Genomic DNA, 115,343 nt, shown 5'->3' with positions numbered 1-115,343 from the left:
TTATCAGCATGGGATTTAGCATCGAAATTGGACCGGATATAGAACTAGAATACTATAATTTTGAAGCGTTAAATTTTCCAGCACATCATCCGGCACGAGATGCCCATGATTCGTTCTATATATCCGACGGGATAATTCTGCGCACCCATACTTCTCCCGTTCAAATCCGGACGATGGAAAAACAGCAGCCACCTATTCGAATGATAGCTCCTGGTCGCTGTTATCGTCGGGATGCTATTGATGCATCGCATTATACGATGTTCAATCAAGTTGAAGGATTATGCGTTGATGAACATATCACCTTTGCCGATTTGAAAGGAACAATTACCTTATTTCTGCAGCAGTTATTCGGAAAAGATACGAAAGTCCGTTTCCGTCCGGATTTTTTCCCGTTCACCGAGCCGAGCGTTGAAGTTGCAATGAGTTGTTCGATTTGTAAAGGCAGCGGATGCAGAACCTGCAAGCAATCCGGTTGGTTAGAAATCGCAGGCGCCGGTATGGTGCATCCGGAAGTGTTTCGAGCGGTCAACTATGATTCGGAAAAATATACTGGGTTTGCGTTCGGATTCGGGATAGACCGGATAACGATGCTTAAATACGGAATAAACGATATTCGACTCCTGTTTGGAAACGACCTGCGCTTCTTACAACAATTCTAATCCTCGACGCTGATCAATCCAGCGTTCCACTGCGTAGCGCGTTAAAGACCAATACAATCCTGTGCTCGAGTTGAAATAAAAAATAGGTTAGCAGCAAATGGTAGCGGTAATTCTCGGTTGATTATTCTGCTTTTTCAATTATTATGTTCGTTCCATCTTTCACTTTCAGAAACTCTTTTGGGTCACCAAGCAATTTTCCAATAACCGTCACTGGACTATACGGTCGGATTTCATCGCCACGACTCGATGGCGTTTTGCCAAAAAAGATACAGAACGCATTCCCCGGAACCCAATATCCGATATCCCCTAATTGAACTGTTTCTTGCGGTTTTTCATCAGTTGTTTTGACTGGGATTCTAAAATATATTTCTTCACCCCAAGTATTGGCTGATGCTGTTATCGGTAAAGCATTCCAAACCAGTTCAGCAGTTTTCGTCTCATTGAGCTCCGCGAGCATCGAAACCGGCTCTGCTGTAATTTTAATTTTTTTACGTTGCATAACGAATATATCTCCCTTTGAAAAATATGGAGTTATACGGTTAATCACTGGATTTGAGTGGGAATTGCTCAAAGCAATTCCCACTCAAGTCCAGTATAACTCGTTCATAAAATAACATAAACTATTATAAATGCAGGAGTTATAATGCAACTTCCTAATACTACATACGGTAAATCACGCAAAAATTAGGAGACCGATTTTGACAAAATGCTGATATATAAGGTATGATATTAGCACAGTATGGCCACCGGAGAACATAATCCACATAATTTATTATTCTGCTGTATGCGATGCCAGTTCTATAGCAGTTGTATCACCAAATGGCTGCGTGGCGAAAAAGGTGAACCGGATTATTGCTGTGACCATTGCCAATATTTTTATGAATGCCATCCGCATCTCGTAAAAAAACAGAATCCAGAAAATAAAGATAAATAAGTTCTACATCATTTCTTTTCTCATCACCTACCTTGTTTAATCATTTCGCTTAAAATATTTTGAACAACCTGCATCGTTATCGGTCGGCCACCGAGCGATGAAATTGCGTTAATTTTATTCAACACCCCTTCCAGTTCGCGAACATTTGTCGAGATGAACGTTGCAATGACATTGGCGATATCATCCGGAAGCTGCAAATTCCGTTGCATCGCTTTTCGGCGGAGAATCGCTATGCGCGTTTCTAAATCCGGCATCTGGACATCGACAATCAATCCGCCTTCGAATCGGGAGCGAAGTCGTTCTTCGAGTTGCGGGATATCTTTCGGAAGACGGTCGCTGGTGAGAACAATTTGTGCTCGACGATGATGCAATTCTTCAAACATCTGGAATAATTCGACTTGGGTTCGTTCCTGACCAGCGAGAAACTGAACATCGTCAATGAGCAAAACTTGCAGATGCCAGTATTTCTGGCGGAACGGAGTGATTGTTCCTGATGCAATCGCAGTAATCATCTCTTCAATAAAACGAGTGCAGGGGATATATACCAATAAACTATGAGGATTTTTTTGCAGAATTAAATTGCCGATTGCGTTCATCAGATGCGTTTTGCCGAGTCCGACCCCGCCATAAATGAAGAGTGGATTATAGGTTGTACCTGGTGATTCAGCGACATTTTTCGCTGCTGCCCAAGCGAGTTGATTCCCAGTCCCAACGACAAAACTATCAAAAGTAAACTCGGGTATCGGTTTCGTTAATAGCGATGGCTGAATCTGCGTCGGTTCTGGAGAAGATAGATGCGGTTGCGGTTGTGGTGATACGTGCGATTCTGTCGAAGTAGATGGAGTTAATCCCAGCGGAACATTGGGTTGCTGGGATAGCGATTCTAGTTGCGCTTTATCCAGAGCTTGCTCGGTATCCAATGAACGTTTATCCGGAACAACTGCCGCTGATGGCTGAACTGGAGTCTGCGGTGTGGATATATCCATCACTGTATCAGTTTTTGAGGAAATTGGTTGAGATTCTACAGGTTTAGATTGAGTGCCATTAGGTTCAGGGACTGCGGTTATGGGAAAAATCCCCGTAATTGTATCGGATGATAATGAACGGTCGTTAGATTTCACTGTCGGATAATATTTATCGATAATCTGTTCAATCCATTCCCGACGACTAAATATCGGACGAATAGTCAATTTCGTTAATTCGGTTAATTTCTGGATAGCGTCGGTATCCCAAGGGTCAGACATCGCTACAGTTAACTGCTCTTCATTTTTTTCTAATGGGAAACAGATATATTGTCGCGCGATAGGTTCTGGAATCAAGGTTAACAGGTTAATATCTTTTACAACGAATCCACGCGGATTGATATAGATACTCCCGAATTGTTTCGCGAGGATAGTATTCAAATCTTCCTCGGTAACATATCCCAGTTGCAATAGGATTTTCCCTAATGGTAACCGGCGCTGCTGTTGTAACTCCAACGCCTGTTCAAGCATACTTTTCGTTATCAACCGCTGTTCAATAAGAAGTTCACCGAGTTGTTTTGCCATAATTCGAATATTATCGCATGGAATAACGCTATAAAGTTCCTCTGTAAAATTTGCTATGGTTTATTTTGCAAATTTGTTTCGGTTATGGTTATAATGAGATTAGGCTAGATATTTTGCGATTAATTATTCTTCTGCCACTGACTATTATAATATTTATCAATGATTTGCTCAATCCATTCGTGGCGACTAAATTTCGGTTGGATAGTTAATTGGGTGACTTTCGTAAGCTCATTAATCGCATCGGTATTCCACGGATCAGCCATAACCACCAACAGCGTCCCATGTTTCTTTTCGAGAGGAAAACAAACAAAACGTCGCGCGAGCGATTCCGGAATGAAATTAAGGAGCGATGTATCCTGTAAAACAAATGACCGTGGGTTAAGATAGACTAATCCAAACTGACTAGCAAGAACCGAGTTTAACTGGTCTTCAGAAACGCAACCAAGCTGGATAAATATTTTCCCTAACGGAACTAATTCTTGCCGCTGCTGGGAAAGTGCTTGTTCCAAAATAGCCGGCGTAATCAGTTTTTGTTCGATGAGGAGCTCTCCAATTCTTTTCGAAGCACTATATTCAGTCATAATTATAGTATCATTATACTGATTTTTATAAGAAATTGCAAGAAACGAATTCCCATACTTCATTGTTAACATAATGTGGGGATTAGGCGCACTATGGTTTTGAAGGAACAACCGTATCAGTTGTTTGCGGATTCAGGTTGGTTAGCAACCGGTCAATCTCTTGTTTCCAGATTTCATAGGCAGGCGGTTTGAGATGGAGTCCATCAGCGGTAAACTCTTCCCGCAGTTCACCATTTTCATCTTTGAGTAACGCATGTAAATCCAGATAGTGATACTGAAATTCATCAGCCAACGATTTCAGTTTCGCATTGAAATCTAGTACCATTTGATTCAGATGCGCGTATTTCCCGCGACAGGGTAGAACGGAAATTATATATACTTTAACTTTCGGTAACCGACTTTGAATTCGGGTTAATACTTCGCGATATACCCGTAGAATAGTATCCTGACTTCTCCCCGCAGCGAGGTCGTTTATCCCGATGAGGATAAAAACATGCGACGGATTGCAGTCGAACACTGAATTATCGAGCCGATGCAGGATACCGGTGGTATTAACTCCGATACCATCAGCGACTATCCCTCGGTTAATAAACGGGCGACCAGGAAAATATTGTTCAATCTTAAACCCTTCAGTAATCGAATCACCGAGTAAAACTACTTTTTTAAATGTTTGATTCTCAGCTTCAAACGATTTAATTCTATCCCAATAATGCTGGTAGAGTCTTGCAATAATGGCGGTTCTATCCGGTTTATCTTGCGAGAAGACACTGGACGTTAACAGAATAAATAATCCGAACACCACAATACCAATCAGTTTATTGAGTTTATACACATTATGCATAGAGCGATTCCCCCTATTAACTATAATTATTTTCCAAACGCATTAAGTTCAAACGTTCCACCAGCGGTTAAACTCCAATCTTCACTGCGGTCATTTAATCCGATAGAAGCGGCGATATCCCAGGTTATCCAGTGCCACGGTAGCTGAACTCCGGCACGCAATGACGTTCGGTCATTTCCATCATGCGAATTTGCAATTCCGGTTATTTCGGCAACGGCGTTCATATTAGCGGAAATCGGTTTAACCGCCCCGATACCATACATCAATACATCATCCTGTTTCGATAACTCATGCGGATTGCCCAGAATCCCCATCCCAACATTTAGCCGAGACTCTATGCCCAGAATATTCTTACTTAAAATCAGAAGAATGAAATTATCCGATTCATCCGTTCCGAAATTTCGCGAGTTATCCGCATTCGGTAGTTTGGTACCAAACTTAACGGCGACTGCCGGTCGCGTATCGGTTTCGGATACCAACTTTATTTTCGTCCATAACCGCACATCGCCGACATCAAACCCGCTATCGGTTCCATCATCCTGATACAACAAATCGAAATCGGTTTGAACTTCTACTCGTTCCCCTAACCCAGCGGAAACGCCTATCGCCGGCAGTTTTATCACTTCCCATTTTTTATCTTCCGGTTGAAATAATAACGTGATATTTTTGAGATAACCTATGCCAGCTCGAACCTCAATTTTGCCATACGACGTTATTTCCGCACTCTCAGTTTCTAACGGTCGTTCATGTCCGGCATACCCGATACTGAAACTAACGGCAAGTAAACTAATTCCTAAAACTATCTGTCGTACCCGAGGCATATTTCTCTAAACTCTCCTTTAATTAAGATAACAAAGTTTTAGATTTACCAGACAGTTTGCTTTTCTAGCGTCGTACTTCTATTTTTTTCCTGCTGTCGGTCGAGTTTGTCGAGTTTGAGTAATCAGATATTCAATTCCGTTTCGTGCAGTAAATTCAATGGTATTCTTGACTGTTTTCGCTGGTACAGTGGTTTTCTGCGAGCCGGCTAACTCCACTACTGACCAGCGGACAGTTTTAAGTGTCGCTTGCGGGATAACCGGCAATGATATTTTAACCGGAGTAGGTTGCCCATCCCGCCGATATATCGTCACCTGCAGTTCCGGTTTGATTTTTTCTTTTTCACCGAGTCCCCAAATTCCAGCGTCTAGCGGAAGAACCTCAACCGGTTGGGTACAGAATATTTTTATTCCATCAGATAGTGGTATATAAGCTAATCCAGCAGTAGCGAGAATTCCATTCGGCGCATTTTTTTTCTGGGCGATATAAAAATTACCTAATGCTTTGCCAAACCCACGGGCGGCAATATCCAGGTCAACTGATTTCATATATCCCGCTAAATCAAGAGTTGCGCCAGGAATTTCTTTACCCAACAATCGCTGGATTTGGGGATAGGTATATTCGTCAGTCATTAGAAGCCACGAACGACGTTTTGCCAGTTGAATGATATTCCTCTGATATATTTCAGGTAACTCTGACTTCCAACTCGGTGCAATGAGAACAATTTGGTTCGCTGGAATAAACGTTATATCCTTAATATCAACCAAACGAATCGGAACAAACGTTGCTATCATATAGAGCATCGAATAAAATTTTTTCGCTAGGATATCATCGCGGAGGAGTTTGGGATAAGTAATAACATAGACATACGGTAATCTCGGTTCGGCTTTCCCCTCAGATAAAATACGGTTTGCATTCGAGAAAGTGCGAGTAATAGACGTACTGTTCGGAAGATTAAGATTCCAATTCCATTGATAAAGTACTCCCGGTCGAACCGACTGCCCAGCCTTTTGCTCTCGGAAATGTTCGTAGAGAATCGATTTCGGATTCAACGGTAATCCGCAGTAGGTTATATATCGAAGCTGGAATAAATCAAATCCAGCGTTATTCTTATCAACTCCACTTTCTAAAATATATATCGGTTTACCTAATTCTTTCGCCCAATGAATGATGTTAGTCATCGCATAGAGTGACCCGAATCCGGTATCAGCTAATTTCGTATCAGTATAGAGCGATATTCCGAGCGCATCCGCATTACTCAGCCAAGCGGGAAGATTGAACGCCGCATATTCTGGATGTCCTTTAATCAATGTATCAACTAATAACCCGTTCAATTGTAAGATGAACGGCGTTTTACTTGATTGCTGCCAGATGTTCCGATTATAGTTATATTGTTTCCACCACCAGGAATTGAGCGCACTGATGAAATCGAAATAGGCACGATGCGGTAATCCGAATCGTTTATCCATAGGATTTTGCGGTAACGGAATCTCGTCCGGAGTAGCGATTTGCGTTTGATATTCTTCATTAATTCGTTCCATGGTTTCGAACGTGTTCAGTAGCCATTGTTGCCAATACCTTTTCATCACCTCGGTATACTGCCCGATTTCATACCGTTTAGTTTTATCGTTCCAGACTAAAACTCCTGCGCGGATTGAATCGAGAAATCCCGCAAACCCGCCAATACAGAATCCCGCTAAATTCGGTTCTCGACCGTATCGGTTCGCATAATATGCTGTTTCCTGCTGTAACCATTCTTCATATTCTGGATTCGCAACAATCGAAAATACCCTACCCGTTTTATCTACCGGAGTCAATATCTGCTGATATAAATAGTTTTTACCGTCCGGCGTATTGGCATCGATCCGAGTTAAAATAATTCGGATATTTCTCGCTTTACATTCAGCGAATAATGTATCCAAAACTTGTACGCTGGTCGGTTGCGACCAGATATGCGCTGGCGGAACGATATTCACGATTCCTGCCCCGGCGAATTCTGCCATTGCAATACTTTTCTTCGCATCGTCAACGGTTCGGAGCGAATTGAAATGAATAGTGTATCCGACACGGGAAACAGCTACTTGTTGAACGGTTGCACTTTCAGAAAAAACCAATTTCGGTAATAATAGATAGAAACTTATTATAATAATCGTTAGTTTTTTCGACATTGTTGTTACCAGGTATAGTACCGAGATAAAATTCAGCTACCTACTTAAGAAATAACGTTGTATTGTTTTATTATAGTATACATTATAGCGTAATATGAACTCTGTACAGGAGAAATCATCGTTCATCTATCCGGCATTAACCGTAGCGCTGTGGTTTCTTATCTACTTTTTGTTTTCCTATCTCGCACCGAGTGTCCCAGCGATACACCCGAAATGGGGCTATCTCATTTCCGCAGGAGTATGTGCGGTAACAATTTTACTTATTTTCTACTCGCTAACTCGATTCATACTAAAACCGATATGGTTATTACTCATAACCATTGTAGCCGCAGGCTTCGTTTATTTTGGAAATCATTTTCGCGGTGCGGAGGTTATCCGTGCGGTAACTATTGACCTCGGTCTCATTTTGTTCAGCATAACTACAAGCAGTTTATTAATTCGTTCATTAAATCAGAAATCATATTTGGTTCCTATAGCGGTTCTCGGGTCAGCATTAGATCTCTGGAGTGGAGTGATTGGCCCAACGAAATCGTTTATCACTACCGGAGAGATAAACTATTTTTTAATTCGATTTCCGCTGTTAGGAACAGCAGAAATCCCCGGTTTTTTCGGGGTAAGTGATTGTATTTTCAGTGCGTTATTTTTATTCGCTACGGTTAAATTTAAGTTTAACCGAACCAACAATTTCTTGATACTTACCCTAGCGTTCATTGTAGTGTTTCTTATCGTTATCTTCAGCGAACTCGCAATTCCTGCACTTCCAGTACTTTCGCTAGGGTTCGTATTGGTTAACTGGGGTCATTTAGAACAATCCGGGGAACCGAAAGATTTTCCTACCTCATCCTCCTTTCGGAAACGGCAATGGATTTTTTCAGTTATGTTAATCATTCTTCTGGTATCAATTCCGATCCTAAAATGGTATGCACGCACTCAAATTAAACAGAAAATTGAAACGATTGATTCTTTTGCCAAACAGAGTATTGAACTGTCCATGCAGAAATGCAAATTTATTATGGAAAATCAACAAGCTGTTCTCAAGGCGATAGCCAGACGACCACCTCAAATTATTCACCCTACAGAGTGGCAGACGGTTTTAAATCGCTATCACTTGCAACTTCCACCCGGTACTCAAGCATATCTCGTAACCAAGGATGCTCCTGACTCCCAAAAGATTATTTGCGTATATCCATCTGCGTCAACCGACAACAAAGCTGGGAACATTGCTTCTTCTGCTTGGAAAAAGGTTTTTACGCAAATGCTGGATAGTAAACGAATCCAGCTGCAAACAGATTCAATAGTTATTCCTGCGCAAGGACTTCAAATGGTTACGTATCTCCAATTAACTACTGGTGGTTTACTCGAATCTGCACAAAATCTCCATTATCTTGTTCTCTTTTTTCCAATTACCGCCCAATGGTTGAAAAAAGAAATCCAAACTCATTTTCCGAACGAGATTCGACCGGAATTCGCTCTTCTTACCCGAACCACTGATCCGAAAGCTATTAACGAATGGATAACGGTCGATGCCACGATTACAGAGCCATTCAATAATCACGAACTACCTCGATTCACTGACCGAGAACTAAACTTATCTTTTCTCGACCGTGGGAAATACTTCTTTTACCAGCATATTGGAGAAGCCCCCTATAAAATTTGCGGATACGCTATTCCGTTTACTATTTCAGATAGTTTACTTTGCGCCCTATTACCGTATCCGATAGAAGTCATAACGAAAATTGACCGGTATACCCAAATCAGCACGTCGGCTATTCTCCTATTCGTAACTCTAATAATCGTTTCCTTGGTAGTCCATCGCGGACTTAAATTAACGAAAAAGTTCGTGTTTGCGTTAGCGCTGGCGACCTTATTACCCATAGTAATTTTCCGGTTCGCTGGGTTTAGTACCCGCGATGCACTGGAAGAACAAATCAGCCGGCATGTCTCCGATGGCTTGTTACGAACTTTGAAAATAGTCACCCAATTGAAATATGAACTTCATCAATTAGCAATATCAATGGCATCCGCTAAAGATGATACAGCACGACAAGCGATTCTGCAAAACTATCAGCAGAAATATCCGCAATTGCACTGGGCACAACAAATAACGAGTAACAATAACCGCATACACAGTGCCGGTGATATTGCGTTACTCAACTTTGGGAAACCTAATGTTTCCGGAACATTGTTCGTTGACCCGGAATCACAAACTCCTATGCTTTTTGACCAATATACCTATACCCAAAACAATCTGGAAAAAACCACGGTTATCGGACTGCCAGTGAGCCAAGGTTTATTGCATCTTTTAAAACTTAATAGCGGCACGGAAACAGCTTTCGTTTGGGAGAATAATATCATTTCAACGTTACCGCGAATGAAAGCTGAATCATTAAAAATCAGCGAAACCGAATTGGCTGAAGCGGAACTAACTGAGGTTGAATCGTTCACTGTTTCCCGGCAGCATATCGGCGATATGGTGTATACCGTCGGATATCTCCGTTTTCCGATATATACATTTTCAACAACGCTGCAAACATTTGTCCAGTCAGCGAATCCGGGATTATTTGCGATTGCTATTCCACGAACATTCGTTGACCAGCAAATTAAAGAGTTTGATGATAATTTGATGTCATTCACGATCCTAATGCTGCTCATCGCAAGCTTTATCGGGTTCGGATTAACGGTGATGACGATGCATCCGCTGATAAAACTTATCCGGGGAACTCAAGAAGTTGGCGCGGGTAATTTAGAGTATCAGGTTGATATTCGCCAAAAAGATGAAATGGGCGAACTCGGTCGTTCATTTAACCAGATGGTTCGGCTTCTGAAAGACCGGCAACGAGTTCGCGATACGTTTTCGAAATACGTTAGTGAACGAGTTGCAGAAAAAATCCTATCTCATCCGGAAGGTGTCCCACTCAAAGGTGAACGTAGACCGATAACCATCCTCTACGCAGATATTCGTGGATTTACTGCATTAGCAGAAAAAGGAAATCCAGAAGAAGTAGTTGCGATGCTGAACGAATGTTTTACCCATCTCATTGACATCATATTCAAATACGAAGGAACTCTCGATAAATTTATCGGGGATTGTATCATGGCGTTATTCGGTGCACCGATTCCTGCAGAAGATAGTTTAGAACGAGCGATTCTTGCGGCATTAGCGATGCAAGAACAAATGGATCTATTCAATCAGAGCCGCCGTGGTTTAGGATTACCGGAAATTAAGATTGGAATTGGGATAAACTATGGCGAAGCGATTGTTGGCAATGTTGGCTCACAGAGACGACTCGAATATACCGCAGTCGGCGATAATGTGAATATAGCATTTCGCTTGCAGGAAATCGCTGACGGAGGACAGATTCTGGTTACGGAAGAATGTTTTAGTCTGGTAGATAAAAAGTTTACCGGCTATCCAATAGGACCGATTACGGTTAAAGGAAAAGAGAAGCCGATTACCGTAGTCCAGATAACCGGAGTGGTGAAACCAGATTAACAATCCGCATTCTCTCAGGTAGTAACCGGATGATGCAGCTCAATGTTTATCTAATCCCTAGGTGAATGAGAAAATAAATCTGTCTATCCCGATACATCAGGGAAATTTTAGGATAAACCATGGAGAACTAACACCTTATCTGGTTAAACGCTCTTCTTGAAGAACCGAACGGGAATAAATCGCATGCAGTTCAGCGACACGATTGGGTAATAAGTCCGGTATCGGCAGATGGTAGGGACATCGGTCAACGCATAACCGACAGTGAATACATTCTGCTACTTTTGCTAATTTCGACTTATCATTTCCATTAATATAATTCTTCCAACCATACCGTTTATAAATATATTTTGCACCTAAAACATACGAGATTTCTATTCCGACACTACACGGCTGGCAATATCCACAACGGCGGCAAAAGTTTTTATCGAGTTCCTGTTTAAGTTGCGCGATTCGCTTCTGTTCCGATGCGGTTAACTTCTTGATATCTCTACATAACCGCACGTTTTCTTCAACTTCTTCAACCGTCTGCATACCAACTAATGCGACTGATACTGGTTGCTCGAGAACGTATGATAATGCCATTTTCGGATTATCCGCAAACGCGCTGCCCCCGAACGGTTTCATTGCAATAACCGCAATCCCTTTTTTATTAGCTAACGGTAACAATTCATCAACCACATCGGTTTCAATATAATTATACGGCACTAAAATAGTTTCGAATACAGCAGCGTGTTTTATCGCTTCAATGATAACTGGAACAGAATGACTGGATAATCCAATATGTCGGACTATTCCTTTCTTTTTTGCGGATAATAGCGCGGTAATAGCACCGTCCGACGCTAATATTGTATTGAGCATTTCAACATTCTGGATATTATGACATTGATAAATATCAAGATAATCGGTTTGCAGTTCTTTTAAGCTCAGAGCGATACTTTCTTCCATTTCCGATTTCGATTTCGCTGTACTTTTTGTAGCTAGAATACATTGTGCTCGTATTCCTTGCAATGCGATTCCGATTTTGGTTTCACTATCCGCATACGCTCGAGCGGTATCGAAATAATTTATCCCTAATTCATAGGCACGGCGAACGACTTTAACTGCATCCGAAGTATCTACCTGCTGAATTGGGATTCCGCCGAACCCGAGAACGGTAACGTGTAATCCTGTTTTTCCTAAAGGGCGAATGGGAAGAGCAACGTTCTTTGTATTATTTTTCTTTTTCATCCATTAACCTTTTAGTATTCTTAGTTATTCTCGGATTTGAATTGTGAAGTATGGTGATTTACTTATTTATTCTGCGTAAGCTTCCCAGCGAGAAACTTCAGTAGGAACCAGATTGATATTGACCCGATTGATATCTATATCATTTCCTAAACCGTAACTGGCTGCGGTATGGATATAATTCGCATCAACTGGCGTGGTTTTATAGGTATTTAATATATCCCGACCGACACAATCTGCGGCAACCGGGTCAGTACTAAAAATCAACCCGTTAAACGTAATATTTGGTGAACCGCCGGGACCCCAGGTGTGCTTTCCGAACAATGCATCAATTATAATCAGTTTTGTTTTCGTTCTAATAGTAGTTGAATTACTAATATCGGCTACATCGGGATTACAACCGTTTGGTGGCGAACCGTGCGCTAATGTCCCAGGATTGTTAACAGAACCATAATGATTTTTTAAACTTAACGTAACTCCACCTTGACTGTGGTCTTTGAGTACCGCCGCATTAATCAAATAATTAGCATACTGGGTAACTATTTTTGTTAAGTTTCTCGTTGTTGATCCTACAGGAATACTAAAACTCGTGTCATACCCGACACCGGAATGATTGGTTCCAAAACAGCGGACTCCAGAACTACCCGTATTTAAGGTATATCCCGCTGCGGTAAGTTCACTATTGGTACGGTCATAGATAATGATATTATTGATATTAAACGAGCCGTTTAGCATTTGCGCTAACCCATTGATAACCGTATTAATTACCTGGGGATGGGTCGATAATAGATTGTTGATACAATTCACTTTGATAGCAATCACACTACTTGCAGTTAATCCCGGGAATAACGATTGCCATGCTTGACCTAACTGCGCAATCCCAGTTAGTTCACGGATACCAGTATCAGTCATCATTTGAACAACTGATTGGTTAATAACACTTCCGCTTGTTGCTTCCGGATGGGTTACCACGACAACTTTACTTGGTGCCAATGCTTTCGGTATTGCGGAGATTAACGGAGTAAATTTTGGAATAATAATACTGCCGAAACCGATGATTGAGCTCTGTTTAATAAATTTACGACGGGATATTTTCCTATGCGCCATATATTCAGTGATTCGGTGTTAGTTGACAACTGAGTTCAGACAACGCTCGATTACCCTTTTATTCGAATGATATCCCCATTACTAATCGTTCCATTCGTCGGGTCATATCTGACAGTATCAATCGCCCAAACGTAGAAATTCTCATTATCCGGAATGATATTTCGTTCTTTTACATCGCCTCGGTCTTCACTATCATTATCCGGCCCGCAACTGGCGATAATCCAGTTCGACCGATTTGCCGCATATTGGAAATATTTATCTCGACCGGTTTTATAAAATAAATCAGCTGGATATTTGGTTATATATGCTAGGGGAGTCGTTAAGCACCAGATAGTTCCATCGGTTACATTTAACCCTATTTGCGGGTCGAAATTCCAGAAGGTAAAATCAATATCGCCATCATCCGGTCCTTCATTCCGACTGTCTAAAGGATAGTAATTATTATCAACATAATAACTTTCCAGCGCAGTTGCTAATGTTCGCATCTCTTCTTGAACTCGTGCGACTTTACTTCTGGTCTGCGCAGCGAGAAAATTCGGAATCGCAATTGCTGCTAGAATCGCAATAATCGCAACAACAATCAACAGCTCAATCAACGTAAATCCTTTTTCTTTCATTATACGCTCCTCCGGTTAGATAAGATTCTCAACATAATCTTTTTGTTGGTATAAAGATAAAACTATCGATTCTGTATAAAGAAAGTCTACTCCATAATTCTGAATCTGTCAATTACAACCCAATTCGGTCGACCGTTTAGAGAATGAGTTCTACCTGCTAATTTATGGTATTATATTTTATAAAAGAATACCTTATTCATTTACGAAAGTGAGGTGGAGAAGGTTCTTAGTATGTGGTTTTGTATAATTCTATCTTTTATTATGCTGTTTCTCGGGATATTCAGCCGGGCGCTCGGATACGGGGTTAATCGCGGTGCACCATGGTTGCTCGGAATAACACCGGATGCATTCTTACGGTTCACAAATACGTTGCTGCTCTATGCTATCGTATTCGGTATATTAAAACTCATTGCCAAAGGATAACCTACCCTAGTTCTCTCGGGCGACTCGAGGAGTCGCCCGCACCCGTTCAGACACCTGATATACATTAAATTGCGTATTCGTATATACTAACGGGAAAGAAAGCTTTTGTGGTTTTTCAACCACGACAAACTGCGCGTTATATTTTTCGGCGATAGTACTAAATTGCGATTCGGCAAGATTTCGATACAATATTGGCTGTAATGCTACTGGAGTTTGAACAGTAATCCCAAACGCTTGCAGCCGTTGATACCACTCCTGTGCATATCCCGCATTAAATACACTGAGCGCACCATCTTTCCATTCAACGAGCGTACTTCGTTGCGAATCAACTCGGAATCCAGATAAATAAATCGGGGTTATCCAGAGACTATGTTTATCACTATGCTCTTTTGCCCAGCGTTGCACATCTTCCCATGCGGTTATAGTAGTCATACCGGGTACTTCGATATAATGCAAAAAAGTCTGGCGTAATGAATGATGACCTTGAAAATATGCGAACCATTGCGGGAGTTTTGCAGTGACTCGTTTCCAGATAAATGGAATTGAAACGCTAATCATAAGTATCAGAAAAAATCCAAAAATCCATTTACTTTTTTGTGGTATCCATCTCAATGTTTGCAGATAGATAATTGAACTCAAGAGAAAAAGTAGTATTGTTTTCGGCTCAAATAAAAATATTCCTATTCCGATTGCGAACGCCCATAATTTTCCCATTCGACTTTGCTTCCACAGTTCTAAAATATAGGGGACTATCAGAATAATTGCGATAAAAATAAAAAATTGGATACTCCGAATTAATTGCAATCCGATAATCAACGGGAACGGGATATATTCACTGAATACGATACCAATAAGAATTAAGAGCAATATCCCCACAATGAACCCTAGTAAATTTTTCACATTACTATGTACTCGAGAATTCTTGGCCTGATACCATTGATAATATCCTATTGAAAACATTGCGATGATTGAGAGAAAAGCTAGCCAACTATCGCGATCCCAGAATTGCGGGAATAAATAACGTGTGCGATACTGCAGTATTTGCAGCCATTGCGTAGTGGAAATACGCTGCGAACTCGACCAAGAAACGGTTAAAAGAATCCATAGCCAAATTGGCGATGAACATAAAACAAAACCAGCTATGGCGACTATTTGTTTTATCCATCTTTTCTTGACTCCTTTATTTTGTGCATCATAGTTACCTGCTGGTATTTTTTGCACGTTATAAATCATACTAACTATTAAGCAGAAGAATATAAGGAACGCAGATAACAGATGGATATTCGCGGCTATCCCTGCCAGAGTAAATGCACTGAACCATTTATCCGCTAGAGAACGTTCAATAGCAAAAAGCAGAAAAACAAGCGCGATATTTCGTGGATGTAAATAGGGTTCGATAGTTACCATTAAAACCCCAGCAACGAATTTTTTGGTTAGTAAGAGAATCAAAACGAGTAGCAGCGGAATCGATAAACCCCAAACCTGGGTTTGAATATTTCTTTCTATCCCAATTCTTATCGCAAGAAAATATATCGCTAGAAAAATAAGGTATATATTAATACCATGAACGATAAAACAAGTCCATTCTAATCCAAATAGATGAATTAATGGCAAAAGTAAATACCACAGGTACGTATAATAATTCCCGCCAGTCTGTTTTCCCAGCATCATTAAATCCGATGGTGGATATGCTTGCGTATCGGTATATAGGGGTAGATAAGCGAAATAAATATCCTGGTCAGCATATTTGAACTGATATCCGTTAATTATTACCGAGATAACGGTTAACCCTAGAATAATCAAATATTTATGATATTGAATGGTTCTCATAATAAATAGGTAAATAATTCAATACATTCAGGGGAGAGAATAGTATCAGCAGATTGCGGTATCATTTTTGTTTTCCTTAAACCCGATTCTGTATCGCTTCACTGATTTAATCTTGTAAAATTCAGTATTTTAGTAGATAATATTACACTATTTTTAGATTTTATACTATAGACTATAGATTATCAACCTATGGCAGACCAAATAAGTTTAGAAACGTTACGACATAGCACATCGCATATTATGGCACAAGCGGTTACTGAACTATTTCCGGGAACCAAACTGGCTATCGGACCAGCGATTGCTGATGGATTCTATTATGATTTCGATAGTCCAACAACGTTCAAAGAATCGGATTTAGCGAAAATAGAAGAACGAATGCGAGAAATCATCAAATCGAACGTTCCATTTGAGCGGATTGAAATTGATAAAGAAACCGCAAAACAGCAGTTTCTTAGTCAGGGAGAACGTTATAAAGTTGAATTACTGAATGATATCCCTGATAATACGGTTACGCTCTATCGTCATGGTTCATTTGTTGATTTATGTCGGGGACCACACCTGGCAAGTACCGGAGAAGTGAAAGCATTTAAACTGTTATCCGTTGCTGGAGCATACTGGCGTGGAGACGAACACAATCCAATGTTACAACGGATTTATGGTACCGCATTTTATACGCAAGAAGAATTAGACGCGTATGTTGCTAAACTTGAAGAAGCAAAACGGCGTGATCATCGCAAGTTAGGAAAAGAATTAGATTTATTTAGTATCCATGAAGAATCCGGTGCTGGGTTGGTTTGTTATCATCCGAAAGGTGGGCGGATACGGAATATTATCGAAACTTTCTGGCGGAAACAACATTATAAGAACGGATATGAATTATTATACACGCCGCATATCGGCCGTTCTCTGTTATGGCAGACTTCCGGCCATCTTGATTTTTATCAGGAGAACATGTATTCTCCGCTGGATATCGAAGGACAGAATTATTTTCTCAAACCGATGAATTGTCCGTTTCATATTCTAGTCTATAAATCGCAAACTCGCAGCTATCGCGAGTTACCGTTACGCTGGGCAGAATTAGGAACGGTATATCGCTATGAACGTTCTGGTGTCCTGCATGGACTTTTACGGGTTCGTGGGTTTACCCAAGATGATGCCCATATTTTCTGCCGTCCTGACCAGATGGAATCAGAGATTGCCCGAACGCTTAATTTCGTGTTGTTTATATTACGTACCTTCGGGTTCCATGAATTTGATATCTATCTAGCGACTAAACCGGAGAAAGCGGTTGGTTCAGCGGAAGATTGGGAAAAAGCGATGGCATCGTTAAAAAATGCTATTGACCAGACCGGATTACCTTATCAGATTGATGAAGGTGGCGGTGTATTTTACGGACCCAAAATAGATGTTAAAATTAAAGATAGTCTCGGCCGACCCTGGCAATGTTCAACTATCCAATTTGATTTTAACCTATCTACCCGATTCGACCTTGAATATATTGGAGAAGATGGTAAACCGCATCGGCCGTATATGATTCATCGCGCATTACTCGGGTCTCTAGAACGGTTTTTAGGTGTGCTGATCGAACATTATGCCGGTGCGTTTCCTACTTGGTTAGCTCCGGTACAAATCAAAATCCTGCCAATAAAAGATAGTTTGATGGAGTATGCGAAACAAGTGCACGAAATCTTAAAGCAGCAGGATTTACGAGTTGAAGTAGATGAACGCAACGAGAAACTCGGACATAAAATCCGTGATGCGCAACTTGAAAAAATCCCGTATATGCTGGTTCTCGGTGAACGCGAGCAAACCAGTCAGACCGTTGCGGTGCGACGACGTGATGGAAAAGATTTCGGCGCAATGACTATCCCCGAATTTTTAGCGTTACTTAAACCGGAATTGAATATTGAATAATCGATACAAATCACAGTAAAATAATAGGTTAAAATCTGGATGTTATTTTGCCATTTGAATATTGAATTTTGGATTTTAATAAGTGAGGTGACGTAACAATATTTAGACCATATAAACCGCAACAACCGAGAGTAAGAATTAATACGTATATTCGCGCAAAAGAGGTGCGGGTGATTGGTCCTGACGGGGTACAACTCGGGATTCTTCCGCTCCAGGAAGCGTTAAATAAAGCACGGGAAGTAGGGCTCGATTTGGTTGAAGTATCTTCGCAAGCGGTTCCGCCGGTATGTCGTATTATGGACTACGGCAAGTATAAATTCGAAAAAGCGAAACGGGAAAAAGAAGCGAGAAAGAAACAGAAAACAATTAAAGTTAAAGAAATTAAAATGGGACCGAACATTAGTGAGCATGATTATCAGTTTAAACTACGGCATGCACGAGAGTTTATAACCGAAGGAGATAAGGTACGGGTAGCGATTGTATATCATGGACGACAGATAACCCATCAAGAAATCGGTCAGAAAGTTATGACACGGTTTATCGAAGATATTAAAGACCTAGCGATACCAGAGCAAACGCCACGAATGGAAGGGAAAGAATTAACCGCAATTTTTACTATCAACCCACTGATTAAAAAACAACTGAAAAAGACTGAATCGCCAGTCAGTTCTTCTACCGATGCAAGGAAAAAAGTTGCGGTTGATACCCCTGCTCCTGTTGGAAACAATCCGGTACCGAGTGTAGTCGAACCTCTGAAACCGTTAATACCGGAATCGAATTCGAATCAAGCGGTTGACCCAGCGATATCAACTCATCAGGAAACAAATTTGAATTCGGTTCAATAGCATGTTCTATTTTCAGAGGGTAGCAGAAATAATCCCTCTTAAATCAGCGTTATTCCCCCTAACATAGCGCTAGGATTATAAGGGATAGATTTCTGCATTATCTCCATTATTTATTTCGTTTAGGAAGGAGTTAAACCGCAGGCGTAACGTAGGGTTCAATGTTCAAAACACTTACAACGGGATTGATAAATCAAGACCCTACTTTAACGTTATCCTGCATTTCTATTATGCCAAAACTTAAATCACATCGTGGAGCGAAAAAACGGTTTAAACTTACCGCAACCGGTAAAATTAAACGGAAACGAGCGTATCTACGTCATCTACTGGCTGCGAAATCGAAACGGCAGAAACGAGCGTTACGGAAACCAGGGTATGTTTTTAAAGGGGAAGCGAAAACAATTCGTACCTTGATATCAGTATAGTTTATTTATGATGTATGGTAAATGGTGAAGAGTTAACTGGTTATTAGGTTAAAACAAATTGTAAAAAATTTGGTAATTTAGCTTGGTTAACTTATTAAGCCATTTAACCAGGTTTTATGTTGAAAGGAGAACGATAACTTATATGGCTCGAGTTAAAAGCGGGTATGTTAGTCACCGCAGAATGAAAAAAGTCCTCAAATTAGCGAAAGGATACCGTGGCGCGAAAAGCAAATTGTATCGGTCAGCAAAAGAAGCGGTAATGCGGGCTGGTCAATATGCGTTTCGAGATCGAAAAGCGAGAAAACGCGATTTTCGGTCATTATGGATTGTTCGAATTAACGCAGCTGCTCGCTCCAATGGGATAACCTATCGTGATTTCATGGCTGGACTTAAAAAAGCGAAGGTTGGATTAGACCGGAAAATGCTCTCAGAAATTGCTATTTCTGACCCAGCAACATTCACGAAACTGGTTGAATTAGCGAAAAAAGCATAATTCGGTTAATATCTTAATATTGTAGTCGAATCTAAAAATCAGTTTATCCGATAGATAAACTGATTTTTTTCTTTTAGAGAGCAAGGAGAAGCGGCAACAAATATCACCATCGGTTAAGCAGGGAAATATTGCACCAGGAAAATTCAGGTTTCAAACAATTTCTTTTGACATACCCTCTTCGTGTATATACTTGTACTTGGAGTCGGAAGGACTCTATATGCTTCTCGAACGTATTTTTCATTCATTTTTTTGCTTTGTAGTTTTTAGTGTTATAGCTTATCCTGATACCTTCCTTTGAACAATCGGAGCTAACACCTGATGGAGAACCCAACGTGAAACGAAATAGCGTAGTCGGTGAAACGATAGGGCTCCATGTGTTAATACCTTGATCGCATATACTGATGAAAGTCTTATTCAAGGTTGAATAGAATCAACTACTGCAAGATAGATGGCTATTACTAACCATTTCTATTTGACGGCTTGCCAGAGTTGAGTTGGGACGGTTGTAGTGGTATAGGTTAATCGATACGCATGCACTTCATTCGGGTTAAGGATGCATTGGAATTGAACGGTTTTTTCAATGATATTATATTGTAAAGGAATGAACGTATTATCGAATAACGCAACGAGGTGCAGGTTCGGCAATTCGCTATCCTGAATCCCTAAATCCGGATAGGTTATGGTAACCGTTGTCGTTTGAACGCTTGCGGTCGCATTTTTTGCGGTATAATAAATATTATACGTTGACCAATTGCCGAACCGTTCAATGCGGACTGAATCAACGGAACTCGTCGCAAACGGTATCGGTTCCCATCCGGCGCGATTTAATGTTTTAATTATCGGGATATATTTAATAAACAGTTCTCGGTCGCGTTCATAGAGTTCCGGATGCAGGAAATAGCGGACTGGTGCGCCATACGTCAGACCACCGCCAGCGGAACTTATCCCCGGATATGAGCCATAGAACAATTGATGTTTCAGATAGGTTTCAATTTCATCTTTGGTTAAAAATCTCGTTTCCCAGAATTGGAGTAGGTTGGTATTAACTTTCTGATAACATAAGGTTCTTCGAATCGCAATATCCGATTCCGGCTCAGTAACATTCCATACTTCCGACCCAAGGATATCCAATAGATGCGCGTAGAACCGATATGCAGTCGGAAAGATATTCCCCATAACCTTTTTCCCTTGCGCATGAAGATAATTTCCTAGCCAATCGAGATAAGCATACTGCTGGAGTTCGCTGGCGATAATCGGTTTCCCTTGCGTATCCGAGAACGTTAGCGGGAGTGTCACCGTCGAAAAATGACTATACCGATAATCGCTTACTCCACCCATACTACTCCCGACTAAAATCGAATCGACATACATTCCGCCAGTTGCGTCCGCAGCACGATAATCTACAGAATACGTTTTATATGCTGTTCCCATATTCGGCTGAGGGAGATTCATATCCGGATTCGTTGGCCAGAACTGGTTCCAGGAACTCGACCCGCTCCATTGATGCCAGAAATAGCTGCTCGCATCGATTTGAAATCTGCTAGAATCATCAAGATATCCGGAATTGATTATCGCTTGTGCGGTATACCATCGTGGTGCGTTATTCCATTTTAAGCTGGAGCCGGTATCTGCTGCCCAGGCATATAACCGAGCAGTACGTTCGTCATAACTCGGTTTGGTAGTAACATATCCCCAGCCCATCCACGCGCCCCATGGCTCGTGATAATGATAGATTTCGATTCCGAGCTGATTGCAGGTATCGATAACCGTTGAACTCTGCGGATTAGTTTCATAGAATTTAAATCCGAAATCTAGCGGATTCTGAACGACTGTTGGTGCTATCGGATATTCCCAGCAACCTTCATCTCCGGTTCGTTTCATAAAATATTCCGGATAGAGCGCATAATATTTTTTCGCTGCGGAACGAAATCCCCAGTTCGGCGTATCGAGTTTATAGAGAATGAAATGGAACGTCGCTTTCCCAGCGCCGAGGAGTAGAGTTGCAGGAGATATTGCCAAATCGAATTGAATTCGTAAACCAATTGGTCGGCAGTAACTGGTATTCTGGATACGTGGTTCAGTCATCGGAACGGCAAGAGAGATTCCACTAGTTGCATCTGTGAGTGCGGTGAATGGATATATCGCCACTTTTCGATTTTGTATCGTAACCGTGTTTTCGTAAGCAGTTTTGGAAGTATCGATATTCCGCTGGCGGTAAATATCATCGAACCAGTTCCAACCGGTCGCATCAATCGGCAAAGTGTAATATACCTTAAAAAATCGAGTGGTTAACGGACTGGAAGTATCCTGCAGTTCGCCATCAACTCGGATACATTCCGAGAGTTGCGTATAAGTTAAGGTTATCGATAAATTTTTACCCGGTGGATTAAGCTTGAAACCAAACTGGTTCGGTTGTCCAGTTCCAGTTAATTGCGAATATATCGGCAGTTCATTCTCCCATTCAATCCCGCTGGTTTTCCAGATTTCAAGGTTATCGATATTGACATAATAATCTCCGCCGTTCCAGTAGCGGAGCGAAATCGTGATATATTTCACTCCTTCCGGCATAAGATATTCGTACCGAAACTGTTCCCAGGTATCCGGAAGAGTATTGCTCATCCCGCAAACGAAATGCGCTTTCGACGTTCCGCTATAACCCCAGCCGGTCGGCGGGGTCGTGGTTTGCGTTATATCAGTTGAATTCGCATCAAAAAGCCGAATGCAGAATATATATTTGCTAGTCGTATCCGCAGATTTCCCATACCAACTTATTTGATATTTCCCTGAACTGACTGGCAAAAGCTGGTTGAACGCAATCCCTGCGCCGGGAGTAGTTCCATTCCCGAGTTTGAGATATTGGGAATTGCCAAGTCCACCACTGGTTATCCAACTATAATAGAGCGTTCCGGTCGTCCAGTTATCATTCTGCGCATTCGACCATAGCGGGAGATTGGTTTCGAAACTATGCGTGAATAGGTTGGTAGTTGAGGTTACCGAGTGTCCTTCGATAATCGACAGTCCGCCGGTTGTATTGCCAAATAACGGAAGCGAACGTCCATCAATGGTAATCGCTGCAAAGCTCCCATCACTATTTGAAAACTGTAAGGTTAACCCATCTTGGGTGGTAATATCAGTCGCTAACAGGGATTGCGATAAAAGGTGACAATGCGCAATAATTAAAAAAATCAGCACTATTTTACTTGACTTCATCGTATATATATCTATTATATCTAAAATTCCTTATTATTAGCGAAACTAGGTATTATCTCTGAAGAGAACCTTGAGAGGAACCAGTGTGGGTTAAAGGCACACTGGTTCCTCTCCGTTACTACTTCTTTATCCTTATCAAGCAAATTGTCCCTATCTAGCAAAATAATTGATATAAATGATATAATTTTTCTTAAATAAACTTTAAGAAAGGAATTCGATTATGAGAAGAAGACTACCATTATTTGTTTTAGGTTCATTATGGCTAATACTTATTTTAAGCATAACAAATTTTATATGTTTCGGGGAGGGGTTAGAATTGAAATCGCAAATTGCTGCTTTAGAAGAAAAAGGCGAATTTGCTATCGCGAAACAATTAGTGCAAGATGAAATCGCAAAAGGAACTTTATCCGCAATCGAGAAAAAAGAACTTCTCTGGGAAATCGAACGACTCGACCGGATTAAAAAAGATTATTCGTTAACCCGAGAAGAGTTGTTGAGAAGATTACAATTGCGGATTGCGAATTTCTCTGAAGATGAATTAGCGAATTGGGAAGCAGAAGGGAAATTCGATGTAAAAATTATAGATGGGGAAAAATATTACCTCGGATCGAGTGTAAGCAACCTGATTTGGCGATATCCGGAAATTGCGGCGCGAGAAATAGCGCCGAAAAGTGATACCTACGATAAATCCGTCTGGAAAGAGTATTTAAAAATTCGGAAAGCGGCGGAGAAATCGCCGTATGACCGATATATCTACCCAAAAAAATATAGAGTTAAAATGACGATAACCGTTAAATCGAATGAAGTCCCAGCAGGGAAAACCGTTCGCTGCTGGATGCCGTATCCGGTAGCTCGACCGCAACAGCAAGACCTGCGGTTTATCCGGTCGAATCCGGCGCCGAAATGGATTGGTGAACCTGACCAAGATATGCGTGCAGTTTATTTCGAGCGGGTAGCGGAAAAAGATAAACCGACGGTATTCGAGCTCGAATATAGATTTAAAGTATACTCGGTTTATACCCGAATTGACCCGAATAAAGTTGTCCCATATCAGCGCGGGAATCCGGCTGTAGATAAATTTCTTGAAGAACAGCCGCCGCATGTGATGTTTATTCCCGAATTCCGGAATATTTCACAAGAGATTGTCGGAAATGAAACTAATCCTTATTGGAAAGCGAAGAAAATTTATGATTGGATTGGGACTAATATCCTATATAGTTATGCGCATGAATATTCCACGATTCGCAATATCAGCGAGACGACGTTCAAACGACGCTATGGCGATTGCGGGGAAGAAGCGCTGCTATTCATTACGCTCTGCCGAATGAACGGGATTCCTGCGCGATGGCAGACCGCTTGGACGATGTATCCTACCCGGGAAGGGTCGGGGATGCATGATTGGACAGAAATCTATCTCGACCCGTATGGCTGGGTGCCAGTTGACCCACATCGGGCGATCCATTTCACGCGGTATGCCGTCGGTTTAACTGATGACCAGAAACGGGAACTCCATGATTTCTATTTCGGGAACATGGATCCATATCGGCTGGTGGCAAACAAAGACCACGGTGTTCCGCTTTATCCGCCGAAAAACGCGGTGCGATCAGATACTGTTGATTTCCAGCGCGGTGAAGTTGAGTATGATGATGTGAATCTATACTACGGCCAGTTCTCGTATAAGATGGAAATTAAGCAAACGCTTTGGTAAAACATTTAACGAAAGAACGGAAGAACGGAAGAACAAAAAATGAATACGGTTTTTCGCTTTCGAGAATTTCCGGTATATAAAGATGCACGAGAATTTCGTAAACAATTAAAAGAGCTTAGTCGAAAAAAGTTTCCAAAACAAGAACAATATAATTTAACATCACAACTTTGGCGAGCGTTAGATTCGATTGTATTAAATATTGCTGAAGGTTCAGAACGATATTCAGATACTGATTTTAGTCGTTTTTTAAATAATGCATTAACTTCGGTAAATGAGGTTTGTGGTTGTTTAGATTGTGCTTTAGATGATAGATATATTGATATAGAAGAACATAAAGTCTATCTTTTACAAGCAGAAAATCTTATCCGACAACTAAAAGCTTTCTCCGCCAAAGTTAGAAGTAATAAAAAATCTATAGTTTACGATTTTTTACAGTAATTAGAAATTTTTCAGATTATTGCTTTTATGTTATTTGTATTTTCGTTCTTTCGTTCTTTCGTTCTTCAGTTAGTCATTCCATTAGAATAACATCATAATATTTTGCGGGTTCTTTTCCCCAGCCAATACCCGGCGCTAGTTCTAGCCATCCTTTGCGGAGTCCGGTATCATTATCATTTAGAATAAAATTGAATCCGAAAATTCTACCCGATTCGAATGTTAACGGAAGAACCACTTCTTCTGGAATCATCAGTTCGTAAATTAATCCTTTCCCATCAGCTTTTTGCTTGATGGCTACCTGAACTTTCTCCGGAACAACTGATTCGATTCGCCCCGCAGGATAATGTCCCGCAGCGAGATAATTTTTCCCGTCTTTCGTCAAAGCAATTTCAAACTCGAAATCGTTATTATCGAACCCTGTTTTCGGCTCGGCATCGTTTAAGCCGTCAATAGCGATTTGTAACGAATCCTGATCCCAAACCGTTGGCGGAGTCGCAAGGATAATTTTATCATCAGTAACATCTATTGCGAGATATAATTTACCTGGAGCCCAAGCGAGATACGCTGTTGCGGTAATATCTCCCGAACCGGTATACGCATTCTGGTTAAAGAATTCTACTTTCAAATTCTGCGGCGTGATAGTCGGTTCAGTCCAATCCGATAATTCGCCGTCGATCGTTATTGTTTTCGTTGCTTTTGGAACTAAAATGAATGTATAGGTTTTATCTGCGGTCGCAGAATACCCTGACCCGATGAATGTTACGGATAGTTGATACGGCGTAAACGATTCTATCATGTCCGGGTCGTAGCTAAAAGAATATATCGCTGTAGTTTGCGTAGCGAGTTTAACCGGTAACGACCATTGATGGTCAAACGGTTGAACGAGTGTAACCTGCAACGTTCCTTCAACTTCCTTACCGGAATAATTCTCGAGCTGAATGTCAAATTTCGGCGGAATAGAACGTTGAACAGGCAGAAATTTCAGTTTAATCGGATTAACAATTTCAACTTGCTCAAAAACCGTTATATTGCCGATATCCGGACTTGAATACTTAATTACCAACTCTGTTTCTCCTAATATCGAACAATCAGATTTGGAAAGCGCAATAGATATTTCTTTCTTTTCATTCGGTGCTAATTCGAGAGATAACGATTTGTGCGTTAAGTCTAATTTCGGTTTATTGATATAGACGAGCACTTCACCACGTAACGCTGTGCTTAATGGATTATAGAACCGCAGTTTAATCGTGTTCTCGGATAAATAAGCGAGCTGTCGGTAGGATTCATTAAGTTGAACGAATTGCGATTGCAAAAGAATTTTTTCGCCGATACCTTCGAGATAAATCGGGGCATCGGTCACTTTAATCTGAATCTGGTTGTTCTCATCAACTTTAAGCAATTTGCGGTCGCCATGCAGGTTGTGAACGAGAACCGTATTTGCGCCGGGATCAAAGGTAACCGTTTTCTCCTTGTTATCATCAGTCCAAAGAACGAGCGTAGCATGCGGGAGTTTGGTATAGGGATATCCTTTCGCAGTAAAAAGAGCTCCATAAACTTCCGGCGATAATTTTAGATTACCATAAAACTGCTTTCCGTCAAGCATTTCGGTCATCGTTCGATACGCATAAAATGCAGGTTTGGGGTCAAACGACCGATGCGCAATTCCACGGAATGACGTACCGTCAGGCGTGTTCGGGTCATCAGTCCAATCGAGCATAGTTAATTCGAAAATTTTATCTACACCAGCACTTAACCAGCATAAATGACTGCGAACAATCCATTTCGCCTGCTGTTCTTCCGAAATCCCTGCTGGACCGGTATAATATCCGGTTTCCGTCATCCAAATTGGCTTATCATCACCGAATTCTGCCATAATTTTCCGAATCAGGTTAATTTCGTTCTGGATATACCGTTCCGGTGGATTTTGGCCGTAAGTATGATACGAAAGCGCATCGAAATATCCTTTCGCTCCGTGTTGATACATCCCACGCAGAAACGATTCATCAACGCCAGCTAACGCGCCAGCGACAACGATACAGTTCGGGTCAGCGTTTTTCGCTGCAATATAACATTCTTTCAGCAACGCAGCATAATCCGCAGGGTTCGGTTTCGGGCTCCAGAACGGGAGAATGTTCGGTTCATTCCAAATTTCCCAAGCATGAACCGTATTCCGATATCGGCTGACCAGCAAATAGGTATATCGGGCAGCAAGTTTCCGTTCCGATTCAGTTATCGGCGCTTCGCTATGTTGCCAAGCAGAACCATAGCAGATTATCGGAAATAGGTTTATTCCATATTTCCGATACTGTGCAACGACTTGGTCTGGAAACTCCCAATCGAACCGACCTTGACTGGTTTCGATACTACTCCACCAGAAATCTTGCCGAGCCCATTTTGCGCCAGTTAAATTGAATAGCTGATGATGTTTGGAACCAAACTCCCATTTATCCGCAGAATGCCGCATATGGAAATAACTCGCACCACCGAGCCCGAATGGCGAATCGAATCCCGGCGGTGGATTTTTCAGCTCCGCAAGAGATAGCGAGAAACAGAACATTAACATAAAGGAACATAAAAAAACTATGGTGTTGATTCGTTTCATAATCGCTCCTTGTTAAATAATTAAATGATTAAATAAACTTTGTATACTCTAGGGTTTCAGCAGATGATTGTTTTATTTTAAATTGATATTGTACAATAGAAAGATAGGAACTGCTAGTGAAGAAATTTATAATTTGAAGTCCAACGAACACAAAATCACCAGGATAGCTAGATTCTTTATCTCGACTGACAGAGTGAAAAGGAAACCCTAATTTACATTAGTTATTCTCTCTCCATATAGACACAGCAAAATTGGTAAAGGGTAAAATTGGTTAAAATGGGTTTCTACATAAAAAAAATAAAAAAGAGCAAGTTGGCTGTTTTTCAACTTGCTCTTTTTATTTGGTTACCTAATATTTAATACTTGGTGTTTAGTTTTAGAATAAACTATGGTCCCAGTATGCTGGAAGGTCTTGGTCAATCCATGCTTCAACATCATCGAAATACATCGTTTGCGTTGGTTTCCCGCTCGGATTGATACCGACTAACTGAATTGAATTATATCCGGTTATTGGCGTATATCCGAACCGGAGTTGACGCCATTCGCCAGGAGTCCATTTTCCAGGTTGTAGGATAGCGTTTCCACTTTCGATAACTTTCGTTCTAGAACTATTCATACTATAGAAATAGAGATATACTTTCTGCGAATTCGATTGCGACCCGGCTTCGCTATATACCCAAACTGAAACCGCAGCATTTTTCTGCCCAATCCCTTGGAAATTCGATAAATCTATATTCTGGCTGATTTTCGCTTTCTGCCCGCTAGCTTGGATTCCACGCAGGAGCTGCCAATGGTTCGCTGAACCGCTATTATAAATATCCCACGAACCAGGCGCAGTCGCATCGCCATACGATTCAATCAGCCAATTATTCAATCCGTCATAGAAACTATGGTTATATATTCCGATAGTATTAACGCCACGACATTGATATACTTCCGGTGGCGCTGGATACATATAGATATCATCAATATACATACTACCGGTAACCGCACTATTCGACGGATTTATCGCAACCACCTGAACGCCAAGTATCGTTCCGGTCGCATAATACGATATTTTCATGGTTTTCCAGACATTGGCAGAACCAAACCCGCCAGCTCCAGGTGCAATCACCTGATTTGCGCAGGAAATGATTGCCGTATTCTGACTGAGTTCTTGGAGATAGAGATACGCTTTCTGCTGTTTCGCCGGATTCGAAATATCAGTTGCGACTTTCGCTTCTGCGGTATACCATCCTGGTTCGGGAACGGTAATAATTTGCGTTAATTTCGCTTTCTGTCCTGGTATCTGTTCTATCCTCAATACCCCGCTTTGACTGCCAAATGATGAAAGCCAAGATAATGTACCGGTACCAGTTCCATCACCATAAATTTCATAGAACCATTTACTGGTATCACTGGCAATAGTAAACCGACTATATGTATTAGCTATTTCATAGACATTAACCAGTTCTTTTTCCCAATCATTTGCGGTTGAAGTATACACTTTAACGACAACTTGTGCAGAACCTTTTAAAGCACTGGTAGCACTGATTTTCAAAGTATCTCCGGAAAAAGATACAGTTAATTTCCCGATATCAGCGCTATTACTATACCGAACTGTATCTACGGAATATTGCGCGGGACCAACAGGTGCACCGAGGTTCAGGAAATAGTCAGATAACTTTAAGTCACAATTAGCGATTTTCCTTCCATTATCAACCAATGCAGTCGGTAATCTTCCGTTAAACACATAGCTAGAATATTTTAAAACCGATTTATCACTGCCATAACCCGCTGCGGTAAAGGTTACTGTATCTAATCCCGGAGTCCATTGTAACGGAGTTAAATAATCGACAAATGCATTACTATCAATCGTAATATTTGCAAACGTAGTATACGATGACCACGTCCAATTGGCTAGCCCCCACGGTCCCAGAAAATATCGGTGTAATTGTATTAAGTCCAGTTCAGACCGAGCGATATTGAGTCGAATATCCGGAATATTCCCGATATGTTGTGTCGTATAACTTCCGCTCGTCATAGGAAGTATATTACCAGCTAAATCCATAAACCGCCACTCATCGTCATCGTAATTCGGATTTAATGTCCACCGGACGACATTAGATGACGGTAGCGGATATTGATATGTATAGGTTATGGTTCTTCCGTCCGAACTCCACGAATAAGTTATCCCGTCGGTATATCCCCCTTGCAAATCGATAAGAGAACTTATCCACATTGGTTCACTGAACGTGAACGATAGTGTTCGTTGTGTTGTCGAAACATTATACGCACCGTTCGCTGGATTCGATGCAACTAAATATGGTGGAGTCGAATCGCCAGTCGGCGGGTTCTGTAACGTAATATTAACATTGCTCGTGGTAGCGTTAGCCGCCACGTTTATCGGAGTCGGATAATAGATATTCCCGCCATACATACCCATCGGTTCGTGACCAACATCAGGAAACCCGTTTCCATTAATATCCATAACCGCCGCAGCATAATAGGTTCCCGGCGCGAGGTTTGATACCGTATATTGTCCCGGAGCAGTTATCATTCCGAATCCAACAACGGTGTCGAACATTTTATCTCTAGAAAGAAATATACCAATCCGACCGGTGCTACTACCGAGGTAGGTTATCGTTCCTTTAACCGCACCAACACTATAATTCGACCCCGTGGCAAACGCACCGTTAACCGGAAATAATACGTTCCCTGCTAAATCTTGAAATCCCTGCAAAATCCAGTATAGGATAGTATTAGCGGGTAAGTTACGGTCTGAAGTATACGTTATCGTTTTCCCATCTGTTGACCAAGAATACGAAAAATTCGCGGTGAAATTGGTGAACTCCATATCATGGTTAATCCACATCTTTTCACTGAAGGTAAATGAAAACGTTCGCGTGGTCGTAGCGACATTCACCGCACCAATTGCTGGATTCGTTGAAACCAATGTTGGTGGCGTTTTATCGCCGCTCGGTGGATTTTCGATAGTAACATTAATATTGGGGGTATTACCGCCACTGGTAACCGTAATTGGAGTCGGTTGATAAAATCCGCCATACGCTCCCAGCGGTTCATGACCGAAATCTAAATCATGGTTACCGTTACAATCGATAAATGCTGCGAGATAATAGGTACCTGGAATCAGATTACTAACCGTATATTTCCCTAACGTAGGTAAATAAACAAACGAAGTCGGGTCACCATAAAACGGCGTGTTGAATATCACCAGAAAAATAGCGCCGGAACTACTCCCACTATACGATACCGTTCCGGAGAAACCGCCAGGCAAGAGAAGTTCATCCGCAATAGCAAAAATACTCAAACAAAATAATGCACCTAATATAATAACTCCTAACCTTCGTTTAATCATCAGAACATCCTCCGTTGCATAAATATATTATCTAACCAACGAAAATCAAGCGAGATTCCGCTGATTATGATGAGATAAGTATATAGTTCTTTTTATCGTTCAATCAGGAAAAATATCTACCTTTGATGAAACCGGCTAGATTCAAGAGAGACTATGTAGTTATATTATAACAAGTGATTCATAATGCAGTCAAATTATCACCAATCATCAGCACGAATCATCAGATTGCAGGCAAGTCTAGTTTTTGATAAAATATCAAATAGTACAACTGCCTTTTAACAAGATTACAAAAAATGGCTCCATATTCTTCATTTTTATTTACGAATGATATAGACCCAATACATCGTCGCCATGAAAATTTAGGGTTAGAAGAATTGAATCGGTGTATTAGCGTTGGGAATATTGCGCGTATCGAATATTTGATTGATAAAGGAATTGATATAAACGCAACGGATGCGTTAGGATATACCCCGCTAATGAAAGCGGTTCGATTCGGGAATTTAGAAATTGTTAAACTTCTCTTAAAACATGGCGCGAAATATACCATTAAAAACCATGCGGGGTTAACTGCATTGCAATACGCAATACAAATGAATCGGCAGGATATTCGCAATGTATTACAAGATGCCGGTGCTATAGAATAATATTTATTGATTGGTCAATATAAAAACACAAAGTTTGCAATAGATAGGTTCATTTGATATTGAGCATCGGGAATTTGATAGTTGATAGATATATCGGTAAACCAGCAGTGTTACTTCGGTGGTAGTCGGTGCTTTTGTAGCCGTTGGAGATGCAGTTCGTTCAGTTGCTTATATATTCTTTCAACTTCTGAAATGATTTCTGTTCGATTCCCACCTTTCGCTTCTATTTGCTCGAGAACATAAGCTACTGCTTTCTCATAATCCCGCTTAAACTTGAGGTTAATCTCTTTCCACGGGATATTAGCTAATAGGCCAACGATTTTGTTGTCGTAGGTCAATTTCCCTAGTTTCAAAAGAACAGCTATAATCGGATATCCAATATATCCCTGCCAATAAGAAGCATTATCATTCGAGCTGAACGATTGCATATCCGCTGACCATTCGATATCATAAACTTTTTCCCGAGTCGAAGATAGTACTTGAGCATTAGTCGCGCCGATGATATTAACCCGCTGGTCAGCAACCGCACTTAATGCTTCATAAACTTTCGCTATCGGCGGCATCTTCCAAGAAGACATACGAAACCCTTTTTATTCAACCGGTATTTTCGGACATATAGCCATGATAGGACACCCCTCGTGGTTTGGCACCTTCGCATGGCACCAATTCTTACCGATAGTCCAAGCACCTAGATCAAGAGCAGCCGGATAATTTGGACTATGTAATCGAGCAGCAAAAACGGAACTGCCTGCGCCTGGGGATAATCCCGTCCGTTGAAAAACCCGTTCCACATGAACATCTGGTTTTACATCAATGTCTCTTAAATCATCTACGGTAAGTTCAATATTCAAATATCGATGGAGAAGGTTAATCGTCATATTAGCTATTCCTTCTCCAACTCCACGAATCCGACGTAATGTCCGATAAATTTCACGAACTGAATGGCCTATCCATAAATTTTCTGCTTTTCCACCGAATTCATTGGTGATTATAGTTGCAAGTTGGATGATTGTGTATGGAGCATCATTAGTATATCTCGGTCGCACTGGTAGATGATATATTACCTGACTCAATTCTTCTATAGACATTTTACTGAATCGTTCCGGATCTAGATGTCCGCATGCTTGTTTTAAAAAATACGGTATACGCCAGATGATTTCGGAAGGCATTCCTCTATCAAGGCAACAAGCGATGAGAAACGCAAAATTGTCACAATAAACGAGCTCATCAGCTTCAGGTAAGCCAGTGCTAAATCGTGGAAGGCTCTGACCAAATTCAATTATTCGAAGCGTAATCTGATTTATTAAATTATCTGATAAGTTAATGACGCTAATTTGTGGACTTATAACAAGTGGTTCAAATTTCCAATACCTCATACTTGGGCTGAGTTAATGGCTTGCTGAATGTTGCTAAATGGACCATACCACTCATTCTCGTCAAGTTTCTGATGTCCATGCATGCCACGACCACCTTTACAGGCTCCGCAAGTTTCTTTATGGAGTTTCGCTGCAGGAGTTACTTTATCGTGGTAAATAAAGTAATACATATAACACCTTCCTTCTTACTAAGATGAATCTTTTAGCATCTTAATAATATGTTTGGCTAGGTTATCATTGATATCTTTATGTCTAGGGATCGGTTGCGCAGCTCGTGTTCTAGGGTTTTGATACCAATCATGTTTCCCTCCATGTCGAATAAAAATGCAACCCATAGCTTCGATTTGCCGGATTAAATCGATTCGTTTCATGCCAGTTCTAGCTCCGCAACTCTACGAACACACGGAATCAACCCACTTGTTAATTCCTTATATAAATCCTTTAAATTTTCCTGAAGTTCCTCTAGTGTCTCTCCTTGAGTCATATAGTCTGGATACTCTTCTAAATATCCTAGCCACATATCCTCATCTTGCCAATAAACATATTTTTTTGTATCCATGAAAAACTCCTCTACTTCATTTAAACTCCTAAAAATTATTATATATCATACAATCTATAATGTCAATTTTTCTATAAAAATTTTATAAGAGCATTTGAATTCTGAAGATAAAATTTGCGGGTAGCTTATTTCTGTTTTTTTAGAATAGCATTAATTTCCGCAACAATGAGATTTGGGTCAAGATTATGCATCATTGCCCCGAATTCAATTGATTCCATTTTCATCCCCGGGCAGCTGAAACAAGCGGTACCAAAATATTTCGCTATCACTCGTTCCGCTTCCGGACACACTTTCAATATTTCGCCGATAACGGTATTCTTGGTTATTTTAAACGTGGTGTCTGGCATAATTCGGTCTCCTCCTTCCAATGATAAGAATACGGGGTAAACTATCAATCCCTATTTTATTCTTTCCTGATTTCACCTTTGATACTAATAGTAATCGTTTCAAACGGGATATTTCGCTGACTCTTGCGGATAGCTTCATTTGCAATTCGCACTAACCCGAAACAGCAGGGCACTTCCATATGAACAACTTTTAAGCTTTTGATATTCCCGTGGAGGATAATCTGAACGATTTTCTCTCCATACGGTTGAACATTATCCAGTTTTGGACAAGCGATAGCAATAGCGTTATGTTTCAGAAAATCCTGATGGAAATTCGCATAGGCGAACGGAACACAATCAGCAACGAGTATCAAATCCGCATGCTGGAAATATGGTGCTGAGGGAGATACTAAATGCAGCTGGATAGGCCATTGCCGTAATTCGGAATTAACTGTCACTTTTTCAAGGGATTGTTTCGGCGTAGTCTTCCATTGAATGATTTGCGCGGAAGGACATCCGCCAACCGCTGGATGAGCATGTGCTAGCGGTAATTCTGTAGCATGCGCCTGTAGATGCGCAATATGTTTCTGCAATAATTCCGGCGATTGTTCTTTTATATGAGCGATAACCCCTTCTTCATCATATTCTTCGGTAATCCGCTCTTCAATTCGGAGCGCATTCTGCGGGCATTCACCTAAACAAGCACCTAATCCATCACAGAAATTCTCTTTAACCAATTTCGCTTTTCCATTCACAATCTGCAAAGCTCCTTCCGGGCAGGACGGTATGCATAATCCGCAGCCGTCACATTTTTCTTCATCAATGGTAATAATTTTACGGTTTATTTTTGCCATGGGTAGCCCTTTCATAAGCAAAATATATTAATGTTGTTCATCAATATTAGGCTAAAGTGTGTGGTGAAAGATATGATGGATATCATATCGCAAAAAATATCTGGCAGATTTGGAAAAGCTACCTCTGCTGTACAATCTGCTGGAGAGCTGTAGGATTGAGAATAGAGATTCTCCCGTGAGTCGTTTTAATCCAACCGGATTTTGTAAATCGACTCATAACCCGTATTGCGGTTTCTACTGTGGTACCAACCATATCCGCAATATCTGCTCGAGTAAGAATAACATTTAATTTAATCCCATCTTTAAAATTCGGGATTTTTGGCCGTTCTCGAAGTTCCCGTTCCATAAGTTTTAAAAGGATAGCCGCTATTCGCGTCTGCACGCGTTCGATTGCAATAATCCGCATCAACTCATGCGCATCTTTTAACCGCTGGCCGAAGTAGGTAAGCGCCTGTTGCGCAAGTGCAGGATATCTCGCGAGCAATGTAAAAAAATCGTAGCGAGTTAGTTGTAAAACTTCTGTCGGTTCCATAGCTTGTGCAGTTGCCGGATACGTGGTTCCATCAAACACGCCAATTCCACCGAAAATTTCTCCGGGTGAAATCACTTCAAGCATTAATTCTTTCCCACGAGCAGAATTTTTGAGAATCCGAACTTTTCCATCATAAACGAGATATAGCCATTTCGCTACGTCGCCTTCGTTAAAAATAATCTGTCCACGATTAAATTTCCGGTGTTGGAATAGCTGCGATAATTGCCGCAGTTCGTTTATTGGCACTACGGAGAATATCGGATTCTTTTTTAACAATGCTATGATGGTCATGTTGAAACTAAACGAACAATAAATGAACTCGGATTTTTTCTATTTTCTGGTCTATCGTAACATACAGAAATCACGCAAGTCAAAATCATTATTGCTCAATTTAGAACATTTACGATACAATATTCTTTAGATAGTTTATGCATGATATCCATCTGCAATTACATTCTGTTTATTGATAACAATAATAAAGGAATACATCTATGCGGAAAAAAACGATTTCGATTATTATAGCAACAACAATGTTCGTTTCTTATAGTATCGCTGCACCTAAAAAGGTTAATTCAACACCACTAACGAAATCTACAACTCTATCACAACCCGCACCGGTACCAGTCGAACCGATACGACCGGTTATCCCTGGAATAATCGATGCGTTCCAGTCACCATTTCTATATGTTTACGGAACTCAGTCCGACGATATTCAGGAAACCCGGTTGTTGAAACGAACAGTAGAAGATGTGATACGGTTCTGGAAACTCGGCCGAGACCGCGACGAACAGTATAAAGCTGATACCGAAGTAACCTGGTCGGATATAACCAGTTATCATTTACTTCTTTACGGGAGCCCCTCATCAAACAGTATCATTCGACAGATTTATAAACAGTTACCGATACTGATCGACCCACCGGCAGTAGTTGCGGGTAAGAATCGGTTTACGAACGATGGGATTGGCGTGATTATGATTCATCCGAACCCGTTATATCCCAAAAAGTATGTTGTCGTTTATTGGGGTAGTAACCGAAAAGCGACTCGCTGGATTAACTCTGTTCCTTATGGGAAAACTGACTATGTTATTTTTGATGAACGGTCGTTTCTCCTTCCTAAAGTTGAACAACCAGAACCGCCAGTGGTGGAAAAAGGTATGTTCGATAAGACCGACCCAGCACATTGGAAGTATGTTCCTCCAATCCCAGAAGTTACCCAACCTAGTGCACCACATCAAACTGGAACGCAACCGCCAATTCGTACTGAAACCAGCTTCGAATAACGGTATGCAAGGGTGACGGTTTATCGATAACCTACTTCTGTAACCGATGTACGTTAAGTTGCCGGATCTGCTGATACTCGAATCCTTATTCACTAATTTTTACGGGTAGTTTTCTAATCTTACGTAACGCGAGAGCTACTACTCCAAATGATAAAGCGAGAAGTAATATATCTGCTGAGATCAAAATATAGTTTTGGGTTGGAATATATTTTTTAGTGAGCAGTATGATGAGCGAGATGGTTGTGGTTGCCATCATAAAGCATGCGGGTAGTATGGTTACCCAAATCTTTTTCCCATTCAGCAACAACCACGAAGAAACAGCAATTAGCGTTAACGCAGCTAATAGTTGATTTGCGGTACCAAAAATCGGCCAGAGCACTTTAAATTGGTTCGTATAACAAAGGAAAAACATTAAAATTACCGATAATCCTGCATTGAACCAATACGAACGAAGTAGTGGTACCGGTCGGTGAAACAGTAGTCCCCAAAGTTCTTCGAAAAGATATCGGTTCAAACGCACTGCTGTATCTAGCGTGGTGATAATGAACCCTTCTAACATCAGGATACCGAATATCGTCCCATACGCAGTATGGATTCCTAATCCATCATGGAGCAATGTTCCCATTCCAACTGCAAATGCTAGAATCGGGTTATCCTTACCAGCAACTCCTGGAAAAACAAACTGTTTGAAATCGATAAATGATAACCCTGCAGCAACTGCAGTAAACGCACATATCGCTAGAACCGATTCTAATAGCATTCCAGCAAATCCGACTCGTTTTGCGGCAGTTTCATTGCTCACCTGTTTACAGGTTGTTCCGCCAGCTACTAGAGCGTGAAACCCCGAAATCGCTCCGCAAGCGACAGTGATAAACAACATCGGCCAAATCCAACCGAGGTTCTGGATTCCTTCTGCAATATTAAACATCGGGAAATTGAATTGAAGTCCAAGCGCTGTTCCACTAACTATTGCTATGAACAAGATAACGATGCCAAGATATAGAATATGGACATTAATAAAATCGCGCGGTTGTAATAGTAACCAGACCGGTATTCCAGCGGCAAATAATACATAAACGCTAATAATCACCTGCCACCATCGAGGAGTCATGGTTACTGGAATATACATACCAATAATGATTGAAGTTACACCAACGACTATTGCAATTATGGACATTATCCATGGACGAGCCGCTTTTTTATAGAGGAAGAATCCAGCTACCGGTGCAAATATAGTCATAATGATTACTGAAGTTGATGCAATTCCGCCAATTCTCGCTTTAACCACGCCATCCTGCGTTAGGGTATAGAGCATTGTTTGCGATTCCGGCAACCGCAATAATGATATCGGTACCAATGAACCGAGTGCTTTTGCAGTCAAATCGAGAAACGCTGCGGTAACTAATAATATCATCACGATAGTAAACGAAATAAAAAGAACAAATCCAGGTTTCCCTAAAGTTTTATGTGCAACTTCTGCCATTGACTTTCCGCCTTCTCGTAAACTAACGAAAATAGCTGTGAAATCATGCACCGCACCAATAAATATCCCACCGAATACAATCCATAACCAGACCGGGATATAGCCGAAAATTAACGCTACCGTCGGACCGATAATCGGACCGGCACCGGCGATTGAAGCGAAATGATGCGCAAATACTACGCTGAGTTTACTCGGAACATAATCTCTTCCATCGTTACGTTGTTGTGCGGGAGTTATTCGATTCGGGTCAAGACCAAGTACTTTGTTGGCAAGATAATTTCCATAAAATTTGTAGGCGACCCAAAATAATGGTAATGCGATAAGGAGTGGGATGCCGATATTCATATGGATACTTAAGAACTAATAAACGGAAAAACACAGAAATTCAATTCAATATTATTCAATGCTCAGTTTATATATTACTCACTCGTTTTTCCTGCTCTTTGATATGAATTTTAGATGTTAAACCGAAGATATGTTAGCGTATAGTCGGTTTGGATTGGTTTTATAACGGCGTCTGGGTTTTATATTTCGGTTTCCGCCCGCGTTTTGATTTCGGTTTCGGTTGTTCTTTAATCACCATTTTCTGCGGGTCAAGTAAGTAGAGGATACGACCGCAATTCTCACAATAGACTAGCCGTTCTGCTTTTTGCAGCGCAACAATCAATCGCGAAGACACAATCACGCGACATCCATAACAAGCATTTTCTACCACTGGAACCACCGCAAACCCGTTATATCGTTTCTGGAGCCGTTCAATACGGGATAGTAACGATAAATCGTTAATAATATTATTCCGAATAACATTTTGTACTTGTTCTCGTTCTTTGAGATGAGATCGACGAACTTCATCGAGTTCTTTTCTACTCGTTTCGTCGGAAGTTAAGGCAAGTTCTTTATCAAAGATTTCAATTTCTAAATCGAGGTTTTGTAACCGAATAATTGCAGTAAGTAACGTTTTTATGGTTGAAGGTTTAGCTGGTCCTGATTTTGATGAAACGGTTTGTGTCTCCATTATTTATTCTTGTTCAGCAATATTAAATAATTCAATAATCTCTTTCGGAGTTTTCGCCGCGCGTAGCGCTCGACGAAAATCGTAGTTTTTAAGCAGACGCGATATTTTCGCTAACGTTCTTAAATAGATACCACTCGCATTCTGCGGTGACGCAATGAGGAACAACAGATACGCAGGATTGTTATCTAACGATTTAAAGTCTACCCCAGTTTCCGACCGACCGAACGCTATCACTAACTCTTTAATCGTATCCGTTCTTCCATGGGGAATCGCGATGCCATCCCCAATACCCGTCGTTTCCAATTCTTCTCGTTCAATTATGGTTTTAAGAAATTCTTCTTTATCAGTTATTTCTTTTGCGCTCGCAACCAGGTCAACTAATTCTTTTATAGCGTCTAATTTCTCTTTACTTTGGATATTAAGATTGATGAGATTCTCTTGCAGGATATTCGCGATTTTCATATACTATTTATACTCCTTCATCGAACTATATATCATACTAAAAAAACCTGCTTCTCGCAAATCCGTCTTTTTTCTTTACCCGACTCAACAACTATATTTAATGTCATAGATAACCTTCTACCCTTTAGCGTACTATTTTTATCTACGCGGGATATTCAACGTTTTTAAACCAATTTAAGTCTATTTCCGGGAATATCCGGTTCTGCTTCTGACAATCCTGCAAAAATATCCATTCTCCAGCATCAATTTCTTCACCTTCACCAATTCGAATCGCTAAATCCCGCAACCGAGCGAAATTGGTATAATGTTCACTTACCCGCATCTCCGCATAATCTCGCGCTGACCATGTCGAAATTAAAAACTGCCAGTCTGAACTTTGCAGTAATAACAATTCCCGAGCTGCTTGTTTTAATACTTCTTGTAATGCTGGACGTTGCGTTCGACTATATAGTTCTAACAAATCCTGCATTTCGATTTCAGCATCATAGATATGTTTCCAAGTCCACGTAGTCCATTCATTTAACCAGATATAATGGAATCCACCTTCTCCCCACGACCCTTCCGGAATCGAGATAACCATTTGTGGTTTCGCGATATCAAGATATTCGCTAGCCGTGGTGAGATATATCCCGGTCTGTTCCGCAGTTTCAGCGATTTTCTTGAGAACTTGTTTGACCCATTGCGGTCCTTCAAACCACCAATGCCCGAATAGCTCGGTATCAAACGGCGCACAAAGTATTCCCGGTTTACCAGCTCGGTTATATTCTTCAACCAGGAGCGTTTGAATTAATTCGACAAAATGGTTAGCATTTTCTGGTACCCGCTGCATTGCCATAACCGGGTCATATTCTTGTTTATCCGCTAAATCCGCTTTCGCAGAAGTTACTTTCCAATACCGATGTCCACCCGGAAAATGTTTTTTATGAAAATCAAGATAATTTCCATCGCCAGGATACCCCCATTCACCGGACCAAACCTGCAAGCCGGATTTCGGGTCGCGAGTTAACACCGCTACCGGCTTTTTCCCTTCCGGATACGAACTGACTAAATACGCTTGATACGGCGATTTCTCCTCATCTTCCGGTAGTATCTGATATTGACTAGCGAAAACGCCCCAGAGTTTTTTTAACGCTTCAAACCGTTGCAGATACACGCCAATCGCTTTCCCACCTTTTAATAAATGCGAATCGATAATAAAGAAATTTAATCCATTCTCGGATAGGAACTCTTCAACTCCTTTTCGCATATACGGCCGTTTTCCAGCCGCTGACGGAACTGGAGGCGTCCACATATACCGCGGGCGATATGCGCATTCGGGAAGCCAAATTCCGCGTGGCAGTTTCCCAAAATGTCGCTGATGCGCAGCGAGCGCGCACTTGACCTGCGCTTGAATGCTAGTATCCTGACTTAACAATGGGAAATATCCATGGGTAGCTGCGCAGGTGATGATTTCAATATGTCCGTCATCCTGCAGTTTGCGGAATTCAGCGACAATATCCGATTGATATTTATTCTGGAAATGATCGAGTGTTCGTTCATAGAACTTCTGCCAGAATTCAGCGAGATGCGCTAGGTTACCGCGATGATACGCACTGAATTTGCTCCGGTCGGCAATCGCCGCTGCAATTTTAGTTTTCAAATACTCGACAAATTCAGGTTTGAATTCCGGGTCGGATAATTGCTCGGCAAGAACTGGCGAGATATTAATAGTTATTTTGGGAGATATGCCATTTTCAACGAGCTCGTTTAAAACATCTAACAGCGGGATATACGTTTCAGCGGTCGCTTCATTTAACCAATCGGTTCCATGCGGCCAACGACCGTGTCCTAAAACATACGGCAGATGAGAATGAAAGACAAATGCAAAATACCCTATCGGTGTTCTCGGCATAAAACGTCTATTTTTCGGGATAATATAAATTTTAGCATAGACTTATTCTTAAAAGCAAACTATAAATCCTACCACCAAGACACTTAAGCACTAAAGATAAACACCGTTAAGGTTAAATCTAATTTACTTGGAGTCTTGATGCCTTGGTGGTTAATATTCGATAATACTGTTTTGAGTTGATAAATTCACTCGGTTAACGTTATAGTTATTGAGTGAATATGGTTGGATTATTGTGAGTTATAGAAAATTTCTACTTAAGTTGGTTATAACTCTAGATTTATCAATGTAAAAGCAAACTCACCAATGGTGAGTTTGTTTTTTAGGTAGGGCTACTACATAGTTTAATTTGACTCCGTCTCGTTGTTTATCTTAGTGGCAAAGGCTAGGGTTTCTTCTTAAGTGAGAATTTGTTTTCCGTTCCGGCAAGGAGTCGTTTGATATTACTTCGATGCCGGACGAGGATAAATAACGCTAGCAGAATTGAAAGAATGATATAGAGTATATTCTGATCAACAAGAACCACCAGAATCGGGAAGCTAACTGCAGCACCGAGTGACCCGAGTGAAACATACCTAGATATCGCTAATACTATTCCAAATATACCGAGAACTAATAAAGTCGGTTGCCAAGCCAGTCCGAGAAAAACCCCGGCACTGGTTGCTACCCCTTTCCCGCCTTTAAACTTTAAGAAAATCGTCCAGTTATGTCCGCAAACCGCAGCTAAGCCAGCAAGAACCTTCATCCATGGTTCTGAAGTATGGAATAACCATGGAAGCAGAGTTACCGCAACGGTTCCTTTCGCGACATCGACAATAAAGGTTAGCAGCGCATACGGTTTTCCGAGAACTCGGAGAACGTTAGTCATCCCGATATTTCCGCTGCCGAACTTCCGGATATCAACGCCTTTCATTCGCCCGAGCCAATATCCGGTAGGAATCGAACCGAGAAGATAAGCGATAATAATAATTAAAACAAAATTAGCAATGAACATACCGAACTTAACACTCTAACCACCAACTCACCAAGGCTAATCCGACTGAAATATCTATTCTTTGAGCCTTGGTGCCTTGGTAGGAAATAATTCTATTCTCTTTTTCGTTCTCGGAGTTTGATGGTCACGGGTGTACCAATAAACCCGAACGATTCCCGTAACGAATTTAAGATATATTTCTGATAACTGTTCGGTAGATCATCTGGATGATTTACGAACAGAACGAATACCGGCGGTGCGGTTTTAACTTGAGTGATATAAAACAATTTAATCTGTCTACCTTTCAGTTCTGGCGGTTGTTTTCGTGCGATTACCGATGCAAGAAATTTATTCAGTTCGGAAGTTGAAATCCGTTTATTCCGCTCGATATGCACCGCTTTAACTAAATCGAGGATTTTCAGAACTCGCTGTCCAGTTAATGCTGAAGTGTATATTACCGGTGCATAGTTCAGAAAAAATAAACTACTGCGAAGATGGTCTTCAAATTTCTTCATCGCAGTTGAAATCAAAAGACCACGGTTGGGTAAGGGAGATTCGCGGTTGCTTTGGTTTTCGTTTTTCGTCTTTCGTCCTTCATCTTTCTCCTTAAATACCAGTTTCCCTTCAGCGATATCTTTTTCAACCAAATCCCATTTATTGACTACGATAACGCAACTGGTTCCTTCCTGTTCGATTGTGCTCGCAATTTTCATATCCTGTTCCGTTACACCGATTTCTGCGTCCAAAACCAATGCCGCAATATCCGCTCGACGAATCGCCCGCATCGCACGAATCACCCCGAAACTTTCTACACCCCATTCGACTTTCGACCGTTTCCGAATCCCAGCGGTATCGATCAGCAGATAATTATCCTGTTTATACTGAAACGGGGTATCAATCGCATCCCGAGTCGTTCCCGGGTGCGGGCTAACGATAGTTCGTTCCTGCCCGAGAATAGCGTTGAGAATAGAAGACTTCCCGACATTCGGTCTGCCGACAATCGCTAGTTTAATGATTTTTTCCTGTTTTGGTTTCCCCTTTTTTTCGGGTGGCAAATGCGCAATAACTTGGTCAAGTAGTTCGTTTATTCTCATCCCATGCAATGCTGAAATCGCTATCGGCTCACCCAATCCGAGTTTATAAAATGGTGCAGTAAATCCAATATCATCCGGATTATCGATTTTATTCACTGCAATGATAACTTTTTTCGCTTGTTTACGGAGCAATTCTGCTGCGAGTTTATCTTCTTCATCTAGGCCAGATTTCGCATCAACGACGAAAATGATAACATCCGCTTCTACGATAGCTACTTCCGCCTGTTTCCGTACCTCAGCTTCTATACCAGTAGTTGCGCTCGGAATCAATCCCCCGGTATCGATGAGTGTAAACTCTCGACCAGCCCAATCAGTTGCAGCATAAAGCCGATCTCGCGTTACCCCCGGCATATCGTCAACAATTGCAATTGATTTCCCGACTATCCGGTTGAATAGAACCGATTTACCGACGTTTGGTCGTCCAATGATAGCAACTAATGGATGCATAAACTCCAGCGAGCAGATATTAGATATCAGAATTCAGAAATCAGACAACATCTGACTTCTGACCTCTTATTTCCGCCCTTTTACTTTCTGTTTTACGGAATATAAACAACGGTCCACCGAGCAGACTACTAACGATAACGATAAATAACCATAATAATGCAAAGGAAAACGCAACCGATTTATCGACTCCAACCAACCCGAGGAAAAAAACATAAGCGTTCTCGCGAACCCCGATCCCATTAAAACTTATCGGAATCGCAGCTAGTAATGCAATGATCGGCATTGCAACATAATAATAGGAAAAAGGTATTCGAACATCTAATGCTAATCCGATAATAACGTTAACTAAGATATTCAATAGCTGAAAAATGAATGAGAGTAAAATGACATAATAAAATAATTTACCATGATGGAGATAACTACTGACATCATTTAAGAATATTTTCAATTGCGAACCTGTTGGAATAGCCTCTGCGGTTGTAGGTTTAAACTTAACCATCACCGCTATTCCGATAAGGGTTCCGAATAGAAGACAGATGAATAGTATCGATAAATTTATTTGCATCGGTTTCGTGAGTATCGGATTATTATAAAAGAAGAAAAAATAGGTTAAACTAGCAATAATAATTAACGCTAATAATCCGGTTGCCCGCTGCATTAAAACCGTACTTAATGATTCTACTACCGTTAACTGGGCTATATCTGTATTAGTCTTTGACTTTGTTCTCGAACCGTAATCTTTATATAAATAATATCCGCGCGGGATATCCCCGCCGACAATTGATGGGAGAAATAAATTGAAAAACATTCCGATAAAATAATAACTAACAATCTTAGCAAAGGGAATCGGTACCGCTTTTGTTTTAATCAACAATGCCCATTTATAACTATTCAGAACTTGTCCGGCAATGTATACACATAATCCGAGAACGACGTAGCCCCATTGTGCATTCGCTAATGAGGTTTTCAATCCGGTTACATCAATTTTATAGAAGAGATACCCGAGCAAAACGATGCTAATCGATATTTTGATGCTGAAACTCAGCCAACGTTTCATAAATAAATAATATAAAATGGAAAAGTATCAAAGCACCATTAACAATCCTTAATTGCGCGATTTATTTCAGCATCTGGCGAATAACATAAATCGGTTTATTCTGCGACTCGTGGTAGGTGCGCGCAACCAGTTCCGCTAATAACCCAAGTGAAATAAACTGGAATCCGAGCATGATTAATAGGATACCAAGCCATAATAGCGGTCGATTCGATAAATGCTCTTGATACGCTAATTTTAAAAAGGTTAAATATCCGCTTATCCCCAACCCGAGAATACATGAGATTAACCCGATACTACCAAAAATCTGCAAAGGTCGCGTTGAAAAGGATAAGAGGAACTTAACGGTAATTAAATCTAGGAGCACGCGCCAGATCCGATTGAGCGTATATTTACTTTTTCCGAATCGACGTGGATGATGTTGAACCGGTATTTCAGCAATTTTCGCTCCGACCCAACTCGCGAGTGCGGGAATAAACCGATGCATTTCACCATAGAGTTTCAACTCTTTAATCACTTCCGCTCGATACGCTTTCAGCGAACAGCCATAATCATGGAGTTTGACGCCGGTGATACTGCCGATAAGCCAATTAGCGATTTTTGATGGAAGTATCCGTGTGACATATTTATCTTTCCGGTTGATACGCCATCCGCTAACGATATCGTATCCTTCTTCCATTTTTTCTAATAGTCGTGGAATATCTACTGGGTCATTCTGCAAATCTGCATCGAGCATAATGATAATCTTCCCTTGTGCATAAGCGATCCCTGCTGACATTGCGGCAGTTTGCCCGAACCGACGCCGGAATTGGATAACCCGTATCTGTTCCGGAGACTTCTGATAGAGTTCGGATAGTAGTTGAAAACTCGAATCGGTACTTCCATCATCAACATAGATAATCTCAAACGATTTCTCCAATGCCGTCAATGTATTTATGAGTGCTTGATGCAACTGCGGGATATTCTTCTCTTCATTCAACACAGGAATTACAACTGATAGCTCCATATAATTCTCCATTAAAATGAAGTTGGCGGTGATATCGATAACCCTTTAAAATTATAACATTTATAGATAAAAAATTCTCGGACAAGTTCTTTTTCTCGATAAATCGGAACCGTTCTCGCCAGATAGCATTGTTCAAATACATTGATAATTTTTTCATTGAACTGTTTTTGATTATCGGTTATATAGAGTGCGTTTTGTCCGAGTAATTTATTCCAGCCATTCCAGATATCATACTGATTCATTCTCCGGCCTAGATTAATACAATAGGTTTCCGGCTGACCGGGAACGTAGAACGCGAGTTCACTGGCGACTTGATAACTATCACTGAAAATGAATACCTGTTTCCCATTAGTTTCAGCTAGGATTTCAAACTGTACCTGCCCGACCTGTTCTCCTAGTTCATGCCAACCCCGGAGGCGGTTAGTCACATCATACTTCGCTTTAAGTGGTATAAGTTTTCTTACATAATCAGGTTTATGGAGTAATAAAACTAAAAGCGCTGTCAGGATAATCGAAATCCAGGTGAGAAGAGCGATGAGATTTTTCTGTTGTTTTGTTTTCGCATCCTTAAATTTCCTATCAAAGACCGCTACGGTTAACATTAAACCGGTATAATATGCGGGTGCAGCCCAATTCGCCTGAACTTTCCCTTGAACGCTCTTAACCAGAAAAGTGAGAAAAATCGGCGCTGAAGTACACCAGAGATACCAATATACAGGAACCTTATTTAGCATCGGTTGTGTTTCAAGCGATGGAGACCAATATTTCCACCACGCATAAACCATCGCACCAAAAAACCATGGTGTTAGGATGCCGATTTGTGAACCGAGGTATTCGAAGAAATAACCGAAGGTGAACTTAATCCCATGGGTTACTTTAGATAATTCAGTAATATGGCGAAAACTAATCCAGTTATGGAGATAATTCCAGTAGATAACCGGACTGAATACGATGAATCCGATCAATAAACTCAGATATGGTTCTTTCCGTTTCAGCCAATAACGCGGTTCTCTACTAAACATAAAGAAGAGAAACAATGCCGGAATTAATAATCCCATGGTATATTTACTTAATAACCCTAATCCAATACAAATACCACCAAGATACCAATATACCGATTTTTTTTGCGTGATTCCTAAATAGAGCAAATAAACGGTTAATCCCCAGAATAGTTGCAAGAGGATATCTGTTGTCATTAATACCGCTCCAGCAGAATATAACGGAATTAAATTCATAATCAGCACGGTATAGAATGCAACAAGGCTATTTCCGAACATACGCTCGGTAAACCGATAGGTTATATAGCTTAACACCACGGCGATACTCACTGCACCGAGTCGAATCGCAAACGCGGTATTTCCGCATAGTTTAGTCCATAGATAAATCCAATACGCGACCATCGGTCCTTTGCTATAATAACTGCAATCGAGATGTCGCGACCAATTCCAGTATTGCGCTTCTTCTGCAGATAAATCGAGTTTCCCTCCTTGGATGTATTGTAATCGAAATAAAGTTATCAAAATAAGAATGAAGGTTAGGAGATAACTATATTTTATTCCTAACAATGTTTTTTCATTAGACCGTGATGTCCAATCCAAACCAGCGAGGAGTTTAAGTACTATCATTGCGCTGATGAATCCGACAACCCAACCGAATAGAATATCCGATGGATAATGGACTCCAACATATATCCGAGAATAAGAAATTAAGAACGCAACGATTATCGCAGGTATAGCGACTTTTTTTTGTTTCCAATATCGAATACTGAGCATGGTTGCTGCGGTTGCCATATTCACCGCATGATTTGATGGGAATGAATAGGAAGATGACGAAGAGACCAAAATCCGGACATTATCCAGAACATGTTCCGGCCGAATCCGTTGAAATATATGTTTCAAAATATTACCGAACGTATCACTGAATACGACCCCGATGATTAATAATATAACGGTCGTTTTCTCATACCTCCGTCCAAAAACAAGAAAACCGAAGATGGCAATTAAGAGGATAGAATGGAAATGACTGAATTGGGTAATATAGACCATTACCGAGTCTAGCCAAGGATGGTTCAACTGACGATTTATCCAATAGAAGAGACTAATATCGAGCTGATGGAACATAATCTTCGCGCAATAATTCTATAAATATGCTATGCAATATAGCCAGCTTCTGTCAAATTAAGAATTAAAAAACATTTTTTTCTTGACAAAAAATATTTTCGTGCTATGATAATTTTATCATTTAAAGGAGGTGACCCGCCTTGGCAGGAAAGTGTTGTGGTGCTAAAAAAGCTCCAAAGAAAAAAAAGAAATAATTTGCAGTGAAATTACGATAAACGTGTAATAATCGAATGGGTTTTTTAGTTTACCGTTCCAAAAATTTTTGGAACGGTTTTTTATTGGGGAACAGTTTCAGTATCACCTGAGAAGACAAGGTTCCTATAGGTTATTTCAGCTTGACAGAATCAAGCAAAACTGGCTATGATGTATTGTTAAAATAATCTTAAGCGATATCATAATTTATCTGAGATAAAGGAGGAGGGCTCCCCCGGAATGAAACGGACTTATCAGCCGAGCAATTTGCGGCGGAAACGGACGCATGGGTTTCGTAAGCGGATGGCGACCGCTGGTGGCCGAGAAGTCATCAATCGCCGTCGCCGAAAAGGGCGAAAACGTGTCGCGGTAACTTAAGTTATGAAATAAGGTATATGCTTATGGAAGAATGAAACGGTTTAAATTTACCAAACAACAGCGGATTACCACTCGGGCGGAATATCAGGCGATACTGCAACAAGGGAAAAAAGTTAGCGATAACAATTTTCGAATTGCGGTTGCGTTCAATTCAGAGATTAAGAAACCGAAACTGGGAATAATCGTTAGTAAAAAAATCGGCACCGCTGTTGAACGGAATCGGATTAAACGACGAGTCCGTGAAATATTTCGACTGAATCAGCATAATTTTGTTGCAGGAACGAAACTCATCATCATTGCGAAACCGGAATGTGTAACGAAAAAATATCAGGAATTGGAACGTTCAATATTAACCTTATTAGCCAGGGTAAACGGTGTAACCAGAAAGAACGAGATGTAGGTCGAGACGATTTTCTGAATTGATAATCATATAGCGGGGTTCAACTCAATAGTAATTGATTTGAACGTTAAGGAGTAATGCGATTAATGGCGAAATTATTTATTTTTTTTATCCGATTGTATCAAATATTCATTTCTCCGATAAAATTACACTGTTGTCGGTTTTCTCCGACCTGTTCACAGTATGCCATTGATGCATTACAGAAATACGGGCTCATTTGCGGTATCTATCGGACTGTCCGCCGGTTACTTCGTTGCCATCCGTTTCATGCTGGTGGTTACGACCCTGCCTGAGAAAAGTACCTAACATCCAACAAATATATTAGATTTCATTATATTCAATCATGATATGCAAATAGTCTGAAGTCGCTTGTTCCGCAACCGGTAAATGTGTCGAGCGAAGACGGTTTGGCCTTTTGACTTCGGATCTAGAAGCGATTTATGTTATGCGAACGAACGAATTAGTAGCTATTATTCTCTGTGCATTAGTTATCATGCTCTATTTTGGAGTCATCTATCCGCGATACGCTCCGAAACCGATACCGCAACCGCAAAAACCAATTGCAGCTGATACTACTCCATCGAGCGTTTCCACGGTAACAACGGAAACAGCTGTTCAACCAGCTATGGTAACGCAACCGGTTGCCATTGATACCGTGGTATTAGCGCAAGCGAAAGATGTGCGGGTCGAAACCGATTTATATACCGCTACGTTTACTACACTCGGTGGAACACTAAAAAGCTGGCAGTTAAAAAAATATCAAACGGAATTCGAGCCGCTGGATCTGTTACAGAAAGAATTAGTCGTTGCACAACAGAAAAATAATCTCGTTCGAGTCCATCAAATCCAGCAGCGAATCGAGGAAACGAAACAATATCTGGAATTGAATCAAGCACTCCAAACCGCAGAAGTGAAAAAAGATACTACCCGAATTGCAGAATTGAAACAGAAACTAGCTGAAACCAATCAAGTTAACCTTATCGATACGTTGCAAGCGGAATTCGCCCCGTTAGAAATTCAACTTCCAGGATTCAATCAACTTGACCGAACCACTCTGTATCAGGTAACCACGACGTATGTTTCGTTAAGCACAACGCAACCGGAATCACAGTTGGTTTTCACCGCTACACTCCCGAACGGGATGACCGTTCAAAAAATCTATCAGTTTAACCATAACACCTATGGAATAACCTGCCAGTTCAAATTAACTAATCCGAGTGATAAACTGGTTAAACTTAATGAAAATGGTGACGGAATGCGAATCGGACTCGGTTCCGGATTAGGTAAAGTCCCGATTGCAAATAATAAAGCGATGACGTTTGGGTTAGCCCCGTTTGCGCAAACGAAACATGCGGTAACGAATTTGAAGTTGAATACCAAAACGGTAAAACAGTCGTTGACTGGAGAGATAGCTTGGGCTGGATTACAAACGCATTATTTTTTAAAAATCCTCGTTCCGCAAGTAAGTTTAGTTACCACGATAACCGCAGAACTGGATTCCGCCCATCTCCCAAATATTTGGGTGCATCTCCCGACGATAGATATTCCCGGAAAAAGCACATTTTCGTTTCCTTTTTTATTCTATTTGGGACCGAAAGAATTGGAATATTTAGAACGAGCGAAACTCCCGGCTGAACAGGTGTTATTCCCTGGATTTATGTTAGCCGGACTCGATATGTTGGTGCTGAAAACACTCCGATTTTTCTATAAGCTCATTCCGAATTATGGCGTCGCTATTATTCTGCTTTCAATCTTTTTCAAAATTATCACCTTGCCATTAACCCAGATGAGTTTTAAATCGATGAAAAAGATGCAGTTACTTGCGCCACAAATGAACGAAATTAAAACGAAATATAAAGATGACCCGCGCCGGATGCATCAAGAAACAATGGCGTTAATGAAAAAATATCGGGTTAGTTACGGTTCCGGCTGTTTACCACTACTTATTCAGATGCCGATTATGTTTGCGCTATACACCACGATATCCCGAGCGGTTGAACTTAACGGTGCACCGTTTATTCTCTGGATTAAGGATTTATCAAAACCGGATACGATTTTTTATATCGCCGGACTGCCTGTCAACATTCTGCCCATATTAATGGGGATAAGTATGCTGTGGCAAATGAAAATGACGCCAAATCCGGATAAACAACAGCAAAAAATGATGATGGTTATGAATATATTCTTCATATTCCTGTTCTGGGGTCTCCAATCCGGATTAGTGCTCTACTGGTTCATCACCAATATCTTATCAATTATCCATCAGTATTATATCAATAAGCAGCCGATTAAATTGGAACCAGTAGTGCAGAAATCGAAATATAGCCGATGGCAGGAAATGAAGAAAAAATATGAAAAACGTAAATGATATTTCAGGAGGGTTTTAATGCTATGCGAAGTATTGAAATAGAAGCTCGAACAGTCGATGAAGCGGTTAGTCTCGCCTGTAAAGAGTTGGGGGTAAGTATTGCTGATGTAAATTTTGAAGTGTTGCAGGAACCGACCCGTGGACTACTCGGATTTATGGGCGGTAAATCTGCCAAAGTTCGAGTTACGGTTAAAGAGACGAAATCCGCTGGTGACCAAGCGAAAAAAGCCGTTGAATTTCTCCAGGGATTACTTGACCGGATGCATATCCCAAGCCAAATCGAAGTCGAAGAAACGGATACCGCAATTATTCTATCAATTCGGAGTTCTTATACCGGCGGATTGTTGATCGGATATCGTGGTCGAACCTTGAATGCGATTCAATATCTACTCAATCAGGTTCTAGCAAAAGAAAAGTTAACCGCCAAAAATATTGAAATCGATTTTCAGGATTACCGAAAACGACGACAGCAACTGCTTACCCGATTAACCAAAGAAGCGGTCAAAAAAGCTAAAGAGAAACGAGTTCCAATTCATATGGAAGCGATGGGCGCAGTTGATCGGAAATATGTTCATCTGTTATTACGGAATGAACAAGAAGTTACTGCCGTTAGCGTCGGGGAAGGACCTGACCGCCATATTGTCATTACCCCAGCAAAATATAAAAATAATCATCGGTAGTCATTACTAACACGATTACCGTACACCATCTTCTTTGAGAATATACTAGGTAGGGGTTTGATTGATTCATTTATTCAGCTATAGTATAGGCGCACTCAATCCATCGAACCCCTATCTTAACAGGATAGATTATGCCGACGACTTTCTCTGATACCATCGCTGCGATTTCTACTCCGCTGGGAGAAAGTGGTATCGGCATAGTCCGAATAAGCGGGGTTAATGCGTTAGCAATTGTTAGCCAGCTTTTCCGCGATGCTCATCCTCAACCGCTCCACCTCCGACCGAGCCATACCGTTTACCATGGACGTATCTTCAATCCAAAAACAAATACTGAACTTGATGAAGTGGTTATCACGATATTTCGCGCTCCGCATTCGTATACCACTGAAGATATTGTCGAAATCAGTGCCCATGGTAGTCCGCTGGTTCTCCGGCAGATTTTGAATCTGGTTCTATCACTCGGTGCACGATTAGCGGAACCCGGCGAGTTTACCAAACGCGCGTTTCTCGCCGGTCGAATCGATTTAATTCAAGCGGAAGCGGTGATTGACCTTATTCAGAGCCAGACGGAACTAGCGCAACGAGCTGCACTGCAGCAGTTAGAAGGCAGATTATCGGAACAACTGCGCCAAATATCCCATGCTTTGATGGATATTCTTACTGAGATAGAAGCGCAGATTGATTTTCCGGAAGAAGATATTCCGCAAGGAACTTATCCGCAGTATCTTGCTAGGATACATACGATACAATCGCAACTGACTCCATTACTCAATTCTGCACGATTCGGTCGGAAACTACGTGAAGGGGTTAACGTTCCGCTTATTGGCAAACCGAACGTCGGTAAATCATCGCTTTTAAATGCGTTTCTGCAAGAACCACGGGCAATTGTTACCCCGCATCCAGGAACAACCCGAGATACTATCCACGAAACGATAAATCTTAACGGGATACCATTTGAGTTTATTGATACGGCTGGATGGCGTGAAACTGATGATGTTATCGAACAGGAAGGGGTTAAACGGACTCGGAACGCACTGAAACAAGCAGATATTATTCTCGTCTTGTTCGACAATAGCCAACCGTTATCAACGGAAGACCTGTATATCATCGAACAGGTTAAATTAACTGGATTACCAATGATAGCTGTAATCAACAAAATTGACCTTCCGAATAACCTTGCGCAATCAGAATTGTTTCGGTTACTTCCAGACATTCCTATAGTCAAAATTTCAGCGGTAACCGGAGAGGGAATCCCTCAACTAGAAACTATGCTGCAAACATTAATCTCCGCCGGAGAAGCGGTATCGTCAGCGGATGCGGTTTGGGTCACCAACATCCGTCATGCAGAGTTACTGCGTCAATCGCTGGATGCGCTTACCGTAGTTGAACAAGATTTAACCCAGAATCAAGCCCCGGAACTTATCGCTGCTGAACTGCGGCAAGCGATTGCTAAACTCGGTGAAATCCTTGGGACAAATATCACCGCTGACCTGCTCGACCGCATCTTTTCCCGATTCTGTATCGGAAAATGATAGATAGTTAACGAAATCAACTATAAGATTCCCCTTTTGTACCCCTGTTTCCTACCGGAGGAGAACAAGAGCGGGTTAAACCCGCTCTTGTTCTCCTCCAAGATTCCAAACGAATTTGGTTGAATTAATATCGAGGTAATCTAAATTTGTCAAGAAGATAGATCAATGACCCTTATCACAGACAGCGTCGTTCTAGTGTATAAATTGCATGTTGCGGTAAATGGTGTTGCCTACACCATACCTAGCAAAAAAGCGGTCGGAACATTGTACGGGCGCTCATTAGATAAAATCAACCGGTTAGAAAATAGCCTGTTTATTCCTAGCGAATTGAACTGCAAACTTAAGCAGAACCTTGAGAATAGATATGTTTTGTGGTTAGGTTATAATGCCAAGTAGAACAGGTGAATGAAATAGATTTGATAATTTAGGGTATTGAAGAAATCAATGGATTCCTGCTAACGCATAACTCTTCCGTTTAACCGTTTACCATCTCATAGTCGCTATCATTCTCGCGTAGTTTGCAAAATTATGTCTTAACCAAAGCATACCGCAGGATAAATATCGCTCCTAAAACATACATCAGCCAGTTGACTTCTTTCCCTTTCCCGCTAAGTAGTTTCAGAATCGGATATGAAATAAATCCGAACGCAAGTCCATGCGCAATGTTATAGGTTAACGGCATCCCAATAATGGTTAAAAACGCTGGGATCGCTTCACTCCAGTCATCCCAGTTGATTTTCAGGATACTTTTCGCCATCATACACCCAACCAGAATCAGCACCGGCGCGGTTACCGGATACAAAAATTTCCCTTCGGCAATCTGGTATCCCCCACCAACCATCTGAACTATCGGAACGAAAAAGAGCGAGAGCAGAAATAGTAATCCGGTTACCATATTTGCTAATCCAGTTCGAGCGCCAGCCGCGATTCCGGCAGTACTTTCAATATAACTGGTGACTGTAGAAGTTCCGAGCGATGCACCGACCACGGTTCCAATCGCATCTGACATGAGCACTCGTCCTGCACGGGGTAACTTCCCGTTTTTGAGATATCCAGCTTGTGCGCCGACTCCGATAACGGTTCCGACAGTATCAAATAAATCCATATATAAAAAGATGAGAATAACGGTTACCAACCCTAAATCCCATGCTCCAAATATATCCATTTTTAAGAATGTCGGCGCTAACGATGGCGGCGAACTAACAACTCCATAAAATTTAACTAACCCGAACGGTAGCCCAATAAGCGCAGTCGCTAATATTCCCCAGAGAATAGCGCCTTTAACATTTCGAATCAGCAGAATTGAGATGATAATTAACCCGACTATTGCGAGAATCACCGGCGGCGATTTGATGTTACCTAACTGAACTAAACTCCCAGGGCTCCCGACAATGATACCCGCTTGTTGCAATCCGATAAACGCAATGAAAATGCCGATTGCTGTAGCAATCGCATATTGTAACGATTGCGGAACCGATTCGATAACCATTTCCCGAATTCGAAATGCGGATAGGAGAATAAAAATCACTCCGGAAATAAACACCGCACCGAGCGCTACCTGCCATGAAACTCCCATCCCTAACACGACGGTGAATGCAAAGAAAAAATTTTCACCCATCCCCGGCGCTAATGCGATTGGATAATTCGCTACCAAGCCCATAAAAAATATCGCGATTGCGCTGGAAATACAGGTCGCAGCGAGCACCGCATTGAAATCCATCCCCGCTTGCGATAATACTGCCGGTTGCACGAAAATAATATAACTCATAGTTAAAAAGGTTACTAACCCGCCACGAAGTTCAGTTCTGATATCCGTTTGATTCTCCTGCAATTTAAAAATTCGGTCGAGGAGATGATACATAGGGTTCCCTTCCTTTTTTGAGCGAAATTTACTATCGAAATATTATACCACGAGTAGAAAAATTGCAAGTGGTCTAGCTCGTTCTAGGTAGAGGTCATGGTATAATATTGAATATGTTAACCAATATTGAAATAAAAGCGAAATGTTCTAATCACGATAAGATTAGAGAAATACTAAACAATCATCGAGCGATTCTTATAGGAATAGACCATCAAATTGATACTTATTTCAAAGTTGCTAACGGCAGATTAAAATTGCGGGAGGGAACTATCGAGAACTATCTGATTTATTATAAACGCGAGGATATCGCCGAACCGAAAAAAAGCGACGTTATTCTCTATGCAACGCAGCCGGGAACAGCGCTGAAAGAAATATTAACGAAAGTGTTGGGTATCCTCGTTGTGGTTGATAAACAGCGGGAGATATATTTCATTGATAATGTTAAATTCCATATAGATACCGTTAAAGATTTAGGAACATTTATTGAAATAGAAGCAATTGATACCGACGGGAAAATTGGGATTGATACATTAAGGAAGCAATGCGACCATTATTTAACCTTGTTTGATATCCGAAAACAGGATTTAGTGTCTACTTCATATAGTGACCTTTTATTGCAAACCATCTAAATTCCAAATTACAATAGGTTTTGAAATGAATACTTCACCATCTCCGCAGAATCAGAATGAATGGATTAACGATGTCGATGATTTACCGATTCCGCCGTTTGAACTGATTAATCTCGTCGTCGGTCCATCGAATCCGCGCGATTTCGTTAAACTCGGGAAAGAAATCGCGTTTCAAAGCATTGTCACTGCGTTGGAAAAAAATAAGTTAAGCTTAACTCAGTTCCGTGCTATCCTTGATTTCGGCTGCGGTTGCGGTCGGATAACCCGGCATTTCAAATTCTTATCAAATACCAAAATCTATGGCACTGATTATAATCCTAAACTGATTCAATGGTGTAAAGAGAACCTACCATTTGCGGAATTTCAGGTTAACCAGCTTGCCCCGCCGCTGAATTATCCGGAGGATACGTTCGACTTCATTTTCGCTGGGTCGGTGTTCACGCATTTCACGGAAGAGCTTCAATTCGCGTGGCTAGATGAATTATGGCGTGTTCTAATGCCCAACGGTTATCTGATGATAACCACACACGGTGAACCCTATGCGAAAGATTGGTTAACTCCGGAGTTATATGCGAAATTTAAATCCGGAAAGTTTATTGTTATTCAAGCGGAAGATGTCGGCGGGAATCCTTGCGTTGCCTATCATCCGGAGAAATATATCCGAACCGCATTAACCCGGAAATTCGCGTTAACCGATTATATCCCGCAAGGATGGGATAAACAGGATATTGTTCTCTTGCAGAAACGGATTTGGCGTCTGAAGTATTTAACCAACGAAATCGCTGCCGGTAGACTGGCACAGGTACTGAAATATAATTTTAAACATCGTTAACGCTGTTTCTGATACGCTAACGCTAGAAGTTGAACGGGATGGATAACCTGGACATTTAACTTTGACCGATATACTCCTAGTCCGAGCTGCATTAAACATGAGGGACAGCCGGAAGCGACTAGGTTCGCTGCAGTATTTCCAATATTTTTCATTTTCCGGTCGAGAATTTTCATCGAGATATCGTATTTAGTTAGATTATACGACCCCGCTCCTCCGCAACACCAATCGGATTCAACCAATTCAACGAATTCAACGTTTGGGATAGACTGCAAAAGAATTCGCGGCGATTTAGTTACCTTCTGCGCTCGACCGAGATGACATGGATCGTGATAGGTCACCCGAAGTTTACCGCTTGGCGTAGCGCCTGTTGTTAACCAGTGAATATTGGCTGACTGGATGACAGCCGGCGTTACTGCTGGCGGTTCTTTTATACCGATTCGACTAAGAAATTCGGAGATATCCACCAGTTTTTTATCGAGCTGTTTCGCTAATTCCGCTTCTGGCTCACCACGGAATAAGGTTTCATATTCTTTCAGCATCGATCCGCAAGTCGCACAGTCGGTGATAATCGCATCGACATCCAAATTCTTAAAAATATTCAAATTATGTCGCGCTATCTGCTTTGCAATACCTAGTTCGCCATACGCCCGATGCGGCATTCCGCAGCATTTTGCATCGAGAATATTCTCTACTTCGCAATGGTTTTCTGTTAATACCGTTAAACTTGCACGAACATTACCAGTAAAAATCAGGTTATTTGCACAGTTTAAGAAATAGCCAACCCGAAATTTGCGTTCACCAACTGCTTGCATAACTTTAGGCAGTGTTCTTCGTATCGCTCGTGATTCTAACTTCGGTAAAATATGATCTAAATCATCTAACTGTTGCGAGATTAACCGTAATATCCCGAGTTTCTGAATAACACTCCGTAACCCGATTCTGTCATAAACCCGATAGGGAACCATCGCCCATTCAAGTCGCGGAGAAGTTACCGTCAGCCAATGGAATAGAGGCGCTTTAAACCACGGCTGTTTTCGTTCCTGATTAAGGATAGCGCGAGTATCGAGAATTGTTGAATCTACTAAAACGCCGGAAGGACATGCAGCAACGCATGCCTGGCAGGATAAACAATGATACATCAGACGATCAAATTTTCTCGAAATAGGGAGTTTACTATCTGCAACCGCTCTTGATAATGCTAACCATCCCCGCGGACTTGCGGTTTCGATTCCGAGCTCGCGATATACCGGACATACCGGCAGACAGAACCCACACCGCATACAGTTGAGTAACTGCTCGTAGGTAGGAGCAGCGAATTTTGGAGAACGATTCATTGAAATAAAATTAGCCGCAGATTTACGCAGCGACTTCGTTGTCGCAGGGAAATAATGTTTATCCTTTAAATCTGCGAATATCAGCGGCCTAATGATTGATAAAGATTTTTCCGGGATTAAGGATTCCGTTCGGGTCAAGTACATCTTTAATCTTCCGCATGGTGTTTATCCCCGGAATCCCGACTTGCTGCGGTAAAAATTTCGCTTTCGCAATTCCAATCCCATGTTCACCGCTAATTGTTCCGCCGAGTTTTAATGCCGCGGTAAATATCTCTTCAACCGCTTTATGGACTCGTTCCATTTCTGCAGTATCCCGTTCATCCGTTAGAATCGTCGGATGTAGGTTACCATCGCCGGCATGCCCGAACGTCGCTATCTGGAGCTGATACTTCTGTGCGATATTGGTTATTTCTGTAACCATTGCAGCAAGATTGCTGCGTGGAACTGTTGCATCTTCAAGAATCGTTGTCGGTCGTGTCCGGGCTAATGCAGCTAACGCGCTTCGCCGTGCCATAGCAAGCTGGTCAGCTTCCTCTTTGGATTTCGCTACTTTAACTTCAACCGCATGGCATTCTCGAACAACTTGTTCGACGGATTTCGCATCCTCTTCAACTGCTGCGGGAACCCCGTCAACTTCTATCCAGAGAATTGCATCGACATCTAGCGGTAACCCGATTTTTGCGTAATCTTCAACGCATTTTATGGTTAATCGGTCTAAAATTTCGAGAGTAACCGGAATAACTTTCGCTTCAACGATTTTCGAAACCGCTTGCGCCGCGTGAACCAGTTCTTTGAAATAAACTAATAAGGTTTTCCGAGATTGCGGTAACGGAATAAGTTTCACAATGATTTTGGTTACGATCCCTAACGTTCCTTCAGAACCGATGAATAACTGGGTTAAATTATATCCGGCAACATCTTTAACCGATTTCCCTCCAGTATTCAGTATTTCTCCGTCCGGTAAGACGATCTCTAACCCTAAAACATAATCTTTCGTTACCCCATATTTGAAACAACGGGGACCGCCAGCATTTTCTGCAACATTCCCACCGAGCGTGCTTACTTTCATACTTCCTGGGTCAGGCGGGTAGAATAGCCCGAGTTTTTCGACCGCGGTATGCAAATCGGTTGTAATCACTCCCGGTTCAACCGTAGCCGTTAGGTTTTCCTTATCAATTTCAAGTATCCGATTCAACCGGTTTAGTATCATTACGATTCCACCTTGAACAGGAATCGAGCCCCCGGATAAATTCGTTCCAGAACCGCGGGGAATAATGGGGAACTTATATTGGTTAGCTAACTTAACGAGAGCAGAAATTTCTGCAGTATTCGCTGGCCGAACTATCGCTTCCGGTGGATAATGCAGTAGCGGCGTTGAATCATAACCATAAACATAGAGGTCTTCCGGCGAATCGAAATAATTCTCTTTACCAACTAGTTTCATTAATTCTTGTTTAATGTTTTCCGTAATCATATTGATAGCCAACACCTTGAATGTGATAGCGTATTGAACGAATTAGGTATATCTTATGTAATCGGTTGTTAACCTCGCGGTAATCTTTTTATGTAAATTGAGGAAGCCATTTTTTCTCAGCTTCGAACAGTTCATCTACCATCTTTCGAATCTCTTCTAACGAGCATACCGCTGCGGTTAACGGGTCATACGCTACCGCCCAGAATGCCATATCTTTATCGCCGGTCATTGCTGCTTTAACCGCCATTTCCTGGACTGCAATATTGCTCCGATTCAACGCCGCTAATTGCGGCGGTAACGCGCCAACATAACATGGATGAATCCCTTGTTTATCAACATAACACGGGACTTCAACGCAACACCCTTCCGGTAAATTGGTGATTAACCCGGTATTTTTAACATTCCCGTTAATCCGTCGGACGACTCCCGTATGTAATGAATGGATGATATATGCGCCATATTCATGCGATTGAGTTAAATCGACCGGATCGTTACTCGAAGCGATTTTCTCGAGTTCGACTTCATAATTCTCACGATCGGTTCCATACAGCTGGAGAATGAATCCGGTGCCGCCGTTCCACCCACCACCAGGCGTATATTTTTCTTTTAAATCCGGCCGTTTGCGGAACCAAGCGTTATACTCCGAGTTATGTCCGCTGGATTCGGTAACGAAATAGCCGAGATGTTTGAACATTTCAAACCGGGTTGTTTCGATATTATATATGTTCGGGTCATTAATTTTCTCCCGAAGTAACGGATATGCATCCTTCCCTTTCCATTTAAATTCTAAGAACCATGCTTGATGATTTATCCCGGCAACCCAATAGTCGATTTCATTCGTTGGGACGCCGAGATAATTCGATAATTGCCAAGCGGTTCCTTGCACGCTATGGCATAGCCCAACATTTTTAATTTTCGTATAATCATTCATCGCCCAGCAAAGCATCGCCATCGGGTTGGTATAATTCAATAGCCACGCATTCGGACAGACTTCTTCCATATCTTTACAGATATCAATTAGCACCGGAATCGTTCGTAACGCACGGAATACACCGCCGGGGCCAAGAGTATCGCCGATACACTGGTCAACTCCATACTTCAATGGAATTTCAATATCCGGGCGGATAACTTCAATATCACCAACTAAAATCATGATAATCACATAATCTGCATCTTGCAACGCTTCCCGACGGTTAGTAGTCACCTGCAGTTTCGCAGAGAAATTCCCTTGTTTAATAATTTTTTCTGCTATCCGTCGGGTATAATCCAGTCGTTTCGGATTAATATCCATTAAGGCAAAAGTTGCATCCTGGAATTCCGGGAATCCGAGGATATCAATCATCAACCTGCGCGAAAACCCTAAACTTCCTGCACCGATAAACGTTATTTTCATAAAATAAAAATAAACCACTGGGAATGCTTAACAACATTCCCGGCGGTTTATTAGAAAAACCTCCGTATAATTTTCTCTATATATTCTACTGTGATTTGAAGGTTTAGGCAAGGATAACGGTGGATTAAGCAACCAGGAAAACAAAGACCCGATATACAAAAGTGGCAGATGATTGAACATTGATGGTTTTGCATTGATTTTCAAAGTTATTTGGTGTCGTAGTATCTTGATAGTAGAAAATTAAATTTTTCGGCTAATCAAAGTATATCCAGCGCAATGGGTCGATAGTAGTTAAAGCTGATTGGTCGAAATAAAATGCACCGATATCCGCTCGGGTGCCATCAGGATCTAGCGATGTAGTCGGGTCTCCGGTATCAATACATGGTGATTTTGTAGTATCCGATGCAGGGTAATTTGTCCAGGTTAAATTGAAATTTCCGTTCGCTGGATTTTTGAATAGCGGGTTTTGCGCGATACATCCAGTCCCGAACCAAGGTTGACCAATGCCGTTCTCGATATCGCAATATCTGGCAATCGCGCTAGTTGCGCCGGACATTGCTATAGCTGGGTCGCTATCCCGCCAGAAAATGTTATTAACGATATTTGCTCTCGCTCCAGTTCGGTCGAAATATAAATAAACGCCGCTACCTTCAGTAGCAGTATTCTGATAAAACGTATTATTATTAAGTTCAAGTTTTCCGGAAGTTGCCGCATAAGAGAGCCCGCCGCCGATATTGATGGCAGTGTTCGTATTGAAAATATTCCGAATACAGGTAATCGTGCCGAAATCGGTTGCGAGAACCATTCCTCCGCCATTATTCAATGTCCGGTTCCCTTGAAAAATGTTGCTGGATAAAACGAGTTTTCCGGTTCCATTCCAAATCGAAACGCCGCCACCATCGCCGGTTGCGCAGTTATTTAAATAGGTATTGCCGGAAAACGTGAGCGAACCATCATTGAGATGGATTAAGGTTCCTGCCCCATCTCCGGTTACCGTGGAATTAGCGGAAAAATAGTTGTTGGTATATGCCACTCTAGCTTCAGTTTCATTCATTCGGGTGAAACATCCAGCACCACCGAGTTGAGATACATTGTGCGAAAAAATATTGTGATTGATATTGATGGTGACACCGGAACTATTTGCATAGGTCATACATCCACCGGCGTCATCCGCAGCAGTGTTGCAAATAAACGTGTTTCTAGTAACAATCACCTGACCGACACCATCGATATACAGCATCGCACCGCCGCCATCGTATGCCGGTTCAACAGTATGCACGCCGGGAATAATGTTGCCGGTAAAAGTATTATGCGCGAGTAAAATCGTTCCATCAGTTGAGCCTGCGTTTAATCCGCCACCGTTCAAGCCCGCAGAGTTATTCCGAAATGAACAGCTCATAACTGAAATCGTACCGAAATTCGATAAGATATGCAGACCACCCCCGAGTGTACTTGCTGAGTTATAAGTTAACTCTGCATTTTCTACCGTTGCAGAAGCGCCGGTCTCAATTCGAATTCCACCTCCTTCAGCAGTACTAGTTCCGTTAGTACAACTGATTCTACGAATAGTGATGTTACCAGAGGAACCGGTAGCAAGCAGGTTGAGAATCTGGGTCGTATTCCTACCATCAAGAATCGTTACGCCAATTCCTGCACCGGAAATAGTCAGCGAATAATTCTCAGTTGAATTATATCTTAACGGAGAAGTTAGATTATAAATTCCTGCAGAAATATTGATAGTATCCGGTTCACCGTTCACGGCAGCGGTATTTAGCGCTGATTGAAATGCAGGTAAATCACTCACGGTAAATATCGCTGGCCAACTTTTCGCCTGATAAGCAAAAAAACAACTACTAACTATTAAAATTATGCGAATATGATTCTGCATATCAATCGATTTCGTTGCGATAGAGATATCACCTGATAGATTCACAAAATCTGATCCTACATCTTTTCTAACGCTGCAATCCGTTCTTCAATCGGCGGGTGGGTGCTGAAAAGATTATTTATTTTCCCCGAGAAATCTTTCAGTGGATTAACGATATATAGATGGGCAGTCGCTTTATTTGCTACTTCTAACGGTTCAGTATCCGCGGCGATTTTTTTTAATGCACTCGCGAGTCCTGGCGGGTATCGAGTTAATAATGCGCCGGTCGCATCAGCGAGAAATTCACGACGACGCGATATCGCTAGTCGAATTAGTTGCGCGATTAACGGCGATAACAATGCGAGAATAATCCCGAGAATAACAAAAATTACCATTGCGGGATTTCCACCCGAACGCGATGTTGTACGACCTATCCGGCTTCTTCGTCCGCTGAAACTGCCGAACCGCATTATCCGCAAGAACCAATCGGATAACAATGCTACGATCCCGACCATAACTACGGTTAATGTTTGTAACAAGATATCATAATTCTTAATATGGGCTAATTCATGCGCAATAACCCCTTCTAGTTCAGTTCGGTTCAATTTCTGTAATAGACCGGTAGTCACCGCAATAACACTATGCTGTGGATTCCGACCGGTAGCAAATGCATTCGGTGCAGTATCATCGATAACGTATATTTTCGGGAGCGGTAGCCCCGCAGCGATACAGAGCCCTTCAACAATATTATGCAGTTGCAGATATTCTTCACGTGATGCTGGTCGAGCACGACTCATCGCCAGCACGATTTTATCACTATAATAATAACTACTGAAACCGGAGATACTCGCAATAATCACCGCTAACGGAAGCGAAACATACGTTCCATATCCCATCGCCTGACTGAAAATATACACTACCAGCATAACGAAAATAATGAACCCGATTACCATTAATGATGAGCGAAACTTGTTACTACTAATCTGGTCGTAGAGCATAGGTGATTAATATATAGCCGAGTCCAGTCTATGAAATAAACGCCACAGAGTCGCTACAGCTCCGCTAGTAATATTAAAGGATATCGACTCCCAGCGAGGTTGCGTCTCTGTGGCAAATAAATTCACGCTGATTATTCAAAACTAACTTTCACCGGTTCTCGGGCAGTACCTTCTTCAATTTCGAAATACTCTCGCGGTTTGAATCCGAATAAACTCGCAATCAGATTGGTAGGAAATGTTTGCTGTAAGGTATTAAACTGCATAACGTTGTCGTTATAGAACTGTCGCGCGTATGCAATTTTCCCTTCCGTTCCAGTCAATTCTTCTTGTAACGCCAAAAAATTTTGGTTCGCTTTCAATTCCGGATATGCTTCTGCGACTGCAAATAACGATTTTAACGCTTGCGTAATCATATTATTCGCGTCCGCTTGTTCTTTTACGGTTGTAGCGGAAGCCATTTTCGCTCGCGCTTCCGTAACTTTTTCAAAGGTTTCCCGTTCATGTTTCGCATATCCTTTAACCGTTTCGACCAGATTCGGAATTAAATCATACCGACGTCGAAGCTGAACATCAATTTGTGCCCAAGCGTTATCAATTCGATTTCGCAAGGTTACTAGCCGATTATAACTTAATATGATAAACCCGACTAATAGAAATAATAGGATGAGCATTAATAAAAGAAATATACCCATAAATGGTTATCCCTCCTTAAAAATCAGTTGGTTGACAACAATTCAGTAAATCAATTCTAATCTGGGAGTATGGTTTTGTCAAGAATAACCGACTAATTTTTATAAAAAATTGCAGCATGCGGCGTAAGAAAAAGAGAGATCAGAAATAATTCTATTGTTGTGGTAGAAAAAATAAGGATAAGATTATCCTCATCTTGAACCCGAAACCATACCGAAACTAATTGAGCAAGCTAGGTTCATCATTTACACTTATTGTTTCGCATGGGTCCACCGAGAAAAAATGTTCATCCCATACATTTCGAATTCATCATTAGCATATTCTTCACGAATGGTTCTCGAGATTCCTGCCATGTTCCACCCGGCAATTTCGCCTTCTTCAGTAGCGTTTATCCAACTATAATGCACCTGATGCATCCGTGTTTTTGTATAGTACACTTGCGCAATATCACCGGCTGCATAAACGTTGGGAATATTCGTGCGCATGTGCGGGTCAACCACAACACCCCGAAATATCTTCAGCCCGCTATTTTTTAAGAAACCAACGTTCGGAACTAAATCAGTAGCTATACCAACTAAATCGCAGGGTAATTCCCGCCGTTTTGTAGTGATTATTCCGATAACTTTATCTGATTGAATAAGTAATTCGCGGATATCTTCTCCAAAGATAAGTTCGATTCCATGCTGGCGAAGGAGTGCCGCAACCTGTTCTGCTTGCGTATGAAACAGAGTCCTTGGCCAGAATGTTTCTTTTCGCGTCAGATAGATTACTTGTAGACCAAGCTGATATAACGCACGAACTAATTCTACTCCCAATAGACTCCCGCCCATAACAATTGCAGACTTCGCAGTTTTACTCGCTGCAAGTAACCGATTCGCATCATCTAACGTATATACCATCTGCAGATACTGTTGAACCGGTATCAATTGCGGTGGGATAAAATAACTTGCACCAGCGGCAATAAGCAGTCGGTCATAATGCAACTGTTGTTCCGCTCTCGCATCGTGACTACTCACCACGCTGACTTCCTGTGACTCGGGATTAATTCTGGTTACACGAGTATTCAGGCGTAGGTCAATATTCCGTTCTCGATACCTTGCTATCTCTTTCACACAAAACGGATGGTCGTTAAATTCGCCAGCGAGATAATTCATTAACCCAGGTCGTAAATAGAATGGATACGGTTCCTCTGTAATAAGGGTAATCGCATCATTCGGTTGTTCTCGCCGAATAATTTCAGCTGCTTTTTCGCCAGCGGGACCATCACCAATGATAATATGATGCATATTATCCTCGTTTGGAAAAATTCCAAATTCAAAAATCAAAATCAATCAATACGTTGATTGTATGATGTAAAAACTTATTTGAGATTTGAATTAGAGATTTGCGGTATTACTCCCGTACCCAGTTATCGAGTTCCATTTCATCAGTCGGTTTCCCTTGCCTACCCTGAATCTCTTTTTCCAGCAAATCCCGATGTCGTTCTTCGTCTTTAGCGAGTTGCGAAAATACCTGTTTCGTTTTCGCATCATTTGTGATTTTTTCCGCTCCGGTATAGAATGCAACTGCGGCTGTTTCCGCTTCAATCGCAATATTGAGAATCGTGAATTCATCGAGGATTTCTTGCGCTTTTCGACGTAATACTGCCCCTTCGATGCTAGCGGAACCTGGCTCTATTGGTTTATCGCCGAATAGAACCCGATATCGTTCTTCAAGCGTTTCTTTATGCCATTGTTCATCACGTGCGAGATTTTGATATAACGTTTTCGATTCCGGTTTCTTGGTTATCTCGGCTAAATGTAAATAGGTAGCGTTTGCGTCTATTTCCGCAGCGATTGCCATGACTAATGCTTGTTCTACAGTTTTCGGTAATTCCGGCATACCGGTATCCCCCTTTATTCCTGATTCGGTCTTCATTTAGGTATCGACGTTTCGCTCATCTCAACAAACAAATTTTTCGATACCCCACATCGTGGACAGAAATCCGGCGGTTCCACTCCAATATGTATATATCCACAAGTTAAACATTTCCATTGTTTCATAAGTTATCCTCGATTTTTGATAATCGGTAAATTTTAGCTTCACGTAATTCAGGATGTTCTGTTAACCACCCAAAAAATTGATTATACACATCTTCTCCTGAGCTCAAACCCGGAATTCACCCGGCAGAACTATTCAGCACATATTCCCCATATACATTGGGATAATAATCTGCATCAGGTAGACTAAATTTAGGTGGAATATTGCCGTTTGGCTCGGTTTTTCTGTAGCAATGAATCTATTCTATTAATTCTCCTACTACTGGCAAACGGTCAAATACTTCTTCCCCATGGGGAGCTTCTTCAAACTCTGCGGTTAAATCTACTGCGGTTTGGTGTCCATAATGTGAACCATCAGAAAAATTCGGGTTGTTGGTTACATCATAGACTTTCCCTTGATACGCAATGTAACAAGGTTGACCGTTCGTTCCGTCAAACTTAGCTAATTCCGCACGGGTAAATTGTTTCATAAAATATCTCCTTTCGTAAATTAAAAAATTGTTGACAACGATAACCAAAATTGAGACAAAATGTATAACCAGAAGAATGGTTTTTTAATATCTCCGTATTGTATTTTCTTTCTGAAACCATTATAAGCTAAAAATCAGGACTATCGCAATCTAGATTCGATATTCCTGATTCTATTTCAATATTAACTTAAAAGGCTATTTGGGGAATGCATGGAGGGCAAGTAAGTCTTTGCAGGAAGAAATGTATTCCAGTTCTTCGAACGAAACCATGACAACGGTTCTCGAAACTGAATCTGAAGGCTTACAATATTTTGGTTGAAATGACCTAATATCAACAGAATTATCGCTAGGTTTACTAACTCTTTTTCTTAGTAGAGTTTAATGCGGCCAACGCTGCTTCCATCGCGCGAATCCCATCTTCGCCATAAGCAAGGTCAGGGTCTTTTATGCCGGTTCGGATTATTTTCGCTAATCGATGATACATCTCAGCAAACGGTTTCCCAAAATCGTGTACCGTTTCGGTAAAACCTTCTGCATTAAACAATTGGACTTTTTCGCCGAAACATTTCTGCTGTTTCGGGTCCCAATCCCAGAATGCAGAAATTAATCCCTCGGTACCAAGCAATTCAACCCGATGAACGACATTTTTACTCGCTGCAGTATTAGTATACAACCAACTCTGCTCGTTGATATACATTACGCCATTTTCGAAAATACAGGAAGCGATAACATGTCCAGGATTGCTATATTTCTTTTCTACCCATTGTCCGATAGCAGAAATCTGTTTATAATCACTTTGGGCAAACAATCGGGCAAGATCAAAAAAATGAACTCCGCAATCGACAATCGGTCCGCCACCTTCTTCACTCAACAAATCCCGACGTGACCGACCATCAGCACGCGGGGTATTATCAGCACCAGACCATAGGTGAATCGTTCTGATCGTATGTAATTTCCCGATTTGATTTTTTCTCAGATAATCAAGGATCAGCTTGACAGAACTTTTCACCCGATTATGGAGGTTGATAAGAAGTAATACATCTGATTGTTTCGCTGCCTGAACCATTTCCCATCCTTCTTCGATAGTTGGCGCAATCGGTTTCTCGCAGAAAATGTTCTTTTTCGCTTTTACTGCATCGAGCACCACCGGCTTATGCTGTTCAACCCGGGTTGAAACAGTTACCACTTCAACTTCCGGTAGGGCTAATAATCGCTGATACTCTGAGAACCGTCGTTCTTGTGGAATTGCATATAAATCGCCTACTTCTTGCAACCGTTTCTTATCTATTTCTGCGATAGCATATAGCTCGCAATCCGGATGGTTTGCGGTGGTCGGTAAATGTCCATATCCAGCAACCGTACCGCATCCGATAATCCCAATTTTAACTTTCGTCATATCCCTGTTCATAAAAAATGAAATTCCAAACTCCAAATTCCAAGTAAATGCTCAATTTCAAAACTAAACCGCCCAGCGATGATAAGTCTTGTTTGAAATTCGGAATGTCGGAGTTTGGAATTGACCAATCATCCTTTATTGTTTCTTTTCCGGTTTGATACCATGTTCAGCGGTTACCGTGGTATAGATTCCACCACGGACATTGAATGTTCCGATGATCCGCATCCAACGCGGGTGCGCTGCTCTAACCAAATCATCGAGTATCTTATTGGTTACCCCTTCATGGAAATGCCCTTCATTCCGATATGACCAGAGATACAACTTCAATCCTTTCAACTCAATGATTTTCTTATCCGGAATATACTCGATTTTAAACGTTGCGAAATCCGGCTGGCCTGTTATCGGACATAAACAAGTGAATTCTGGACTGGTAATTTCAATTACATAATTCCGTTGCGGGTATGGGTTGGGAATAACCTTGATTCTTTTAGTCGGTTTCGTTGACATAGCTTTATTCAGAACTTATGCCAATAGGTTCTATAAGTTAATGCATTAAGTAAACCAAAGTATGTATCGTGTAAAGATACTGGAGAAACATCGTGTGGAAGATACCTCAATTTATTCCAATACCATTTTCCGATTTTCAGTATTGTACCATCTGGTTACGGGCGAATGAGTATGCTAGGTCGGGGCTGAACCGGAGCAGTGATTGGTTTTGCTAAAAGTTGTTTAGTTAGTTCAAGGAGCTGTTCCGGTTTAAACGGTTTAGCAATATAAGCATCTGCGCCATATTTAAACCCCATCTCAATATGATCCGGCTGACGATATACAGCGGTCATGAGAATTATGGGAATATGGCCATACTGTGGATTATTTTTCAATTCATCGCAGAGTTTAAATCCGTTCATTAACGGCATCAAAATATCGGAAATAATCAGGTCTGGTTTCAATTCAATCGCTTTCTGATACGCTTCTTTTCCATTCGTTGCGGTGATAACTTCAAATCCTTCAGCTTCCAACATTTTCTGCAGTACTACCAAAATATCCGGAGCATCATCAGCAACTAAAATTGTCTTTTTAGTTTTCGGTGTAGTTTCCATATTAAACTCCATATTGTTTTATAGCAGATATCAAAGTTTCTGGGTTTTTTTGAACCAATCGAGTTTGCTTGGTTCTCCGTTCAGTAACTTCAATTAAACCCTGCTTAATATTCTTATCTCCTATTATAACACGAATCGGGAATCCGAGCAAATCAGCATCTTTAAATTTAACTCCTGGCCGCTCATTTCGGTCGTCGTAGATGACTTCAAATCCGGCATCGCGCAAGACGATATAAAATTTTTCTGCAAGCTGAACTAACTCTGAATTGCTAGGATTAACTGCCATCAGATATATCTGATATGGCGCAACTGACCACGGAAAAATAATTCCATCTTTATCGTTATTACATTCGATAATTGCTGCTGCGGTACGGGTTACCCCAATTCCATAACAGCCCATAATTAGTAGGTTTTCTTTTCCTTCAGCATCTAGATATGTTGCATGAAACGCTTCGCTATATTTCGTACCTAGTTTGAAACAATGACCAACTTCTATACCATAAGACACGGTTAGGGTTCCTTGGCAGTTCACGCATCGATCGCCCTGGGTTACAACTCGGATATCCGCAATTTTCGCCGGTTTAAAATCTCGGTTCGGAATAACATTAAGCAAATGGGTATCGATTTTATTTCCGCCAGTAATCATAGACGGCATTGCCATAACTGCCGGGTCGGCAATAATGGGAACCGCTGTTAGTCCGACCGGTCCAGCGAACCCGACCGGCGCTTGCGTAACTGATTCGATTGTTTCTGGTGTAGCTAAGGTCAGGGTCTCGCAACCGACCGCTTTTTTCAGTTTCGATTCATTAATTTGGTGGTCGCCACGAATTAATGCAGCGATAACCTGCGTATCCGCTAAATAAATGAGCGTTTTAACCAGTTGTTTCGGCTGCACATTCAAGAATCTCGATACGTCTTCTATCGACCGCATATTCGGCGTATCAACTTCCTGATACGTTGTTTTTTTCGCTATATCAAACAGATGTGTATCCCATTCATTTTCCATAAGTGCGGATTCGGCTTTTTCGAGATTCGCTGCATATCCGCATTGAGAACATACTGCCATTCGATCTTCGCCGATTTCTGCAGGAACCATAAATTCATGGGAAAAACTGCCGCCCATCGCGCCAGTATCAGCTTCAACGGCAACGGTAGTTAGTCCACATCGGTTAAAAATCCGCTTATAAGCGTCAAACATCATCTGGTAACTTTTATTAGCGCCGGTATCATCGGCATCGAAACTATATGCATCTTTCATAATAAACTCACGCGCGCGCATCACTCCGAACCGAGGGCGAATTTCATCTCGGAATTTATTTGCTATCTGATAGAAGTTAATTGGTAATTGTTTATACGACCGAATTTCACCAGCAGCTAATGCGGTAATAATCTCTTCATGGGTCGGACCGAGAACAAACCCGCGTGCGTTCCGGTCATGCAGCCGCATCATTTCGGGACCCATCACTTTGGCACGACCACTATGTTCCCATAACTCCAAAGGATGCAGCATTGGCATCATTACTTCGATTGCACCCGCGCGATCCATCTCTTCTCGGATAATTTGTTCAACTTTTCGGATAAACCGCCAACCGAGCGGAAGATAGGTATAGAGACCAGACGCAAGTTTCCGCATTAGTCCTGCGCGCAGCATCAACTGATGCGAAACGGTTTCTGCTTCTGCCGGATTTTCTCGTAATGTTGGAATAAAAGTTTTACTCCAGCGCATATTATACTAGTTTGATAAGGTAGATACGTTAACTAGGTTACATTAAACCAAACTTTGGTTTAAAAGAATTTAGTTAGGGTTCCTGACATAATCAGGTCATTAATGATAAAATACAACATTAGCGAAACTAACACCGCCACCCCAAATCTAGAGATATTTTCCAGCGTTTTAACTGAAAACGGTTTTTTCCGAATTTTTTCGATCGTATATAAAAGCAGATGTCCCCCGTCAAGTACTGGAAAAGGAAATAGATTAATGATACCAAGCTGGAAACTGAGTAGTGCTACCAGAAACAGATACTGAGTTATCCCGAGGTTCGCCTGCTGTTGCGCAACAATAGCAATAGATTGCGGTCCACCGAATGCTTTTCGTAACGGCATTTTCCCAGTGAAAACATCGGCAACGGTTGATGCAGTTAAAGAAACGATGCGCAGGGCTGAAATAAAAGTTAATTGTATTGATTCAACCGGTGAATGTTTAATTTTATAGGTTACTGGCGGTTTTATGATAAATCCGATCGTAGCATATTTTGCATCCGGAGTTGCTAATTCCGGTCGCACCGGGATTGGAAAAATATTATTATTCCGCTGGACAGTTAAGATTAATAATGTATCTGGTGAATGATGTATGCCGTCAATAATACTGTGAAAGGTAGTCGCACCAGCGAGATTACTTATCGCCAGAATTTTATCTCCTTGACGCAGTCCAGCACGGTATGCAATCGAGTTCGGGGCAACAAGTTCTACTTCAACATACGGTTCAGGCACATACGGTCGTAATCCATAGTCGGTTTCAAGATCAAGCTGGGCTGTCTTTATGCTCAATCTCGGTAAGATGAATTCGAGTTTATCCCCTGCTCGATCAACAGTTAATCGAACTTCTGACTTCGTTCCTGTTTCTGCTGGAACGACCTCAGATGTTTTGCCATAAAGTGTATATATATCGTCCCAATATTTGACTTTTTGCCCATCAATAGCAATGATTTTATCTCCCGGCTTTAATCCTGCGCGGTCAGCAAGTGAATTCGGGGTAACGATTCCGATAGTATTCGAGAACGTATTCACTTCTGTCCCGATTATGAATAGCATATACATCAGAATAAGCGCAACTAAAATGTTGAATACCGGTCCTGCGACAACCACCAGCGCTCGATGCCAGAGTGGATGTGAGACAAACTCATCCGGTGCCCCCGTAATCTCTTGGGTTGGATCTTGTCCAGCGATTTTAACATATCCGCCGAGTGGAATTAAGGAAATCGCATATTCCGTATTGCCGATTTTTTTACTGACCAGTTTCGGAGGGAACCCAATCGAAAATACTTCTACCCGAATCCCAAACAGTTTGCACGCTAGGAAATGACCTAGCTCGTGGAAAATAATTGCGATTGCGAAAAAAATTAGTATTGGTAATATCATAACATAAAGGCGAGTTCATCTCGCCTAACCATTAAATCTCCGATGATTGCTATCGCCACTTAATTTTTCATATATCTATGGCGTATATTGTTTTTAATATTTTACCATAAACCCAGTATGCGATACAGGATTATCCGATTGTAGGTATAGGCAATTGCTGTATCAACGTTCACCAAGTGATGTATCGAACGCATGGGTATCATGGAAAATCGATCGAATAAGCTGTTACTTTTACTAGCATAGCATGTATAGATCAATTCAAGTATTTTTTGATTTCTTCAAATGTTCTTTCGGTTGCACCTTGGTTTGCAATTACTGCCGAACGCGCTTTTTCTCCTAATTGACGTCGTAGTTCCGGTTGTTCGAGTAATGCTGACAGTTGTGATTCTAAGTCTTGAATATTGTTAACTTGAATTCCACCACCGGCAGATAATAATAATTCTGCACAAAACTCAAAATTATGCATATACGGTCCAAATAAAATCGGTTTTCCAAGGGTCGCCGGTTCCAGAACATTATGTCCGCCAATAGGTACCAAACTTCCGCCAATAAAAACGACATCGGCTAACGCATATAACTTCGTTAATTCACCGACGGTATCAACTAAAATAATCGAATGTGAGTTCTTAACCCGAACCGGAGAATCAGGGTTTGATAGTATAGGTGATAGAGCTTTTGTGAATGCTTTGTTTACTCGGTCGGTAGCGCATTCAGGAGGTAATTGACTTCTGCGAACATAGGGTAGTCCTAGCAATTCGATTTCTTTACCTACCTCCTCAGCCCGATGCGGATGGCGCGGAACCAGAATCAATCTTAATTCAGGTTGTGTTGCACGGATAGCTTTATATACCTGAAGAATAAGTTTTTCTTCGCCTGGATGGGTACTCCCGACTAACCAGACAGGTTGGCTTGGTTCAAATCCGAACATAGCACGATATCGCTGTTTTTCCAAATCGGTTAATTCTGGGATGGAAATATCGAACTTGATATTGCCGGTAATTTTGATTTTATGGTGCGGTGCGCCGATGGTTCGGATTCGGTCTACTTCCGTTTCCGATTGCATCAAGAATAAAGTCATTTTATTCAGCAATGGCTGGAAAAACCAGCGCACTTTTTTATATCGCATAAATGAACGGGGCGAAATCCGGCCATTAATAAGCATAATCGGAATCGAACGACTTGCACATAATGAAATCAGATTAGGCCAGAGTTCTGTTTCAACTAAAATCAGCAACTGCGGGTTAATATACTTAAATAACCGACGGAGATTCCAGATTAAATCGGATGGGAAAAAGATAAACTGGTCTACTTCCGGAACTGACTGCCGAGCGACTGTTTGCCCGGTTCCGGTAACCGTGGAAAGGATAATCCGTAGACTAGGATTTGATTCTCGAATTTTTTTTATGAGCGGTTTTACCGCGTTTACTTCCCCTACTGAAACTGCGTGGATCCAAATGGTTTTTCTTACATTAGAACCAGTATGTAATTCTGGCGGGATAAATCCAAACCAATATCGAATATCTACCCCAGTTCGTTTCGCTTTAACCAGATAAAACGGAAGCAACATTATTAACGATAAATGAAGCAAAATATTGTAGATTAATAGCATAATGATACCGCAAATTAACCCTACAGTAAGTTAATATTCCACTCAATTTGTGGATTTCGTGGTTAACTCTTGAATAGCCAAAACTACTTCGTTAACCGTTATGCGCTGCATACAGTTGTGACCGTAATCACATTCGGTGGTAAACGAACACGGGCTACACTTCGGCTTTTTCCAAATAACTATTTTTTGAGTAGTATACGGACCGGTTTTATTCGGATCACTTGGACCGAATAATGCTACTACGGGGATACCGACCGCAGCGGCAATATGTAAGGGACCGGTATCGGCGGAAACAAATACTATACATCGTTTAATCAGTGCGGTTAGTTGCCGTAAGGTAGTTTTTCCTACGGCATTAATCGGTGGCGATTGGGTTAACCTGATAACGTCATGTGCGATTCCAGTATCCGCTTCTCCACCGAAAAGGATAACCTGATACTGCAACTCTGTCGATAATCGGTCAATCAATTCAGCAAATTTTTCTTTTTGCCACCGTTTTAACGGATTGGATGCACCGAGATTGATTCCAATAATCGGAATAGCGAGGTTAACCTTATGGTGATTCAGAAACTCATCCGCAAAATTGAATTCTGCTTCCGTCAACGCTATCGGAAATTCGATGACCGGAACAATCTGACTATCAATTGATTTCATCACTTCGAGCAATCGGTCAACTGCATGCAGCGTTTCGGGATTAGATATCGTAGAACGTGCATTTATCTTCGGTGTCATATCGTATGAATGGTTCGGGCTCACATCGGTTTGGACCCTAGCCTTGGGCGGTCTGGAAACTAAATAGCTTAACTCCCGCATCCCATAACATCCGAGTTTCCGTTTTGCTTTGGCAAGAATAACAATAAATGCTGAACGAGCAAGACCCTGTAAATCTATCGATAGCGTATAATTGCGTTCCTGCAACTTTTGCTTTAACGTTTGAATTTCACGCCATCCTTGTATCCAATGACCGGACTTAAAATAACGAACTATTTTCTCTCGGTCGAATAAAATGAGGTTGGTAATTAACGGGTTCCCTACTAAAATATCGGCTGCTTTCGCTTCAACAACCCAATCGAGTTCCGCATCTGGAAAATGATTCCGTAACGTTTTTACTGCTGGTAACGCATGGATAACGTCACCGATAGAACTCATCTTTACAATTAAAATCCTCGGGTGGGAAAACACGCAGTTATCTCTTTGTATTTCTCTTTAATAGAATTTCCGCTGCGGATAATACTTCATCAACCGTGATTTTATCCATACATTCTAAGGTTTGACAATTCTTTTTCCGGCAGAAACTACAGGATATCTTTTTATGAATGATAATCGCATTATTGCCATACGGCCCATCAACTGCCGGATCAGTTGGCCCGACTATTGCCACGACGGGAACACCAACCGCAGTAGCGATATGCAGCGGACCCGCAATGTTGCCAATAAATAAATCAGTATAATGCAGGAGTGCTACCAGTTGTTTGATAGAAATTTTATCAGCGAGATTCAATACCGGATGATGCATCATATTCGCGATTTCTTCGGATAACCCATTTTCTTCTTTTCCACCAACTCGCCCCCCCACCAACACAACTTGAACATTAAACTTCTCAATTAGTTTATCTGCAAGTTGCGCGAACCGTTCTTTAAACCATCGCCGGGTTAACCAGCCGGCTCCAGGATGAATCACGACCAGAGTATCGTGTTCCGTGATTCCATTAGTTGTGAAAATCTCTTGAATCACCTGTTTATCCGTTTCCGAAAAAACAATAGGAAAATAAACACCATTACGTTGTCCGCCAAGATAGCGAACAGTCGCAAGATGCCGGTCAACGACATGAACTTCAGCCGGTTGTATCGGAACCTCTTTTGAAAATAGATAACTCAATTCCCGCATTCCAACTGTGTTATACGAGCCAATCCGATATTTAGCACCGCTTAATAATGCTAAGAGACCGGATTTAAATAATCCATTTAAATCGATAGCTAAATCGAACTGTTTTTCGTGCAAGGTTCGTTTTAGCTGCATAGTGAACCGCCAGAGTTCTCGGAAATTTCTCCGTTCCCATAGATCTAGGAAACGGCTCCGCTCGAAAATAATCACTTCATTCAAATCCGGATTCCCGATAACAATATCTTTACATCGGTCATCAACCAGCCAGGCAATATATGCGTGCGGGAACTCTTTCCGTAACGAGGAAACGGTAGGTAAACAAAAAACACAATCGCCTAATCGGCTTGGTTGAATGATGAGAATTCGGTGTATCTCCGTTTTATTAATTTGCATACATGAATTGTGAACTATATCATAACCGAGTATAGATTATACGTTATGTCTTATGGATACTGCGTTTTTGCTTATTCACCCGCAGTTTCGACCGAGTGATACGTTTCCGTTTCACACAGAGTTGACATCCCGGATTATCACATAATAGAAAGAACGGGTCGCTCTGTAGTCGTTCTGATAGAACCTCAATTACATTTTCCGCTTTCATCAATTCGGTTTTTGCTTTACCAACCATACCTTCTTCCACAATCCCTCGTTCTCGAAGGAGTGACTCAGCTTTAACAAACCCAGCATTACATCCCGGTACCTCAGATATTGGCACTTCAATAATTTCATCTCCGGATTTCACGCGCGCAATTTCGGTCCCATTTTTATCATCAGAATAAGAAATATGCAGATACGGTACTCCAGCGAGTTTTTCTGCTGTATATAACAAAAAATTCTGGTCTGGTCCAACTCCGAGTAACATCACTAGCCCGCCAATTTGACTTAATTTATGATATGGACTCCCGATTCCTAACGGGGTAGTTTTATCATGTCCTTTAACCATCTCGCGTGCAAAAAAACCGATTGCCGCTACAGAATGGGTCGGATGTAAACTCCGATGTGCATCCGGTCTGCGCCACAGAGTATCAGAAATCAACCCACATAACGATGCGGATTCGGTCGGACAGAACGGCGGGGGTTTCTCACCGAACCGTTTAAATGAAAAGGTAAATGTCGGAACAACCAACGTCCCATTCGGGTCAATAACATTCATTAACGCATCGATAACGCTATTTGCCCCGCCAATAACCTGGCCGATACTCGATAACGAGCTATGCAAAACTACTACATCTCCGGGCGATAACCCAAACTGACGCAGTTGTTTAATAATCGTTTCTTTATCAATAATCATTGAAAATAAGATAACGGTGATTACATTCCCGAAACGAGCGATACGGGGTATATCGCCGTAATCGATATGTTATCGTTGTATTCTTTTTTGTATTGCATTAACAAACCGTGCGGTAATCACATGCGGTCGCGTTATCGCTCCGCCAATTACCGCCGCATACGCCCCATATTCAAATGCCGTAACTAATTCTTCTGGAGTATGAATTCTTCCTTCCGCAATAACCGGAATTTTTACGTGCGCTACCAATTGTTTAACCAGCGCTAAATCCGGTTCATCTTGTTGTGGACTATATGAAGTATATCCAGAAAGCGTAGTACTTACCATATCTGCACCAGATTGTTCCGCAGCAACTCCTTCTTCGAGAGTCGAAATATCTGCCATAACGAGTTTGTTCAGCGTTCGATGGATATACTCAATAATTTCTTTAACCGATTCACCACTTGCACGGGAGCGTAACGTCGCATCGATCGCAATAATATCTGCACCGGCGGCAGCGACCTGTTCCGCTGCTTGTTTCGAAGGAGTGATATAGACGTCAAACCCGGGAGTTTGGATTTTATAGAGACCGATTATCGGTAGCGAAACTGTTTGCCGGATTGCCTGGATATCTGCTGGTGTATTTGCTCTGATTCCGACTGCACCACCGAGTTCAGCGGATTTCGCAAATAACGCCATATATTGCGAACCATAGAACGGTTCATCCGGTCGCGCCTGGCAGGAAACAATCAGTCCTCCCTTCAACTTCTCTAACACATACATAGTGCCAAAATTATATGCTAATTTCCGATTTTTTTCAAAGAGAAAAATCTATCAGAACGGTTGATTCTAAAAGAAAAAGCAAAGTCCGAACTTCGGACTTTGCTTTCTAATTCTAATAATTCAGAACCAAATTATTTACCTATTTCGCAAACTGTTCGTATGTTCAATTTATTATATATTATAATTTCCAATAGAGTCCTTTCTTATTGCACCATAACACCACGCACCAGAGTAACATTGTCCATTCTAGTCCAGCTACTACACCAGTCCACCCAATATGTCCTTTTAATCCGTCATAGAATCCCATTGCAGAAATGAATATCCGAACGACCGGTTGCATGAAATACGCAAGTAGCGCATTCGCTCCGAAGACACCGAAAAACCATGCCCAGCCCCATTTGAGTTTCCAGACATCAATCAGCCAATAGAAGATAAGGAAGGTTATTGCGCCGATACCAGCGGTAAATAACGCATAGGATGAAGAAACATACTCTTTATGCATCGGCAGATGATATTGATGCAACAGATATCCGACCACCGTAAACACGATACCGACCAAAACTGATTGTTTTAAAATTTTCAGTTTATCCCGAGTCGCTACCGCTTCACCGAGCAAAGTTCCGATAATAGTGATGATACCGTATGAAATTGAACCCCAAGGCGTGCAATGGACGGTTAACGGACGAAGCATATCTCCATCCGGAGTAACTATCGTCCAGAACGGTCTGGATTTATCGCCTAATTCAACCCACCATGGAATATGCCAGGTTAACCAGCTATGCACTCCAGCAAGAACGAACACCGCAATCCATCTCGCTGAAGCTGGTAGCAGCATAAACGTTGCACCCATAAAATAGGCGACTCCTATCGCTTGCAAAATCCCCCACCAGTAGGAAAACTTTAGAATTAACGAAATATAAATCACGCCAGCGATAATCAATCCGATGGTTCGAAATCCTACATGTTTCCACCATTGTGCGCCGCGTTTCTGCCGACTTAACGGAATACATAGCCCGACGATGAATACAAAAAACGGGGCAACTAAATCGGTGAACGTACATCCGATACCGCGTTGCTGAAACCGCGGTTGTGTTCCTGAATCGGAATATACCGCAACTACTTCTTCTCCCGGATGTAACGGTTTTGAAGTCCATACCGGAACCTCTTTAAACGAAGCTATCGTCTCTTCATTTTCACCGATAACCGAAACATCATATCGCCGAGTTGCGGTTTCCGCATCAACTTTGGCTAAGCGATAGGTATATTTTGAATTCGGATTCTGTTGTTTCCATAACATCCAATCGGTTGGTCCATCATCTTCTCCGGCATGTTTAAATGTTGATACCGGAACACTCCCGAAATGCGGAAACGTTAATGGGAGCTGCCGATATCCGGCGACCATGATAACGAATATCATTGCAAAAATGGTAAACCCGCGAAACGCATCTATGGATTCAACGCGTTGTTTCGGTTTAGCAACCGGTTTTTGCTCTTGTTCAGGTTGATTCATAGGTTTCTCCTTGTTGAATAGTTTATTGGTTGAAACGTTAAATGGTTCCATAAGTTATCTAGGATTCCTAGCGTTCTTTGCGAGTTATCCTAGTGAACGTTACGGGAGCGTTTAATCTTCTTGAATCCATTTCGTATACGCGACTGGACCCCAAAATACTCCCGCTTTATTTTCAAATTTTGTTCCAACGGTTATTGCATGAATAAATCCATTCTTCTCAACCAGAACCGTATGCAATATCTTATTTTCCGGGTTCGGATGAATGATGATATCAACCTGCCCGTTTAGTCCTCGCCAGCGAAGATAATCTCCAGTTGAGCTAACGGTTAATGGAATCTCCTGCTGGAACCGTTCAATGAGTTTATACGTTTTCCGATAGGTTCCACCAGTCGAACCAACGACCAGTTTGCCATCAAGCATAATATTCCGATCGTCGTAAGAAATAATACTCAAATAATGGTTCGGCTTTCGAGTCAACCATTCAATCAGTTTCTCCCCGTGTTTGTTCTCTTCATCATTATAGTTATATACACTATCAAGGAATGCGATTCGAGTTATCCAATCAGGGATACACTCAACACTATTTAGATAATTGAAAATGAAACTACCACCGCCACTATGGCTCGAAAGAATCACTTCATCCGGCGGACGTGGAAGCTGGCTTGTAACCGAATCGAGTATCTGCAGGACTAATTGATTTCGGTTCTCTTTATGGGTCGCACTCCAGCTCGGCCAGCTTCGAAACGTTGGCGTTAGATAGGCGACAATAATATTCTCTTTTGTAATCACTTCCCGCAATCGTCGGGTTTGAGCGCCGATATGCTGGATATTATAATGCCAGTCATCGCCAGGTTTCAGCTTTTTTCCGATAGTATGTTCGATGGTATTCCCGTTCGGCAGAAAATAGAGAATCAGTTTAATCGGTCGTTTCGGGTTAAACCGATTCTCGGCAGGAGCGTTAATAACGATGTTTACATCAGTATCAAAAGTATAACTTTTAACCTGCTCCTGAAAATATGGGCTGAATTCGAATCCCGGGATTTGTCCTGTTCGGGCAACCGCTACCATATGCAATGGGGAAACGATAGCTCCTATTAAAATGAGCGGATATAATTTTAGGAGACCTGCATTCATTTAATTTATAAAAATATTACTGCCTAATAGAAAATATTGATACCCCTAGCTCAAGCTCTTGGGACTATTCACACACAGGCACTAACTAGCTGCAGGTTATAGCCGATATACCCCGTATAACCAGGGAATTGTTTCTCATATAAAATCTGTTATCCCCTACGGGTTTTGAGATTCCTAATAAAAATCTAAATTTTGATTATCGTTTCTTTCCCAGCGGTAACCGATTCGTCTATAGCATTCAAAATCGCTTGGACTTCAACGGATTCCTTCCAAGCGACCGGTTCTTTCCCGCCATTAAAGAAATCCCGGATTCGGATTAATAAATCGGTATATAACCGTGAGGTATCCACATTATAATATTGTTTAGTTTTCGCATCCTGCGCCATGATGGCATATTGATAATCATTTTCCGTCAGCTGAATTACGCCCCGCCGATTATTGGTATATTCGATGATCGCAACGATTCCGAGCGTATCTTGATAGGCAACGACTTTTTTTGCACCTACTCCAAGCACCTGCTGTACCATCTCAACCGCATGAACTCCATACCAGACTACCGAACTCCCTTTCGGCGCTTTCCCTAAACAACCGATGGATACACAGATTCTCGAATCCGGTATTTCGTTCGCTATTCGGAGAACTTCCGGCGCAAACCGTAGCGATGACGCACTGAATATCCGCACATTGTTCTCGCTCGCTAACCGCCCAATTTCCTGTGCATGCGCAACCGTATCCGCTGGCGGTTTATCCACAAAAATCGGTTTGCTAAACCTGACGATTTGTTTGAAATATTCCAGATGCAGTTCCGGATCGTTAATTTCGAGCATTAAAACCTCAACGCCAGCGACCGCTTCCTGCAGATTCCGGGTAACTTTAACTCCCCAGTTTTCGAGAATCTGTTGCCGTTTATCCTGGTCGGGTTCGGATTGGAACGCTGACGGAAACCGTAAGCAAGTAACGACTCTCATTCCATTAACTTTATGTTCAGGCGCGCAATCCGGCGCTTGCAATCTTCGGGTAAACTCAATACTATGGCTGGTATCTAACCCAATTATACCAACTTTTAATTCAGACATACCTTCCTCCGTAAATAATTAAGTTGTGTTCGATATACAATGTTATACTGAAAAAACAAGTTTCTGCAACTTCTTGATTCTATAATGTTAATCCGACTGCGAGAGGGGTTACTGCGGAGTGTCTACGAACGAGATATTATCTCGTTCGTAGACACTCCGCTATCATTTTCCTTTCAAAAAAGGAGCTACTATGATATGATAATTAGTTGATGAAACAGGATAAACCGTTCATAATAATGCTGATAATTGCAGGAATGTTTTTCATCTGGTCTGCAATTAACCCGTTCGATTATGCCGTATGGCTTTTTGAACTAGCTTTAGGATTAATCGGTATAGGGATTCTTATAGTCATTTACAACCGATTCCGATTCTCTGGATTAGTCTATATCTGGGTCGGAATTCATTTTGCAGTACTCGCAATCGGCGCGAAATATACCTATGCGGAAATGCCGGTATTCAATTGGTTACGGGATACGTTCCATCTTGCGCGGAACCATTACGATCGAGTCGGGCATTTCATGCAAGGGTTTGTTCCAGCGCTCATCGTTCGGGAAGTGCTTCTACGGAAAACACCTCTGAAACCTGGCGGTTGGCTCGGATTCATTTGCATTGCGGTCTGTCTAGCTATCAGCGCATTCTATGAGTTATTGGAATGGTGGATGGTAGTAGTTTTCTATCCGCAAGAAGGAGCGGAATGGCTCGGAATGCAAGGAGATATTTTTGATGCGCAAAAAGATATGCTGATGGCGTTGATCGGAGCAACATTAGCGATAGTTCTCCTATCAAAAGCGCATGACCAATCCATGGAAAGAGTTAGACAAAAAGAAGCGGTCAGATAATCCGCTGCGGGTACTACATTCTCTGCGGTTAACGTTTCGTTTTCTTATGAAAGTTAAATGGTTCGCAGAGTAACTCGGTTATTCGGAATATTTTCTTTTTCCCTTTCAAGTTCGCGAGCATAACCGCTGCATTTTTTCCGAATTCATAGATTACCTGCCGGCATGCACCACAAGGAGGTGTTAATTCCTCGGTATCCGCAACAATCGCAATTGCCGTAATCTTCTTTTCGCCATTCGCGACTGCTGCTGCGATAGCGTTCCGTTCCGCACAAATAGTTAATCCGAACGACGCATTTTCGACATTACAACCAGTATATATCTTCCCGGATGAAGTTACCAGCGCGGCACCAACGTTGAACTGCGAATATGGTGCATAGGCATTTTTTCTGACTTGTTGCGCTGCATGAATCAGCTTATCCCACTGCATAACTCAATCCTTTCTCGCAATACATCGGTTAAATACTGGGATGGTTAACTATCGACATAGGTATATATTTTACTCTCATCTTATCGCTTCTGTCTATTTATTCTATATACTCTGATTCTGTTTTTTCTGTTTCGGTGAATTCAAACCCTGAACCCACAACGAGAACCAATGGTACGTCATTTAGGTATGTTTGTATAATAGAAACAATCATTGGGATACACAGAACGCGGTTAACCATTGCGTTTTCGAGTCTATAATTAATATAAATATTCCGTAGACATCCTGATATAATATATAATCATTATAGGATAAACAATCAGCCATATATAGTAGACTTATAGCTTTACGATAGACGATTATGCGATTTAGAAAATATAGAATATGTAGTCTATTGGGTATCATTTTAATCATAGTAGGAACGAGTCTGGTGTACCCGCAGGAAGAGTTACGGGGGTTATGGATACCCCGATGGGCGATATCGAATCCGGATAATATCAAGACGATCGTTGAAAAAGCCGCTAGGTATCATTTCAATGCGTTATTCGTTCAAGTTCGCGGGGAAGCGGATGCATATTATAAAACGCATCTCGAACCGCGCGCTGAAGACCTCGCGAATCAAGACCCGGAATTCGACCCGTTACAAATGGTTCTCGATTTAGCGCATCCGAAAGGGTTGCAAGTTCATGCGTGGGTGAATGTATATCCGGTATGGAGTGGTGCAAAAAAGAATCTGCCGAAATCAGCGGAACATATCTATCGCGCACATCCGGACTGGTTGATGGTGGAAAAATCCGGCTCACGGATGGATGCGAAACGGTTCTATAATTTTCTCAGTCCTGGCCATCCGGAAGTGCAAGAACATTTGAGTAGAGTATTTTATGCGCTAGTCAATGATTATGAAATAGACGGACTCCATCTTGACCATTTTCGGTATCCGGATAAAGGCGAAGTACCCGGTGAATATTCATACGACCAACCGAGCTTAACCCGGTTTTTTATGCTCTATAACCGCACACCGGAACAACGACCGGTCGAATGGCAACAATGGCAATGCGACCAAATCACCGGGCTGCTAAAAAGAATCTATTTTGAAACGACGAAAGCGAAACCGGACTTGGTAATCTCGGTTGCGGTGAAACCGAATCCGGATTGGGCGAAACGTGATAATAAACAGGATTGGACGAACTGGCTTTCGCTCGGTATCGCAGATTATCTCATTCCAATGATATACCATACTCATACTGATATCGTATATCGTTATATCCAGACTGCATTGAAATATACTGGGAACCGATATGTTTTTCCAGGATTACGCGCGTATGGATTTTCAGAAGAGGACTACCCAATATCACGACTCGTTCAGCATATTTATTTAACTCGCGAGTTCGGGACTAAAGGCATAGTCCTTTACGCCTACGATGATTTAGCGAAAAATAACGATGCCGGATTTAACGCGCTACTCGCCGGTCCGTTTAAAGAACCAGCGGTAGTACCAGATTTACCGTGGAAAAAGAGGTGAAAAATCAATGGAATCCACAAAACGCTTAAATCCTTTTCTTAAATCAAAAAACCGCAATTTGCAATCCGCAATATGACCTGAGTAACGGTACAATCAGCATTCTAGCTATTCCAAACTTACTTCTTACCTAAATTTCCTTTTGCTAATCCTAGCAAATTACGATATACTTACTATTATAATAAGAAACCACAGTGTCTATTCAGACATAGACAATATCGAGAGTAGTTGCGGTAGAATTTTCTATGGAGGAGCTAGTGTAGTTTATTTTTTTACGGGGTTATCCATGAGGCGAATATTACTACTATTCACAAGTATATTGTTTATTCTCATTGGGGCTACGATATCTTTTGGGTATAACATTTATTACGGGAACTTGCATTCGCATACGGTAACCGGCGGCGATGATGGCAGCGGAACGTATGCTCAAGCATTTAACTATGCTCGGTATACCGCAGGATTACATTTCTTCGCCATCACTCCCCATAATCATATGATTTCCGATGCTACGTATACATCATTGTTATCAGCTGCGAGTAGTTATAATGCCGATGGAATATTCGTCGCTATCGCTGGTCAGGAATGTTTCACTTACGATACCGGTCATGTGAACGTATATGAAGCCAACAGTCGGGTCAATATTCCAAATGGGAAATGGAACAGCTTCTACCAAACGTGGCTACCTGCGCATCCGGAAGTTGCGTTCGTTCAATTCAATCATCCGGACGCAGCGAATATGTTCAATTCTTTCGCTTACAATACGGTAGCGGCAAATTATATCAAATCAGTTGAAATTCAGAACGGACCCGCATTTTCTACTTCTACCACAGAATCTGACCGGGGCTCAAATTACGAATCCGAATTTCAAACGTTTCTCAACAAAGGGTGGAAACTCGCACCAACAGCTAACCAAGATAATCATAACCCTAATTGGGGGAAATCGACTCCGAACCGAACCGGGGTATTAGCTACTGCGTTAACGAAAACCGAAATCCTGAACGCTTTCCGGAAACGGCGAATTTTCGCTACTCAGGATAAAACATTAGCAGTTATTTTCGTTGCCGATAGTACTCATTTTCAAGGGTCAGAATATGCACGAACTACCGGCACAGTAACATTTACCATTACGGCATGGGATACCAATATTAATGATAGAATTACCACGGTCAGGCTTTATGGAGATTTAAATGGTATCGGCGGTGCAGTAGCTTCGATATTAACCACGATAAATGTTTCTACTAGTTCAACTCAACTCATCATCACTCGTCCAACGGTTCCCGGAGAAACATATTACTATGTTAAAGTAACTCAAACTGATGGAGATAGTGCCTGGACAGCGCCTATTTGGATACGGCAACTTACTACAGCAGATATAACCGCACCAGCGTTTAGCGGAATTACCGCTGTTGTGGATATTGGCACCGGCGGAAAGTTGAACTTATTCTGGGCTCCAGCCTCGGATGTTACCCCGCCTATCACCTACAATATTTATCGGTCAACCACCAGCGGAATATTTGATTTTACTACACCGATTTATACGGGGATAAGCGGAACAAGTTTTACTGACCAAGCTGTATCTAACGGTACCACTTATTATTATATTATCCGTGCGGTAGATTATGCGTTTAATGAAGATACAAATACCATCGAATTATCGGGTATACCTACCGGAACAGAAGCAAGTTTACCCCGCGTGGTTATCAATGAGTTTAAAGCGAAATTCAGTGAGTATATTGAGTTATATAATGCTGAAAATACTACGGTAAACATATCTGGCTGGCAACTGGTTTCAAGTTCAGCTGGTGTCATTACGACATATACTGCAATGAATATTCTCGGTAATGGATATTCGGTAATATCGACCTCGAGTAAACTTGCTCAGGATGGAGATATCATCGTATTACGAACTAGTGCATCGGTAACCATTGATCGGGTCGCCTATGGTAATCAAGGAAAAGCACCGATAGACCCGACTGCAGGAATCTCTATTTCTCGGTTACCAAATGGAACGGATACCGATGACGATGGTGCGGACTTCAACATGACCGGAATTAGAACTTCCGGCAGCGCAAATCAAGGTAATCCTAGTAACCTTGGTGATTCACCAATAAAACTGAATGAAATCGCTTTATCTCCGTTAAATCAGATTGAATTATATAATTCTAGCCAGAACGGAGTTGACCTGAATGGATGGCTGTTATCAGACGGAGACGATTTGCTAACAATTTCAGGATATATTAGTTCAACATCATATCTAACGTTCTCATATCCTACATCTGCAGGGAATCCAGCAGGATTAAGTTTAAGTGATAATTTCTACTTGTTCAATCAGAATACTGTTCGGTTCGACCAAGTCGGGTTCGATGGCGGACCTTTAGCTTCTGGTAATACGACCTATACATATCAACGATATCCTGATGGGTACGGTATCAACGATGCTTACAACTGGACTGGAGCACAACAACCGAACGGTTGGGAAGTCCCTATAGAAGGAAAAACTTTATCTAAGCCAAATGTTCCCGTTGAGCTGTCTTATTTCGGAACTGAACTTGATACTCCAGCAGCAATAATCCCGAAACGGTAAGCTATCAATTGTATCACTGTCCAAGTCTTACATCTTCATGGTAGAATTTTCATCAAACTATATTAACCACAGATGATCGCAGATTAGTTTGGTTAGTGCATATCCGTGTTCATCTGTGGGCTCTAGAGGGTAGGATTATGATAAAACTAATCATTTCCGGTGCGTGCGGTAAAATGGGACAACGGATTATTACGAACGCAGTTCATACTATGTCAGTTAAAGTCGTTGGTGCGGTAGAACATCCGCATCATCCGCAACTCGGACAAGATATCGGTTTAGTCCTAGGGTTAGGGAATGCGCTGAATGTGCGGATAACCGATACTCTCGATAAAATAATCCATGCTGGCGATGTGCTCATCGAATTCACAAACCCCGAAACAACCCTCGACCATCTTGGCGTAGCGGTATATGCAAAAAAACCGATGGTTATCGGCACCACCGGATTTTCTACTACACAATTGAATGAATTACGTAATCTCGGTCAGCAAATACCCTGCGTGTTTTCGCCGAATATGAGTCTTGGAGTCAATCTTTTATTCAAACTCGTTGAACAGACAGCGAAAACGCTTGGTGCTGAGTTTGATATCGAAATTGTCGAATCGCATCATCGTGGGAAAAAGGATGCACCGAGCGGAACCGCAAATAAACTTGCAGATATTGCGGCGCAAGCGTTAGGGCGAACACTATCAGAAGTAGCAGTTTTCGGTCGGAAAGGAATCACCGGAGAACGAACGAAAGAAGAAATCGGGATTCATGCGGTTCGCGGCGGAGATATGGTCGGCGAACATACCGTTTATTTCTGCGGAATCGGTGAACGAATCGAGTTAACGCATCGGGCGAGTTCACGGGATACCTTTGCACTTGGCGCGATTCGCGCTGCGAAATTCATTGTGGATAAACCTGCAGGTATCTATGATATGCTGGATGTGCTGGGTCTCCGAAAATAATCAATGGAAACTAACTGTAAAATTAGCTATGATAAATGGATAAAATGTTTGGGATTTAGCCCATCATGGAATTTCTAGGTTGAAACCCTATTTATTATCCTTTTTCCCCTAAATGCTAACCGCTGAATTCGATTATTATCTACCGAAAGAACTCATAGCGCAATTCCCTACGGAAAAGCGAGGCCAATCTCGCCTGCTAGTGTATCATCGAACTACCGGAAATATTGAACATAAACTCTTTCCAGATTTAGTTGAGTATCTAAATTCAAATGATATTTTGGTGGTTAATGATAGCAGGGTTATCCCCGCTCGATTATGGGCAACGGACTCGGTATCGGGCAACCAAATTGAATTATTATTAATCCACCGGATTAAAAATGACCGATGGATAGCATTAACCCGTCCAGCGAAACGATGCCAGCCGGGAATAATTTTATCTATTGGTAATGGAAAAATACAAGCGAAAATCGTTTCGAAACTTGAGGGGAGTCGGCGTGAAATTGAGTTTCGTTATTCTGGGGATTGGAATCAGTTATTATCCGAATTTGGTGAAATGCCGGTTCCGCCATATATTAAACGGAAATCTGATTCCGTTAAACTTAAACAACTCGATAAAAGTCGGTATCAGACTGTTTATGCGAAATACAACGGGTCTATTGCTGCACCAACTGCCGGGCTCCATTTTTCAGAAGAACTAATCGAGAAGATTAAAAATAAAGGGGTTAAAATCGTTGCCATTACCCTCCATGTCGGACCGGGAACATTCCAGCCGGTGCGCGTTAAACAGATTAGTGAGCATAAAATGGAATCTGAATATTATTCGGTTTCAAAACAAGCTGCTGAAATGATTAATACTGCAAAAAAGAATCAACATCGGATTGTTGTTGTTGGAACTACTGCGACTCGAACGCTAGAAACTGTAGCTGATGAACAAGGATGGATACATCCAGGGCAAGGATGGTCGAATTTATTTATTTATCCGGGATATAAGTTTAAGATAGTTGATGCTTTATTAACAAACTTTCATCTGCCGCAATCGACCTTATTAATGCTGGTTTCAGCGTTCGCTGGTAGAGAGCAGATACTTCAAGTATATCAAGAAGCAATCCGAGAGAAGTATCGGTTCTATTCTTATGGTGATGCGATGTTGATAATTTAACACTTAATTCCAGAGGACTCACATGCAACCAAAATGAGGCTAGGTTATTTTTGTTTTGTACTGATTTTGTTATACTTAAACAAACTCACCAATGGTGAGTTTGTTTTTTAACTCGAGATTGTTTATTCTTTTTTTATATGGTATACTTAAAAAACGGTAAAAATTGATTCAACTATGTGTTAATCCATTTTTAGAGGAGATACCTATATGAAAATTTTATTTGTTGCTGCAGAATGTGCACCGTTTGCGAAAGTCGGCGGGTTAGCTGATGTCATCGGCTCGCTGCCGAAAGCATTAGCTAAACTCGGGCACGAAGTTAAAATTGTTATTCCGAAATATAAAAAAATTGATCACCAGCGCTATCAACTTCAGTTAATTAGTGATACAAAAATAACAATCCCTTGGCCTACTCCAGCGTTACAGAACGAAGCGTTTATTCTGCAAGGGGTGCTCCCGCATAGTCCGGTTGAAATATATTTTATCGGGAACGAGCATAATTTCGGTCGTGATGAAATATATCAAGTTCAGGGACAAGATTATCCGGATAATGCGGAACGGTTTGCATTTTTCTGTCAAGCCGCACTTGCGTTATGCAAGTATCTAAACTGGAGACCGGATATTATTCATTGTCATGATTGGCAAACCGGTTTACTGCCAGCATATATAAAAATATATCCGAACGAAGAATATATTTGGAATCGGGTTAAAACCGTTTTTACCATCCATAATCTTGCATACCAAGGGATATTCCCACCAGAACGATTGAATGGACTAGCGATGCCAGACTGGACGTATACTCCGAAATATATCGAATTTTATCATAATATTAACTTAATGAAAGCAGGGCTGGTATTCGCTGATACCTTAACCACCGTTAGTGAACAGTATAGTCGCGAAATTCAAACTGCAGAATATGGATGCGGGTTAGAAGGAGTGCTTATTGAACGAAAAAACGATTTGTTCGGGATTATCAATGGAATAGATTATGAAGAATGGAATCCACAAACCGATCCGGAATTAGCGGCATCATTTTCTCGCGCAGATTTATCCGGAAAACAAAAAAATAAACGCATGTTGCTTAAAGAGAATAAATTGCCAATCCCTCGTAAGAAAGATATTCCGGTTATCGGGCTAATCAGCCGGTTGACTGACCAAAAAGGATTTGATATTATCGCTGAAATTGCGCAAGAACTACTGCAGCTCGATGTCCAGTTAGTGATACTTGGTACGGGCGAACCAAAATATCATGCGTTGTTTACTGAATTACATAAGCAAGCACCGAAAAAGATTGCAGTAAACCTTAAATTTGATGCTCGGTTAGCGAAACTGATTTATGCCGGGAGTGATATGTTTCTGATGCCATCGAAATTCGAGCCGTGCGGACTCGGCCAGATGATTAGTTTAGCCTATGGAACGATTCCGATAGTTCGGAAAACTGGTGGATTAGCGGATACGATTGATGATTATAATCCTGCAACCGAGTCTGGTACCGGATTCGTTTTCGAAGAATATACTGGGAAAGCGCTCCTAACCACGATTCAACGGGCATTAGCGGTATATCAGAATAAAACAGCGTGGAAGAAATTAATCGAGAATGCGATGCGAGCAGATTTTTCCTGGGATGCCTCGGCGAAAAAGTATATTACCCTTTATCAAAGGTAAAATAATCACAAATTCGAAATATAACCATATTGATTATTCATTGCCGCAGTAGGGAACGCTGATACGGTGGAAAAATTTATAAGCGTACGTTGCAATTTCAGCGGTTAATTTTATCATTTTTTTATGGACATTCTTACGCTTACCATGCTAGGACAAACGCTGCGAATTTCTGTTCCTTATATACTCGCAGCGTTAGGTGGAACGTTCAGTGAACGGTCCGGTGTGGTGAACATTGCTCTGGAAGGAATGCTGTTAACCGGCGCGTTTTGTTCGGTGTTACTGGTATATTATCTCGGTAATCCGTGGTTAGGATTAATTGGCGGGATTATTGGCGGAGTTATCCTAGCGAGTATCCATGCGTTCGTTTGCGTGAAATATAAAGCAGACCAGATTGTTAGCGGAGTAGCATTAAATCTTTTAGCGGTAGGACTCACCAAGTTTATGTTAAAAATCATTTTTGGAAGTGCTTCTAATTCCGAACGGATTGCTGGACTGCCGAGTTGGGATATCCCAGGGCTGGAACAGGTTCCGGTAACCAATCCATTTGTTTTGTTAACGATAGGAATCGTTATTTGCAGTCATGGAATTCTATATTATACCCCGTTCGGATTACGGTTACGTGCGGTTGGTGAACATCCTGCAGCTGCGGATACGCTCGGAATTAGCGTTAGCGGAATGCGGTATGCTGGTGTGTTCATCAGCGGGATTCTTGCCGGACTCGGTGGCGCATATCTTGCACTCGACCAGCATCAGTTTACTGATGGAATGTCTAGCGGTCGCGGGTTTATCGCATTAGCGGCGATGATTTTTGGGAAATGGACTCCGCTCGGGGCGACGGCTGCCTGTCTGCTATTTGGATTTGCGGAATCGTTCCAAATCCATTTGCAGAATGCTGGGTATGCGATTCCAACCCAGCTTATCCAAATGATACCGTATTTGTTAACAATAATCGCGTTAGCGGGAATAGTCGGTCGGTCAACACCGCCGGCAGCTGTCGGAAAACCGTATGAGAAAGAATAAAATCCAAAAATTTCATTCTAAAATTTTGCTCCCACAATCCGCAATAAAAGAAACGGTAGCTTATATTCATTCTCAATGCAACATATTACCCCAACTTGGTATTGTTCTCGGTTCAGGTTTAGGCAATGTCGCTGATAGGATTATTGATTGCTCTAAAACGGTTATACCCTATTCTTCAATTCCGCATTTTCCGCAACCGACGGTCGCAGGACATCACGGGAATCTTGTTCTCGGGTTATGCCAGAATATCCCGATTGCAATTATGCAGGGTAGATTCCATCTCTATGAAGGACATACGGTTGAAACGATATTATATCCTATACAAATTTTAGCTAAACTAGGGGTTGAAACTTTGATATTAACGAATGCTGCAGGTGGATTGAATCCGAAGATTCCGGTCGGTTCTCTGGTTATAATCAAAGACCAGATAAATTTTATGTTTATCCGACTCGGAGATGACTTTACCCAATGGGGTCGGCCGATTTATGATGAACGACTAATTCAACTCGCTTTAAATATAGCAAAAAAAGAAAAGTTACAGGTTGCAACTGGAGTTTATATCGGTGCTAAGGGTCCGAGTTATGAAACTCCGGCTGAAATTCGGATGTTTCAAAAAATGGGAGCGGATATGATTGGAATGTCAACGGTACTCGAATCAATTGCTGCGAATGAGCTGGGAATGAAAGTTCTCGGGATATCCTGCATAACCAATCTCGGGGCTGGGATAACTCCAGCGAAACTGACGCATGAAGAAGTATTGGATATTTCGCAAAAAACAAGTTGTAATTTAAGCATCTTGATAACGGAATTGGTGAAAAATATAGAATAAGAGCAAAAAAGGATTTCCCGGATTCGAACCTCGTCAGTTTAGTGTCTGATGTAATTCATTTAACTGTTTAACATATACTTAACATACCAATCCGAAATTTTAAGTTTATGCTCGCTTACGATATCATACGCAAAAAACGTAATGGAATAGAACTCTCGGCGGAAGAACTCGCTTTTCTAATAAATGGCTATACTCAAGGAACGATTCCGGATTATCAAATGAGTGCATTTCTTATGGCATCTTATTTCCGGGGAATGACTCCGACTGAAACAGCAATTTTAACCGAAACGATGCTCCGTTCCGGCAAAACTATTGATTTATCTATGCTCAAGAAAATTTCGGTTGATAAACATAGTACAGGCGGGGTTGGGGATAAGGTTAGTATCGCACTAGCGCCGTTAGTCGCTGCTGCTGGAGTTCCGGTTCCGATGATTTCCGGTCGTGGACTCGGCCATACCGGCGGAACCTTGGATAAACTCGAATCTATCCCCGGATTTAGAACTAATCTCACTATTGCAGAATTCATACGGCTATTGAAAAAGATTAATGTCGCTATGATTGGACAAACAGCTGAGCTAGTTCCTGCGGATAAAAAACTCTATGCGTTACGCGATGTAACAGCAACGGTAGAATGTATTCCGTTAATTGCCGGAAGTATTATGAGTAAAAAACTCGCTGAAGGAGCGAACGGAATCGTATTTGATGTTAAAACCGGTTCCGGCGCGTTTATGCAGAAATATTCCGATGCGGTTACCCTTGCAAAAACTTTGGTAGGGATAGCAAAACAGCTGAACCGGTCAGCGGTTGCGCTGATAACTGATATGAACCAACCATTAGGCAATGCGGTAGGTAATGCAGTAGAAGTGCAGGAATGTATTGACGTATTAAAAGGGAACGGGCCAGCGGATTTAGTTGAAATAACGGTAACGCTAGGCGGATATATGCTGTGGCTCGGGAAAGTAGTCTCAACGGTTGAATCTGGAAAAAAGAAGATAACGGAATTGATTCGTTCCGGTGCGGGATTAAAAAAGTTTATCGAAATGGTTAAAGAACAAGGCGGTGACCCGAGTATTGTCGAGCATCCGGATCGATTACCGCAAGCGAAATATCGTAAGATTCTCCGTGCGACCCAAACTGGGTATATTCAAAAAGTTGATGCGTATCATATTGGACTTGCTTCCGTGTATCTCGGTGCTGGACGAAAGGAACTCGGTGCACCGATTGACCATGCAGTTGGAATCATTATCCATAAAAAAATCGGCGAGGTTGTCCAAAAGGATGAACCGATTGCGACGGTTTTATATAATCAAACGAAACAATTAAAGGAATCTATTGGTTTAATCACATCCGCATTTTCAATCGGAAGAAAAAGACCTATACCACCAAAACTGATACTAAAGGTAATAAAATAAACGTTTAATTCCCGATTAACATATTTTACACAAAGAGAGATTTTCAATATACTAAGTTTACCAGTTTCATTTATTTGAATCACTTTGAGGTAACTCAATGAGTCAATCTAATCCAAATATCGTTGTGGTCGGTAGTTCGAATACCGATATGGTAGTTAAAACTCCTCGAATCCCAGTTAAAGGAGAAACAATTCTTGGCCGTGAATTTATTATGGTTCCCGGCGGGAAAGGAGCAAACCAAGCGGTAGCAGCATCTCGGCTTGGAGCGCAGGTAACCTTCATTGCGCGAGTTGGAAACGATATTTTTGGCGATAGTTCGCTATCCAATTTTATCGCAAACAGAATTAATACGCGTTATATTCAACGCGACCCAGAGACTCCATCTGGAGTAGCGCTGATTTTCGTTGATGAACACGGAGAAAATGTTATCGTGGTTGCGCCAGGGTCAAATGCGAAATTAAGTCCTGATGATGTCCAGCAGGCGGAAGCGATTATTCGAACTGCGGCGGTGATTTTACTGCAACTCGAAATTCCGATAGCCACCGTTGAATATACGGTTTCACTAGCGCAATCGTATAATGTTCCGGTTATACTCAATCCTGCTCCGGCAACGACATTATCTCCAAACTTACTCCATGAGATAACCTATTTAACGCCTAATGAAACTGAAGCGAGTATATTATCCGGCATTAAGGTTAATGATACATCTACTGCGGAAACCGCTGGGAAAAAATTAATTGAACTAGGGGTGGAAACCGTTATAGTAACGCTAGGCGCTGCGGGTGCACTGGTAGTAACTGCTGAAACAACGAAGTTAATTCCGGCACCGAAAGTGACCGCAGTTGATACTACGGCAGCAGGTGATGCGTTCAACGGCGGTCTTGCCGTTGCATTAGCTACTGGAAAATCGTTACTTGAAGCGGTACAATTTGCGAATTATGTCGGCGCGTTATCCGTAACCAAAATGGGCGCTCAACCGTCGATGCCGACATACGATGACGTGATGCGATTCATGGCAAATTCTAATACCTAAACTGTGTAATCACGCACCAGCTAAATGTTTTTCTCGCAAATGGTTTGTGGGTACTACACAGTCCAGTTAACTTCTAGTTAGAAGTTCGGTTATTAGCATTTATTTAAACTCTGCAATTATGAATCGATTATACAAAATATTATCTGAGCATAAATGGCTCATTGGTATTTTAGCATTCGCTTTACTGATGAGAATCTGGGGTATCCAGTTCGGATTACCGGAACAATACCATCCTGACGAGGTTAAATACGTTATTCTCGGATTGAAAGTCGGTGTAGTCGGATTGAATGTTGGCTATTTCGACAACCCGACTGGATATAGTTATCTACTCTTTTTTGAATATGGGTTACTCTATCTAATCGGCCGACTTTTTTCAATCTTCCATTCTCCACGGGATTTAGCTATCCTCTATTATCAGGATCCATCTATTTATGTGTTGCTCGGACGACTCACCGCAGCATTGTTCGGCGTAGGAACAGTTTGGCTAACCTATTTGATTGGGAAAAAAACAGTGAATCGAACGGTAGGACTACTTGCCGCATTATTTCTCGCCGTATCGTTTGGGCATATTCGCGATTCCCATTATGCGGTTCCGGACATTCCAATGGCATTTTTCCTTATTCTTGCATTTTATTGTATGGTTCAATTCTATTTTTCAGAAAAAACCTTACTTCACGATACAAATCATACAGGATTAAAATCCGATATTCCCCAACTACAATCAGGGCGAAAAGAAAGATTGCTCGTATTACTTGCTGGTTTTTTCGCCGGAATTGCGGTCGGATTTAAATATACCGCCGGGTTCATTGTGATTCCGATTATGTTCGCATTGCTGTTGCGCAGAAACAATTTGGGTACGAATTGGAAACAGCAGCTAGGATGGTTCTTGCTTTTTTTCGTGGTTACGTTCATTGGTTTCTTTATTGCCTGTCCCTATGCCCTGCTAGATTATCCCAAGTTCATCGCCTCGATTCAGAATCTGCGGTATATGGATAAAACCGGTCATTGGGGAATTGACCCGGATGTAAATGGATATCTTTTCTATCTCCAATCGTTAAACTGGCAACTGGGTTTATTCATTTTCATTTCTGGACTTGTAGGTATCGGTTATTGTCTCTATAAATATAAATTAAACGGAATCATGGTATTTCTATTTCCGCCGATTTACTATGTATTTATGTCAGATTCTAAATTGGTGTACGACCGATATATGTTACCGGTTTTACCATTTCTATGCTGTGCTAGCGCTATTTTCATCTTCGATGTGTTGACCAAAATACCTAAAATAGAAAAGGTTATCTTGCCATTATGCACTGGTATTGTTATCATTCAACCGCTGGTGCAAGCGAGTTATTCAAATTATCTATTTACGCAAAAAGACACGCGAACGATTGCTAAAGAATGGGTTGAACAAAATATTCCTGCTGGAAGTAAAATCGCTATGGAAGGATACGGTCCGCCGTTAACGCATTATCGCGAATCTTTAAAATCATGGGTTTCGTTAGATACTGCTAGAGAACGATATCAAGTCACTCAACTTCCAACGAAAGGAGCAGCACTATATCCGCTGAACTATTATCGCGAACAACGGTATGATTATCTGATTATCGCAAGTTATACCTATTTACGATATTGGGTTCGTCCGGAACATAATCCTGAGGCAATCAAGTTCTATGAATCGTTACCAAAAGAAACGGAGCTAATCGCTCGGTTCAGTCCGTATCGGAATAATATCATTCCAGCCCCGAAACCGGAAGGTTTTCCGACCGAGACCTTATTTATGCGGGTTCGACCGGGTCCGATAATTCAAATTTATAAAATTCAACGGAATTAATCTTAATGGGAATACCCGAACCAACCCCGCAAATTCTTTGAGGTTTATAAGCATTCATTATGTCAGAGTTAACTCAAGAGCAAATGATTGAATATTATCACCGAAGTTATAAAACGGTTGATGGATTGTGGTTCGTTAAAACTGAAGAGAAGTTCGATTTTGTAACCGCTATGGATATTGATACTGCGGTCTGGAAAGTTCTGCCGAAAATTCAGGCGCGAATGTTAAAATCGTTCCTGAATGTTGAATCGGGTTTCGATGCATTATTCGAATGTTTTCTCCAGAAATTAACGCTGGATAGGTTTGCATATATCGCCGAGAAAAAACCCGATAAAACTGCATTCAACATCGTAATTAAATCCTGCCCATGGTATACGTTACGGGTTAAATCCGGTCGCGAGCATCTGTTTCGCGAGAAAAACTTTGATGACCGAATCTGTTCGACTGAATTTAAAGTTTTTGCTCAAGAATTTAGTGACCGAATAACATTTACCTACCAAACTCAACTTTGTAAAGGTGCGGAATACTGCATCCTGCAATTCACGAGTCAACCTTCACCATAAAATGACTCGATCTCGTTCGTAGTAACTCCACTATCGAATCCATCGGATTGCTCTGTTTTTCAGTTGCCCAACCTATTGATGTTCGCTATACTAATTAATTCAACATAACTATAATTTTCATAAATTCGAAGGATGACCATGATATACGATACCCAGCAAAGTTTGGATCAACTCTGCATAAACACTATCCGGTGTTTAGCCATTGATGCGATTCAACAAGCTAATTCCGGTCATCCAGGGATGCCACTCGGCGCCGCGCCAATGGCGTATATCCTCTGGACGCGATTTCTCAAACATAATCCGAAAAATCCACGATGGCAAAACCGCGATCGCTTCATTCTTTCCGGCGGACATGGGTCAATGCTCCTCTATAGTCTTCTCCATCTGACCGGATACGATTTATCGTTAGATGAAATCAAAAAGTTTCGGCAGTTAAGGAGCAAAACGCCTGGCCATCCTGAATATAACTTGAATTACGGCGTTGAAACGACCACCGGTCCGCTCGGGCAAGGGTTTGCCAACGGAGTCGGACTTGCTATCGGTCAGAAATATCTCGCTGCACGGTACAATCGACCGGGATTTGAAATTGTTGATTATTATATCTACGCAATAGTGACCGACGGTGATTTGATGGAAGGAATATCTTCAGAAGCCGGTTCGTTAGCCGGTCATCTGAAATTAGGCAACCTCATCTACCTTTATGATGACAACCATATTTCTATTGAAGGGAAAACAGAGATAACTTTCACCGAAGATACGGTCAACCGGTTTGAATCATTCGGCTGGCACGTTCAAGTTCTCCCTGATGGTAATGATATTGAGGCAATCGCTACCGCAATTAGAACCGCTCAATCGGTTAAGGATAAACCGTCGTTGATTAAAATCAGAACCCATATCGGTTACGGGAGCCCGAATAAACAGGATACGCCGGAAGCACACGGTGCACCACTTGGCGTCGAAGAAGTTAAATTGACTAAACGACAACTCGGTTGGGATCCGGAAAAACAGTTCTATATTCCGGAAGAAGTGAAAACATTTATGCAGCGAGCAGTGGTTTATGGAGAACAAGCAGAAGCGAAATGGAAGAATCTCTTTGCAGAATATCAGAAACAATATCCGGAGTTAGCGGAAGAATATCTCCGGTTACAGAATGGTACTCTTCCGGAAAACTGGGAGCGAAATATCCCGATATTTAATCCAGCATTGGGCTTGATAGCGACTCGGCAAGCGTCTGGAAAAGTACTCAATGCAATCGCTCCGCAATTGCCAACGCTACTCGGTGGTTCTGCGGATTTAGCGCCGTCAACCGAGACGATTCTAACCGGGTTTGGCGATTTCGAGCCGGAAAATTATAGCGGACGAAACGTGCATTTCGGGGTTCGGGAACATGGAATGGGCGGAATCCTCAATGGACTGGCGCTTACCGATGGAATTATACCTTACGGTGCAACCTTTCTCGTTTTTTCGGATTATATGCGACCACCAATTCGATTAGCTGCGTTGATGAAAATTAAGCCGATATATGTTTTTACTCATGATAGTATAGCGCTGGGTGAAGATGGACCGACCCATCAACCGATTGAACAGTTAATGGCGTTACGGGCGATTCCGAATTTGCTGGTTATCCGACCAGCGGATGCCACTGAAACTGCAGTAGCGTGGAAAATTGCCATTGAACATCGTGGCGGACCAGTAGCGTTAGTATTAACCCGGCAGAAATTGCCGATTATTGATCGGAAAAAATATGCTGCTGCGGAAAATTTGGTTAAAGGAGCGTATGTCATTTCTGAGAGTGAAAAAAATCCGCCGGAAATTATCTTAATAGCTACCGGTTCAGAAGTCCATCTCGCATTAGCAGCACAGGAAGTATTGAAACAAGAGAATATAACCGGGGTTCGAGTCGTGAGTATGCCGTCCTGGGAATTATTTGAACGGCAATCGATAGAATATCAAGACTCGGTATTACCGAAAACGGTTAAAAAACGTATTGCTATTGAAGCTGGGTCACCACTCGGCTGGTATAAATATGTCGGCGATTCCGGTCAGATTATCGGAATCAATACGTTCGGGGCATCAGCGCCGGCAGAAGTCTTGCTGAAAGAATACGGTTTTACGGTAGAAAATATTGTGGGGAGCGTAAAAGCGATTCTTTACGGTAAGTAATCTGCTGTGTTTAATCTATGATAGTTATTGCAGAACCATTCAAACTAAATCGAGATAAGTTAAAATCTCGGTTACGGATACCACCTGATGATACTCGTTTCGATAACGAATTAACTGTATTGGTAGAAGAAGCGGAATCAATCGGAAAACCGAAAGGATTATATAAACCGTTCTATATTGATGCTAAAGGTGAAGACTATATCGAACTGGACGGTAAACGGTTTACCAGCCGTGTGTTGCGGGTTAATTTAGAACACGCCCATCGAGTGTTCCTTTATGTAGCTACGTGCGGAACGGAATTGGAAACTTGGGCGAATAAGATTGCTGACCCATTACATCAATATTGGGCAGATGCAATTAAAGCTGAAGCGTTAACCATCGCGTTTGATATGATGAATTCCCATCTCGTTCAAACATTCCATCCCGGAAAATCCGCTACTATGAGTCCGGGATCGCTTGACGATTGGCCAATTTCAGAACAGCGGATTCTCTTTTCATTACTAGGAGATACACAAGAAACCATCGGAGTAACTTTAACGGAAAGTATGGTAATGGTGCCGACAAAATCCATTTCTGGAATACGATTTCCAACTGAAGTCGATTTTGAAAGCTGTCAATTATGCCCGCGAGAAATTTGTCCTGGACGACGTGCGCCGTATGACCAGAAATTGTATGACCGGAAATATGCACGTACCACGGTTCAACTAGATTAACCCGGTTTCAAATTGATTCCACTAATTTTTGCCAATGAGCTGACTATGGTTGCTGGATATTTCCGTCTCTAGCGCAGTTCAAGGTAAAACAATCGTACCTTTCGTCGGTTTAATCTATAAATTATTTTTTTCGTCGATAGCTTCGTTGGCCAGTCTATCAGCGTCGCGATTCTTTTCTCGTGGAACGTGATTCACGGTAGTCTTTCTAAACTGGGTAGATAACTGTTTAACCTGGTGATAGAGCTGTTTTAGATGCGGTTGTTTAATGTTATACTTCCCACTAAGCTGACGGACTAACAGTTCACTATCAGAAATAATCTGAAGTTCTTCGATTCCTAACGTTTGCGCCAATTGTAATCCTTCAATCAATGCGGTATATTCCGCAACATTATTGGTCGTTTTACCAATATATTTCGCCATACGCCCGAGTTCGTTCCCCTGTGTATCGGTAAGCAGAATACCTATCCCTGCATCGCCAGGATTACCCCGTGACGCCCCGTCAATATACAGGATTGCAGATTGACGATTTGAACTTCCCACTGCAGGTTGAGATTTAGAAGAATCAGCGAACTCTGTAATTTTAGTTTCATTTGTGAAATGAATCTTATGGATTTGGATAAGTTGCTGTAATAACGGCTTTAAATTACCAAGCGCTAGCGCATTTGCAGCATCGCTTTTCGCTAATTCCGGCTGCTGATGTACTTCAAGGAATATTCCATCACAACCAACTGCAACCGCTGCTCGGCAGAGATAGGGCACCATCGTCCGGTCACCACTCGTTTTATCTCCCGCACCACCCGGCTGCTGAACTGAATGGGTTCCATCAAAGATAACTGGATAACCGAACGAGCGCAATATCGGTAACGAACGCATATCAACGACAAGATTATTATATCCAAACGAAGTCCCTCGTTCAGTTAATAAAATTTGTTTATTACCGGTTGATTCAATTTTCTCGATAATATTGTTCATCTCCCATGGGGAAAGGAACTGCCCTTTTTTAACATTAACGATTTTCCCGGTCTTCGCTACGGTAACGACTAAATCCGTCTGTCGGCATAAAAACGCTGGAATTTGCATGATATCCGCAACTTCAGCGACCGTTTCTACCTGAGTTACACAATGGACATCAGTTAAAATCGGGACAGCGACTTTCTTTTTTATTTTCGCAAGGATTTTTATACCTTCTTTTAGGCCAGGTCCACGAAACGACCTGATACTTGACCGATTCGCTTTATCATACGATGCTTTATAAATGAACGGAATCCCAACCTGTTGCGCAATCGATTTCAATTCTTGCGCGAGCTCAAAAGCCATCGTTGGATTTTCGATTACGCAAGGTCCAGCAATAAGCACGAGTGGATAGCCTATTCCAATTTTAATGTCTTTTAGTGTTACCATAAAAAATTTCGACCTAACTTTTATTATGATTTGAGTTACCGTTATTTACCCCGTTGTATTACAGAACTAGGGAGAAAACGGCTATTCAAACAAGGCGACGCGATTTCGTCCGATTTCTTTCGCGCGCAACAATGCTTTTTCAGCACGGCTAATGAGCTTTTCGAACGTATCATCTCCTTTAACGAATGTACATCCGAAACTAGCGGTTATGATAATATCTTCAACGGGAAATTTATGGAGTTCAATAGTCTGACGGAGTCGTTCCGCCAGCTGTTTACAGCCGAGCATTGAATTGGTATACGCTAAAATCAGAAATTCTTCTCCGCCCCATCGCGCGACTAAATCCGGTAAACGAACACTCACATTTAACAATGTTGCTATCTGATATAGGATTTCGTTTCCGATTTGTTCGCCATACGTATCATTAATCCGTTTGAACCGGTCGATATCAACCATAATTAATCCGAACGAGATTTGACCGCGCTTTTTTAACGCTATCTGTTTCAATAATACTTCACTTATATACCGACGATTATAAACGTTGGTGAGCGTATCTCGAATGGTTAATTCAGAGATAAGATTCTCCGTCGCAGCTAGTTTATCTAGACTAGACTGGTCGGTAAATAGGGTTACCGCTCCAATCATACGATTATCGCTATTACATAAAGGTATCGCACGGATGGCGAGATGGATTCGTTGTCCGTCCTTATTTTTCGCCCATACTTTCGATACTACCTTTCTACCCGAATTCGCTACTTCTAATAACGGACAGCGTAAGTCACAGAGTTTTGTTCCAGCATCGTCAATATCGTCAAGACCGGACTCCGAACATTGTTTCCCAACTATTTCTTCACGGGAATATCCCGTAATCAATTCTGCTGATTTATTCCAATAGATGATTTCCCGATTCGTATTAACGAAAAAAATTCCATCAGCGATATGGTCTAACAATTCTTGATACATTGTCTGACTTAACTGATTCATTGCAACATTCATATATCATTTCATTTTACCAAAGGATAAGCGACTTATCAAATATCCTACCAGTATCGTGGTTAAACAACCGAGCGGAGCATACCAAGGCCAAGCAAGTTTCAATGTCTGTAAATCGAGCGATGGATTTGCGGATAAAAACGCATTTCCAATTGCGGGAATATTAGTTGCCAATAACGGTAAAATCCCTTTATAAACCAAGTTTAATGGCCAAGGCGGTGCAGCTAGAAGAACAGTGCAAGCACCAGCAATCGCACCGAGAATCGCGCCAAGTTCATTCGCTCGTTTAGTTAATAATCCTAACAAGAAAATCCCAAGTAATGCCCCGAAAGTATACGACGGAATCTGTAATGCCATATCAATGATCGTCTGTTTCGACCCTGAAGCTGCTATACCAATGAGGATCATGACAATACCCCAAAATGCGGTAAAAATTCTGCTCATCAATAAATAATGGTTATCATGTGCCTGCGGTTTAATATAGCGTTTATAAATATCGTTAACCGTGGTATTAGCGAGTGCGTTGATATCTGAACTGACAGTGGACATCGCCGCCGCGAATATCCCAGCAACAACTAACCCGCCAAAACCAATCGGCAGATAGGTTATCGCAAATCGCGGAAAAACTTCATCGAACCGGTCAAAAGTCGCTTTCGGATCGAACTGTTGATAGAACGCATAGAGCATAACCCCGAGTAATAAAAAGAAAAGAAATTGTACATTAACCGTTATCCCGCTACCGATAATCGCTCGTTTACTATCCTTTTCTGTCCGGCAGGCAAGCATTCGCTGGGCAACGGATTGGTCAGTTCCATGGGTTGCCATAGTCAAGAAACAGCCGCCGATGAGTCCGGCAAAGAAAGCATAGTTAACTGTCGGATTAAGCGTGAAGTTAAAGAACGAAAATTTATTTGCTAGCATACCGTAGTGGATAACATCACTGAATCCGTTCGGGAGCCGGAGCCAAATTAATACTATCGCTAGTAATGGTCCGATAAGATAAACGATAAACTGTAAGACATCAGTCCAGACGACGGCGATAAATCCACCGAATACGGTATAGACGAGCGCTAAAATACTGGTTGCAACGATGCTTACAGTTATTGGTAACCCAAACGCAATCTTAGCGACCAATGCGCCGGTAAATATCCGAATTCCGGTTGCGAGAATCCGACTGATAAAAAAAGTTACCACCGCAACAGATTGTGCTTTATGTCCAAACCGGTCTCCGAGAAACCCATATACGGTAAAATATTCACCGCGATATAACCGTGGGATAAATAACCAGGCAAGCAATATCCGTCCAACGAGATATCCGAACGCAACTTGGATAAAATGGAAATTTCCACCATTGGGATTAAATGCTATGCCAGGAACAGAAATAACCGTTACCGCTGAAGTTTCCGTGGCAACAATTGACATAGTTACTGCCCACCAGGGAAGAGAACGTCCACCGAGGAAATAGTCCCGGGTAGTCCGCTGTCGTCGAGTGAAATAGAGACCTAATATCGTCACGCTAACCAGATACATCATCATTACGACGATATCTAACAATTTAAGCTGTAGCATAAAAAACCGAAAGCCCTAAAAACCGAAAAAATATTCTCGTTTTATACACACTCTCTACTTCTTCCGTTTTCAGGTTCTATAGTTAGACTGGTTCAGATTTCGATATTGCAATCTGCTTTATTGTTTTCGATGATATGCTCGAATAAAATTGGCTATTGAGCGGTCGTACGTTCGTTCATAATCCGCTGGGAAAAAACAGCCGGGTAACTCGTTATTTCTGCGATGATATATGATACATTCACAGCAGATACCTTTCCGAGAACATGGTTCATACGAACAACTGCATATTTTCTGATTTTTATCTATCCGACATTCCATAGATTGTTTATCCCCTGATTAAGTATAAATAAACTACTATAAATTTTGGTATAAAGTGTATTGAATTATTGAAGTTCTGTCAAGTTAAATGTATAGCACTGTATTCATTTTGTTCAATATCTTGTTAGATATTGGCTAAATAGTGTATGATGTTATACTAAAAATATAAAAAAGTAATTACAGAAACTAAAACGCAATTACAGCGATTTAATTGATACAATCAAATTTAGAAATCGGTGTAATCGGTGTTCTAATATGTATCTTAAGAAATTGGAATTACTTGGATTCAAATCGTTTGTCGATGAGACGGTTTTAGAGTTCGGGCCTGGTATCAGTGTCATTGTAGGTCCTAATGGTTGCGGGAAAAGTAATCTCTTAGATGCAATCCGCTGGGTGCTCGGTGAACAGAGTCCGAAGATCCTGCGTTGCGACCGGATGGCAGATATTATCTGGAATGGGAGCGCAGTTCGACCAGCAACGAGTTTAGCGGAAGTGAGTTTAACCTTAGCGGAGACTGAAAATGTGTTACCATTAGGATATAATGAAGTTACCGTAACTCGCCGTTTGTTTCGTTCCGGCGAGAGCGAATATCTAATCAACAAGGTTCCTTGCCGACTGAAAGATATTGAAGAACTGTTTATGGATACCGGAATTGGCTCCCATGCTTATGCGATTATGGAACAGGGGAAAATGGATTTATTACTTTCCCAGAAACCGCAAGAACGACGGTTTGTTTTTGAAGAAGCAGCTGGTATAACCAAATATGAAACTAGAAAAGATGAAGCGATCCGTAAACTTGAACGGACTGAACAAAACTTATTACGGCTCCATGATGTTATCGCAGAAGTACGAAAGCAGGTGAGTTTAGTAGAACGCGCGGCGCGCGCTACCCAACGATATCAAGAATATTTTAATGAATTAAAATTATTAGAGATATATTTGCATAAGACCGAATATGACCGATTATTTACTGAAGAACAAACCCAGCAGGGAAAATTGCATCAGCTCCAGGATGAAATGAGCCAGATTACTGTGGCTATCGACAAACTGGAAGCGGAACAGGAAACAATAAAAACCCATTTAACCGATAGCGAAAAGAGACTTCTAGCGATTCAACAGGAACGGCAGGATATTGACCGAGAAATGCAAGAACAACAAGCGCAAATTTCTATTGCTAAAAACCAGATTACCGCAGCAGATGAATCTCTCGAAACGATAACTCGCGATATCCAGCAGATTAACGAACGAATCACTGAACTTACCGCATCAGTTGATCCCATTAAACAAGAATGCAGTCAGGTCGCCGAACAGGAACAAAAAATCGAACAGATGGTTGCTGAACAAACAACAACTATTGAACAACTTGCGGTACAACTCCAACAGCTCGAACAAAACGTTCAGGAAACAACCTTATCTATCGCAGCGCAGAATAAACAATATACCGAACTCCGTGAACTTATCTCGCGGATAAACGCCAATCTAGAATCAATTATCGCTCAAAAACACCAGACTGAACAAAATCTGACGCACAAGCAACAAATGGTGGATGAACTAACTGCTCGGGTTGCTACCCTTAGAAAACAACTCGAAAACGTCGAACAAATTGTTTCTGCAGGAAAAGAGAAAATTAAACAGCAGCAATCAGTTAAACAGCAGCTCCTACAACAGCACCAGAAACTTGCGGGTATCTTAGACCAGTTGAAATCTGAATACAATAATAAAGTTGCTCGGAAAGAATCGTTAGTCGCTTTACGAGAAAGTTTTGAAGGATACTATCAGGGACCCAAAACATTGTTACAAGCGAGAGAAACGTTTCCAGGGTTATTGGGAACCGTAGCAGAATTGATTCGACCGGAAGCGAACTATGAACTAGCATTAGCTGCAGCGCTCGAAACCGCGGCACAGTTTCTAGTAATTGAAAATACTGCGGTAGCGAAACAAGTAATGTCGTTTTTGAAACAGAAAAAATCAGGTCGGGTTACGATTCTTATTCTTGACCAACTTAACCAAACGAATCAACTAACAATACCTACGGAAGTTTTAACATCACCTGGGGTTATTGGTTTAGCAACCGATTTAGCGGCTTATGACGTTAAATATAAAGCGGTAGTACATTGGGTATTGGGAAATACGCTGGTGGTTGATACACTCGATACCGCATTTCGAATTATGTCCCAAATTCCTGAAGGGATTCAATGTGTAACCTTGGAAGGGGATACGGTAACCAGCAGTGGCCAAATAAGCAGTGGGATACCAGAATCAGCCCAGTTATTTGCCCGAGATCGCGAGTTGCATGAACTTATTGACCAAATTAGCCAATTAGAACACCAAATCGACCACACCACCTCTCAACTTACCTCGGTGACTCGTCAAATCGAACAGAATCAGAAACAAGTTGAGCAACAACAATTATTGCTTTTTGATTCAGAACTTGAGTTTACCGGATTACATCGTGACTTAGATTCGTTGATAAAACAGCAACACCATGCACAAAATGAAGTTGAGGCTGTATCGGTAATTTTGTCCAATTTAATCAATGATGAACAGAAATTAATCGCTCAAAAAACGGCGTTATCGAAACAGGCTGAAGAGTTAGAAAAAACCCTAAAAGAGAATCAAGCTGCATTGGTCGAATTCCGGAATCAAATCGAAACAGTGGTAAAAAATAAAGACGGAAAGATTCACGAATTAACTGCTATCCAGATTCAATTAGTTGAAATACGAAATCGGAAACAGAATCTTACCGAAACATTAACCCGAATTGTAAATGAAATTAACGAACGAAATATAGAATTAAATCAGAAAAATATCCTCTATCAGACATATTTAGACAAAAAAACCAATGCCGAGAAGAATATTCAAACTGCTGAAGACCGGCTCACGGTACTTTTGGGCAAAAAAGATGAAGTTAGCAAACGGTTAATTGAGCTTCAGCAGGAACGAGATACATTGAACCAATCGCTGGATACATTAGCCGAAAAGATACAGGGATACCGCCGTGACCAAAATGGAAAACAGAACGACCTGCGCGACTGCGAGATTCAGCTTGCCCAACTCCGGATGCGGATGGAAACTATGTATCAGCATATTCTTGAAACCTATCAGACTGACTTGCGGACGTGCCAAGTTCCGGAATTGCCAGAATCGTTATCTGCGTTAGATTCGACAGGGAAAGAATCTCGTATTCATGAATTAAAGTCGAAAATACAACGGGTCGGACCGGTTAGTCCAGGTTCTATTGAAGAATATGAAACGTTAAAACAACGGTTAGAATTTTTAACTCAACAGGAGAAAGATTTAACCGATGCAAAAGAACAACTTATCGCGACCATAACGCATATTAATCGGACAACAAAAGAACGGTTCGCAGAAACCTTTGCCCGGATTCAAGCGAATTTCCACGAAGTATTTCGCCAGGTATTCCGTGGAGGGCAAGCTCAGTTAACTCTGTTAGATACAGAGAATATTAACGAATCTGGCATTGAGATCATGGTGAATCCGCCAGGGAAAAAACTGCAAAGTATAACCTTATTATCCGGAGGAGAAAAAGCATTATCCGCAATTGCACTGCTGTTTGCCATCTATCGGCTTAAACCGAGCCCGTTTTGTGTATTAGATGAAATAGATGCGCCTCTCGACGATGTTAATATCGGGCGGTTTACTGACTTGATTAAAGAGTTAACCACCCAATCGCAATTCATCATTATGACACACAATAAACGGACGATGGAAGCTGCTGATGTTCTGTATGGCGTCACCATGGAAGAACCGGGAGTATCGAAAGTGATTGCTGTAAAAATGACCGGACAAGCTTGGTATGGTGGCGAGTTAACGCTCAGTCTTGATTTCAACAAAGCAATCCTTCCGAAAACCAAAGAAGTTACAGAAACTAAAGTTGATTAAAGATGCAAAAGTTACAGTGCTTATATGGCTCATTACCTATAAAGTATAAATCATAGACTAAAATGAACGGCTCAAACTTATTTGCTTCACTCAAACGTGGATTAACCGCAACACGTAATCAACTGGTTAAAAAAGTAAATAATCTTTTGTTCGGTGGGAAAAAACTTGATGAAGCGATGCTTGCTGAACTTGAAGAAGTGCTGATTACAAGCGATGTCGGCGTATCAACCACGATGCGGATGATTGAAGATTTACGAACTGAACTTAATGCCGGACGAATCCTAACCCCCGAGCAACTTCGCGAAGCGTTACAGCAAGAAATACTCCGTATTCTTAATGATACTCCCCATGAAATTCTGATCAGTGAAAGTCTGAAACCAACGGTTATTCTCATTGTTGGGGTTAATGGTACAGGTAAAACAACGACTATCGGCAAACTCGCTGCCCGATACCAGCGGTCAGGGAAAAAAGTACTTATCGCCGCTGCTGATACATTCCGTGCTGCGGCGATAGACCAGCTTGATATTTGGGCACAACGTGCTGGTTGTGAAATAGTTAAACATCAACCGGGAGCTGATCCTGCTGCGGTAGTCTATGATGCGATCGCTGCAAGTAAAGCGAGAAAAGTAGATATTTTGATTATTGATACCGCAGGACGGCTACATACCAAATATAATCTGATGGAAGAATTAAAAAAAATCCAACGGGTCATCTCTCGGGAACTACCGGAAATCAAACCGGAAATACTTCTGGTGCTGGATGCAACGACCGGCCAGAATGCAGTCTCGCAAGCGAAATTATTTAAGAATGCTATCGCAGTTACCGGATTGATACTAACCAAACTTGACGGCACGGCAAAAGGTGGAATTATTATTACTATTCGAGATGAACTACAACTACCGGTAAAACTTATTGGAATCGGGGAAACAATCGATGACCTTCGCGATTTCTCACCACAAGATTTTGTTTCCGCTCTTTTTGCTACAGACTAGTTCAGAATCTATTCGCGCAATATCCAGTTGCTATCTGTACCACTTTCGGTAGAACTACAGGTTTACATTTCCAACATAAAACTTATCTTTTTAGAATATTGTATCTGTTTCTTAAAATTATAGCGCCTATACCTAAATCGGTTTATGTTATCGAATATCAATAGTTTATGGAATCAAGGGACAATGTGCTCAAAAATAACATCCAATGCGAAAACGGATTCGCAGCAGCGTAGAATTGTTGCATAAAGTGAAGAAAACATCAGGAAAGATTTCCGCCAACAATTATATCTTGACCTGACTAGAGAATTAGGTATACAATTACACTCACATATAATTTCAAAATATGATTTTTTCAGGAGTTTATTGAATGCCAATTCAGCTGGGAACTATCCTCAAAGGACCGTTTTGGCCGGAGCGAGTCAGGGTGATATCAGTTCAACCGTTTAGCGGAACGCGAATTCGTATTGAAGCGGTAGGATTAAATACCCGTCAATATTACAATTCGATTTTTTCTGAAGAGGATTTAAAAACGGTTGAGATTATCGAAGAGAAACCATACCAATTCACGGCTGATGGCGAAACATTATTTTTGTATCTCGAATCGCACCGTATCCGGAATGCGTTCCAGTTCGACCCGCTTTATGCGGTCAATGTCTCTCAAATCGACCCGTTACCGCATCAGATTGAAGCGGTTTACCATTACATTATTCAGAATCCACGGATACGATTTATGCTAGCGGATGACCCTGGTGCAGGGAAAACCATCATGGCCGGATTACTGCTGAAAGAGCTGAAGTATCGGGGTTTAGTCGAGCGGGTACTGATCGTTGTTCCTGGACATCTGAAAGACCAATGGCTGCGGGAAATGAAGGAGAAGTTCCAAGAAAATTTCATACTCCTAGATAGAGGAGTAATGAATTCCTCCTGGGGACAGAACATTTTTACCGATAGGAATCAAATCATCGTTTCGATGGATTTCGCTAAGCAAGACGATGTTTTATTCGCGTTAAAAGATTCGAGATGGGACCTCTGTATTGTTGATGAAGCGCATAAAATGTCGGCATATAAATATGGTGAGAAGGTAAACAAAACGCAGCGGTATTTTTTCGGGGAACAGTTATCGCAGTTAACCAATTATCTCCTGTTTCTCACCGCTACTCCACATCGGGGCGATCCTGAGAATTTCCGGTTACTCCTCGACTTACTCGAACCCGGATTCTTCGCAAATACTGAGATGCTAGCCGAATCTATCCAGAATAAAGATAATCCGTTATTCATCCGTCGGTTGAAAGAAGATTTAAAAAATTTCGATGGTACCCCGATATTTCCGCCACGGCACGTTGACACGGTGAAATATTATCTTTCCGATGACGAAAAAAAACTCTATAATGCTGTGACCGAATATGTAGAACAACATTTCAATAAAGCGTTACAAAAAGAAAAACGGAATGTTACTTTCGCCTTAACCATCTTGCAACGACGACTCGCTTCCAGCATCCGTGCGATTAGAAAATCTTTAGAGCGTAGATACGAACGATTAAAGCAACTCTACGAAAAGGGACAGATAATTCAAGAAATCGGTTATGATGAAGAATATCTTGAAGATTTAGAAGAAAAAGAACGATGGAAAAAAGAAGAAGAGTTGTTAGAGAAATTTACGTCTGCAGAAACGTTAGAAGAACTGAAAGTCGAAATCGATAAACTTGCTGAACTGGTCACTCTTGCCAAGGAAGCAGAGAAGAAAGAGATTGAGACGAAACTGACTGAATTGAAGACAGTGATGGATGTAGAAAAACTTCAGCAAACCAAAACGAAACTGCTTATCTTCACTGAAGCAAGGGACACCTTAGAATATTTAGTTGAAAAGCTCCGCAAATGGGGATATACGGTAACCTACATCCATGGTGGCATGAATCTCGACCAGCGGATTCAAGCGGAACAAGATTTTAAAAATCAGCAGCGGGTACAGATTATGGTCTCAACGGAAGCGGGCGGTGAAGGGATTAACCTTCAATTTTGTTCCTTAATGGTCAACTATGATATTCCTTGGAATCCCAATCGGTTAGAACAGCGGATGGGTCGGATTCATCGGTATGGGCAACAACATGAAGTCCATATTTATAACTTGGTAGCGATGGATACTCGGGAAGGGATGATTTTAAATAAGCTGTTCGAGAAATTGGCTCGGATTCGAGAACATCTCGGTTCGGATAGGGTATTTGATGTTGTTGGCGAAGTGTTGGTTGGGAAAAGTCTTAAAGACCTGATTGTTGATGCGATAGCGAACCGGCGGAGTATGGATGATATTTTAAAAGATTTTGAACGTATTCCTGATGAAGAAGCGATAAAGAAGGTAAAAGAAGCGAGTTTAGAAGCGTTAGCAACTCGGCATATAGATTTAGCCAGGATTTTAGGTGAACAGCGTTTCGCGAAAGAAAACAAACTCGTCCCGGAATATATTGAAGAATTTTTCAAACGCGCAGCAAAAAAGTTTAATATCAAGCTGGATAAACGCGAGGACGGGTTCTGGCGGATAACTTCGGTTCCATTTGAGCTGCGAAATCAACCGCATCATTTCAAAACTAAATATGGAGAAGTACTTCGAGAATATGCGAACGTATCGTTCGATAAAGAGAACGCATTTAAGCATCAGGCAGAATTCGTGGCGATGGGTCATCCGCTACTCGAAGCGGTCGTAGAGACAATCTTTACTCAGTTTGAGCCAGAGGTTCGTGACGGAGCGATTTTTATTGACCCAGATGGGAAAATGAACGGAATCCTCTGGTTTTTTGAATCAGAAATTAAAGACGGAAAGAACGAAATCGCTGGCAAGCGGTTATTTGCGGTGTATCAGGAGCTAGAACATACCCGTTTATCTTTTGTCAACCCAGCGATTTTATGGGACTTAAAACCGGTATCAGCACTGGACAATGCGACACTGAACCAGCCATTAGACCAAATCATCGATGCCGATACGGTTAAATCCTTTGTAGTAACCAATGGATTAGAAATATATAAACAGGAACTATTAGCTAGACGGCAACGAGATACAGATATTAAAAGTAAGTATGGGATTCGCTCTCTGGAGGCAATGATACTCGATTCCGATGCGAAATTAACTGATTATGAAACCAGAAAGATGAAGGGAGCACCGATTCCAGAGCCGACCGTCCAAAAAGAACAAGCAAAAAAAGAAGATTTACTCCGCAAAAAAGACCGACTTCTGCACGATATTCAAGCAGAAGTAGCGCTCTATGCTACGGATCCGAAAATTATCGGGGTAGTGCGCGTTATCCCAGCTTCACCCGATGAGACCACACTACGGATGGTTACCGATGAAGAAATCGAACGAATCGGAATGCAGGTTGCGATGGATTATGAAAAACAACAAGGGCGAGCCGCTGAAGATGTGCATCATCAGAATTTAGGGTATGATATTCGGTCAAAAGATGCTCAGGATAACTATCGGTATATTGAAGTTAAAGCGCGCGCGAGAGAAGGAGCGGTTATTCTTACTCCGAATGAATGGCTGATGGCGCAACGGTTGAAAGATGAATATTGGCTCTATATCGTAACGAATGCTAGGAGCGAACCTGAACTATTCCTCATCCAGAATCCTGCTTCCTGCTTGACGCCAGAAGAAGAAGTGAGTATCGTTCGGTATCTCATTAAAAATTGGAAGGATAACGCTGCGGTGGTGAAATGATTCAGACTGACCTTTAAAAATAATTAAATAAGCTGAATCGGAAACGACAGTATGGATTGTATGCACTAGAATTACAGGAGATTACAGGTGGAATTTTAACTTTATTTCGGAAAGATATTTGTACCGAAGAATACCTGCACAATCTAGGGCTGAATGAACGACAGATTCAAGCGGTATCCTATGTTAAAGAAAATTGCATAACATCGGACAGTACAAACTTTAATACTGACTTTGTTATATTATATAACTTAAAGAGGAAATACAAAATGCCGAAGAAATCGTTTATTGAAGTAGATTTTCCGGTAAAGGAAGTTAGCGAAGAATCCGCTCGGGAGAAGAATATCCGACACGGGCATATTTCGACACTGCATATCTGGTGGGCACGACGGCCGTTAGCTTCATCTCGTGCGTCAATTTATGCCTGTTTAACGCCTGAACCGAAAGATGAAGAAGAACGATTAAAACGCGTCCAGTTTATCCATAATCTTTCCAAATGGGAAAATTCGTTGAATAAAGATTTAATCAACCGAGCAAGAGAAGAAATCCTAAACGCGAATAATGGCAAACCACCGAAAGTGCTCGACCCGTTTGCTGGTGGCGGCGCGATCCCGTTAGAAGCGTTACGGCTAGGCTGTGAGACTTATGCGAGCGATTTGAATCCGGTTGCTGTGTTAATTGAAAAATGCACACTGGAATATCCGCAGAAATACGGACAACCGAAAAAAGTCAAATCCGGTGATTTAGCTGGCGTAAGGGAAATCAATCCGTTACTAGAAGATGTAAAGAAATGGGGTACTTGGGTTCTCGAAGAAGCGAAAAAAGAACTCGGGAAGTTTTATCCCGCTGACCCTGACGGTTCTATTCCAGTTGGTTATATCTGGGCGAGAACCGTTAAATGCAACAATCCGAAATGTGGCGCAGAAATTCCGCTAGTTCGTCAGACGTGGCTCGCGAAAAAAGAGAATAAACGAGTAGCGTATCGGTTGATACCCAGAAAAAATACCGTTGCATTTGAAATTGTTGAAGGGAAAAAAATTGATTTCGACCCTGAGAACGGGACGGTATCACGGGCGAGAGTTATCTGTCCGTGTTGTGGTTCCGGATTGAGCGATAAAGATGTGCGCAACCAATTTCAAACGGGGAAAGCAGGACAGAGAATGGTAGTAGTTGTTTTACAGGGAGGAAATAGCACAAGAGCATTAGCGAATAAGGGAAAAAGATACAGAGTAGCTACGCAAAAAGATTACGAAGTGTTCACACAAGCGGAACAATATCTGGAGAAGAAACGGCGGGTATTATTCGAGAACTGGGGCTATGACCCCGTGCCGGATGAACTAATGAATACAAAAGACCCGAATACAGTTGCAGGTCGCGGT

General features: G+C 41.5%; 96 protein-coding genes and 2 pseudogenes (1 of these 98 running past the window's edge). 38 read left to right on the top strand and 60 right to left on the bottom strand.

The annotated features are described in order from the left end of the window. Positions 1-659: the 3' portion of a phenylalanine--tRNA ligase subunit alpha gene (locus N3A72_02760; protein MCX7918531.1), read on the top strand. It extends 361 nt beyond the left edge of the window; only the last 659 of its 1,020 coding nucleotides appear in the window; the start codon falls outside the window, past its left edge; its stop codon occupies positions 657-659. 121 nt (positions 660-780) lie between these two features. On the opposite strand, the gene N3A72_02755 is transcribed toward N3A72_02760, so the two are convergent. Next, the gene (locus N3A72_02755) at positions 781-1,158 is read right to left on the bottom strand and encodes a cyclophilin-like fold protein (protein ID MCX7918530.1); all 378 of its coding nucleotides are present in this window, start codon (positions 1,156-1,158) and stop codon (positions 781-783) included. 240 nt (positions 1,159-1,398) lie between these two features. Here N3A72_02755 and N3A72_02750 point away from each other — a divergent pair, with 240 nt between their 5' ends. Next, entirely contained in the window at positions 1,399-1,593 is a 195-nt protein-coding gene (locus N3A72_02750; GenBank protein MCX7918529.1) for a hypothetical protein, read from the top strand. 23 nt (positions 1,594-1,616) lie between these two features. Here the strand turns inward: N3A72_02750 and N3A72_02745 are convergent, their stop codons facing one another. From N3A72_02745 to N3A72_02725, 5 genes are all read right to left on the bottom strand, one after another. Further along, on the bottom strand, positions 1,617-3,140 hold the full coding sequence (locus N3A72_02745; GenBank protein ID MCX7918528.1) for a DnaA/Hda family protein: 1,524 nt from the start codon (positions 3,138-3,140) through the stop codon (positions 1,617-1,619). A 119-nt stretch (positions 3,141-3,259) separates the two neighbouring features. Further along, positions 3,260-3,721 (bottom strand): hypothetical protein, encoded by a 462-nt coding sequence (locus N3A72_02740; protein MCX7918527.1) that lies wholly within the window; start codon positions 3,719-3,721, stop codon positions 3,260-3,262. 91 nt (positions 3,722-3,812) lie between these two features. Continuing rightward, positions 3,813-4,562, bottom strand: coding sequence for a GDSL-type esterase/lipase family protein (locus N3A72_02735; GenBank protein ID MCX7918526.1), 750 nt, complete (start codon positions 4,560-4,562; stop codon positions 3,813-3,815). 26 nt (positions 4,563-4,588) lie between these two features. Beyond that, positions 4,589-5,383, bottom strand: coding sequence for a hypothetical protein (locus N3A72_02730; protein MCX7918525.1), 795 nt, complete (start codon positions 5,381-5,383; stop codon positions 4,589-4,591). Between the two features lie 78 nt (positions 5,384-5,461). Further along, positions 5,462-7,549, bottom strand: coding sequence for a hypothetical protein (locus N3A72_02725; GenBank protein MCX7918524.1), 2,088 nt, complete (start codon positions 7,547-7,549; stop codon positions 5,462-5,464). A 94-nt stretch (positions 7,550-7,643) separates the two neighbouring features. On the opposite strand from N3A72_02725, the gene N3A72_02720 reads away from it, so the two are divergent. Next, the gene (locus N3A72_02720; protein ID MCX7918523.1) at positions 7,644-11,042 is read left to right on the top strand and encodes a HAMP domain-containing protein; all 3,399 of its coding nucleotides are present in this window, start codon (positions 7,644-7,646) and stop codon (positions 11,040-11,042) included. A 135-nt stretch (positions 11,043-11,177) separates the two neighbouring features. On the opposite strand, the gene N3A72_02715 is transcribed toward N3A72_02720, so the two are convergent. The 3 genes and pseudogenes from N3A72_02715 to N3A72_02705 all read right to left on the bottom strand — a co-directional run bounded on the left by N3A72_02715 (position 11,178) and on the right by N3A72_02705 (position 13,993). Then, the gene (locus N3A72_02715) at positions 11,178-12,269 is read right to left on the bottom strand and encodes an aldo/keto reductase (protein MCX7918522.1); all 1,092 of its coding nucleotides are present in this window, start codon (positions 12,267-12,269) and stop codon (positions 11,178-11,180) included. 66 nt (positions 12,270-12,335) lie between these two features. Continuing rightward, entirely contained in the window at positions 12,336-13,373 is a 1,038-nt protein-coding gene (locus N3A72_02710) for a DUF362 domain-containing protein (GenBank protein MCX7918521.1), read from the bottom strand. Positions 13,374-13,903: 530 nt separating this feature from the next. After that, positions 13,904-13,993: pseudogene (locus N3A72_02705) on the bottom strand (prepilin-type N-terminal cleavage/methylation domain-containing protein). Between the two features lie 228 nt (positions 13,994-14,221). Here N3A72_02705 and N3A72_02700 point away from each other — a divergent pair. Then, positions 14,222-14,413 carry a hypothetical protein gene (locus tag N3A72_02700; protein ID MCX7918520.1) on the top strand — a complete coding sequence of 64 codons (192 nt, stop codon included), beginning with the start codon at positions 14,222-14,224 and terminating at the stop codon, positions 14,411-14,413. A gap of 6 nt (positions 14,414-14,419) precedes the next feature. Here N3A72_02700 and N3A72_02695 read toward each other — a convergent pair whose 3' ends face one another. After that, entirely contained in the window at positions 14,420-16,243 is a 1,824-nt protein-coding gene (locus N3A72_02695) for a hypothetical protein (protein MCX7918519.1), read from the bottom strand. Positions 16,244-16,417: 174 nt separating this feature from the next. Between N3A72_02695 and thrS the strand changes: the two genes are divergently transcribed. From thrS to rplT, 4 genes are all read left to right on the top strand, one after another. Then, positions 16,418-18,157, top strand: a complete 1,740-nt coding sequence (thrS, locus tag N3A72_02690) for a threonine--tRNA ligase (GenBank protein ID MCX7918518.1) — start codon at positions 16,418-16,420, stop codon at positions 18,155-18,157. Positions 18,158-18,294: 137 nt separating this feature from the next. Next, the gene (gene infC, locus N3A72_02685; GenBank protein MCX7918517.1) at positions 18,295-19,002 is read left to right on the top strand and encodes a translation initiation factor IF-3; all 708 of its coding nucleotides are present in this window, start codon (positions 18,295-18,297) and stop codon (positions 19,000-19,002) included. Between the two features lie 227 nt (positions 19,003-19,229). Continuing rightward, complete coding sequence (gene rpmI / locus N3A72_02680) at positions 19,230-19,424, top strand: 50S ribosomal protein L35 (protein ID MCX7918516.1); 195 nt, start codon at positions 19,230-19,232, stop codon at positions 19,422-19,424. Between the two features lie 142 nt (positions 19,425-19,566). Beyond that, a complete protein-coding gene (rplT, locus tag N3A72_02675) occupies positions 19,567-19,917 on the top strand; it encodes a 50S ribosomal protein L20 (GenBank protein ID MCX7918515.1) in 351 nt (116 codons plus the stop codon). Between the two features lie 468 nt (positions 19,918-20,385). Here rplT and N3A72_02670 read toward each other — a convergent pair whose 3' ends face one another. Beyond that, positions 20,386-23,127: a hypothetical protein gene (locus N3A72_02670; protein ID MCX7918514.1), complete on the bottom strand. Its 2,742-nt coding sequence runs from the start codon at positions 23,125-23,127 to the stop codon at positions 20,386-20,388. Between the two features lie 220 nt (positions 23,128-23,347). On the opposite strand from N3A72_02670, the gene N3A72_02665 reads away from it, so the two are divergent. Both N3A72_02665 and N3A72_02660 read left to right on the top strand, forming a co-directional pair. Continuing rightward, positions 23,348-24,835 (top strand): hypothetical protein, encoded by a 1,488-nt coding sequence (locus tag N3A72_02665; GenBank protein ID MCX7918513.1) that lies wholly within the window; start codon positions 23,348-23,350, stop codon positions 24,833-24,835. 39 nt (positions 24,836-24,874) lie between these two features. Beyond that, positions 24,875-25,273 carry a four helix bundle protein gene (locus tag N3A72_02660; protein MCX7918512.1) on the top strand — a complete coding sequence of 133 codons (399 nt, stop codon included), beginning with the start codon at positions 24,875-24,877 and terminating at the stop codon, positions 25,271-25,273. A 73-nt stretch (positions 25,274-25,346) separates the two neighbouring features. Here the strand turns inward: N3A72_02660 and N3A72_02655 are convergent, their stop codons facing one another. Further along, a complete protein-coding gene (locus N3A72_02655; protein ID MCX7918511.1) occupies positions 25,347-27,875 on the bottom strand; it encodes a hypothetical protein in 2,529 nt (842 codons plus the stop codon). Between the two features lie 376 nt (positions 27,876-28,251). Beyond that, positions 28,252-31,233 (bottom strand): Ig-like domain-containing protein, encoded by a 2,982-nt coding sequence (locus N3A72_02650; GenBank protein ID MCX7918510.1) that lies wholly within the window; start codon positions 31,231-31,233, stop codon positions 28,252-28,254. Between the two features lie 293 nt (positions 31,234-31,526). Between N3A72_02650 and N3A72_02645 the strand changes: the two genes are divergently transcribed. Further along, entirely contained in the window at positions 31,527-31,877 is a 351-nt protein-coding gene (locus N3A72_02645) for an ankyrin repeat domain-containing protein (GenBank protein ID MCX7918509.1), read from the top strand. Positions 31,878-31,987: 110 nt separating this feature from the next. Here the strand turns inward: N3A72_02645 and N3A72_02640 are convergent, their stop codons facing one another. The 8 genes from N3A72_02640 to N3A72_02605 form a co-directional block, all read right to left on the bottom strand. Next, on the bottom strand, positions 31,988-32,455 hold the full coding sequence (locus tag N3A72_02640) for a hypothetical protein (protein ID MCX7918508.1): 468 nt from the start codon (positions 32,453-32,455) through the stop codon (positions 31,988-31,990). Between the two features lie 12 nt (positions 32,456-32,467). Then, on the bottom strand, positions 32,468-33,253 hold the full coding sequence (locus N3A72_02635; protein ID MCX7918507.1) for a hypothetical protein: 786 nt from the start codon (positions 33,251-33,253) through the stop codon (positions 32,468-32,470). Then, positions 33,250-33,423, bottom strand: coding sequence for a hypothetical protein (locus N3A72_02630; GenBank protein ID MCX7918506.1), 174 nt, complete (start codon positions 33,421-33,423; stop codon positions 33,250-33,252). Before N3A72_02630 ends, N3A72_02635 begins: the two co-directional genes overlap by 4 nt. Before the next feature lie 18 nt (positions 33,424-33,441). Beyond that, entirely contained in the window at positions 33,442-33,624 is a 183-nt protein-coding gene (locus N3A72_02625) for a type II toxin-antitoxin system HicA family toxin (protein ID MCX7918505.1), read from the bottom strand. After that, the gene (locus tag N3A72_02620; protein MCX7918504.1) at positions 33,621-33,812 is read right to left on the bottom strand and encodes a type II toxin-antitoxin system HicB family antitoxin; all 192 of its coding nucleotides are present in this window, start codon (positions 33,810-33,812) and stop codon (positions 33,621-33,623) included. The genes N3A72_02625 and N3A72_02620 overlap by 4 nt, the downstream gene beginning before the upstream one ends. 125 nt (positions 33,813-33,937) lie before the next feature. Continuing rightward, the gene (locus N3A72_02615) at positions 33,938-34,159 is read right to left on the bottom strand and encodes a DUF1858 domain-containing protein (GenBank protein ID MCX7918503.1); all 222 of its coding nucleotides are present in this window, start codon (positions 34,157-34,159) and stop codon (positions 33,938-33,940) included. Positions 34,160-34,215: 56 nt separating this feature from the next. Continuing rightward, positions 34,216-34,983: a 4Fe-4S binding protein gene (locus N3A72_02610; GenBank protein ID MCX7918502.1), complete on the bottom strand. Its 768-nt coding sequence runs from the start codon at positions 34,981-34,983 to the stop codon at positions 34,216-34,218. A 127-nt stretch (positions 34,984-35,110) separates the two neighbouring features. After that, entirely contained in the window at positions 35,111-35,815 is a 705-nt protein-coding gene (locus N3A72_02605; GenBank protein MCX7918501.1) for a Crp/Fnr family transcriptional regulator, read from the bottom strand. Positions 35,816-36,015: 200 nt separating this feature from the next. Between N3A72_02605 and N3A72_02600 the strand changes: the two genes are divergently transcribed. Then, positions 36,016-36,804 (top strand): hypothetical protein, encoded by a 789-nt coding sequence (locus N3A72_02600; GenBank protein MCX7918500.1) that lies wholly within the window; start codon positions 36,016-36,018, stop codon positions 36,802-36,804. Positions 36,805-36,889: 85 nt separating this feature from the next. On the opposite strand, the gene N3A72_02595 is transcribed toward N3A72_02600, so the two are convergent. The 9 genes from N3A72_02595 to N3A72_02555 form a co-directional block, all read right to left on the bottom strand. Continuing rightward, positions 36,890-38,632: a carbon starvation protein A gene (locus N3A72_02595; GenBank protein MCX7918499.1), complete on the bottom strand. Its 1,743-nt coding sequence runs from the start codon at positions 38,630-38,632 to the stop codon at positions 36,890-36,892. A gap of 160 nt (positions 38,633-38,792) precedes the next feature. Then, a complete protein-coding gene (locus N3A72_02590) occupies positions 38,793-39,302 on the bottom strand; it encodes a C4-type zinc ribbon domain-containing protein (protein ID MCX7918498.1) in 510 nt (169 codons plus the stop codon). Between the two features lie 3 nt (positions 39,303-39,305). After that, positions 39,306-39,764, bottom strand: coding sequence for a PTS sugar transporter subunit IIA (locus N3A72_02585; GenBank protein ID MCX7918497.1), 459 nt, complete (start codon positions 39,762-39,764; stop codon positions 39,306-39,308). Positions 39,765-39,906: 142 nt separating this feature from the next. Further along, complete coding sequence (locus N3A72_02580; GenBank protein MCX7918496.1) at positions 39,907-41,655, bottom strand: DUF1957 domain-containing protein; 1,749 nt, start codon at positions 41,653-41,655, stop codon at positions 39,907-39,909. A gap of 382 nt (positions 41,656-42,037) precedes the next feature. Further along, positions 42,038-42,646, bottom strand: coding sequence for a glycerol-3-phosphate 1-O-acyltransferase PlsY (gene plsY, locus N3A72_02575; GenBank protein MCX7918495.1), 609 nt, complete (start codon positions 42,644-42,646; stop codon positions 42,038-42,040). Between the two features lie 92 nt (positions 42,647-42,738). Next, positions 42,739-44,166, bottom strand: coding sequence for a ribosome biogenesis GTPase Der (der, locus tag N3A72_02570; protein ID MCX7918494.1), 1,428 nt, complete (start codon positions 44,164-44,166; stop codon positions 42,739-42,741). Between the two features lie 40 nt (positions 44,167-44,206). Then, entirely contained in the window at positions 44,207-45,223 is a 1,017-nt protein-coding gene (locus N3A72_02565; GenBank protein MCX7918493.1) for a flippase-like domain-containing protein, read from the bottom strand. Positions 45,224-45,284: 61 nt separating this feature from the next. Beyond that, positions 45,285-46,226 carry a glycosyltransferase family 2 protein gene (locus N3A72_02560; protein MCX7918492.1) on the bottom strand — a complete coding sequence of 314 codons (942 nt, stop codon included), beginning with the start codon at positions 46,224-46,226 and terminating at the stop codon, positions 45,285-45,287. An 11-nt stretch (positions 46,227-46,237) separates the two neighbouring features. Further along, positions 46,238-48,346 (bottom strand): glycosyltransferase family 39 protein, encoded by a 2,109-nt coding sequence (locus tag N3A72_02555; GenBank protein ID MCX7918491.1) that lies wholly within the window; start codon positions 48,344-48,346, stop codon positions 46,238-46,240. Between the two features lie 432 nt (positions 48,347-48,778). Between N3A72_02555 and rpmH the strand changes: the two genes are divergently transcribed. From rpmH to mnmE, 6 genes are all read left to right on the top strand, one after another. After that, complete coding sequence (gene rpmH / locus N3A72_02550) at positions 48,779-48,916, top strand: 50S ribosomal protein L34 (protein ID MCX7918490.1); 138 nt, start codon at positions 48,779-48,781, stop codon at positions 48,914-48,916. A 31-nt stretch (positions 48,917-48,947) separates the two neighbouring features. Further along, a complete protein-coding gene (gene rnpA / locus N3A72_02545; protein MCX7918489.1) occupies positions 48,948-49,316 on the top strand; it encodes a ribonuclease P protein component in 369 nt (122 codons plus the stop codon). 86 nt (positions 49,317-49,402) lie between these two features. After that, positions 49,403-49,609 carry a membrane protein insertion efficiency factor YidD gene (gene yidD, locus N3A72_02540; GenBank protein MCX7918488.1) on the top strand — a complete coding sequence of 69 codons (207 nt, stop codon included), beginning with the start codon at positions 49,403-49,405 and terminating at the stop codon, positions 49,607-49,609. Positions 49,610-49,731: 122 nt separating this feature from the next. Continuing rightward, the gene (gene yidC / locus N3A72_02535) at positions 49,732-51,684 is read left to right on the top strand and encodes a membrane protein insertase YidC (protein ID MCX7918487.1); all 1,953 of its coding nucleotides are present in this window, start codon (positions 49,732-49,734) and stop codon (positions 51,682-51,684) included. A 23-nt stretch (positions 51,685-51,707) separates the two neighbouring features. Further along, on the top strand, positions 51,708-52,364 hold the full coding sequence (locus N3A72_02530; GenBank protein ID MCX7918486.1) for a Jag N-terminal domain-containing protein: 657 nt from the start codon (positions 51,708-51,710) through the stop codon (positions 52,362-52,364). A gap of 131 nt (positions 52,365-52,495) precedes the next feature. Then, positions 52,496-53,896 (top strand): tRNA uridine-5-carboxymethylaminomethyl(34) synthesis GTPase MnmE, encoded by a 1,401-nt coding sequence (gene mnmE / locus N3A72_02525; GenBank protein MCX7918485.1) that lies wholly within the window; start codon positions 52,496-52,498, stop codon positions 53,894-53,896. 526 nt (positions 53,897-54,422) lie between these two features. Here mnmE and N3A72_02520 read toward each other — a convergent pair. Further along, on the bottom strand, positions 54,423-55,757 hold the full coding sequence (locus N3A72_02520; protein MCX7918484.1) for an NCS2 family permease: 1,335 nt from the start codon (positions 55,755-55,757) through the stop codon (positions 54,423-54,425). A 113-nt stretch (positions 55,758-55,870) separates the two neighbouring features. On the opposite strand from N3A72_02520, the gene N3A72_02515 reads away from it, so the two are divergent. Together N3A72_02515 and N3A72_02510 are read left to right on the top strand one after the other, a co-directional pair. Next, a complete protein-coding gene (locus tag N3A72_02515; GenBank protein MCX7918483.1) occupies positions 55,871-56,386 on the top strand; it encodes a class IV adenylate cyclase in 516 nt (171 codons plus the stop codon). 25 nt (positions 56,387-56,411) lie between these two features. Continuing rightward, on the top strand, positions 56,412-57,218 hold the full coding sequence (locus N3A72_02510) for a class I SAM-dependent methyltransferase (protein ID MCX7918482.1): 807 nt from the start codon (positions 56,412-56,414) through the stop codon (positions 57,216-57,218). Here the strand turns inward: N3A72_02510 and N3A72_02505 are convergent. The 23 genes from N3A72_02505 to N3A72_02395 all read right to left on the bottom strand — a co-directional run bounded on the left by N3A72_02505 (position 57,215) and on the right by N3A72_02395 (position 82,384). Beyond that, positions 57,215-58,552 carry a (Fe-S)-binding protein gene (locus tag N3A72_02505; GenBank protein MCX7918481.1) on the bottom strand — a complete coding sequence of 446 codons (1,338 nt, stop codon included), beginning with the start codon at positions 58,550-58,552 and terminating at the stop codon, positions 57,215-57,217. The two genes, N3A72_02510 and N3A72_02505, sit on opposite strands and share 4 nt — an antisense overlap. Positions 58,553-58,640: 88 nt before the next feature. Beyond that, the gene (locus N3A72_02500; protein ID MCX7918480.1) at positions 58,641-60,026 is read right to left on the bottom strand and encodes an FAD-binding protein; all 1,386 of its coding nucleotides are present in this window, start codon (positions 60,024-60,026) and stop codon (positions 58,641-58,643) included. An 88-nt stretch (positions 60,027-60,114) separates the two neighbouring features. Beyond that, positions 60,115-61,419, bottom strand: coding sequence for an alpha-glucosidase/alpha-galactosidase (locus tag N3A72_02495; GenBank protein MCX7918479.1), 1,305 nt, complete (start codon positions 61,417-61,419; stop codon positions 60,115-60,117). Between the two features lie 253 nt (positions 61,420-61,672). Continuing rightward, positions 61,673-63,352, bottom strand: a complete 1,680-nt coding sequence (locus N3A72_02490) for a hypothetical protein (protein ID MCX7918478.1) — start codon at positions 63,350-63,352, stop codon at positions 61,673-61,675. Positions 63,353-63,363: 11 nt separating this feature from the next. After that, a complete protein-coding gene (locus tag N3A72_02485; GenBank protein MCX7918477.1) occupies positions 63,364-64,284 on the bottom strand; it encodes a M48 family metallopeptidase in 921 nt (306 codons plus the stop codon). Positions 64,285-64,415: 131 nt separating this feature from the next. Beyond that, positions 64,416-64,976, bottom strand: coding sequence for a LemA family protein (locus N3A72_02480; protein MCX7918476.1), 561 nt, complete (start codon positions 64,974-64,976; stop codon positions 64,416-64,418). Positions 64,977-65,225: 249 nt separating this feature from the next. Beyond that, positions 65,226-66,260, bottom strand: a complete 1,035-nt coding sequence (locus tag N3A72_02475) for an FAD-dependent oxidoreductase (protein ID MCX7918475.1) — start codon at positions 66,258-66,260, stop codon at positions 65,226-65,228. Between the two features lie 106 nt (positions 66,261-66,366). Continuing rightward, on the bottom strand, positions 66,367-66,891 hold the full coding sequence (locus N3A72_02470; GenBank protein ID MCX7918474.1) for a ferritin family protein: 525 nt from the start codon (positions 66,889-66,891) through the stop codon (positions 66,367-66,369). Next, the gene (locus N3A72_02465) at positions 66,888-67,016 is read right to left on the bottom strand and encodes a rubredoxin (protein ID MCX7918473.1); all 129 of its coding nucleotides are present in this window, start codon (positions 67,014-67,016) and stop codon (positions 66,888-66,890) included. Before N3A72_02465 ends, N3A72_02470 begins: the two co-directional genes overlap by 4 nt. A gap of 236 nt (positions 67,017-67,252) precedes the next feature. After that, entirely contained in the window at positions 67,253-67,483 is a 231-nt protein-coding gene (locus N3A72_02460) for a cytochrome B5 (GenBank protein ID MCX7918472.1), read from the bottom strand. Between the two features lie 355 nt (positions 67,484-67,838). Beyond that, positions 67,839-68,879, bottom strand: a complete 1,041-nt coding sequence (locus N3A72_02455) for a Gfo/Idh/MocA family oxidoreductase (GenBank protein ID MCX7918471.1) — start codon at positions 68,877-68,879, stop codon at positions 67,839-67,841. Between the two features lie 135 nt (positions 68,880-69,014). Continuing rightward, the gene (queF, locus tag N3A72_02450) at positions 69,015-69,386 is read right to left on the bottom strand and encodes a preQ(1) synthase (GenBank protein MCX7918470.1); all 372 of its coding nucleotides are present in this window, start codon (positions 69,384-69,386) and stop codon (positions 69,015-69,017) included. Between the two features lie 155 nt (positions 69,387-69,541). Further along, positions 69,542-69,979, bottom strand: coding sequence for a response regulator (locus tag N3A72_02445; protein ID MCX7918469.1), 438 nt, complete (start codon positions 69,977-69,979; stop codon positions 69,542-69,544). Position 69,980: 1 nt separating this feature from the next. Beyond that, positions 69,981-71,705, bottom strand: a complete 1,725-nt coding sequence (locus N3A72_02440; GenBank protein MCX7918468.1) for a proline--tRNA ligase — start codon at positions 71,703-71,705, stop codon at positions 69,981-69,983. Between the two features lie 59 nt (positions 71,706-71,764). Then, positions 71,765-73,120 carry an RIP metalloprotease RseP gene (gene rseP / locus N3A72_02435; GenBank protein ID MCX7918467.1) on the bottom strand — a complete coding sequence of 452 codons (1,356 nt, stop codon included), beginning with the start codon at positions 73,118-73,120 and terminating at the stop codon, positions 71,765-71,767. 253 nt (positions 73,121-73,373) lie between these two features. Next, positions 73,374-74,687: a 3-deoxy-D-manno-octulosonic acid transferase gene (locus N3A72_02430; protein MCX7918466.1), complete on the bottom strand. Its 1,314-nt coding sequence runs from the start codon at positions 74,685-74,687 to the stop codon at positions 73,374-73,376. Positions 74,688-74,771: 84 nt separating this feature from the next. Next, positions 74,772-75,911 (bottom strand): lipopolysaccharide heptosyltransferase II, encoded by a 1,140-nt coding sequence (gene waaF / locus N3A72_02425; protein ID MCX7918465.1) that lies wholly within the window; start codon positions 75,909-75,911, stop codon positions 74,772-74,774. A 4-nt stretch (positions 75,912-75,915) separates the two neighbouring features. Then, positions 75,916-77,007 (bottom strand): glycosyltransferase family 9 protein, encoded by a 1,092-nt coding sequence (locus tag N3A72_02420; protein MCX7918464.1) that lies wholly within the window; start codon positions 77,005-77,007, stop codon positions 75,916-75,918. 43 nt (positions 77,008-77,050) lie between these two features. Then, positions 77,051-77,905: an AAC(3) family N-acetyltransferase gene (locus N3A72_02415; protein ID MCX7918463.1), complete on the bottom strand. Its 855-nt coding sequence runs from the start codon at positions 77,903-77,905 to the stop codon at positions 77,051-77,053. A gap of 69 nt (positions 77,906-77,974) precedes the next feature. Further along, positions 77,975-78,664, bottom strand: a complete 690-nt coding sequence (locus N3A72_02410; GenBank protein ID MCX7918462.1) for an N-acetylmannosamine-6-phosphate 2-epimerase — start codon at positions 78,662-78,664, stop codon at positions 77,975-77,977. A gap of 178 nt (positions 78,665-78,842) precedes the next feature. Further along, positions 78,843-80,174 (bottom strand): hypothetical protein, encoded by a 1,332-nt coding sequence (locus N3A72_02405; protein ID MCX7918461.1) that lies wholly within the window; start codon positions 80,172-80,174, stop codon positions 78,843-78,845. 111 nt (positions 80,175-80,285) lie between these two features. After that, positions 80,286-81,308, bottom strand: a complete 1,023-nt coding sequence (locus N3A72_02400; protein ID MCX7918460.1) for a hypothetical protein — start codon at positions 81,306-81,308, stop codon at positions 80,286-80,288. Positions 81,309-81,493: 185 nt separating this feature from the next. Beyond that, on the bottom strand, positions 81,494-82,384 hold the full coding sequence (locus N3A72_02395) for a Gfo/Idh/MocA family oxidoreductase (GenBank protein MCX7918459.1): 891 nt from the start codon (positions 82,382-82,384) through the stop codon (positions 81,494-81,496). Positions 82,385-82,593: 209 nt separating this feature from the next. Here N3A72_02395 and N3A72_02390 point away from each other — a divergent pair, with 209 nt between their 5' ends. Continuing rightward, positions 82,594-83,223, top strand: a complete 630-nt coding sequence (locus tag N3A72_02390; GenBank protein MCX7918458.1) for a DUF2238 domain-containing protein — start codon at positions 82,594-82,596, stop codon at positions 83,221-83,223. A 28-nt stretch (positions 83,224-83,251) separates the two neighbouring features. Here the strand turns inward: N3A72_02390 and N3A72_02385 are convergent, their stop codons facing one another. Continuing rightward, positions 83,252-83,650, bottom strand: a complete 399-nt coding sequence (locus tag N3A72_02385) for a cytidine deaminase (GenBank protein ID MCX7918457.1) — start codon at positions 83,648-83,650, stop codon at positions 83,252-83,254. Positions 83,651-84,008: 358 nt separating this feature from the next. On the opposite strand from N3A72_02385, the gene N3A72_02380 reads away from it, so the two are divergent. The 13 genes from N3A72_02380 (at position 84,009) to N3A72_02320 (ending at position 101,085) form a co-directional block, all read left to right on the top strand. Next, positions 84,009-85,169 carry a family 10 glycosylhydrolase gene (locus N3A72_02380; GenBank protein MCX7918456.1) on the top strand — a complete coding sequence of 387 codons (1,161 nt, stop codon included), beginning with the start codon at positions 84,009-84,011 and terminating at the stop codon, positions 85,167-85,169. A 283-nt stretch (positions 85,170-85,452) separates the two neighbouring features. Next, positions 85,453-87,750, top strand: coding sequence for a CehA/McbA family metallohydrolase (locus N3A72_02375; GenBank protein MCX7918455.1), 2,298 nt, complete (start codon positions 85,453-85,455; stop codon positions 87,748-87,750). A gap of 137 nt (positions 87,751-87,887) precedes the next feature. Further along, positions 87,888-88,697, top strand: coding sequence for a 4-hydroxy-tetrahydrodipicolinate reductase (gene dapB, locus N3A72_02370; protein MCX7918454.1), 810 nt, complete (start codon positions 87,888-87,890; stop codon positions 88,695-88,697). A gap of 112 nt (positions 88,698-88,809) precedes the next feature. Further along, positions 88,810-89,856 carry a tRNA preQ1(34) S-adenosylmethionine ribosyltransferase-isomerase QueA gene (gene queA / locus N3A72_02365; GenBank protein ID MCX7918453.1) on the top strand — a complete coding sequence of 349 codons (1,047 nt, stop codon included), beginning with the start codon at positions 88,810-88,812 and terminating at the stop codon, positions 89,854-89,856. A 207-nt stretch (positions 89,857-90,063) separates the two neighbouring features. Beyond that, entirely contained in the window at positions 90,064-91,518 is a 1,455-nt protein-coding gene (glgA, locus tag N3A72_02360) for a glycogen synthase GlgA (GenBank protein MCX7918452.1), read from the top strand. Between the two features lie 123 nt (positions 91,519-91,641). Further along, positions 91,642-92,538 (top strand): ABC transporter permease, encoded by an 897-nt coding sequence (locus tag N3A72_02355; protein ID MCX7918451.1) that lies wholly within the window; start codon positions 91,642-91,644, stop codon positions 92,536-92,538. Then, positions 92,525-93,367: a purine-nucleoside phosphorylase gene (locus N3A72_02350; protein ID MCX7918450.1), complete on the top strand. Its 843-nt coding sequence runs from the start codon at positions 92,525-92,527 to the stop codon at positions 93,365-93,367. Before N3A72_02355 ends, N3A72_02350 begins: the two co-directional genes overlap by 14 nt. Positions 93,368-93,474: 107 nt before the next feature. After that, a complete protein-coding gene (locus tag N3A72_02345; GenBank protein MCX7918449.1) occupies positions 93,475-94,779 on the top strand; it encodes a thymidine phosphorylase in 1,305 nt (434 codons plus the stop codon). A gap of 97 nt (positions 94,780-94,876) precedes the next feature. Continuing rightward, positions 94,877-95,812, top strand: a complete 936-nt coding sequence (gene rbsK, locus N3A72_02340; GenBank protein ID MCX7918448.1) for a ribokinase — start codon at positions 94,877-94,879, stop codon at positions 95,810-95,812. A gap of 118 nt (positions 95,813-95,930) precedes the next feature. Further along, the gene (locus tag N3A72_02335; protein MCX7918447.1) at positions 95,931-97,646 is read left to right on the top strand and encodes a phospholipid carrier-dependent glycosyltransferase; all 1,716 of its coding nucleotides are present in this window, start codon (positions 95,931-95,933) and stop codon (positions 97,644-97,646) included. A gap of 59 nt (positions 97,647-97,705) precedes the next feature. Further along, positions 97,706-98,209, top strand: a complete 504-nt coding sequence (locus N3A72_02330) for a DUF6125 family protein (GenBank protein ID MCX7918446.1) — start codon at positions 97,706-97,708, stop codon at positions 98,207-98,209. Positions 98,210-98,347: 138 nt separating this feature from the next. Beyond that, positions 98,348-100,372 carry a transketolase gene (gene tkt, locus N3A72_02325; GenBank protein ID MCX7918445.1) on the top strand — a complete coding sequence of 675 codons (2,025 nt, stop codon included), beginning with the start codon at positions 98,348-98,350 and terminating at the stop codon, positions 100,370-100,372. A 17-nt stretch (positions 100,373-100,389) separates the two neighbouring features. Then, positions 100,390-101,085, top strand: coding sequence for a vitamin B12 dependent methionine synthase (locus N3A72_02320; GenBank protein MCX7918444.1), 696 nt, complete (start codon positions 100,390-100,392; stop codon positions 101,083-101,085). A 114-nt stretch (positions 101,086-101,199) separates the two neighbouring features. On the opposite strand, the gene N3A72_02315 is transcribed toward N3A72_02320, so the two are convergent. The 5 genes and pseudogenes from N3A72_02315 to N3A72_02295 form a co-directional block, all read right to left on the bottom strand. Further along, positions 101,200-101,625 carry a ribonuclease HI family protein gene (locus N3A72_02315; GenBank protein MCX7918443.1) on the bottom strand — a complete coding sequence of 142 codons (426 nt, stop codon included), beginning with the start codon at positions 101,623-101,625 and terminating at the stop codon, positions 101,200-101,202. Between the two features lie 60 nt (positions 101,626-101,685). Then, positions 101,686-102,486: pseudogene (kdsA, locus tag N3A72_02310) on the bottom strand (3-deoxy-8-phosphooctulonate synthase). Positions 102,487-102,567: 81 nt separating this feature from the next. Continuing rightward, the gene (locus N3A72_02305; protein ID MCX7918442.1) at positions 102,568-103,482 is read right to left on the bottom strand and encodes a sensor domain-containing diguanylate cyclase; all 915 of its coding nucleotides are present in this window, start codon (positions 103,480-103,482) and stop codon (positions 102,568-102,570) included. A gap of 3 nt (positions 103,483-103,485) precedes the next feature. Further along, positions 103,486-105,048 (bottom strand): sodium:solute symporter, encoded by a 1,563-nt coding sequence (locus N3A72_02300; protein MCX7918441.1) that lies wholly within the window; start codon positions 105,046-105,048, stop codon positions 103,486-103,488. 117 nt (positions 105,049-105,165) lie between these two features. Beyond that, on the bottom strand, positions 105,166-105,366 hold the full coding sequence (locus N3A72_02295) for a DUF6485 family protein (protein ID MCX7918440.1): 201 nt from the start codon (positions 105,364-105,366) through the stop codon (positions 105,166-105,168). Positions 105,367-105,621: 255 nt separating this feature from the next. Between N3A72_02295 and smc the strand changes: the two genes are divergently transcribed. The 4 genes from smc to N3A72_02275 form a co-directional block, all read left to right on the top strand. Continuing rightward, complete coding sequence (gene smc, locus N3A72_02290; GenBank protein MCX7918439.1) at positions 105,622-109,269, top strand: chromosome segregation protein SMC; 3,648 nt, start codon at positions 105,622-105,624, stop codon at positions 109,267-109,269. A 62-nt stretch (positions 109,270-109,331) separates the two neighbouring features. Beyond that, a complete protein-coding gene (gene ftsY, locus N3A72_02285) occupies positions 109,332-110,261 on the top strand; it encodes a signal recognition particle-docking protein FtsY (protein MCX7918438.1) in 930 nt (309 codons plus the stop codon). Positions 110,262-110,628: 367 nt separating this feature from the next. Beyond that, entirely contained in the window at positions 110,629-113,967 is a 3,339-nt protein-coding gene (locus N3A72_02280; GenBank protein MCX7918437.1) for a helicase-related protein, read from the top strand. Positions 113,968-114,233: 266 nt separating this feature from the next. Next, positions 114,234-115,343: DUF1156 domain-containing protein (locus N3A72_02275; GenBank protein ID MCX7918436.1), on the top strand; the 1,110-nt coding region annotated here is incomplete at its 3' end.

This window comes from bacterium, from assembly GCA_026416715.1.
GTDB lineage: Bacteria > UBP4 > UBA4092 > JAOAEQ01 > JAOAEQ01 > JAOAEQ01.
The sequence above is the reverse complement of the archived record's forward strand: the minus strand, read 5'-3'. Positions and strand labels throughout refer to the sequence as shown.

Coding starts and splice junctions, on each gene's coding strand:
- N3A72_02755 (MCX7918530.1), bottom strand. CDS start 1,158: ATGCAACGTAAAAAAATTAAAATTACAGCAGAGCCGGTTTCGATGCTC.
- N3A72_02750 (MCX7918529.1), top strand. CDS start 1,399: ATGGCCACCGGAGAACATAATCCACATAATTTATTATTCTGCTGTATG.
- N3A72_02745 (MCX7918528.1), bottom strand. CDS start 3,140: ATGGCAAAACAACTCGGTGAACTTCTTATTGAACAGCGGTTGATAACG.
- N3A72_02740 (MCX7918527.1), bottom strand. CDS start 3,721: ATGACTGAATATAGTGCTTCGAAAAGAATTGGAGAGCTCCTCATCGAA.
- N3A72_02735 (MCX7918526.1), bottom strand. CDS start 4,562: ATGCATAATGTGTATAAACTCAATAAACTGATTGGTATTGTGGTGTTC.
- N3A72_02730 (MCX7918525.1), bottom strand. CDS start 5,383: ATGCCTCGGGTACGACAGATAGTTTTAGGAATTAGTTTACTTGCCGTT.
- N3A72_02725 (MCX7918524.1), bottom strand. CDS start 7,549: ATGTCGAAAAAACTAACGATTATTATAATAAGTTTCTATCTATTATTA.
- N3A72_02720 (MCX7918523.1), top strand. CDS start 7,644: ATGAACTCTGTACAGGAGAAATCATCGTTCATCTATCCGGCATTAACC.
- N3A72_02715 (MCX7918522.1), bottom strand. CDS start 12,269: ATGAAAAAGAAAAATAATACAAAGAACGTTGCTCTTCCCATTCGCCCT.
- N3A72_02710 (MCX7918521.1), bottom strand. CDS start 13,373: ATGGCGCATAGGAAAATATCCCGTCGTAAATTTATTAAACAGAGCTCA.
- N3A72_02700 (MCX7918520.1), top strand. CDS start 14,222: ATGTGGTTTTGTATAATTCTATCTTTTATTATGCTGTTTCTCGGGATA.
- N3A72_02695 (MCX7918519.1), bottom strand. CDS start 16,243: ATGAGAACCATTCAATATCATAAATATTTGATTATTCTAGGGTTAACC.
- rpmI (MCX7918516.1), top strand. CDS start 19,230: ATGCCAAAACTTAAATCACATCGTGGAGCGAAAAAACGGTTTAAACTT.
- rplT (MCX7918515.1), top strand. CDS start 19,567: ATGGCTCGAGTTAAAAGCGGGTATGTTAGTCACCGCAGAATGAAAAAA.
- N3A72_02670 (MCX7918514.1), bottom strand. CDS start 23,127: ATGAAGTCAAGTAAAATAGTGCTGATTTTTTTAATTATTGCGCATTGT.
- N3A72_02665 (MCX7918513.1), top strand. CDS start 23,348: ATGAGAAGAAGACTACCATTATTTGTTTTAGGTTCATTATGGCTAATA.
- N3A72_02660 (MCX7918512.1), top strand. CDS start 24,875: ATGAATACGGTTTTTCGCTTTCGAGAATTTCCGGTATATAAAGATGCA.
- N3A72_02655 (MCX7918511.1), bottom strand. CDS start 27,875: ATGAAACGAATCAACACCATAGTTTTTTTATGTTCCTTTATGTTAATG.
- N3A72_02650 (MCX7918510.1), bottom strand. CDS start 31,233: ATGATTAAACGAAGGTTAGGAGTTATTATATTAGGTGCATTATTTTGT.
- N3A72_02645 (MCX7918509.1), top strand. CDS start 31,527: ATGGCTCCATATTCTTCATTTTTATTTACGAATGATATAGACCCAATA.
- N3A72_02640 (MCX7918508.1), bottom strand. CDS start 32,455: ATGTCTTCTTGGAAGATGCCGCCGATAGCGAAAGTTTATGAAGCATTA.
- N3A72_02635 (MCX7918507.1), bottom strand. CDS start 33,253: ATGAGGTATTGGAAATTTGAACCACTTGTTATAAGTCCACAAATTAGC.
- N3A72_02630 (MCX7918506.1), bottom strand. CDS start 33,423: ATGTATTACTTTATTTACCACGATAAAGTAACTCCTGCAGCGAAACTC.
- N3A72_02625 (MCX7918505.1), bottom strand. CDS start 33,624: ATGAAACGAATCGATTTAATCCGGCAAATCGAAGCTATGGGTTGCATT.
- N3A72_02620 (MCX7918504.1), bottom strand. CDS start 33,812: ATGGATACAAAAAAATATGTTTATTGGCAAGATGAGGATATGTGGCTA.
- N3A72_02615 (MCX7918503.1), bottom strand. CDS start 34,159: ATGCCAGACACCACGTTTAAAATAACCAAGAATACCGTTATCGGCGAA.
- N3A72_02605 (MCX7918501.1), bottom strand. CDS start 35,815: ATGACCATCATAGCATTGTTAAAAAAGAATCCGATATTCTCCGTAGTG.
- N3A72_02600 (MCX7918500.1), top strand. CDS start 36,016: ATGCGGAAAAAAACGATTTCGATTATTATAGCAACAACAATGTTCGTT.
- N3A72_02595 (MCX7918499.1), bottom strand. CDS start 38,632: ATGAATATCGGCATCCCACTCCTTATCGCATTACCATTATTTTGGGTC.
- N3A72_02590 (MCX7918498.1), bottom strand. CDS start 39,302: ATGGAGACACAAACCGTTTCATCAAAATCAGGACCAGCTAAACCTTCA.
- N3A72_02585 (MCX7918497.1), bottom strand. CDS start 39,764: ATGAAAATCGCGAATATCCTGCAAGAGAATCTCATCAATCTTAATATC.
- N3A72_02580 (MCX7918496.1), bottom strand. CDS start 41,655: ATGCCGAGAACACCGATAGGGTATTTTGCATTTGTCTTTCATTCTCAT.
- plsY (MCX7918495.1), bottom strand. CDS start 42,646: ATGTTCATTGCTAATTTTGTTTTAATTATTATTATCGCTTATCTTCTC.
- der (MCX7918494.1), bottom strand. CDS start 44,166: ATGCATCCATTAGTTGCTATCATTGGACGACCAAACGTCGGTAAATCG.
- N3A72_02565 (MCX7918493.1), bottom strand. CDS start 45,223: ATGAAACGTTGGCTGAGTTTCAGCATCAAAATATCGATTAGCATCGTT.
- N3A72_02560 (MCX7918492.1), bottom strand. CDS start 46,226: ATGGAGCTATCAGTTGTAATTCCTGTGTTGAATGAAGAGAAGAATATC.
- N3A72_02555 (MCX7918491.1), bottom strand. CDS start 48,346: ATGTTCCATCAGCTCGATATTAGTCTCTTCTATTGGATAAATCGTCAG.
- rpmH (MCX7918490.1), top strand. CDS start 48,779: ATGAAACGGACTTATCAGCCGAGCAATTTGCGGCGGAAACGGACGCAT.
- rnpA (MCX7918489.1), top strand. CDS start 48,948: ATGAAACGGTTTAAATTTACCAAACAACAGCGGATTACCACTCGGGCG.
- yidD (MCX7918488.1), top strand. CDS start 49,403: ATGGCGAAATTATTTATTTTTTTTATCCGATTGTATCAAATATTCATT.
- N3A72_02530 (MCX7918486.1), top strand. CDS start 51,708: ATGCGAAGTATTGAAATAGAAGCTCGAACAGTCGATGAAGCGGTTAGT.
- mnmE (MCX7918485.1), top strand. CDS start 52,496: ATGCCGACGACTTTCTCTGATACCATCGCTGCGATTTCTACTCCGCTG.
- N3A72_02520 (MCX7918484.1), bottom strand. CDS start 55,757: ATGTATCATCTCCTCGACCGAATTTTTAAATTGCAGGAGAATCAAACG.
- N3A72_02515 (MCX7918483.1), top strand. CDS start 55,871: ATGTTAACCAATATTGAAATAAAAGCGAAATGTTCTAATCACGATAAG.
- N3A72_02510 (MCX7918482.1), top strand. CDS start 56,412: ATGAATACTTCACCATCTCCGCAGAATCAGAATGAATGGATTAACGAT.
- N3A72_02505 (MCX7918481.1), bottom strand. CDS start 58,552: ATGAATCGTTCTCCAAAATTCGCTGCTCCTACCTACGAGCAGTTACTC.
- N3A72_02500 (MCX7918480.1), bottom strand. CDS start 60,026: ATGATTACGGAAAACATTAAACAAGAATTAATGAAACTAGTTGGTAAA.
- N3A72_02495 (MCX7918479.1), bottom strand. CDS start 61,419: ATGAAAATAACGTTTATCGGTGCAGGAAGTTTAGGGTTTTCGCGCAGG.
- N3A72_02485 (MCX7918477.1), bottom strand. CDS start 64,284: ATGCTCTACGACCAGATTAGTAGTAACAAGTTTCGCTCATCATTAATG.
- N3A72_02480 (MCX7918476.1), bottom strand. CDS start 64,976: ATGGGTATATTTCTTTTATTAATGCTCATCCTATTATTTCTATTAGTC.
- N3A72_02475 (MCX7918475.1), bottom strand. CDS start 66,260: ATGCATCATATTATCATTGGTGATGGTCCCGCTGGCGAAAAAGCAGCT.
- N3A72_02470 (MCX7918474.1), bottom strand. CDS start 66,891: ATGAAGACCGAATCAGGAATAAAGGGGGATACCGGTATGCCGGAATTA.
- N3A72_02465 (MCX7918473.1), bottom strand. CDS start 67,016: ATGAAACAATGGAAATGTTTAACTTGTGGATATATACATATTGGAGTG.
- N3A72_02460 (MCX7918472.1), bottom strand. CDS start 67,483: ATGAAACAATTTACCCGTGCGGAATTAGCTAAGTTTGACGGAACGAAC.
- N3A72_02455 (MCX7918471.1), bottom strand. CDS start 68,879: ATGACGAAAGTTAAAATTGGGATTATCGGATGCGGTACGGTTGCTGGA.
- queF (MCX7918470.1), bottom strand. CDS start 69,386: ATGTCAACGAAACCGACTAAAAGAATCAAGGTTATTCCCAACCCATAC.
- N3A72_02445 (MCX7918469.1), bottom strand. CDS start 69,979: ATGGAAACTACACCGAAAACTAAAAAGACAATTTTAGTTGCTGATGAT.
- N3A72_02440 (MCX7918468.1), bottom strand. CDS start 71,705: ATGCGCTGGAGTAAAACTTTTATTCCAACATTACGAGAAAATCCGGCA.
- rseP (MCX7918467.1), bottom strand. CDS start 73,120: ATGATATTACCAATACTAATTTTTTTCGCAATCGCAATTATTTTCCAC.
- N3A72_02430 (MCX7918466.1), bottom strand. CDS start 74,687: ATGTTGCTTCCGTTTTATCTGGTTAAAGCGAAACGAACTGGGGTAGAT.
- N3A72_02420 (MCX7918464.1), bottom strand. CDS start 77,007: ATGCAAATTAATAAAACGGAGATACACCGAATTCTCATCATTCAACCA.
- N3A72_02415 (MCX7918463.1), bottom strand. CDS start 77,905: ATGATTATTGATAAAGAAACGATTATTAAACAACTGCGTCAGTTTGGG.
- N3A72_02410 (MCX7918462.1), bottom strand. CDS start 78,664: ATGTATGTGTTAGAGAAGTTGAAGGGAGGACTGATTGTTTCCTGCCAG.
- N3A72_02405 (MCX7918461.1), bottom strand. CDS start 80,174: ATGAATCAACCTGAACAAGAGCAAAAACCGGTTGCTAAACCGAAACAA.
- N3A72_02400 (MCX7918460.1), bottom strand. CDS start 81,308: ATGAATGCAGGTCTCCTAAAATTATATCCGCTCATTTTAATAGGAGCT.
- N3A72_02395 (MCX7918459.1), bottom strand. CDS start 82,384: ATGTCTGAATTAAAAGTTGGTATAATTGGGTTAGATACCAGCCATAGT.
- N3A72_02390 (MCX7918458.1), top strand. CDS start 82,594: ATGAAACAGGATAAACCGTTCATAATAATGCTGATAATTGCAGGAATG.
- N3A72_02385 (MCX7918457.1), bottom strand. CDS start 83,650: ATGCAGTGGGATAAGCTGATTCATGCAGCGCAACAAGTCAGAAAAAAT.
- N3A72_02380 (MCX7918456.1), top strand. CDS start 84,009: ATGCGATTTAGAAAATATAGAATATGTAGTCTATTGGGTATCATTTTA.
- N3A72_02375 (MCX7918455.1), top strand. CDS start 85,453: ATGAGGCGAATATTACTACTATTCACAAGTATATTGTTTATTCTCATT.
- dapB (MCX7918454.1), top strand. CDS start 87,888: ATGATAAAACTAATCATTTCCGGTGCGTGCGGTAAAATGGGACAACGG.
- queA (MCX7918453.1), top strand. CDS start 88,810: ATGCTAACCGCTGAATTCGATTATTATCTACCGAAAGAACTCATAGCG.
- glgA (MCX7918452.1), top strand. CDS start 90,064: ATGAAAATTTTATTTGTTGCTGCAGAATGTGCACCGTTTGCGAAAGTC.
- N3A72_02355 (MCX7918451.1), top strand. CDS start 91,642: ATGGACATTCTTACGCTTACCATGCTAGGACAAACGCTGCGAATTTCT.
- N3A72_02350 (MCX7918450.1), top strand. CDS start 92,525: ATGAGAAAGAATAAAATCCAAAAATTTCATTCTAAAATTTTGCTCCCA.
- N3A72_02345 (MCX7918449.1), top strand. CDS start 93,475: ATGCTCGCTTACGATATCATACGCAAAAAACGTAATGGAATAGAACTC.
- rbsK (MCX7918448.1), top strand. CDS start 94,877: ATGAGTCAATCTAATCCAAATATCGTTGTGGTCGGTAGTTCGAATACC.
- N3A72_02335 (MCX7918447.1), top strand. CDS start 95,931: ATGAATCGATTATACAAAATATTATCTGAGCATAAATGGCTCATTGGT.
- N3A72_02330 (MCX7918446.1), top strand. CDS start 97,706: ATGTCAGAGTTAACTCAAGAGCAAATGATTGAATATTATCACCGAAGT.
- tkt (MCX7918445.1), top strand. CDS start 98,348: ATGATATACGATACCCAGCAAAGTTTGGATCAACTCTGCATAAACACT.
- N3A72_02320 (MCX7918444.1), top strand. CDS start 100,390: ATGATAGTTATTGCAGAACCATTCAAACTAAATCGAGATAAGTTAAAA.
- N3A72_02305 (MCX7918442.1), bottom strand. CDS start 103,482: ATGAATGTTGCAATGAATCAGTTAAGTCAGACAATGTATCAAGAATTG.
- N3A72_02300 (MCX7918441.1), bottom strand. CDS start 105,048: ATGCTACAGCTTAAATTGTTAGATATCGTCGTAATGATGATGTATCTG.
- N3A72_02295 (MCX7918440.1), bottom strand. CDS start 105,366: ATGGAATGTCGGATAGATAAAAATCAGAAAATATGCAGTTGTTCGTAT.
- smc (MCX7918439.1), top strand. CDS start 105,622: ATGTATCTTAAGAAATTGGAATTACTTGGATTCAAATCGTTTGTCGAT.
- ftsY (MCX7918438.1), top strand. CDS start 109,332: ATGAACGGCTCAAACTTATTTGCTTCACTCAAACGTGGATTAACCGCA.
- N3A72_02280 (MCX7918437.1), top strand. CDS start 110,629: ATGCCAATTCAGCTGGGAACTATCCTCAAAGGACCGTTTTGGCCGGAG.